This window comes from Methylobacterium sp. J-001 (assembly GCF_022829565.1).
Lineage (GTDB): Bacteria > Pseudomonadota > Alphaproteobacteria > Rhizobiales > Beijerinckiaceae > Methylobacterium.
Genome location: NZ_JAKSYN010000051.1, coordinates 1 through 110,612, shown reverse-complemented (window position 1 = coordinate 110,612; position 110,612 = coordinate 1). Strand labels below are relative to the sequence as shown.

Genomic DNA, 110,612 nt, shown 5'->3' with positions numbered 1-110,612 from the left:
CCTGGCCAAGGCGCTGCAGAACGCGGGCTACGACGTCCTGTCCTTCGACAACGGCCTGTCGGCCTATAACCGGCTGCGCGAGGAACCGTTCGAGCTGCTGCTGACCGATATCGTGATGCCCGAGATGGATGGCATCGAGCTGGCGCGGCGCGCCACCGAGCTCGACCCGGACATCAAGGTAATGTTCATTACCGGCTTCGCTGCCGTCGCGCTGAATCCGGACTCCAAGGCCCCCAAGGACGCCAAGGTCCTCTCCAAGCCGTTCCATCTGCGCGATCTCGTTAACGAGGTCGAGAAGCTGATGGCCGCCTGACCGGCACAGAGTGCCGACAGCTTCGGCTGTGACCACGCGGGCATAGGTATTTTCACGGGCGCGCTCCTATATGGTGGGAGCTTCCGCGCGAGACGACGAACGCCATGCAGCCGGTCACGATCTACACCACGGCCTGGTGCCCTTATTGCTCGGCGGCCAAGAGCCTGCTGAAAGAGAAGGGCGTTGCCTTCCAAGAGATCGATGTGGAGCGTGCCCAGGGTGCGCGGGCCACGATGGTCGAGCGCGCTGGTGGGCGCACCAGCGTGCCGCAGATCTTCATCGGGCTGACCCATGTCGGCGGCTGCGACGACCTCTACGCCCTCGACCGCGCCGGCAAACTCGATCCGCTGCTGACGGACAAGGCCGATGCCTGAGCGGACGTTCATCGCGGCCTGCGTTCAGATGCGCTCGGGCCGTGACCCGGGCGCCAACCGCGACGCCGCGGTCGCGGGTGTTCGCGAAGCGGCCAGTTGCGGCGCGTCCTATGTGCAGACTCCGGAAATGACCTCCCTGGTCGAGCGGAGCCGCGAACGCCTGTTCGAGCGCGTGACTACCGAGGATCAGGACGCGACCCTCGCCGGTCTGCGGCAGGTCGCCCGCGAGACCGGTACCCTGGTGCATATCGGATCGATCGCAGTCCGATCGGGCGACAAGATTGCCAACCGAGCTTACCTGATCGGTGCCGATGGCGAGATCCTCGCGTCCTACGACAAGCTGCACCTGTTCGATGTCGATCTGCCGAGCGGCGAGCGCTGGCGCGAATCGGCGACCTATACCGGCGGGGCCTGCGCGGTCGTGGCGTCCACGCCCTGGGCGATGCTCGGCTTGACGATCTGCTACGATATCCGCTTCCCGGCCCTATATCGGTCGCTGGCAGAGGCGGGGGCCGAGATTCTCACTGCGCCGGCGTGCTTCACCCGCCAGACCGGCGAGGCCCACTGGCACATCCTGCAGCGGGCGCGGGCGATCGAGACCGGCGCCTTCGTGATTTCGGCGGCGCAGGGTGGCGTCCACGAGGACGGTCGCGAGACCTTCGGCCATTCGCTGATCGTCGATCCCTGGGGGCGGGTGCTCGCGGATGCGGGCGGATCGGAGCCAGGGGTGATCCTGGCCGAGATCGATCTGGCACAGGTCGCGGATGCCCGGGCGCGGATCCCGGCGCTGCAGCACGCACGCGCGTTCACGGTCGAGCGCATCGGGCCTCAGGCCGAGGCCGCACAGTAAGCAATAGAATGATCCGGTACAGTCTCGTCTGCGAAGCCGCACACGGCTTCGACAGCTGGTTTCCGTCTTCCGAATCCTACGACGCTCAGGCCGCGCGCGGTCTCGTGACGTGCCCGATCTGCGACAGCGCCAACGTGATGAAGGCCCTCATGGCGCCAAGCGTCGCCCGGACCGATCGCGGGCAGCTTGCGACGCCGGTGGCGCCCCAATCCGACGCCCCGATGCCGATGATCGCCGAGCCCGAGCGCCAAGTGCGGGCTATGCTACGGGCGTTGCGCGAGCAGGTGGTCGCCAATTCCGAACATGTCGGGGCGCGCTTCCCCGAAGAGGCCCGCAAAATCTATTACGGCGAGGCCGAGGGCCGTCCGATCTACGGCGAGGCGAGCCCAGCCGAGGCGCGTGCGCTCATCGATGAGGGGATCGACGTCGCGCCGATCCCGATCATGCCGGACGACCGCAACTGAGCCGCTTCGCGCTGCGCGTTCAGGACCTCACGGCGGCGGTGCCGGAGAAAGAGGCTAGCAGGAAGGACGCAAAGGCGTTCCACCCGGCGAGCGAGATCCCCAGGACCCGCATCGCCGCCACCGAGCAGTCCACCACCCTGGTGCTCTGAAGCGCGTTCAGGAATTCGCCAACCTGACCCGGATTGGCCCCCGTGCCGCCGCCGCAATCGGTCGGCCCCGGCCAGAAACCCCATTCCGCACCGGCATGGTAGACGCCGATCCCGGCCCCATACAGGAGCCCGAGGGCTGCGAGTCCGAGGGCGAGGCGCGCGAGGCGTTCCGGCGCGAAGAGGGCCGCGAGCCCGAGCGGAATAGCGGCATAGTACGGAAGCCGCTCGGTCAGGCAGAGCTTACACGGCGCGTAGCCGTAGCCGTATTGAAGGATCAAGACGGCGCCCAGGATCAGGGCGGACGCGAGGGTAAGCCAGAGGCCCGTTCTCTTGAGGCGCAGCGCCGACGCAACGTTCATGGCTACAGGATCACCTTGAACAACAGGAAGCCGAGGACGACGACGGCGACCGAGATCGCCACGACCGCGTTGAGATGCCGGTCGAGCACGCCGCGGATCTGGACACCGTAGCGACCGAGTAGACCGGCCAGGATGAAGAACCGGGCCCCGCGGGTGACCACGGACAGAACCGTGAACCAGAACAGGCTGTAATGGGCAAAGCCCGACGTGATCGTCACGAGCTTGTAGGGGATCGGCGTCAGACCCTTCAACAGGATCACCCAATGGCCGTAGCGGGCGTAGGAATCCTGGAAGGTCGCCGCGGAATTCTGAAGCCCGTACAAGCGGATGAGCCATTCGCCGACGGAGTCGAACAGCAGCGCGCCGATCGCGTAGCCGACGAGGCCGCCCAGCACCGAGGCGATTGTGGCGATGGTCGCGTAGAGCCAGACCCGATCGGGTCGGCTGACCGCCATCGGCACAAGCATCGCGTCCGGCGGGACCGGAAAGAACGAGCTCTCGGCGAAGGCGACGGCCCCGAGCACGTAGGGCGCGGAGGGCCTGCCGCTGAGCGCGAGGATCCACGCGTAGAGCCGCCGAAGCATTCAACGTCCGGGTTTGAGGGAACGGCGATCCTTTGAGCATAGGCGCCGCGCAATGGCCAGATCGCCTGGTTCGGCAAAAAACAGCGCCGACGCCCTTGGCGCAGACGCCATACCTATGCGAAGAGCCCGACGCGCGCGGGTATGGCGGAATTGGTAGACGCGGGCGACTCAAAATCGCCAGCCGCAAGGCGTGGGGGTTCGATTCCCTCTACCCGCACCACTCCTCGGCTGATGAGGAACAGCCCTGACTGGGCGTTACGGCCGGGAGAAGCCGTCCGCGTCAGTGCGGATAGCAGCCAAGTGCGATGCGAGACGATGCCGTATCACCCGGATAGATGCTCCGGGTCCAACGGTCGCGGTCAATCGTCTCTGACGCGGCCGCCAACCTCCCCTAGTTCTGCGGACAGCAAGACCGACGGGTCTGCTGCCAACGCGGGACAATTCCTTGAGCCAACGCCACCCTGTCGCGATCCTCGGCGCCGGCATGGCCGGTGCGGCGGCGGCACGACGTCTCGCCGAGGCCGGCCACGCGGTGCGCATCTTCGACAAGGGGCGCGACGTCGGCGGTCGGATGGCAACCCGGCATTCGGGCGCGATGCAGTTCGACCACGGGGCGCAGTTCATGCGTGCGCACGGAGCCGCGTTCGCCGCGCGGCTCAACGATTGGGAGCGGCGGGGTATCGTGACGCCCTGGGCGGGGGCAGGCCGCTGGGTCGGCGTACCCGACATGAACGCGCCGGCTCGTGATCTTCTCCTCGGCCTCACGGTCGCGCGCAGTACCACCATCACCAGGATCCGCCGCAATGGAGCGTCCTGGCACCTGACAGACGGTGCGGGTGCCGATTATGGCCCATTCGCCGCGATCGCAATCACGTTCCCGGCCCCCCAGGCCGTCGCGCTGCTTGCCCAATCGGGGCTTGCTCTCCCGGACATCGAGCGCGCCACCTACGCGCCATGCTGGTCGTTGATGCTGGCCGTCGAACAAGCCCCCGCGGAGATTCTGATGAAGCCGCAGGATGGAGCAATCGGGCTCATTGCATTGGATTCGTCGAAGCCCGGTCGACCGGAAGGCTTCCGCCTGACTGTGCACGCAACGCCCGACTGGTCGCGCACGCATCTGGAGGAGCCTCGCGAAGCGATCGTGTCGGCGTTGACGCAATCTGCAGTCGCCCGTCTCGGCACGCCGCTTCGATGGAGCTACGCGGAAGCGCATCGCTGGCGCTATGCCCAGGTCGAAGGGGCCCTCGGCAAGCCCTGTCAGTATGATTCCGGCCTGCACCTGGGCGCTGCCGGCGATTGGTGCCTCGGGCCGCGGGTCGAAGCAGCGCATGACAGCGGTCTGGCGCTGGCGGAGGCGATCCTCGCCGATCTCGGCACGCCGTCGTGATCCCGCCCATCGCTTTTCACCCGGCCTACGAATCGAGCCTGCCGGCCGGGCACCGGTTTCCGATGCGGAAATACGGCCTGCTCGCCGAAACCTTGGTCGCCAAGGGTCTGGCACCGCTCGGATTCGTCACGCCGGATTTGGCGACCGCCGAGATCCTGATCAACGCGCACGATCCGGATTACGTGGCCGCGGTCCTCGGCGTCGCCGTCCCCCGGGAGATCGAGCGGGCCATCGGCCTGCCGGTGGATGCAGCCCTCGTCCGCCGCTCGCGAGCCTCTGTGGGCGGGACGCTCCTTGCCGCCCGACTGGCGCTGGCCGAGGGGCTGGCAGGGAGCGCCGCCGGCGGCAGCCATCATGCGCGGCGGTTGCAGGGCGCCGGCTTCTGCGTGCTGAACGATGTCGCCGTCGCCGCCCGGACCCTGCAGAAAGAGGGGGCCGTCCGGCGTGTCCTGATCGTCGATTGCGACGTCCATCAGGGCGACGGCACGGCAGATTGCCTGGCATGCGATCCGGACCTGTTCACGCTCTCGATCCATTGCGAGAACAACTATCCGGGCCAGAAGATCGCCGGGGATCTCGATATCGGCCTGCCGGACCGCCTCGATGACGTCGGCTATCTGGAGGTGCTGCACGCCCGCCTGCCGCCGCTCCTCGATGCGCTGGTTCCCGATCTCATCTTCTACAATGCCGGGGTCGATCCGCATCGCGACGACCGGCTTGGGCGACTTTGCCTCAGCGACGCTGGCCTGTTCGCACGCGACCAGTTCGTGGTGGCGCAGGCGCGTGCCCGACTCATCCCACTCGTGGCTGTCATCGGCGGGGGCTACGCTCAGGACGTGGACGCCCTGGCACTCCGGCATGCGCTGGTCTTTGAGGCGTTGGCGGCCGAGGCCGCATCCTCCGCGACCCGGTGAGGCACGGATGCATCAGGTCTGCGTGCATGAAGCCGGGCCGCTGAGTCCGAAAGGTTTTGGGAAGGGTCCGCGCTGAGGATCCCGAAGTCACGGATCGATGGGCCTGTGCGCGGTAAGCGTCCTGAACAGCTTCGCCCCAGGTTGATCTGCCCAAGATGCTGTGACGCCGTTGGGAATTCATCATGCTTGCGCGGACCTGGGAGGTTGTGAAGGCGACGCTGGCGGTGGCGGCCTTGATCGCAGCCGCTCTCGTCTCGGCGGACAAGCTCGATCGGCAAAAGGCCCCGGCAAACGCCGCCGCGGCTTTGGCCGAGCCCGTCGCCACCGGGGCGATCACGCCTGGCTCGAGACCCTGATCGCGCCGGACGCGCTTGACCGCCGATCCTATCGGCCCGCGGTCACACATCGCGAGGCGCCGATGGTGCGACAGAATAGGGCATTTGCCGGGGGGATATCTCGGTAGGTCCGGGCGTTCTCGCCCAACTTCCAGACTGGGCCGTTCGGCCCCTTCAAGCACCTTCCAGAGGATCTGTTGCGATGAAGTCGGCCTCGATCGCGCTGCTCGCCCTGATCGCCGGTGCCGTGCCCGCGTTGGCGGATTCCCGAGCCGACCGCGCCGCCTGCACGCCGGACGTCATGCGTCTCTGCGCGTCGCAGATCCCGAACGTCGCGGCGATCACGGTGTGCCTGCGCCAGCAGCGGCCAAATCTCAGCCCCGGCTGCCGCGTGGTGATGGACCAGTCCGCCCGGCCGGTCCGGAGCGTCTCGAACCGGCCCTGAGACCACGCTTCACCAGCCGTTGATGCGCGGCCAGACCGCGCCGGTGAGCCGGCCGCGAACGACTGCATGGTAGCCATCGTGCTGGGCACCGGTGGCGCAGGCATGGTTGGGCAGGATCCGCAGGCGAGCCCCGATCGGTAGATCCGGAAGGGGTGCGGAGGCGCCGGGCCGCACCGCAAGGATGCCGTGTTCCTGGTTCGCGTCCCGCACGATCAGGTTCGGATACGGGCGTCCGGCCAGATCGCAGGCAACGCCGTAGCCCTGGTCCACCGCCTGCCGGGCGGTGCCGCGGTCGCGCGAGAGTGCCATCCAGCCGGCATCCGTGATGATCCAGCCCTTCTCCCGCTGGTGGCCGATCACCGTCGTCAGGACGGTGAGCGCGATGTCGTCTATCCCGCACGACCCGACGCCGGCCTGGAACAGGTCGCCGATCATGAACACGCCGGCCCGGACCTCGGTGATGCCGTCGAGATTCGCCGCGTAGCGCGCTGTCGGGGTCGAGCCGACGCTGACCACCGGGCAGGGCAGGCCCGCCGTGCGCAGAACGGAGGCGGCGGTCAAGGCAGCGCGGCGCTCGGCTTCGGCCGCCGTCGCGAGCGCGGCCGGATCGTTCAGCCCGTAGCTATCGCCGGCATGCAGCAGCACGCCTCGCAGGCACGCACCTTCGGCAAGCACCCGGCCGATCGCCACAAGCTGCTCCGCATCACGCGGATCAACGCCGGAACGGTGCCCATCGGCATCGACTTCGATCAGAACCGGCAGCGGATCGCCGTTGCCGCGGCTCCAGGCCGCTACGGCTGCGGCCTGCTCGATCGAATCCAGGACGATCGCCAGATCCGCGCCCTGGCGCCTCCGGATCGCGCCGACCCGGTCGAGCTTCTGCGGTGCGATCCCCACGGCGTAGATCAGGTCGCGAACGCCGCCCGCGGCGAAATATTCCGCCTCCTTGAGGGTCGAGACGGTGGCCGGGCCGGACGGGCTCGCCATTGCGATGCGGGCGACGGCGAGGGACTTCGCAGTCTTGAGGTGAGGCCGGAGCGATACGCCAAGCCGGTCGAGACGCGCCCGCATCCCGGCCACGTTGGCCGCCAGCTTGTCCGCATCCAGAAGCAGGCAAGGCGTCTCAAGATCGTCGAAGCCGTCCGCCTGCCCGATGCGCCCGTCCGTCATCCACCCGCTCCCGCAATCTGCACCCAGGCGCGCTTCTAGACTTGGGTCGGGTCGCCGTCACGGCGGCGCTGCGGTCAGGCAGATCCGCCAGTCGCTGCAATGAAGGCCGCCGCGTCCCGGGCGACATTGGTTGCCGGCTTGCCGGGGCGGTAGAGGTTCGAGCCCAGTCCGAAGCCGACGGCGCCCGCCGCGCGCCACACGGCGACGCTATCGGGGGTCACGCCGCCGACAGCGAGCACACGCGCGCTGGACGGAAGCACGGCCCGGTGCGCCTTCAGCGCTGCCGGGGTCGCGATATCGGCGGGAAAGAGTTTCAAGGCCGTCGCGCCGGCGGCCAGGGCGGCGAACGCTTCGCTCGGCGTCTGGTAGCCCGGCAGCGACACGAGGCCGGCGTCGACGGTGGCGCGGATCACCGCAGCATCGGTGTTGGGCGAGACGATCAGGGTCCCACCCACCGCCGCGACCTCCGCGACCTGCGTCGGCGTCAGGACCGTGCCGGCGCCGACCAGAGCACGCCCGGCGAAGCGCTCGGCGAGACGTGCGATGCTGGTGAGCGGGTTCGGCGAGTTGAGCGGCACCTCGATCAGGGTGAACCCGGCCTCCACCAGCGCATCGCCGATGGCGGGCGCCTCGTCCGGCGTGAGCCCACGCAGGATCGCCACCAGTGGGCAGGCCGCGAAGGCGACCTCGAAACGGTCGAGGATGGTCATGCCCGCAACCTCCAGATGGCGTGGATGCCGGCCGTGGTCGATCCGTCCGGAACCGTCACGACGTGGCCGCCGGCTTCCCGGATCGCCACGGTGTAGAGCGCGGCCAAGATGCCGCCGCCGAGCAGATGGACCGGACGGTCACCGAGATCGGTGCGCGTCCCGATATCGGCGCCGATCATCACGCCGCTGGCATAGGCGGTGGCGTCCGTCGGAGCCAGCCGGTCGAGCAGCACGCCGGCCCGGACCTCGAACAGGGCCGCGGCGAGGTTTTGCGAGTCCCGTCCGCGGCGAAGGCCGTCCCGGAAGGCGGCGCCGTCCGCCACCGCGCCGTCCAGCATGCCGGCCAGGATACCGTGGTTGCGGACCAGGGCAAAAAGCTCCCCGGTCATCACGGTGGCGAAATCCGTGATCGCGCCGTCCACCGTCTCGATCCACTTGTTGTGGGTGCCGGGCTGGCAGAACAGAGCCGTGGGCGGCGCGGCGCCGGTGCTGATCGCCCCGAGCACCTGAACCTCCTCGCCGCGCATCACGTCCGGGCGCGGCCCGGTTCTGAGGGCGACGCCGGGGATGATCCGTACGCCGGGGGCGACCTCGAGACTCGCGGCGCCGAGAGCCTTCAGCGTCGCGGGCGCGTCGATATAGGGGGCTTCCCGCCAGCCGCGCGTCGATCCGACCATGCCGGCGGCGACGATGGTCTGTGCGCCGAACCGATCCCTCAATGTCGCGACGGCGTCGGGATAGTCGCCGGGGCTGAGCGCGAGGACCCCACGATCATCGTGCAGGGTGTCTACCACGGTGCCGTCGGCGGTCAGCGCGTAGGCGCGCCGGTTTGTGGTCCCCCAGTCGACAGCGATGTAGGCCGTTCGACCGACCATGTGCCCCCCTCGGCTGCGATTTGTCTGAGTTACAGGCGGGCCGGTGGCGGGGTCAAGCGACGGTCCCCGGCGCACCGAGGCTGCGGGATGGGGCAGCCGGCCGCGATTCGCATCGGCATCGGCCCCGGAGATCAGAGCCCTGACCGGAAGCCAAGAACCATCAGCATATCATGAGCCGGGGATTGTCCCGTCGCGCGGACCGTTTGCGATGGACTGGTCACGGCCGGATCGGCGATATGGCAGGCAATAAAACATACGCGGGAGGGACGCGCTTGGCACGGGACGTGATCCTGGCGACCGATGGCTTGACGATGGAATTCAAAGGATTCCGGGCCGTCAACGGCGTCAAGTTGGAAGTCGAGCGCGGAACGATCCACGCGCTGATCGGTCCGAACGGTGCAGGCAAGACCACCTGTTTCAATCTGCTGACGAAGTTCCTCATCCCGACTGCCGGCACCATTCGGTACAAGGATCGGGACATCACCGGGATGCGGGCGGCCGACGTGGCGCGCCTCGGTCTCGTGCGCTCTTTTCAGATCTCGGCGGTGTTCCCGCACCTGACCGTGACCGAGAATGTGCGGATCGCGCTCCAGCGCCGGCGGCGAGGCGATTCGTTCGATTTCTGGCGTCCCGAGAAGGTGCTGCGGGCGCTCGACGGCGAGGCCCTGGCGCTCGTCGAGGCCGTGGGCCTGTCCGAGTTCGCCGACTCGCTCGCGGTCGAGCTGTCCTACGGCCGCAAGCGGGCCCTCGAGATCGCCACCACCCTGGCGCTCGATCCCGAGATGCTGCTCCTCGACGAGCCGATGGCCGGGATGGGCCACGAGGACGTGGACCGGACGGCCCAGCTGATCCGGCGGGTCTCCAAGGACCGGACCATCCTGATGGTCGAGCACAATCTCTCGGTGGTCGCGTCGCTGTCGGACCGCATCACCGTCCTGGCCCGCGGGCAGGTCCTGGCCGAGGGCGATTACGCCACCGTCTCGAAGGATCCGCGGGTGATCGAGGCCTATATCGGGGCGGGACATGCTTGAGACCGCTGTGAAGACGCCTGTTAAAACGTCCTTGCCGGCCCCGGCGACGGACGCCCTCCTGACCGTGCGCGGGCTGGAAGGCTGGTACGGCGAGAGCCACGTGCTCCACGGCATCGATATCGATGTCCGGGCCGGCGAGGTGATCACGCTGCTGGGCCGCAACGGCGCCGGCAAGACCACGACCCTCCGGGCGATCATCGGCATCCTGGGTAAGCGCACCGGTTCGATCGTCTATGACGGCGCTGAGACCATCCGGATGGCCTCGCGCAACATCGCCCGGCTCGGCCTCGGCTACGTGCCCGAGGAGCGCGGCATCTTTGCGAGCCTCACGGTCCAGGAAAACCTGATGCTGCCGCCCCGGGTGAAGCCCGGCGGGATGACGGTGGCCGAGATCCACACCCTGTTCCCGAACCTGAAGGAGCGCGCCGGCAGCCAGGGCACCAAGCTCTCGGGCGGCGAGCAGCAGATGCTCGCCATCGGCCGCATCCTGCGGACCGGCGCCAAGCTGATCCTGCTGGACGAGCCCACCGAAGGTCTCGCGCCGGTGATCGTCCAGCAGATCGGCCGGACGATCCAGCAACTGAAGTCCCAGGGCTATACGATCGTTCTGGTCGAGCAGAATTTCCGCTTCGCGCAGACGCTGGCCGACCGGCACTTCGTCATCGAGCAGGGCAGGGTGGTCGACATGATCCCCAATGCCGAACTTGACGCCAATATCGACAAGCTTCACGCCTATCTCGGCGTCTGAGGCGGACGGCCAATACCCAATAAGCGCCGGAGAACGGCGTCGGACACTCGGCAGGCGGGGATCCGCTGCGCCGCCGGAGGATAGGAAGACCATGTTCGGACGTCTCATCGGGTCCGTCTCCCTCGCCGCCCTCGCCGGTGCCCTGATGGTGGGCGGCGCGAGCGCGCAGACGAACGTAAAGATCGGCATTCTGGGCGACCGTTCGGGCGCCTATTCCGATATCAGCGGCGAGGGCTCCGTGGTCGCCGCGAAGCTGGCGGTCGAAGATTTCAAGCCGGCCGAGCATGGGCTGAAGGTCGAGATCGTCTCAGCCGACCATCAGAACAAGCCCGATGTCGGTGCCGCCATCGCCCGGCAATGGTACGATCGCGACAACGTCGACATGATCACCGACGGCGTCACCTCCTCGGTGGCCCTGGCGATCAGCCAGGTGACCAAAGAGAAGAACAAGGTCTTCATCGATACCGGCGCCGGCACCGCCGACCTCACCGGCCCGCAATGCACGCCGAACACCATCCATTGGGTCTACGACACCGTGGCGCTCGCCAACGGCACCGGCGGCGCCATGGTCAAGCGCGGCGGCAACACCTGGTTCTTCCTCACCGCCGACTACGTGTTCGGCCAGACGCTGCAGCGTGACACCAGTGCGGTGATCACCAAGAACGGCGGCAAGGTCGTCGGCTCGGTCAAGACCCCGTTCCCGACGTCGGATTTCTCCTCATTCCTGCTTCAGGCCCAAGGGTCCGGCGCCAAGGTCATCGGGCTGGCCAATGCCGGTACCGACACGATCAATTCGATCAAGCAGGCCGGTGAGTTCGGCATCACCGAGGGTGGTCAGGCGCTGGCCGGCCTCCTGGTGTTCTCCTCGGACGTGCACTCGTTGGGCACCAAGGTCGCGCAGGGCCTCGTCCTCACCGAGCCGTTCTACTGGGACCTGAACGACCAGACCCGGGCCTTCTCGGACCGGTTTTCCAAGCAGATGAAGGGCAATTCCAAGCCCACCGCCAACCATGCGGGCGTGTATTCGGACGTGCTCCACTACCTCAAGGCGATGGCCGAGATGAAATCGACCGCCGACGGCGCCGCCGTCGTCGCCAAGATGAAATCCATGCCCACCGACGACCCGCTGTTCGGCAAGGGTACGATCCGCGCGGACGGGCGCAAGATCCACGACATGTACCTGTTCGAGGTCAAGAAGCCCTCCGAGTCGAAGGGCGAGTGGGACCTCTACAACAAGCTCGAGACGATCCCCGGCGATCAGGTCTTCCGCCCGCTGGGCGAGGGCAACTGCCCCCTGGTCAAGGGCTGACGGTGCGGCGCCGCGGACGGCCATGAGGGGCGAGCGATGACCACGATCTTCGGCGTGCCGACCCAGGCGCTGTTCGGGCAGTTGCTGCTCGGCCTGATCAACGGCTCGTTCTACGCGATCCTGTCGCTCGGGCTCGCGATCATCTTCGGGCTCCTGAACATCATCAACTTCGCCCATGGCGCCCTCTACATGATGGGCGCCTTCGTGGCCTGGATGCTGCTGTCCTATGTCGGGTTGGGCTATTGGTGGGCGCTCGGTCTGGCGCCGCTGGTGGTCGGCGCCTTCGGTATCCTGCTGGAGCGGGTGCTGATCGCCCGGCTGTACAAGCTCGACCATCTCTACGGCCTGCTCCTGACCTTCGGGCTGGCGCTGATCATCCAGGGCCTGTTCCGCAACCAGTACGGCGTTTCGGGCCTGCCCTACGCGATCCCGGCGGAGCTGTCGGGCGGCCAGCGCCTGCCGTTCATGTTCCTGCCGAACTACCGGGCCTGGGTGGTGGTAGCCTCGCTCACCGTCTGCATCGCCACCTGGCTCGTGATCGAGAAGACCAAGCTCGGTGCCTATCTGCGCGCGGCCACCGAGAACCCCACCCTGGTCCAGGCCTTCGGGGTCAACGTGCCCCTGTTCCTGACCCTGACCTACGGGTTCGGCGTGGCGCTCGCGGGCTTCGCCGGCGTGCTCGCGGCGCCGATCTACTCGGTGAATCCGAATATGGGCGCCGACATCATCATCGTGGTCTTCGCCGTGGTGGTGATCGGCGGCATGGGCTCGATCATCGGCTCCGTGATCACCGGCTTCGCGCTGGGCCTGGTCGAAGGCCTGACCAAGGTGTTCTACCCCGAGGCCTCGGCCACCGTGATCTTCGTGATCATGGTGCTGGTGCTGCTCGTCAAACCCGCCGGCCTGTTCGGGCGCACGGCCTGATCGCGATCTTAGGGACGAATTCCATGGCCGACACCGCCGCCATCGACGTCGCACCGATCGCCGCCGCGCTGCCGATGCGCCGCGACGACAAGGCGCTGCACCGGATGATCTTCGTCGGCATCGCACTGCTGCTGATCGCGGCGCCGCTGGTGCTCTATCCGGTCTACCTGATGAAGGTGCTGTGCTTCGCGCTGTTCGCCCTCGCCTTCAATCTGCTGCTCGGCTACGGCGGCCTGCTGTCCTTCGGCCACGCCGCCTATTTCGGCATGGCGAGCTATCTCTGCGCCTACACGGCCAAAAGCCTCGGCTTCACCCCGGAGCTGGCGATCCTGTCGGGCACCGTCACGGCCGCTTTGCTCGGGCTGATCTTCGGCTCGCTGGCGATCCGCCGCCAGGGGATCTACTTCTCGATGATTACCCTGGCCCTTGCCCAGATGGCGTTCTTCTTCTCGCTGCAGGCCAAGTTCACCGGCGGTGAGGACGGCATCCAGGCGGTGCCGCGGGGCCATCTGTTCGGGGTGTTCAGTCTCGCGGACGACCGGGCGATGTACGGTCTCGTCTGCGTGATCTTCATGGCGGGGATGCTGCTGATCTACCGGATCATCCACTCGCCGTTCGGGCAGGTGCTCAAGGCGATCCGGGACAACGAGCCAAGGGCGATCTCGCTGGGCTACCGGGCCAACCAGTACAAGCTCGCGGTGTTCGTCCTCTCGGCGACCCTGGCCGGGCTCGCGGGCTCGACCAAGGCGATCGTGTTCCAGCTCGCCTCCCTCACCGACGTCCATTGGTCGATGTCGGGCGAGGTGGTGCTGATGACGCTGGTGGGCGGCATGGGCACCGTGTTCGGTCCGATCGTCGGCGCGCTGGTGATCGTCACCATGGAGACCTACCTGGCGCAATTCGGCGCCTGGGTGACGATCATCCAGGGCTGCGTCTTCGTGCTCTGCGTCCTGCTATTCCGCGAGGGGATCGTCGGGCTCGTCGCCAAGCTGATCCGCAGGCCTCTGTGACACACGTCCATGCCGTGCGCGGCCCAGGCCGTTGACGCTTCGTTAACCAAGGCACCTCAACCTGCAGTTCCCAGGCTGACAGGTTTGACCATGACGAAGACCCAGCCACTGAGCATCGACGATCCCGCGGTGGATTGCCCGATCCCGCCCGAAACCGTCGGCCAGTTGATCAAGGCCGACGCCGATACGGCGTCCTATATTCTCGACGGCATCCCCGAGGCGACCCGGGCACGCCTCGCCGTCTGGCTGTATGGCCGCAGCCACACCCACGAGATCGGCGTGCGTGTTGCGGCGACCTGCGACGGCGCCATCCTGCGCCGAACCGCCGGCCTTGTCGGCAATGCGCTCTATGATGCGTCCCGCCGTCCCTACAAGGCGCCGAGCCACGGCGCCCGGCCCGCTGGCAGCCGCATCTCCCTGGGTGGCTCCAGCCGCCGCGCCTGAGCGCCGCGGCTTTGCGACGCCAACGCTGTCACCCGGGACCCTAGGAGCGCCGTCCCCCGCGGGCTATCGTGCGCCTCGATGTCCGCCCCCCATCCCGTCATCCGCCGCCTGGACCCGATCCTCGTCGACCGCATCGCCGCGGGCGAGGTGGTGGAGCGCCCGGCTTCGGCCGTGAAGGAGCTGGTCGAGAACGCCATCGATGCCGGCGCCCGCACGATCGACGTGGTGGTGGAGAATGGCGGCCGTCGGCTGATCCGGGTGGTCGATGACGGCCGAGGCATGAGCCCGGACGACTTGGCTTTATGCATCGAACGCCACGCGACCTCGAAGCTCCCGGGCGGCGACCTCTCGGCCATCGACACGCTGGGATTCCGCGGCGAGGCGCTGCCCTCGATCGGCGCGGTGTCGCGCCTCGCGATCACCACACGCCCCGAGGGCGCCGAGGCCGGGGCGAGCCTCACCGTCGAGGCCGGGTTGAAGGGGCCGGTGCGACCGGCTCCGGCCCAGCGCGGCACACGGATCGAGGTGACCGAGCTGTTCGCCGCGACGCCGGCCCGGCTGAAATTCCTGAAATCCGACCGGGCTGAGAACGCCGCCATCGCCGAGACCCTGCGGCGGCTCGCCGTGGCCCAGCCCGGCATCCGCTTCACCCTGAAGGCGGATGCCGGCCAGCCGCTGCTCCTGCCCGCCGAAACCGGGCCGGAAGCGGAACTGCGTCGCCTGACCGCGGTGCTCGGGCCAGATTTCGCCGCCAACGCCCTGCCGGTATCGCTCATCCGCGAGAGCTTCTGGGTCACCGGCCATGTCGGCCTGCCGACCTATCACCGGGGAGCGGCCGGCTACATTCATCTCGTGGTCAACGGCCGCCCGGTACGCGACCGGTTGTTGCTCGGCGCGGTGCGCGGGGCCTATGCCGATACCCTGGCCTCCGACCGACACCCCGTGCTCGGGCTCGCCATCGCCTGCGATCCCGACCATGTCGACGTCAACGTCCACCCGGCTAAGACCGAGGTGCGGTTCCGCGAGCCGGGCCTGGTGCGGGCGCTCGTGGTCAGCGCGATTCACGACGCCCTGCGCCGGGGCGGGGCGCGCTCGGCCACGACCGGCGCCAGCCGGACCCTCGACGCCCTGCGCCCGGCCGGCCCGGCGCTCGTGCCCCATACCGGCGCCGCGGCGCCGAGCCTGTTTCGCTCTGCGCGGCCGAGCTTCTTCCCGGCAGGCACGCCGTCCGTGGCCGCGCCTTCGGGCTACCGCCCGCTGGAGAGCTGGCGTCCGGCCCCCGGGGCATCCCTCGAGAATGCGGAGCCGGTCTTCGGGGAGCCGCAGGGTTTCGGCGAGGCGGCGCAGGCCGCGTTCGTGGGCCCGGCGGATCTGACGGCCCCGCCCCAAGCCGATGTTCGCACCGATTCCGAGGCGGCCGAGGCCGTCGACCATCCCCTCGGCGCCGCCCGCGCCCAGATCCACGAGACCTATATCCTGGCCCAGACCCGGGACGGCCTCGTCATCGTCGATCAGCACGCCGCCCACGAGCGCTTGGTCTACGAGCGCATGAAGGCGGAGCGGGCCCGCGGCGGCATCGCCCGCCAGGGCCTCCTGATCCCCGACGTGGTCGAGATGAGCGCGGACGCGGCCGAGCGCCTGATCGCCGCCGCTCCGGATCTCGACCGGCTCGGCCTCACCATCGAGGCGTTCGGGACCGGCGCCGTGCTGGTGCGCGAGGTCCCGGCGGCCCTCCTCGGCGCCTCGATCCGCGACCTCGTGACTGACATCCTCGACGCCCTGGAATCCAGCGGCGACGAGGAGGGCGGCGCCCCCGCCACCGAGGGCGGCCCGCTCGGTCGGCGTCTCGACGCGGTGCTCTCGCGCATGAGCTGCCACGGCTCGGTTCGCGCCGGACGGCGGCTCCGGCCGGAGGAGATGAACGCGCTGCTCCGCGAGATGGAAGCGACGCCCAATTCCGGCCAGTGCAACCACGGCCGTCCGACGTCGATCGAGTTGAAGCTGTCCGATATCGAGCGGCTGTTCGGCCGCCGGTAATGTTCCCGCGCACAGGCACCCATTGGAGCCCGCGACCATGGATTTCACCATCTCCCGCCGTGTGGAGGATTACCGCGCGCGGATCGCGGCCTTCGTGGACGCGCAGATCCTACCGGTGGAAGCGGATCGGTCGGCCTATGATGGGCACGGCAATATCAGCCTCACCGAACTGGCGCGGCTGCGCGGGCTCGCGAAGGCCGAGGGGCTGTGGTGCCTGCAACTGAAGGCCGAGACCGGGGGCGCCGGGCTGAACAAGGTCGGCATGGCGGTTTGCTACGAGGCGATGAACCGCTCGATCTTCGGGCCGGTGGTGTTCAACTCCGCCGCCCCCGACGACGGCAACATGATGGTGCTGGAGAAGGTCGCGACCCCGGCCCAGAAGGCGCGCTGGCTCGACCCGATCGTGCGCGGCGAGGTCCGCTCCGCCTTCGCCATGACCGAGCCGCATCCCGGCGGCGGCTCGGATCCCGGCATGATCCAGACCCGGGCCGAGCGGCGGGGCGACACCTACGTGGTCACCGGCCGCAAATGGTACATCACGGGGGCCGAGGAGGCCGCCCACTTCATCCTGATGGCGCGCACCTCCGACGATGCCCGAAAGGGGCTGACCGCCTTCCTGTTCCACAAGGACCAGCCCGGCTGGGAGATCCTGCGCCGGATCCCGATCATGGGTCCGGAGGAGCATGGCGGCCATTGCGAATTGCTGTTCGACGGGCTGGAGATCCCAGCCGAGAACGTCCTGATGAACGAGGGCGACGGCCTCAAGCTGACCCAGATCCGCCTGGGCCCGGCCCGGCTGACCCACTGCATGCGCTGGCTCGGCCTGTCAAAGCGCTGCGTCGAGATCGCCCGGGCCTACGCGGGCGAGCGCCACGGCTTCGGGATCCGCCTCGCCGACCGGGAGAGCATCCAGCTGATGCTCGGCGACCTCGCCATGCGGATCGAGATCGGCCGGCTGCTGGTGATGAAGGCCGCCTGGGCGCTCGACCAGGGGAGTTTTGCTCGCAAGGAGGTCTCGATGGCCAAGGTCCACGTCGCCAACCTGGTCCATGCGGCGGCCGACATCGCTATCCAGATCAATGGCGCCCGGGGCTACTCCACCGACACGCCGCTCGAATGGATCTATCGCTACGCCAGGCAGGCCCGGCTGGTGGACGGCGCCGACGAGGTCCACAAGATGGTGCTCAACCGCAATCTCGAGGCCGAGGGCGATGCGTTCTGGACTTGGGGTGTCGAGGCGTAACCGGCGTGTTTTCGTCCGTGAAGTGAACCTCCAACCCACCCCCTCATCCTAAGGTCCAAAAAGAATGACCGATGTCGTGATCACCGGTGCGGTGCGCACCGCGATCGGCACCTTCGGGGGCTCGCTCGCCGCAATCCCGCCGGCCGAGCTGGCAGCCCAATGCGTCGCGGAGGCGCTGAAGCGCTCAAGGACTGCCCCCGAAAAAGTCGGCCATGTGGTGCTCGGCCACGTCATCCCGACGGAGCCTCGGGACGCCTACATCGCCCGGGTCGCGGCCATCGAGGGCGGGGTGCCCAAGGAGGTGCCGGCGCTCACGGTTAACCGCCTGTGCGGCAGCGGCCTGCAAGCGATCGTCTCGGCCGCCCAAGCGATCATGCTGGGCGACGCCGAAATCGCGGTGGCCGGCGGCGCCGAGAGCATGAGCCGCGCGCCGCACCTCCTCAAGACCGGTCGCTTCGGCCAGCGCATGGGCGATGCGGCCCTGGTCGATTACATGGTCGGCGTGCTCAACGACCCGTTCGGCCACGGCCATATGGGCGTCACCGCCGAGAACGTCGCCGCGCGCTACGGCATCTCCCGCAGCATGCAGGATGACTTCGCCGCCGAGAGCCAGACTCGGGCCGCGCGAGCGATCCGCGAGGGCCGGTTCCGCGAGCAGATCCTGGCCGTCGAGGTCCAGCGCAAGCGCGAGACCGTGGCGTTCGACACCGACGAGCACCCGAAGGCCACCAGCGCCGAGGAGCTCGCCAAGCTCCGCCCGGCCTTCTCCAAGGCCGGCAGCGTCACTGCCGGCAACGCCTCGGGGCTCAACGACGGCGCCGCGATCGTGGTGCTGGCGAGCGCGGCCGCGGCCGAGCGGGACGGGGCGAAGCCGCTCGCGCGGATCGTCGGCTACGCCCATGCCGGGGTCGATCCGTCCGAGATGGGCATGGGGCCGGTGCCGGCGGTGCAGCGCCTGCTGGAACGGACCGGCCTGCGCGCGGCCGATTTCGACGTGATCGAATCCAACGAGGCCTTCGCGGCCCAGGCCTGCGCGGTCGCCCGCGCCCTCGATCTCGATCCCGGCAAGGTCAACGTGAACGGTGGCGCCATCGCGCTCGGACATCCCCTCGGCGCCACTGGGGCGATCGTCACCGTGAAGGCGCTCTACGAGCTGGCCCGGGTCAACGGCCGCTACGGGCTCGTCACCATGTGCATCGGCGGCGGCCAGGGCATCGCCATGGCGATCGAGCGGGCGCACTGAGATGGCGGACCTGTTCGATCTCACCGGCCGGCACGTGCTGGTCACCGGCGCCTCGAGCGGCCTCGGCCGGCATTTTGCGGGCACGCTGGCCAGGGCCGGCGCCCGCCTCTCGCTCGGCGCCCGCCGCGCCGACGCGCTCGCCGAGACCGTCGCGCGGGTCGAGGCTGACGGCGGCGAGGCGCACGCCATCGTCATGGACGTGACCGACGCTGCCAGCGTCGAGCAGGCCCTCGACGCAGCCGAGGCGCGGTTCGGCCCCGTGGCAGTGCTGGTCAACAATGCCGGCGTCACGGCCACGAAGCCGGCCCTCGATCTCGCGGAGGCCGACTGGGACTTCGTGCTCGACACGAATCTCAAGGGCGTCTGGCTGGTGGCGCAGGCGACCGGGCGGCGGATGGTCCGGCACGGCGCCGGCGGCGGCATCGTCAACATCGCCTCGATCCTCGGCCTGCGGGTCACGGGCGGGCTCGCGGCCTACGCCGCCTCGAAGGCCGGGGTGGTGCAGCTCACCAAGAGCCTGGCGCTGGAATGGGCCCGCCACGGGATCCGGGTGAATGCGCTCGCCCCCGGCTACATCGCCACCGAGCTGAACGACGCGTTCTTCGACTCCGAGCCCGGCAAGGCGCTGATCAAGCGCGTGCCGCAGCGCCGGCTGGGAAAGGCCTCTGAGCTGGACGGGCCGCTCCTGCTGCTGGCGTCGGAGGCCGGCTCGTACATGACCGGCAGCGTCGTGGCGGTCGATGGCGGCCACCTCGTGTCGGGGCTCTAGCCGATGGACCAGACACGGCTGCGCGACTGGATCGCCGGGCTTCTCGACGGTCCGGATCTCGTCGTCGAAGAGATCCGCCCACTGGGCGGCGGTTCGATCCAGGAAAACCGACTGGTCCGCTCCCGGATCGGCGACACGGCGCGGGCCTTCGTGCTGCGCATGGACGCAGCTGCCACCATCGCGTCGAGCCGATCGAGGTCGGACGAGTTCCGCATCCTCGAAGCGGTCTGGCAGGCGGGGGTGCGGGTGCCGGAGCCCGTCGGCTTCTGCGCTGACCCGGCGGTTCTGGGCGCGCCCTTCGCGCTGATGGCCCTGGTCGAGGGCGTTGGCCTCGGGCCGCGCATCGCCAAGGACCTGTCTCTCGGCGGCGACCGAGAAGTTCTCGCCGAGACGCTCGGCCGCGAGCTCGCCCGGATCCACGGCGCCCTCGATCCGCGCGAGCCCCCTGCCGCGCTCGCCTTCCTGGGCACGCCTGAGAAGCAGCCGGCACTCGCCGAGATCGCCCGGCTGCGCGCCAGCCTCGACGGGATCGGCGCCCAGCGCCCGGCGATCGAATGGGGGCTGCGCTGGGGCGAGGTTCGGGCGCCGGACTGCCCGGCGCCGACCCTGGTTCACCGGGACTTCCGAACCGGCAACTACATGGTCGACGGTTCCGGGCTCACCGCGATCCTCGATTGGGAATTCGCCGGCTGGGGCGACCCCGCACAGGATCTCGGATGGTTCTGCGCCACCTGCTGGCGCTTCGGCCGCCCCGATCTGGAGGCCGGCGGCATCGGCTCCCGGGCGGCGTTCTACCGGGGCTATACCGAGGAGAGCGGCCGGGCCATCGATCCCGCCAGCGTCGCCTACTGGGAGGTGATGGCGCATCTGCGCTGGGCGGTGATCGCCCTGGAGCAGGGCGCCCGCCACGTCTCCGGCCGGGAATTCTCCCTGGAGCTGGCACTCACCGGCCGGATGGTGCCGGAGCTGGAACGCACGATCCTGCGGGCGACCGCCCCGGAGAGCTGGAGCTGAGCATGCAGGACGAACCCTCCGGCGCCGCCCTCCTCGACGCCGCCCGCCGGGCGCTCACCGAAGAGGTCGTCCCGGGCCTCACCGGCCGTCCGCGCTACGTCGCCTTGATGGTCGCCAACGCAATCGGCATCGCCGCCCGCGAAATCGCGCAGGCCGATAGGTTGAAGGAGACTAGCACGCGGCTGCTGGGGAGCGTGGGCGATGACGGGCTGGACGATCTGGTCCGGGCGATCCGCGCCGGCGCGCGCGATGCCGATCCGGAGCTGCACGCCGCCTTGAGGACCGGGGCGGACGCCGCCGCCGAAATCTGGAAGCCGGCCAAGCCGGGCGCGTGACGCCTCAGAGCGCCCGGGCCTGCTCGCGCAGGACGAACTTCTGGATCTTGCCGGTCGAGGTCTTGGGCAGGGGGCCGAACAAGACGGTCTTGGGCACCTTGAACCGGGCCATCCGCTCGCGGCAGAACTCGATCAGCTCCCGATCGGTCGGGGTCGCCGCGCCCGGCTTCATCTCCAGGAACGCGCAGGGGCTCTCGCCCCAGGTGGCGTCCGGGCGCGCCACCACGGCGGCCAGCATCACCGCGGGGTGGCGCATCAGCACCTCCTCGACCTCCAGGCTCGAGATGTTCTCCCCGCCCGAGATGATGATGTCCTTGGCGCGGTCCTTGATCTCGACGGCCCCGTCAGGGTGCCAAACGGCGAGGTCGCCGGTGCGGTACCAGCCGCCCGCCAGCGCCTTGGCGGTGGCGTCGGGATTGCCGAGATAGCCCTTCATCACCGTGTTGCCGCGCAGGCAGATCTCGCCGACCGTCAGACCATCCTGCGGCACCGGCTGATCGGTGCCCGCGTCGACCACGACGACGCCCTCCATGGTTGCCAGGGCCACGCCCTGGCGCGCCATGCGGGCGTAGCGATCTGCATCCGGCAGATCGGCCCAGTCGGGCTGCTCCAGGCAGACGGTGGCCGGGCCGTAGCTCTCGGTCGCGCCGTAGAGATGCGTCACCTCGAAGCCGAGTTCTTCCATCGTGCGGATGATCGTCGAGGACGGCGCCGCCCCGCCCACTGCGCAGCGGACTCGCTGCCGGAACGGCACCCGGTCGGAGGCCGGGGCGTGGGCGATCATCGAGAGCACGATCGGCGCGCCGCAGAGATGCGTCACCCCATGCTCCGCGATCAGCGAAAAAATCGCCGCCGGCTCGACCTTGCGCAGGCAGATCTGGGTCGCGCAGGCGGCGACGCTCGCCCAGGGGTAGGACCAGCCGCTGCAATGGAACATCGGCAGGGTCCAGAGATAGGCACTCTCCGCCGTAAGCCCGAAGGTGACGGCGTTGCCGAGCGCCTGCAGATAGGCGCCGCGATGGCTGTAGACTGCGCCCTTCGGATCGCCGGTGGTGCCCGAAGTGTAGAGCAGGCAGAGCGACTGCCACTCGTCCGCCGGGCCGGGCCAAGCGTAATCGGGGTCGCCCTCCGCGAGCAACGTCTCGTAGGGAATCGCGCCGGCGATGCCGGTGGCGCCGATCTCCACCACCAGGATCGGCCTCGTCCGGTCGGCCAGCGCCTCGGCGGCGAGAGCGCCGTATTCCGCCTCGACGATCAGCACCCGGGCGCTCCCATGGTCGAGGGAGAACGCGATGGTCGCCGGATCGAGGCGTGTATTGAGCGGATTCAGCACGGCGCCGAGCATGGGCACGGCGAAATGCGCTTCGATCATCTCGGCGACGTTCGGCGCAAGGATCGCCACCGTGTCGAGCCGCCCGATCCCACGCCTCGCCAGCCCCGAGGCGAGGCGGCGGCAGCGCCCGTACAGATCGGCATAAGTCAGGCGCCGCGCCCCGTCGATCACCGCGAAGCGTGCGCCGACCGAGGCGGCGGCCCGGGCCAGCAGGCTGGCCGGCGTCAGCGGTACGTAATTGGCCCGATTGCGGTCGAGCCCGGTCTCGAATGGATGACGATCGGACTCCCGGGCGCCCGGGCCGGGCGGATCTGTCTCCGTCATCGTTCTGCCTTCTGATCGGGCGGCTGGCGTGGCGTACGCACTGTCCTGAGATGACGTCGCGTCCCGCCGGACTGTCAATCGGCCGGCCTGTTACAGGCGGCCTCGGTCATCACACCGCCACGCGGATGCCGAAACCTGTCGAGGCGATCCAAGGTGCTGTTACGCGGCGGCGGTTGACGACGGGCCCGCCCTGGCGGAATGCGATCTGGACGGTCGACGCGCGGGAGAGGCTTGTGAAGAACGACAACCTGCCGATGGTCTCGCCGCAGGCCGGGCGCGAGATGGCCGAGGGCAGCCTCGCACGGGTCCGCGACGCCTACGAACACTTTGCCGAAGCGGGCGAGATGGCGCTCAACGCCTTCGAGACCTCGATGGCACAGAGCTTCGACGGTTGGCGCTCGGTGATGGGCTCCAGCCGGGAAACGGCCCACCAGCTCTCCGACAGCAACGTGGCGGGCGCCCGCAGGCTGCGCGAGCAATGGGAGTCCGCAGGGGCGCGCCTCTACAACGCGTTCGAGGACAATGCCAGCCACACCCTGGCGGCGATGCGCGAGATCGGGCACCGGATGCTGGTCGCCTCCGACACCAATGTCCGCGCCTCCCTGGATTTCGCCGAGCGCCTTGCAAAGGCCGCCGATGCCCGCGAGGTGGCGGCCCTGCATGTCACGTTCATGCAGGAGCAGTCGCGCCGCCTGACCGACCAGATGGTCGACCTGCATCAGACCACCAGCCGCCTCGCCCGCGAGGCCGCCTCCCGCACCGAAACGCCGTGACTGCGCTCGGTGCCGAGCAGGAAGCGGGATCCGAGCCGATGCCGCGCCTGGATGACCTCAGCCATGCCGACGTGCCGTTCCGGACCGGTCATTTCGCCGCTTACGCACCGCAGGATTTTCATCGGATCGCCTATGTCGAATGGGGCGATCCGACCAGCCCGCACGTCGTGGTCTGCGTCCATGGCCTGAGCCGGCAGGGCCGGGATTTCGACCCGCTCGGCTACAAGCTGGCCCAGATGGGATACCGGGTCGTGTGCCCGGACCTGCCCGGGCGGGGCCTTAGCGGCTGGCTGAAGGATCCGGAACTCTACGGCCTGCCCCAATACGCCGCCGACATGGCGGCGCTGATCGGGCACCTACGGATCGAAGGAAAGATCGACTGGGTCGGGACGTCGCTCGGCGGTCTCACCGGCATGGTGTTGGCAAGCGCGGCGAACACGCCGATCCGCCGCATGGTGATCAACGATATCGGGCCGTTCCTGCCCTGGGCGCCGATCCGCCATATCGGGACCCGTCTGCGCGACGCCCCACGGCTCCACCACAACCTCGCATCCGGCGAGTCGCGCCTTCGGACCGTGCTGTCGGCTTTCGGGCCGCTGACGGACGAGCAGTGGCGCCACATCGCCAAGCACAGCTTCTTCCCCGAGCCCAACGGCGGCTGGCGTCCCCATCATGATCCGGCGATCGGTGACGCGTTCCGTCCGGGCCGGGTCTACAGCGTCAGCATGTGGCGCGACTGGGACGCGATCACCTGTCCGGTCCTGCTGCTGCGCGGCGCACATTCGGAGCTGCTCCTCGCTTCGACCGCCGACGAGATGACCCGGCGCGGCCCGCCCACCGAGCGGATCGAGATCCCCGATTGCGGCCACGCGCCCGCGCTGCTCGACGAGACGCAACTACGCATCGTCACCGACTGGCTCGGCCCGGCCGCCTGATCGGCAAGAATCCATGCGGATCGCTTCCGCGATTGCCTGCGTGCCATCAGTCTAAATGAAGCCGAATCACTTGCGCCGCAGGCAATCGTGCGAACGCGATCGGTGCCGAAAAGTCCCGGCCTGCGTAGTCCGGATTGCCAGACTTGATCGATCGCCGATCTCTGTGCCGGTCGCCTTGGGTTAATTGTGAAAACCAGGGTCCTTTGTTCATGCCGCACAGTCGCGCAAGCGTGACCATTCGTTGCGCACTCGGCTGCACTGTGGCATCAACATGCGTCACGTCTGGACCTTGGCCGTGTGATGTTGCACCTGTTGGTTGTGAGCGTCGGCCAAGGTCCGCACGCCTACGCCTGCAGCCACCTGACGAAGTCCGGACTTCCCACCATGTCCAACGCAACCCCCAAGCCGAAGCAGACCACGGCCATCGATCATGGGGTCGGCAGCCGCATCGCGTTCCTGCGTGCGGCCAACGGGCTGAGCCAATCCGCCCTTGCGAGCGCGTTGGGCGTCAGCTTCCAGCAAGTTCAGAAGTACGAGACCGGCAAGAACCGGGTCGGGGCCGGGCGCCTCCAAGCGATCGCCGAGCGCCTGGGCGTGCCGGTGTCGAGCTTCTTCGAGCCGGAACCGGAGGCTTCCACCGAGAACGGTCCGGCGCTGCTCCGCATCGCCGGCGCGGTGGAACTGCTCCGCGCCTACAATCAGATTGCCGACGACCAGATGCGCCGGGATGTCATTGCCCTGGTCAAGTCCGCGGCCCGGATCGGCCATGGAACCGCCTCCACCGACGCTGCTCAGCAGCATGTCGCGACCAACGGTGCGGCTGCGCCGTCGGCCTGAGTTCATGGGAGGAGCCGGTTGACCGGCTCCGCCGCACGGCACACGTCGTCTCGCGATCCTGACTCGGGAAATGACGGCGATGATGGCTGCGCTGACGAACCTTTTCGCCGATCTTGAGGGCGACGCGCCCGACGAGGTCGTCACGGTCCTGCACGCGGCACCCGGCCTGCGGGTCGAGCGCATCGTCTCGACCGGGCAGGCGAGCCCGCCGGGCTTTCACTACGATCAGCCGCAGGCGGAATGGGTGGCGGTCCTGGCCGGATCCGCCGAGCTGCGCTTCGCCGACGAGGCGGCACCGCGCCTGCTCACAGCCGGCGACACCCTCCTGATTGAGCCCCATCGCCGCCATCGGGTCGAGCGTACCGAGTCGCCGACGATCTGGCTCGCGATCCATTTCGGGCCGGAGGTGGGAGCGGACGAGCGCCCGTGAGTCCCACTCAGCCGGCGAACCGCGCCACCGCCACCGCCGTGTCGCCGTAGACGCGTCGCTCCAGCGGTGTGAAGCCCGCGGGCCATGCGAGCTGGACGGTTTCGGCCTCCTCCACCACCGCCAGGGCGCCGGGGGACAGCCAGGCCCCACCGGCCGCGCTCGTCAGCGCCAGGGGCGCCAGACCGCGATTGTAGGGTGGATCGCAGAAGACCAGCGAGAACGGCGCCGTGGTGCCGGCGGGGCCGAGGCGCGTTGCGTCGCGGCGGAACAGCCGCGTCACCCCCTCGGCGCCGAAAGCCTCGATATTCGAGCGAATCACCGCTCGGGCCTCGGCGCCCTCATCAACCAAGAGGGCATAGGCCGCCCCGCGCGACAGGGCCTCGAAGCCCAACGCGCCGGTCCCGGCGAACAGGTCGAGTACCCGTGCGCCGGAGACGACCTCGTCATAGGCGTGCGTCAGGACGTTGAAGAGCGACTCGCGGAGCCGGTCCGAGGTCGGCCGAATCGCGTCGGTGCGCGGGGTCGCGAGCTTTCGGCCGCGCCACGCGCCACCGACGATCCTCATCGACCGCGCGGCGGACGCCCACCGCCACCACCGCCGCCACCGGGTCTCGCGCCGCCGGGCTTGCCGCCACCCTTGAAGCCGCCCGGACGCCCGCCTGGCTTGGCACCGGGGCCCTTGCCGGCGAAGCCACCAGCGCTCTTGCCGGCGAAACCGCCGGGTCGACCGCCGGGGCGCGCACCGCCGCCGGGCTTCGGAGCGCCGAAAGCCGGCTTGCCGCCGGGGCCGGAACGCTCGCCACGGAAGCCGCTCTGGCCGCGCGGCGCGCCCTCGCCGGAGCGCTCACCACGGAAGCCGCTCTGGCCACGCGGTGCGCCCTCGCCGGAACGCTCACCACGGAAGCCGCTCTGGCTTCGTGGCGCGCCCTCGCCGGATCCACCGCCATAGGGCCGATCTCCGCGTCCAGCCGGCCGCGCATCACGGCGGTCGTCCCGGCGCGCATCGTCCCGCGGGCCGGACGCACCCCGGGCCGATTCGCGCGGTCCTGAACGGTCGCCGTAGCTCGGACGGTCACCCACGCTCCGATCGCCCCGCGGCGACGGTCCGCGGTTGCCCCAGCTCTCGCGATCCGGACGCCCCGCGGAACTCCGCTGACCGCCCTCAGGCGCGCCGCGGTCAGCGTAACGGCGCCGCGGCTTCTCCTCTGCGACAGGCTCGACCGGGCTTGCGGACAGGCGCTCGACCACGACCCGGCGATCGCCCTTCTGGAACGATCCGACACGCTCATGGCCGCGCTCGGCCGCGGCCGCCTGCGACGCGCGCGGATCTTCGCCCCGGCGCGGGACGCGGGCGGCGCGCGGCTTGCCGGATTCCTCGTCCGACCGCCAGGCGGATTTGCGTGGGCCGGACCCGGCTCCACCGGTGGAGACCCGGGGCGCCGGCGCGGGGCGGGCCGCGTTGCGGCCGGCGGCCGGCGGCCGCTCGACATGCCTCTCGGCCTTCTTGGGGCTGCCGAAGGCGCTGATCGGTTCGCGCACCGGGCTCTCGAAATCGACTCCGGCCTGCTCGGCCAGGGCCTTGCCGAGTTGGTCCTTGAGAACGCGCATGCGCACCTCCTCGACCAGGCCGACTTCCAGATCACCGAGCTGGAACGGGCCGAAGGACAGCCGGATCAGCCGGTTCACCGACAGGCCCAGATGCTCGAGGATGCGCTTGACCTCGCGGTTCTTGCCCTCGCGCAGCCCGAGCGTGAGCCAGAGATTGTCGCCCTGGACCCGGTCCAGGGTCGCCTCGACGGGGCCGTACTCCATCCCGTCGATGGTCACGCCGTTGGCCAGCGTGTCGAGCTGGGCCTGATCGGTGTCGCCGTGGGCGCGCACGCGGTAGCGGCGCAGCCAGCCGGTGTCGGGATGGGCGATCACCTTGGCGAGGCCGCCATCGTTGGTGAGCAGAAGCAGGCCTTCGGTGTTGATGTCGAGCCGGCCGACCGCGACCACCCGGGGCAGATCCTCGGGCAGGACTTCGAAGACCGTCTGGCGGCCTTCCGGGTCACGGGCGGTCGTGACGAGGCCGCGCGGCTTGTGGAAGATCCACAGGCGGCTGCGCTCACGCGCCGGCATGCGCTCGCCGTCGATCAGGATTGCGTCGTCGTCGGTGACGTTGCGGGCCGGTGACGTCAGGGTCTCGCCGTTGACGCTCACGCGGCCGGCCAGGATCATCGCTTCGGCGTCGCGCCGGGAGGCGATGCCGGCCCGGGCCATCGCCTTGGCGATGCGCTCGCCCGGTGGGGTCGGGGCGTCGGACTCGTCGGACGCGTCGGCGACGGGCTCAGCCACCGCTTTCCGGGGCGTGCTCGCCGCGGAAGCGCTCTCGAGCTTCGTCTCGGATTCGGCGCCCACATCGGTGGCGGGCGTCCAACGCTCGGTTCGCGTGGTCTCGGTGTCCGGCTGGGCGGAAGCCCCCGGGACATCGTCTTTCGGCAAGTCACTCATGTGCCGGCCTTACCAGAGCCGGCCCGGACAGGCGAGACGGGTTGAGCCGCGGCAAAGGAATATGCATCGCGCAAACAAAACGAGGCGGCCCGATAGGACCGCCCCGGTTCACACGCCGTCGGCGCGTCGTCAGAGTCTCGGGGATCGCCCGCGCATCACGCCGAACACGGCGGAGATCAGGAACAAGGCGATCGCCACGAAGAAGATGATCTTGGCCGCCTCGACGGCCGTGCCGGCGATGCCGCCGAAGCCCAGGAGCGCCGCCACGAGGGCGACGACGAGAAACGTGATAGCCCAACCGATCATGGCAACCTCGCGAAAGTCAGTCGGTTCGGGATCGGAACCCACCGTGGGTGGGTTCCGATCCGATCAGACGCTCGAACTCAGAGCTTGTCAGTGGCCGACTTAACGGCGCCCTTGGCATCGCCGACGGTGCTCTGGGCCTTGCCCTTGAGCTCCTGGGCTGCGCCGTCAGCCTTCATCTTGTCGTTGTTGGTCACGTCGCCCAGGCCCTGCTTGGCCTTGCCGAGGGCCTCGTTGGCGGCGCCCTTGATCTTGTCGGTGGTGCTGCTCATGGCGTTTCCTTCCGTCCAATCATCTCGCGGCGGCGCCGCAATCGAACTGGCAACAATGGCGAAGCGACGAATGTTCCAGGCATTAACATTGCCCTGGATCGGTCTCCGGCGCCGGGTGCTGCCAGCCCCGGCGATGGGGTGATAAACCCCGTGGCGATCGATCCGATCCAGATTGCTGAGCAAGAATCCGCGAGCGCCGTCGGGGCGTTCGACCAAGCTTTCACGGCGGCGCGCACGGCGGCCCGAGCCGGCGAGGTGCCGGTCGGTGCCGTCGTGGTCCGGAACGGCGCGGTGCTCGCGGTGGCCCATAATCGGCCCCGGACGCTGCATGATCCGACCGCTCATGCGGAGATTCTCGCGATCCGCGCAGCTTGTGCGGCCATCGGCGACGAGCGGCTCACCGGCTGTGATCTCTACGTCACCCTCGAACCCTGCCCGATGTGCGCCGGCGCGATCTCCTTCGCCCGGATCCGACGCCTTTATTACGGTGCGGCCGATCCCAAGGGCGGCGGGGTCGAGCACGGACCACGGGTGTTCAACCAGTCGACCTGCCATCACGCACCGGAGGTCTATGGCGGCTTTCGCGAAGCCGAGGCGGCTGAATTGCTTCGCGCATTCTTCGCAGAACGGCGTGATTAAGGACTTGAAGACCCGTGGCTCTGCCGCATCCTTGATGGAGCAAACGGAGCGTCCGCCCATGACACCGACCTATCAGCGCGCCCTGATCGTCGGGGCCGGCTCCGGCCTCAGCGCATCGCTCGCTCGGCTCCTGGCGGCGGACGGGTTGAAGGTCGGGCTGGCCGCCCGCAATGTCGACAAGCTCGCCGCCCTCGCGGCCGAGACCGGGGCGGCGGTCCAGGCCTGCGATGCGAGTGACCCGGGCGCGGTCGAGGCCCTGTTCGCCCGCCTGGAACCCGCGCTCGGCGGCTCGCCCGATGTGGTGGTCTACAACGCCAGCGGCCGGCTGCGCGGCCCTGTGGTCGATCTCGATCCGGCGGCGGTGGCGCAATCCCTGATGGTCTCGGCCTATGGCGGCTTCCTGGTGGCACAGGCCGCCGCACGCCGGATGCTGCCGCACCGGCACGGGGCGATCCTGCTCACCGGCGCCTCGGCGAGCCTGAAAGGCTTCGCCGGTTCCGCGCCCTTCGCCATGGGGAAGTTCGCCTTGCGTGGCCTCGGCCAGAGCCTCGCCCGCGAGCTGCAGCCCCAGGGGATCCACGTCGCCCACGTGGTGATCGACGGCGCCATCCGGAATCCGGCCCGGGGCGGTGAGCCGCCGGACGCTCCGGACAGCCATCTCGATCCGGACGCCATCGCCCGCGCCTATCGCGCCCTGCTGCGCCAGGACCGCAGTGCCTGGACCTCGGAGCTGGAGCTGCGCCCTTGGGTCGAACGCTTCTGACTGTGGCTCAGGGGTTGACCCGCAGGCCGACCAGGAAGGTGTTGTCGCGGAAGCTCGAACCGACCACCGTGCTGTCGATCTGCTGGTAGATGTAGGTACCCCGCAAGGTCAGCCACCGGGTGAACCGGTAATCGAGCCGCGCTGTGGCGGAAAACCCGTTCTCCCGGATGGTGCTGCCCTGGTAGTCGTTCTTCAGGAACGAGCCCCCGAACACGATCGACAGGTTGCGCAGCAGATCGTGCTGCAGCTCCACGGTCGCGACCTCGGTGAGGATGCCGCTCGAGCCCAGGATCGTGGTCTCCGTCACGCCCGTCGCGGCGGTGAACCGGACGGTGGTGAGCGGGCTCAGGGACCAGACCAGCGCGGCGTTGACCAGCGGCGCGTCGATCGCCCGTAACGACGGATCGACATAGGAGCGATGCTGGATGCCGGCCGAGATCTCACCCGTGACAGACCGCGCAAGTCCGAAGCTCGCCCCGACCATCAGGGCGATGCCGTCGGAATCGCGGCGGATACCGTTGGTGTCCCGGCGCAGATCGTAGACGCGGGTATCGCCCAGCAGGTCCACGAACGGACTGAGGTCCGGGCTGACCTCGTAGGCGGTGCGCAGCTGGAGGCTGTACTGGTTCAGGTTGCGATCGGCCTGGTTGATGGTCACGCCGTTCGCGAGCTGAGCGTTGTCGAATTGCGAGCGGTCGACCGAGCCGCGCAGGGTCACCGAGAGCCGGTTGAACGTCTCCGTCGCGCCCAGCGACGCACCGTAGACGGCCAGCAGCGGCCGGCTCGTCGCCGCGGCGGCCTGCAGGTTGGGGCTCGACGTGCGCTGCGTGTCGACCAGGAAGCGTCCCTCCGCATCGATGTGCAGATCGCGGCTGGCGTCGATGCGCAGGCGGACGGTGCCGTCCGCGGCCGGCCGGCTGGCCGCCTCGTTCTGGGGCGTCTCCAGATAGGAGCCGCGCAGTGCGCCCTGGAGCGAACTGGAGGACCAGTCGCTGCGGAAATCGACGGCGGCCTCGGTGCGCAGGGCCACCGATCCCCGGGCGGACTGCCGGTTGGTCTGATCCGGATTCGAGTCGTAGCCGAGGCTCTGTGCGAAGCTCGGCAGCACGGTGAAGGTACCGATGCGGTAGCCGATCGGTGCGTAGGCCGGATCGGTGGGGATCGGTCGAGCGAGGTCCGTACCGAGGATGAACCCCGGCGTGAGCAGGCCCAGGGCCGGGGTGATCGCGAACAGCGGCAGGACCGGGCGCGATGCCAGAAGCGGCTGTACCGGTACGCCCACCACGGCCTGCTGGACAACCGGCGTCAGGCGAAGCGCCGGAGCCGGCACCTGCGTCACCTCCTGGGTGACCCTGCGGGTCGCGGAGCCGAGACGGCGGGGCGGAGCGGCCCGGGAGCGCAGCAGGCTCGACGGCGTCCGGTTATTCGGCGCTGTTGTCGATCTGCCGGTGCGCTGACCGCTGTCGGTGATGCGGGTCCCGAGCTGCGAGAGCCCCGGCTGGCCCTGTGTGGGGATCGCGGGCGACAGCGGCGACCGCAGGCTGTCGCCGCCGGTCTGCTCGCCGCCGGTGACGCTTCCCCCCGATGACGTACGACCATCCTCGCGCGAGAGTCCGTCCGGAATGCGCCGCCGCAGGGCCGGGAGGCCGTTGGGTGCCGTGTCTTGCCCCAGGCCGGGATTGTCGGGCTGGCCGGTGACCGGGCTGATCGCATCGAAGCGCTGGGCCACGGCCGGCGATGCCGCAAACGCGAGCGTCAGGGCGGCGAGGGCGAGCCGCATCTCCTGCCGTCCTCGCCGATCAGCGTCCGCCATCCGCACCTGATCTTGGTCTCCACCGATGCCCCGCGCTCCATCAGCCGGGATCTACAGATCACGCCGCCGCCGCCGAGGTCGTCGGTATGGTTAATGTAAGCTAGCGCCGGCATGGTTAACGCGGCGTCAACGCCGAACCTTCGCGGCTCTTCCCACGTCGTTACAGTCGCTCTTAAATTCTGTCGTCTCGCAAAAGTAGCGATTGAGATGTTCTCCCAGATCCGGTATCGTATGCCAGAATTCGATGCGTTCCTTCAGGGATTCACCGACCCGGATAGTTGGCACGACAGAGGTTCAACGTGAGCGATAGCGCTGAAGCTGGGCAGTCCGAACACATTGAGCTGGCCGTCGATATCATCGCCGCCTATGTGTCGAACAATTCCGTTCCGCCCTCGGAACTTCCGGGCCTGATCGGTGGCATTCATGCCGCCCTGAACAGCCTCTCGGCTTCGGGGTCGTCATCGACGACCGTCGTCGAAAAGATGAGTCCTGCGCAGATCCGGAAATCGATTACGCACGATCATCTGGTCAGTTTCGAAGACGGCAAGCCCTACAAGACCTTGCGCCGTCACCTGACGCTGCGTGGGCTCAGTCCGGAGGCCTATCGCGACAAATGGGGTTTGCCGCGGGACTACCCGATGACCGCAGCGAGCTATTCGGCTCAGCGATCCGAGTTGGCCCGTGCCCTCGGTCTCGGTCAGCAGCGACGCAAGTCCCGCGGCCCGGCGACACCGGTCGCCGAGGATGCGCCGGCTCCAGCCGCCCCGAAGGCGCGCGGCCGCAAGAAGGCGCCGGTCGAGTAGGCTCAGGTGCTGTTTTCGCCGGTTCCGTTTGACAGGGACCGGACTCGACGTGACACGCCGGACGGAAGGCTGAGCTGAGCATCGTCCGCCACCGCGACGCACGTCGATCATGGTTTCGAAGCGCTATCCGACGTCGATCGAGGTTGCCCGTTTGGCCGGGGTCTCCCAATCGGCCGTGTCCCGGACTTTCACGCCGGGTGCCAGCGTCTCAGCGCGGACGCGCGACAAGGTGCTGGCCGCGGCAGAAACCCTCGGCTTCCGCCCGAGCCTGATCCCCAAGATCATGCTGACCGACCGGTCCGGCCTCGTGGCCCTGGTGGTCGGCGGTTTGGAGAATGCGTTCTACGCGCGCGTCGTCCAGATCCTCTCGTCGCGCCTGCGGGAGGCCGGCAACCAGATCCTGCTGGTTCCGGTCGATAGCGACTACACCCTGGACGCCGTGGCGGCCCGCCTGACCCAGTACCGGGTCGACGCGATCGTCAGTGCCCTGGCGGTGCTCTCGCCAGATGCGGCCGAAACGCTCTCCGCTTCCCGGATCCCGGTGGTCTCGTTCAACACGCCGGTGACAGCCGCACGGGTCGGCTCGGTGAGTTCCGACAACGTGCTCGGGGGCCGACAGGCCGCAGCGCTTCTGCACGCAACCGGCCTGCGCCACCCGGCCTTCATCGCCGGTCCGGCGGACAGCCCGGCCAGTACCGAGCGCCTGAGCGGATTTCGCCATGGCCTGCGGGAAGCGGGCCTGCCTGCGCCACGCGTGGCGGGGGCCGCCTATACCTATGAGGGCGGAGCCGAGGCAGCGACGCGGCTCTACGCCGAGGGTCCGGTCGATGGTCTGTTCTGTGCCAACGATCTCTGCGCGCTGGGAACGATGGACGCCCTGCGGCGCGCGGGTCGCCGCATTCCGGAAGACGTGCGGGTGATCGGCTACGACGATATCCCCGCCGCCGCATGGGGGGGCTACGACCTGACCAGCTTCGATCAGGATGTTCCGGCGCTGGTCGAGGCCGCTTTGGCGATGATCGCTCGGATGTCCATCGACGATGCCGCTGACGGCGAGCGCGTGCTGATCCCGCCGCGGCTGATGGAGCGCGGGAGCACCCGGGTCTGACCGGCACCATGTGAACCGCCTGCCGGATTGCCTGCACGCGGCGCAACGGTGCGTCGCGTTTGCATCGCTATGCAAAAATCCGTGAGGCTCCATCCTTGAGCAATGCTGCGTCGCACAAAGCGGCGTTTGGTGTCTGTCTCAAGGAGGCTGCCGTGCCGCCCCTGCCGATCCTCGCCCTTGCCGTCGCCTCATTCGGCATCGGCACCACAGAATTCGTCATCATGGGCCTGCTACCTGAGGTGGCCCACAGCTTCGGCGTCACCATCCCGCAGGCAGGCTATCTCGTGTCGGGCTACGCCCTGGGCGTGGTCATTGGCGCACCGATCGTGGCGATCGCGACCGCAGGGCTGCCCCGGAAAACCGCCTTGCTCGCGCTCATGGCGGTCTTCCTGATCGGAAATATCGGCTGCGCCCTGGCCCCAAGCTACGGCCTGCTGATGGCGGCCCGGATCGTCACTGCGTTTGCGCACGGCGCGTTCTTCGGCATCGGCGCTGTGGTGGCGCGGGATCTGGTGCCACGTGAGAAGCGCACGCAGGCCGTCTCTCTGATGTTCGCCGGCCTGACCCTGGCCAACGTGCTCGGCGTTCCACTCGGCACCGCCCTGGGGCAGGTCAGTGGATGGCGCTCGACCTTCTGGGCGGTGGTCGCGATCGGAATCGCCGCCGGGCTCGCGATCCAGACCTTCGTGCCCTCGGGCCTGCCCGGCACGCGTGGCGGCCTCGTGAAGGAATTCCGGGCGCTCGGCCGCTGGCCGGTGCTGCGGCCGATGCTGATCTCGACCCTGTCGTCGGTGAGCTTCTTCACGGTGTTCACCTACATCACGCCGTTCCTCACCGGCGTCACCGGCTTCTCGCCGCAAGGCGTCACGGGCGTGCTGTTTGCCGCCGGGATCGGCCTGACGGTGGGCAACCTCGCGGGCGGCCATTTCGCCGACCGGGGCCTGATGGCGACGATCATCGGCGGGTTCGTCGGCATCGTCGCGGTGCTGCTGATCCTGGCCGGGGTGGCCCACCATGCGATCCCGACCGTCGCCGTGCTGGTCCTGTGGTCGGGCCTCGCCTTCGCGCTGGTCTCGCCGCTACAGATCTGGGTGGTCGAGGCCGCGAGCGATGCCCCGAACCTCGCCTCCACGTTGAACCAGGGCGCGTTCAACCTCGGCAACGCCACCGGCGCCTGGATCGGTGGCGCGGCCCTGACGCTGGGGGCGGGCTACGACAAGCTCCCGCTGATCGCCGCCGCCGTCTCGATCCTGGGCCTCGGCCTCACGGTCACCGCCGTCAGCCGGACCGGCCGCCGGGTCTTCTCGGCCTCGGCGCCTGGCGCGTAACGACTGGTTCCGAGCGTCGGCCGCCGGCTTCGGGGTGCTCGTACAGGTGTGGGCTTGCGCCTCCATGCTCCCGCATCGCTCCATGCCGGCCGCGGTGCGCTCTCCTCCCCCTTGTGGGAAGGAGTTGGAGGCGGGGGTGGTGCCGGAACAGGCTCAGCGATCCCTTCTGAACCACCCCCACCCCTGACCCCTTCCCACATGGGGGAGGGGAAAACGCGTGGTGTTTCCAGCGCTTACTGCCGAACGCGATGCGTGAGTCCGCGAACCCGCGGGAGGGAGAGGGCCGTCCTCAATCCGCTCGCACCAGATCGCCGAGCAGGCTCGCCGCCACGGTCGCCTTGGAGACCGTCAGGCCCGAAGCGCTGATCGCATCCACGGCGTCGCGGATGCGGACGAGCGGCGCGCCCCGCGCCTTGGCCCAGGCCGCGACGGCCTCCGGCCCGGCGCCGAGATCGGCCACCACCTCGGCCGTGAGCTTGCGATGGGCGGCGGCGATGCCGGCGACCGCCCGCTCCAGGGCGACCCGGTCGAACGTGTCGGCCACCGGCACGGTCCGGGCCGAAGCGGCGAGCTCGTCCAGCCGGAAGGCATGTTCCAGGGCGAAGTGGGTCGCCGCCACCTCATCGACCGGGCGGCCGCTGGCCTCGGCCACCCGCACGATATCGGGCGCGGAGATCAGGGCGTTCAGGGAGGCGAGCCGTCGGGCCTGTTCCGGCGCCATGCCGTGGCCTTCCAGTTCCGCCGCCCGGTCGGCGATCGCCGCAAGCGCCTCGGCGTCGAGCACTTTCGGCAAAGCCGCTTCCACGGCCGCGACACCGTCGCGGTAGCGCGCCACCAGCGGCGCGAGGCCGCCGGTCAGGTCGAGGTTGCGGATGAACCAGACGATCCGGTTGGTCAGCAGGCCCTGCACCTCGGCGTAGAGGCCGAGCTGGTCCTGCCCGGAGAGGCCACCGCCCAGGCCGTCGATGGCGAGGTTCAATTCCATCAGCCCGAAGGCGTCGCGGGTGATGGCGTAGGCCTTGGCGATGGTGGCGGCATCCGCCCCGGTCCCGTCGACGAGGCGCGTGACCAGGGACGGGCCGCCGCGGTTGACGATGATGTTGGCGAGCGCCGTGGAGATGATCTCGCGGCGCAGCCGGTGGCCCTTCACGGCGTCCGGGAACTGCTCGCGCAGGGCTTTCGGGAAGTAGCGCTGCAATTCGCGGTCGAAATACGGGTCGTTCGGCACCGGGCTCGCCAGGATCGCGTCGTAGAGCGACAGCTTCGCGTAGGCGAGCAGCACCGCATATTCCGGCCGGGTCAGCCCCTCGCCGCGGCGCATCCGCTCGGTGATCGCGGCATCGTCGGGCAGGTATTCCACCGCCCGGTCGAGGCGCCCTTCGGCCTCCAGCGCCTGCATCGTCCGCATGGCGAAGCCGGTCTCGCCCAGGCCGCCGCGCTGGGCGAGCGACAGGGCGAGCGTCTGCAATTCGTTGTTGCGCAGGACCAGCCGCCCGACCTCGTCGGTCATGGCGGCGAGCAGCCGGTTGCGCGCATCGTAATCGAGCCGATTGTCACGCTCCGGGACCATCAGGGCGATCTTGATGTTCACCTCGACGTCGGAAGTGTTCACGCCGGCGGAATTGTCGATCGCGTCGGTGTTGAGCCGGACGCCCGCGCGGGCCGCCTCGATGCGGCCGCGCTGCGTCAGCCCGAGATTGGCACCCTCGCCGATCGCCTTCACCCGCAGCTCCGGCGCGGTGATGCGCACGGCGTCGTTGGCCCGGTCGCCCGCATCCTCGTCGGTCTCGGTGGTGGCGCGAATGTAGGTGCCGATGCCGCCGAACCAGAGCAGGTCGGCCGGCGCCTTCAGGATCGCCTGCATCAGTTCGGTCGGCGTCGCTTCGACCCGGTCGAAGCCCAGGGCGGCCCGGACCGGTTCAGACAGCGGAATCGTCTTGAGGCTGCGCGCGAACACCCCGCCGCCCTCGGAGATCAGGGAGCGGTCGTAATCCGCCCAGGAGGAGCGGCCCAGATCGAACAGGCGCCGGCGCTCGGCGAAGCTCTTCGCCGCATCGGGATTCGGATCGAGGAAGATGTCGCGGTGGTCGAAGGCCGCGATCAGGCGGAGGCTTTCCGAGAGCAGCATGCCGTTGCCGAACACGTCGCCCGACATGTCGCCGACCCCGACCACGGTGATCGGGTCCCTCTGCACGTCGACGTCGATCTCCCGGAAATGGCGGCGCACCGCCTCCCAGGCGCCGCGGGCGGTGATGCCCATGCCCTTGTGGTCGTAGCCCTGGCTGCCGCCGGACGCGAACGCGTCTCCGAGCCAGTGGCCCTTCTCCAGGGAGAGGGCGTTGGCGATGTCCGAGAAGGTGGCGGTGCCCTTGTCGGCTGCCACCACCAGATAGGCGTCGTCGGCATCGTGCCGCACCGTGTCCGGCGGCGGCACGATCGCCTGGTCGACGATGTTGTCGGTGAGCTCTAAGAGCGTCCGGATGAAGATCCGGTAGCTCTCGGTGCCTTCCTGCATCCAGGCCGCCCGGTCCGAGGCCGGCGGCAGGCGCTTGGGGAAGAAGCCGCCTTTGGCGCCCACCGGCACGATGACGGCGTTCTTCACCTGCTGGGCCTTCACGAGGCCCAGGATCTCGGTGCGGAAATCCTCCGGCCGGTCCGACCAGCGCAGGCCGCCGCGGGCGACGTAGCCGAAGCGCAGATGCACGCCCTCGACCCGGGGCGAATAGACGAAGATCTCGAAGAACGGCCGTGGCAGCGGCATCGCCGTGACCTTGGCGCAGGCGAACTTGAAGCTGATCGTTTCCCGCGGTCCGCCATCCGCGGTGGTCTGGAAGAAGTTCGTCCGCACCGCCGCTTCGACCAGGTTGACGAACCGGCGCAGGATCCGATCGTCGTCCAGGCTGGTGACGTCGCCCAAAGCCTCCTCGATCAGGGCGCGGGTCTCCGTTTCCTGGGCGGCCCGGTCGCCCTCGTTCCGCGGGTCGAACCGGGTCCGGAACAGGCTGACGATCGCCCGGGCGATGCCGGGATGGCGGCTCAGCGTGCCGGCGAGGTAATCCTGCCCGTAGCGGATGCGCAGCTGGCGCAGGTAGCGGCCGAGCGCCCGGAGCAGCGCTGCGTCCCGCCAGGGGAGGCCGGCTTCCAGCACGAGCCGGTTGTAGCCGTCGGATTCCGCCGCGCCGTCGCCGAGCGCCAGCATCGCCTCTTCGAGGGGCTGCTCCAGCGTCGCGAGGTCGATGGGCGCCCCGGTGGCGCGCTCGATCCGCATGTCGTGCAGCCAGACCCGGGCGGATTCGTCGAGCCCGGCCGGCTTGATCCGGTAGGTCCGCTCGTCGATGACCCGAAACCCCAGATTTTCCAGGCCCGGCACCCGGTCGGAAAGGGCGATCGCGGTGCCGCGGGAGAACACCTTGAGGCGGACCTGCGCCTCGGAATCGCCGGTTCGCCGCTCGATATGCACGGCGCGCGGCTGCGCGTCGCTCAAGGATTCGAGGATCGCGACATCGGCCACGGCGACATCGGATGGGAAATTGTCCCGGTAGGCGGCCGAGAACGCCTCGGCGTAGCGGGTGGCCAGCAAGCGGGCGCGGTCGCCGTTATGAGCGTCGGCCAGGGCAGCCCGCAGGGCGTCGCCCCAGGTCCGGACCAGCGCCGCGATCCCGGCCTCCAGGGCTGCCGGGTCGCGCTCCGGCACATCCTCCTCGGACAGGCCGATGATGTAGTGGGTGCGGGCGAGGGGCCCCTCGGGAAAGGCGGGATCGGCGACGCTCAGCCGGCCGCCATAGGCCTCGGCCAAATAGGCCCCGATCCGGGCCCGGATGGTGGAATCGTAGCGGTCCTTCGGGACGTAGACGAGCAGCGAGACGAAGCGCCCGAACCGGTCCGGCCGCGAGAGCACGCGGATCCGCGGCCGGTCGGCGAGGTTCGCGATCGCCAGGGTGAAGCGGTACAGCCGCTCGCTATCGATCTGGAACAGCTCGTCCCGCGGGTAGGTCTCTAGAACCGCCAGCAGGCTGCGGCCGGCATGGCTGGTCGGGTCCAGGCCCGCCCGCTCGGCCACCGCGTCGACCTTGCGGCGCAGGACCGGCACCTCGCGCGTGGGAGCGGTATAGGCCGAGGCCGTGAACAGGCCGACGATCCGCACCTCGCCCGATAGTTTGCCGGTGGCCGAGAACAGCTTCACGCCGACATAGTCGAGATACGCCACCCGGTGGACCCGGGACTTGGCGCTCGCCTTGGTGATGATCAGCGCCTGCGGCTCCTCCAGGAAGGCCAGAATCTCCGGTGTGTAGTCGACCGGTGTCCGGCCGCGGCGCAGGGGCGTGGCGCCGGGATCGCGCAGCACGCCGAGGCTGGAGCCGTCGATCAGCGGGTGCCCGTCGGCGGCGATGCCGTGCTGGCGGATCCCCAGGATCAGGAACTGACCGTCCTTCAGCCAGTCGAGGAAGGCCCGCGCCTCGGCCACCTCCGCCTCCGGCAGCGGGGAGGGCGCGCGGCCGAGGCTGTCGGACAGTTCGGAGATGCGGGCCAGCATGGCCCCGTGGTCGTCGCTCGCCAGGGCCACGTCGCGGTAGACCTGGGACAGGGCTTCCACCAGGCGCTCGCGAGCCTCGCCGTCGAGCCGGCCGAGATGGAGATGGATGAAACTCTCCCGCGCCAGGCTGCCATGGGCGTCGGCGGTGGTCTCGCCGACCACCCGCACCAGCGCCCCCGACGCGTCGCGCTCGACCCCGAGAATCGGGTGGGCGACGAGGTCCGGCGTCAGGCCCTGCTCGGTCAGCTCGGCCAGGGTCGAATCCAGGAGGAACGGGCGGTTGTCGTTCACAACCTCCAGGATCGTGATCTCGCGCGGCCGTCCGTCCCGGACCAGCGCGGCGTCGCTCAGGCGCACCCGGGCCGGATCGCCGGGCTTGCGCGGCTCGGACAGGAGCGCCCGCGCCTTGACCGCGAGGTCGGCCAGGGCATCGGCCGGGTAGGGGGCCAGATCTTCCGGGGTGACGCGCCCGAACAGGTCGCGGGCGAAGCCGCCGGGGCCGCCCTGCGCGGCGACGATCTCGGCAGCGGCCTCGATGAGTCCAGTCCGGGCCGACTTCTGTTCCGATGATGACAACGCCGTCGCGGTTTCGAGTGTCATCGTGCCTCTCACGAACCGGGAGCCTGCAGGCGCAGGGTTAGCAGGGTCATCCGCCGTGTCGATGACAGCCGGCCGCATTTCCCGCTTCTCGCGTGTCGAACCGATGGAACCGTTAGGCCCGGCTTGTCGGGACGAAAATACGTGCATATACACGCATCGTGAGCACCGATTCTCCCATCGAGCCCTGCACCTGCGTCGCCCTGCGCCGGGCCACCCGCGCCCTGACGGCGTCCTATGACGCGGCCCTGCGCCCGGCCGGGCTGCGGGTGACGCAATTCTCCATCCTGCGCCGGCTGGAGCGGCTCGGGCCGACGCCGCTCACCCGGCTGGCCGTCGAGGCGGTTCTTGAGCGGACCACGATGGCCCGCAACCTCGATCCGCTGGAGCGGCGCGGCCTCGTGAAGATCGAATCGGGCCAGGATGCGCGTGAGCGCGTCGTTTCCCTGACGGATATCGGCCGCAAGGCCGTCGCGGCGGCGATGCCCTACTGGCAGGGGGCCCAGGCCCGGATCAACGCGCAGGTCGATCCCAAGGCCGTCGCCGCCATGGCGGACGCCCTCATCGCCGCTTCCTGACTGCTCGTCTCACCCCCGGAGCTTGATCATGGCCGCCCCCGTCGAGACGCTCCCTGCGCCGCCCGTGCCGCGCCTGCACTATGCCTGGATCGTCGCCGCGGTGACCTTCCTGGTGCTGCTGATCGGGGCGGGGGTGCGCGCCACGCCGAGCGTGCTGATCGTGCCCTGGGAGCGGGAATTCGGCTGGACCGCCGCCACGATCGGGGTCGGCATCGCACTCAACATCTTCATGTACGGGATGATCGGGCCGTTCGCGGTGGCGATCATCGAGCGCTTCGGCCTGCGCCGGTCGGTCTGCTGCTCGCTCTTCGTCCTGGCTCTCGGCACCGTCGCCACCAGCCTGATGACGGCGCCCTGGCAGATGGTCCTGCTCTGGGGAATCGTGGTCGGGTCCGGCTCCGGCATGGTCGCCAACGTGCTCGGCGCCACCGTGGCCGGGCGGTGGTTCGGCAAGCGCCGGGGTCTCGTGATCGGGATGCTCACGGCGAGCAGCGCCACGGGACAGCTGATCTTCCTGCCGATTTTAGCCTCGCTGGCGGTCGGGCAGGGCTGGCGCTCGGTCTCTCTGCTGGTTGCGGCCGTCACCCTTTTGCTGATCCCGGTGGCGGCCCTGCTGCTGCGCGACCGGCCGGCGGATCTCGGCCTGCCCCGCTACGGCGAGTCCGTCGTGACCCCGAACCCGGTCCTCACCGAGAACCCGGCGGTCCGGGCCCTGCGCGGCCTGCGGACCGGCCTGAAGTCGAAGGATTTCTGGCTCCTGTCGGGCACGTTCTTCATCTGCGGCGCCTCGACCAACGGGCTGATCGGCACCCACCTGATCCCCGCCTGCATCGACCACGGCATCGCCGAGGTGACGGCTGCGGGCCTGCTCGCGCTCATGGGCATCTGCGACCTGATCGGCACCACGGCCTCGGGCTGGCTCACCGACCGGTTCGATTCGCGCAAGCTGCTCGCCTGGTATTACGGTCTGCGCGGCCTCTCGCTGATCTTCCTGCCCTACTCGTTCGACCTCAGCTTCTACGGCCTGTCCCTGTTCGCGGTGTTCTACGGGCTCGACTGGATCGCCACCGTGCCGCCCACCGTCCAGCTCGCCGGAAAGTCGTTCGGCGAAGAGAATGCCGCGCTGATGTTCGGCTGGATCGCCGCCGCCCACCAGATCGGCGCCGCCTCAGCGGCCTGGCTCGCCGGCATGGTCCGCACCGATACCGGCAGCTATCTCGGCGCCTTCGTGTCGGCCGGCCTGCTCTGCCTGGTTGCGGCCCTGATGGCGGGCTTCGTCGGGCGCAGCCCGCGGGAGCCGGCCCTGCGCCCGCTGCCGGCCTGAACTGCGCCGCGCGGGCGGAGCCGTCACAAGCGTGCCGCGAAGGGGGCGCCCCATCGGGCCAACCCCTCGCAGCATGAGTGCCCATTGTGACCATCGCGATCCGGCCCAATCCGCCGGTCCAGCCGGTGAGCGTCCCGCAGAAACGGTCGGGGCCGGGCTTCACTGAGTTCGTCGCCATCATCGCGCTGATGATGGCGGTCACTGCCATCTCCATCGACAACCTGTTGCCGGCCTTCCCGGCGATCGAGGCGCGGTTTGCCGTGCCCGACCCGAACCGGCTGCAGCTCCTCGTCTACGTCTTCATGGCTGGGTTCGGCGTCGCCCAACTGGCCTACGGGCCGATCTCGGACACGTTCGGGCGCCGCAAGGTGCTGCTCGCCAGCCTCGCGATCTACGTGGTCGGCTGCGGCCTCGCCATGGTGGCGCCGAGCTTCGGCTGGCTGCTGGCGGCCCGGGTCATCCAGGGCATCGGCGCCGCCGGCGGGCGCGTGCTCTCGGTGGCGATCGTGCGCGACCGCTTCGCCGGGCGCGAGATGGCGAGCGTGATGTCGCTCACCATGATGGTCTTCCTGATCGTCCCGATGATCGCCCCGGCGATCGGCGGCCTGATGCTGGCGCTGGGCTCCTGGGTCTACGTGTTCGTTTCGATGCTGGCGCTCGCCTTCTGGCTGACCGCCTGGTTCTCGCTGCGGATGCCGGAGACGCTGCACCCGGAATACCGCCGCCCGCTCTCGCTCCGGGCGACCCTGGATGCGGTGCGCACCACCGTCACGACCCGGGTCTCGATCGGTTACGCCACGGCCCTCGGCCTCCTGACCGGCTGCATCATGGGCTATGTCGGGTCGGCCCAGCAGGTGTTCGACACCGGGCTCTACCATCTCGGGACCCTGTTCCCCCTGGCCTTTGGGCTGGTGGCTGGCGCCATGGGGGCGGCGACGCTGATCAACGCCCGGATCGTCCGGCGGCTGGGGATGCGGGCCCTCTCGCATGCCGGCATCATCGCCTTCACGCTGGTGGCCCTGGCCCAGGTCGGCGTCGGGCTCGCCTATCACGGCCATCCGCCCCTGGCGGCGTTCCTATCGATCCTGGCGGCGAACCAGTTCCTGATGAGCTTCGCCCTGCCGAACTTCAATGCGCTGGCGCTGGAGCCGCTGGGCGCCATCGCGGGCACGGCCTCGTCGTTCGTGGGCTTCTACACGACGATCCTGGGGGCGTTCTCCGGTTACGTAATCGGCCAGGCCTTCGACGGGACCGTCCTGCCGGTCGGGATCGGCTACGCGACCCTCGGGGGGCTCGCGGTGCTGGTGGTGCTCTGGACCGAGCGCGGCCGGCTGTTCCGGGGCGGCGTCGCGGGCTGACCATCGTCCGAAAGGCGGAAGCCGGCTTTCGGACGAAGACGATGCGCCCCTGAACCAGCGGACTTAACCCCGCCTTCAAACGAATCCGCCACCGTCCGGTCAGCCCTCACAGCCGACCGGACCCGATATGATCGCCCGCGCCCAGGACGGAACCCTTCTCGCCGCGCGCCTGCTCCTGGCGGCCGCGCTGCTGCCCACCGGGATCGCCCGGGCGCTCAACGTCTCGGGCTTCGCGCTCACCCTCGCCGGCAGCGGCATGCCGTTCCCCGACGGCGTCGCCACCGCCGCCGTCGTGGTGCAGGTTTTCGGCCCGCTGGCCCTGATCCTCGGCGTGCTGCCGCGGCTGACCGGGCTGGCGCTGGCCGTGTTCGCGGCGGTGACGGCCGTGATGCTGCACACGTTCTGGCAATATGTCGGGCCGGCCGCCATCGCCGAGCGGACGCTGATGCTGGCCGATCTCGGTCTGGCGGGCGGGTTCCTGATCTACGCACTGACGGGGCCCGGCGCCTGGAGCTGGCAGGGTTGGCGCGCCGGCGAGGCGGGCGCACGGCCGGCTCCGCAGCGCGCCCCCGCCAAGGCACCCGCCAAAAGCCCGGCGGCGCGCGGCGGCACCGGGAAGAAATCCGGCGGCCGTGCCCCGGCCCGCGCCGCAGCCTGACCGGCTCAGCTCGCCCGGGGCTTCAGGTCGGGCGTCGCGGACGGCGTCGCGGCGACCATCCGGCGACCGGAAATCTCGGCGCCGGCATCCGGCGTCAGCTTGCGGAAGGCCAGGACAGAGAGCGCCGACAAAATAGCCACGGCGAAGAAGGCCGGTCCGAAATCTCCGGCCTCGATCGTAGTCCGGCCGTGGAACCCGGCGGTGCCCTCAAGCGCCAGGGCGCCCAGCGTGACCCCGAGGCTCAGCGACAGCTGCTGGCAGACGCTGGCGAAGCTCGTCGCCGCGCTCATCTCCCGGGATTCGAGATCGGCATACGCGATGGCGTTGACGCAGGTGAACTGCACCGAGCGCGAGCAGCCGCCGATGAACAGCAGCGCGATCATGATCCAGTGCGGGGTCTCCGCGGTGTAGAGCCCGTTCACCGCCAGGAAGGCTGAGGCCAGCACGGCGTTCGAGACCATCACGGTGCGGAAACCCAGACGGCGCAGGATCTTGGGCGCCAGGGCCTTCACGAACATCGCCCCGGCCGCAGCCGCGAAGGTGATCAGCCCGGAATGCAGGGCGTCGAGCCCGAACCCGACCTGCAGCATCAGTGGCAGCAGGAACGGGATCGCCCCGGTTCCGACCCGGAACAGGCTGCCGCCGAGGATCGCGACCCGGAAGGTCGGGCGGTTCATCAGGTCGAGCCGCACGATCGGATGGGCGATCCGCCTGGCATGGGCGACGTAGAGCGGCAGCAGGACCGCGCCCGCCGCCAGGCATCCCCACGAGACCGAGGCCGGCAGGAGATGGCGGCCCATCGAGGCGAGCCCCAGCATCAGGGCGGCGAGGCCGGTGCCGAGCAAAAAGAACCCGGCGATGTCGAGCGGCGGCCGCTCCGGCTCGCTTATGTCCTCGAAATAGAGGCTCGCTAGCACGATCCCGGCGCAGCCGATCGGCAGGTTGATGAAGAAGATCCAGCGCCAGTCGAACCACGTGGTGATCAGCCCGCCCAGAGGCGGGCCGAGCACTGGGCCGACCAGGGCCGGGAAGGTCAGGTAGGCGAGCGCCGTCACGAGCTGCGATTTCGGCACGCTGCGCAGCACCACGAGGCGGCCCACCGGCACCATCATCGCCCCGCCCATGCCCTGGAGGAAGCGCGCCGCGACGAACCACGCCAAACCGTTGGCGGCCGCGCAGGCCAGGGACCCGAGCATGAAGACGACGAGCGCGGCCCGGAACACCGTGCGCGAGCCGTAGCGGTCGGCCATCCAGCCGCTCACCGGAATGAAGATCGCCAGGCTGACCAGATACGAGGTCAGGGCCAGCTTCAGAGCGATCGGATCCTCGCCGAGGCTCGCGGCGATGCTGGGCAGCGCCGTGGCGATCACCGTGGAATCGGTGTTCTCCATGAACAGGGCCGTGGCCACCGTCAGAGGGACGATCCAGAGCGGTTTTGCGTTTGGGGACGGCATCGGACAGCAGACGCGTAGCGCGGCGGGACGGTTGCACGGCGGGGCGGCGATCTCGCACGGTCGTGTTTCGCGCCTGTATCCGCAACGCAACAGGGGTTGCATCGTGACCGAACACCACCTTTTGCGCGGGTGGTCCAATGGCTACGTTTGGCGCGAGCGGTCTTCCGGCCGTCGATCCCGGCACGGTGCCGGCCGCGAGACCCTTGATGCAGCCCTCTCCGAGCAAGCGCCGTTCCCTGTCGCGGATCGCCGCCGCCGTCGCGCTCATGTCGACGGTGGCAGCCTGCGGCACGGTGCTGCTGAACGACCGCGGTTCGCTGACGCGCTACGACCGCCTGCAGGCGAGCACGGCGGTCGCGTCGGCGTCGCGGCTGTACGTGGACCGGCCGGCGCTCGCGAAGGCCCGCACCGTGCGGATCATTCCGACGGCATTCCACGCCGACGTCGCGGGCGCCGCGCCGCTGACCCAGGCGGAGCGCCGCCTGATCGCCAACGCAGCCGACCGGGCGCTCTGCTACGACCTGTCGCTGCGCTACGACGTGGTGACCGGCCGCGACGCGGATCTCACCGTCCGGGCGCAGGTCACCCGGGTCGAGCCCACCGACCTTCTCGGCGCCGGCGCCACCATCGCGGGCTCGGCCGGCGTCACGGTCGCCTCGCAGGTCGGGCTGAGCGCCGTCGAGGGCATCGGCCGCATCCCGATCCCGCGGATCCCGATCGGGCTCGGCAGCCTCACGGTCGAGGCCGAGGCGCTGGACCGTCGGCGCGAGCAGCGCGCCGCGATGGTCTGGGGCGGGGCGGCGAACTCGTTCACCAGCCAGCCGCGCTTCTCCCGCGCCAGCGACGCCTACGATCTCGCCGGGGAGTTCGGCCAGGATTTCGGCTTCATGCTGGCGACGGGTGACGACCCGTTCAACGCCCCCAACACCCTGCCGACCTGGGACCGCATCCGGGTCACCACGCTCGGCGAAGCGCCCCTCGATCCCGATTGCGAGGCCTACGGCCGCGCGCCGGGTATCGACGGCATCCTGGGCGACTATATCGGCCTGCCGCCGGAATATACCGACAAGGGTCCCACCGCTTCGGCGGCGCGCTGACCCGGTCGGCGTTGCAAAAAAGCGGGGGAGCCATGCGCGATTTCCCGCTGCGACGCGGCGACGGTGCATTGGCGCAGCCGCGGACCCCATGATACTGGCCCTTGCCAACCCGATCCCGCTGCGCAGCCCCCGCGAGCGCGGCCGTCCGAGGAAAGTTGGCACATGGCCCGAGTCGATTCTGCAACGATCATCGAGGGCCTGACCTTCGACGACGTGCTCCTGCGGCCCGCCGCTTCCTCGGTGATGCCGACCGAGGTCAACGTCGCGACGCGGCTCACCCGGACGATCCCGCTGAACCTCCCGATCCTCGCCTCCGCGATGGACACCGTCACCGAGGCGCCGATGGCCATCGCCATGGCGGCCAATGGCGGCATGGGCGTGATCCACCGCAACCTGGAGCCGGCCGAGCAGGCCGAGCAGGTCCGGCTCGTCAAGAAGTACGAGTCCGGCATGGTGATGAACCCCATCACCATCCACCCGGACGAGACCCTGGCCGACGCCTTCGAGGTGATGAAGCGCAACCGCATCTCCGGGATCCCGGTGGTGGAGCGCGGGCCCAACGGCTCCCGGGGCAAGCTGGTCGGCATCCTGACCAACCGCGACGTGCGCTTCGCGACCAACTCCGCACAGCCCGTGGCCGAGCTGATGACGCGGGACCGGCTGATCACGGTCCGCGAGGGCGTGACCCAGGACGAGGCCAAGCGCCTGCTGCACCAGTTCCGGATCGAGAAGCTGCTGGTGGTCGACGACCATTACCGCTGCATCGGCCTGATCACCGTCAAGGACATCGAGAAGCGCGTCACCTACCCGTTCGCCGTGAAGGACGAGCAGGGTCGCCTGCGGGTCGCCGCCGCCACCACCACCGGCGATAGCGGCTTCGAGCGGGCCGAGCGCCTGATCGACGCCGGCTGCGACGTGATCGTGGTCGATACCGCCCACGGCCACTCGATCAAGGTGCTGGACGCGGTCGCCCGGGTGAAGCAGCTTTCGAACGCCGTTCAGGTGATCGCCGGCAACGTCGCCACCCGGGAGGGCACGAAGGCGTTGATCGATGCCGGCGCCGACGCCATCAAGGTCGGCATCGGGCCGGGCTCGATCTGCACCACCCGGATCGTGGCCGGCGTCGGCGTGCCCCAGCTCACCGCCCTGATGGAGGCCGTGGAGGCCGCCGGCGAGGCCGACATCCCGGTCATTGCCGATGGCGGCATCAAGTATTCCGGCGACCTCGCCAAGGCGATCGCGGTCGGCGCTTCGGTGGCGATGCTCGGCTCGCTGCTCGCCGGCACCGACGAGGCCCCCGGCGAGGTCTTTTTGTATCAAGGCCGCTCGTACAAGTCGTACCGGGGCATGGGCTCGGTGGGCGCCATGGCCCGCGGGTCGGCCGACCGGTACTTCCAGGCCGAGGTCAACGACACCCACAAGCTCGTGCCCGAGGGCATCGAGGGCCAGGTCCCCTACAAGGGCCCGGTGGGCAACGTCCTGCACCAGCTCGCCGGCGGCCTGCGCGCGGCCATGGGCTATGTCGGCGGCGCGACCATCCCGGATTTCCAGGAGCGGGCGCAGTTCATCCGCATCACCAATGCCGGCCTGCGCGAGAGCCACGTGCACGACGTGACGATCACGCGCGAGAGCCCGAACTACCCGTCGCGGACCTGAGGCGCCGTTTTTCGCAGGCGCCACGCGTGCTCTCGCGGGTCGCGGATTTATGCCGTTCGTTCGGTCGTAAACGCTGAAAGCACCACGCGTTTTCCCTTCCCCTTGTGGGGAAGGGCAGGGGTGGGGGTGGGGCCGGATGTGACTGGGCGGTGCCTCCTGCACCACCCCCACCTCCAACTCTTTCCCACGAGGGGGAGGAGAGCGCATCGCGCCTGACACGGGCCAAGGTGTAAACGTCGGACCCCCGCACGGGAGACCGAACTGGCGATCAGCTGGCCCTTCGCGAAGCGTCGCCACCTTGACTCGATGCTGCCGGCGACCTTCGATGGTCGAGCCCATCTGACCCGATACGGCCGACAAGTCCGACCCGGAGTTTCCCAATGCGTACGCTGATCGTCGGAGCCGGGGCGACCGGCGGCTATTACGGGGCTCGGCTCGCGGAATCGGGAGCCGACGTCACCTTCCTGGTCCGGCCGGCCCGGGCGGGGAAGCTGGCGGCGAACGGGCTTGTGCTGCACTCGCCGCTGGGCGACCTGCATCTGGCCGCCCCGTCCACCGTGACGGCCGACACGCTGGCCGAGGCCGGGGCGTTCGATCTCGTCCTGCTGTCGTGCAAAGCCTACGACCTCGACAGCGCACTGACCGACCTGACGCCCGCGGTGGGGCCGCAGACCGCGATCCTGCCGGTGCTGAACGGCCTAGCCCATCTCGACGCCCTTGATGCCAAGTTCGGCGCGGAACGGGTGCTGGGCGGTTCCTGCGCCATCGCGGCGACCCTCGCGCCGGACGGGGCGATCCGGCACATGAGCGAGCTTTGCAGCATCACCTACGGGGAGCGGGACGGCTCGCGCTCCGCCCGGATCGAGGCGGTCGACGCACTGATGCGGGGCCTGAAGTTCCAGGCGCGGCTGAGCGAGGTGATCCTGCAGGAGATGTGGGAGAAGTGGGTGTTCCTCGCGACTCTCGCGGGCGCCACGACCCTGATGCGGGCGGCAGTCGGCGATATCGTGGCGGCGCCCGGCGGCGCGGCGTTCATCGCGGCCCTTCACACAGAATGCACCGCAGTGGCCGCGGCGAGCGGGTTTGCGCCGCGCGGCGTGGTTGCCGAGCGGGCGCGGGCGCAGCTGACGGCCCCGGGCTCGACCTTCACCGCCTCGATGCTCCGCGACATCGAGAATGGCGGCCGGATCGAGGCAGACCACGTCATCGGCGATTTGATCGCCCGCGGCGGCCGCTTGGCCCCGGAGGCGGCATTCCCGGTGCTCGCGCAGGTCTATGCCGGGCTGAAGGCCTACGAGGCCCGGCGAGCGCGGGAAGCCGCCTGAGGCGATCCCACCCATCACCGCAGAATGAGGGGGCGGGCGGGATCAGCGCAGGTCTCCGACCGGGACTCAGTAGCGGCCCGGTGGCGGCGGGGGTGGGTTGCCGTATTCGAGCTGCGTCTTGGCATCCAGCGGCCGCCGCGGCGGCGGGGTGAAATCGGGGGCGGCTGCCGGGGCGCTGGCGCAGGCGGCGAGTGTGGCGGCGACGAGCCCGGCAACGGTGCCGGTAAGAGTCACGCGGACGACAGAAGACATGATCTGAGGCACTCCCGGCCATGCCCCCGTGGCGGAACGCTCTGGCCCGCGACGGGAGGATGCCATACGACACGGGCCAGCCCCGCGCCGCGGGACCGCCCACGATCCGGTCTGGACCGCGATCGTGCTGGAAGCTCGGCCGTACCGTGGCGGCATCGTGGGCCAAGCGTGGCCGTTTCGCGTCGGCCTCGACCCATTCAAAAGGATCCGGACCCTGACCCCCGCCGCCCGCTGCTCCGCCGCCATCGAAGTCCTGACCGATATCACGGAGCGCCGCCGCCCGGCCGCCGACGCGCTCAAGGATTGGGGCCTCGCCCACCGCTTCGCCGGCTCCGGTGACCGGGCCGGGATCGCCAGCCTGGTCTACGATGCCCTGCGCCGGCGGGCGTCGGCCGCCTGGATCATGGGCTCGGAGACGCCGCGCGCCGTGCTGATCGGCTCCCTGCGGCTGCAGCAGGGGCTCGCCGCCGCCTCGGTGGCGGCCCTGTTTTCGGGCGAGCGCTTCGCCCCGGAGCCGCTGAGCGATGACGAGCGCGCGCGCCTCGAATCCGGCACGCTGGACGACGCACCGCCTGAGGTGGCGGGCGATGCCCCGGCTTTCGTGCTGCCCGAACTGGCAGCCGCTCTCGGCGACGACCTGATTCCCGAGCTGAAGGCGCTGGCCCGGCGCGCGCCCCTCGATATCCGGGTCAACGCCCTGCGCGGCAGCCGTGATGACCTCATGCCGGCGCTCAGCGCCTTCGATGCCGCCCCGACCCCGCACGCGCCGCTCGGCGTCCGGATCCCGATCGGGGCCGACGGCCGCGGCCCGGCGCTCCATGTCGAGGCCGAGTTCCTGGACGGCTGGTACGAGATCCAGGACGAGGGCTCGCAGCTCGCGGCCCTCCTGGCGGATCCCCAGGCCGGCGAGACCATCGTCGATCTTTGCGCAGGTGGTGGCGGCAAGACCCTGGCGCTGGCGTCCCAGACGCGGAACGGCGCCCGCCTGATCGCCACGGACGGCGATCCGCGCCGGCTCGCGCCGATCCACGAGCGCCTGCGCCGCTCCGGGGCCGAGGTCGCGGTGCGGACCCCGCGCAGCGGCAAGGCCCGCGCCGACGTGCTGGAGGATCTCGATGGCCATGTCGATCGGGTTCTGGTCGACGCGCCCTGCACCGGCTCGGGCACGTGGCGGCGCAACCCGGACGCCAAGTGGCGGCTCCGCCCCGGCAGCCTGGCTTTGCGCATCGCCGAGCAATCGCAGGTCCTCGACCGGGCGGCCAAGCTGGTCCGGCCCGGCGGGCGGATCATCTACATCACCTGCTCGCTCCTGCCCGCGGAGAACGATGCGGCCGTGGCCGGGTTGCTGTCGCGCTGGCGTGGGCGCTTCGACGCGGTGCCGGCCGAGACCGTCCTGGCCGCGGGACCGCCGAGCCTGGCGGCGTCCGTCCGCCACACCGAACACGGCCTGCAGATGACGCCGCTGCAGACCGGGACCGACGGCTTCTACGTATCCGTGATCACCCGGCGCGACTGAGGACGCGCGGTTCCGGAACCGGCACCGCCTCCTCCGACGTTGGGCCATGGATGTCCCAGGAGATCGCCATGACCGTATCCGTCCGCCGCGTCGTCCGGCCCCGGTCCTGAGCCTCGCCCGGGACCGGTTCATGCATCTCGATCGCCGCCTGCTGCTCGCCGGCCTGACCAGCGCCCTCGGCCTGCGGGCGGCAAAGTCCCAGGAGAGACCGCCGGAGCCGGCGCCCCACGAGGCGATCCGCGCCCTGCCGCGCTCGCTGCCCGGCGCCGATCTCCAGGTGATCGATCTGTGGCCCGGGGATCCGCCGGGGGGCGGCAGCGGTCCGGATCCCGACGGCTACCGGTACGTCGAGGGCCGGTCGGGGGACGTCACTCGGGTGGCCAAGCCCTGCCTGCTGGCGATGCGGCCGGCCAATCCCAACGGCGCGGCGATCATCGTGGCGGCCGGGGGCGGCTACCAGTTCATCGCGTTGGGCAACGAGGGCGTGCCGGTCGGACGCGTCCTGAACGCGGCTGGGATCACGGTCTTCCTGCTGGTCTACCGCCTGCCCGCGGAGGGCTGGGGCGCGGGGCCCGACGCGCCAAGGCAGGACGCGCAGCGGGCGCTGCGGCTGGTGCGGGCGCGGGGCCAGGAATACGGCATCGACCCGGCCCGGGTCGGCGTGCTCGGCTTCTCCGCGGGCGGCCACCTGATGGGCGAGACCGCGGTGGGCACCGCGAGCGACCTCTACGCCCCGGTGGACGAGGCCGACGCGCAGCCGGTTCGGCCGACGCTCGCCGGGCTGATCTACCCGGTCATCACCATGCGCAAGCCGTTCGATCGCACCGCGACGCGCCGGATCCTCGTCGGCGACGAGGTTACGCCGCTCGAGATGAAGACCTACTCGGTGGACCTCCAGGTCGGGCCGGAGACGCCCCCGACCTTCCTGGTCCAGGCGATCGACGATCCGGTGGCGGTGGCCGACCATCCGCTGCTGATGTTCTCGGCGCTCCGCAAGGCGCGGGTTCCGGCCGAACTGCACCTGTTCGAGCAGGGCGGCCACGGCTTCGGGCTCGGCGCCCCCGGCACGCCGGCCGCCGCCTGGCCCGGCCTGTTCCTGGCCTGGATCCGGCTGCACGGCTTCCTCAACCGATGACCTGAGGAGATCAGTCCTCGCGCAGCCGGTGGAGCTTGGCCACCTTCGGGCGGCTGGTGCGGAACTGGCCACGCTCCACCGCCACGAACACCACGATGACGATGGCGATGATGCTTAGCCACCAGATCGCCGTCAGGCCGACGCCCAGGCAGGCCACCGTGAAGGCGGCGGCGAAGCACCCCATCGCCCCCGGGATCAGCGCCGGGATGTCCCGGCCGCCCCGGCGGATCGAGGCGTAGAGCGCGAAGGCGGCCGCCAGCGCGCCGACGATGCCGAGCTCGTACCAGAACTCGAACAGGGCGGTGGTCGGCGCGTTCAGCGGCAGCATGCCGACGAGGCGCCCGCGCAGGGCCGTCTCGAAGCCGTGGCCGGTGATGAGCCGCACGGGATCGGTGGTCACGACCTTCTGCCAGCTCTTCAGCGACAGCACCGCGGGCGCGAGCGGCCCGAGCAGGGCGGCGCCGACCGGGCGCGCCAGGAACGGCAGCAGCGGCGCCACGGCCAGCAGGGCGGCCGAGATCGTCGCGGTCAGCATCACGCCGAGCTTCGGCCGATAGCTCGTGATCGCGAAAGCGAGCGCCCCCACCGCCAGGGCGGCGATCTGCGTGACGTCGGGCTGGACCGTGAGCGCCAGGGCGACCAGCAGGGCGAGCCCGAGCGCCTCGCGGTCGCGCCGCCGGGACCGGAGCCAGGCGAGCGCCGGCCAGACGAGCAGGATCAGCAGGATCAGGCCGCGGTCGAGGGCACCGTCATCGTCGATGCCGGGGGGCGCCAGGTGGGCGCCGAACAGCCCCAGCACGATCGCCACGATCGAGCCGGCCACGACCCCGAGCGGCAGCAGGTAGAGGTTGGCCGAGCGCATCCGGTCGGGGAGGGCGAAATAGCCGAGCAGCGCCAGCCCGATCGTCGCCGCCAGATTGGCCAGCCGCTCGACCGCCGGGCCGAGGAACGGGGTCCAGGTCAGGGACAGGACCGACCACAGCACCACCAGCATGCCGGCCAGGAAGGCCGGGGCGGTCAGCAGCCGGGACACGGCCGGGCGCACCGGGCGCTGGCGCCGGTCGATCGCGCTGGCGATGATCAGCAGCACGACGGCGATCGGCGCCAGGATCACCGTGGCGCGCCGTGCGACTTGCGCCAGCACCGGCAGGATGACGAACAGGCCGAAGAAGCCGATGCGCCGCAGCAGGGCGGCGGCGTCGAGCGCTGGATCGATCGTGGTGGGGTTCGACGCGCGGGGCATCTTGCGCCTTCTCCCGGACCGAGGCGGCCGGATCACGCTCGATACGCAAGCCCTGCGCAAGCCGCTGTAGACCCAGAGCAACACTCCCGGGTCCGCGCGCCGGGCCGGCGGCGGTTCAGGCCGTGCGGGTCGTCGTCCGCGGGCGTCTGCGGATCAGCCGCAAGCCGATATCCGACAGCACGCGCCAGCCGCCCCAGGCGGCCAGGAAGCCGATCAAGCCCGCCGCCAGTCCGTCGGCATTGGTCGGGACCGCGGGGCTGAAATCCTGGTATGCGGCCTGTGCCACCGGCACGTCGGGGTCGCGCAGCATCGCCACCACCTTGCCGAGCGGGCTGGTTGCCGATGCGAGCGCCTGCTGCTGCGAGCTCAGGCGGGCGAGCCGGGTGATATCGGCCTGGGCGGCCTCGCCACGCCGGGCGACGAGCTGGTCGGGATTGGTGCGCAGCCGGTCGACCGCGCCCTCGCGGGTTGTGCCCGTCGCCTGCGCGTCCGATTCCAGCACCGCCACCTGCCGGCGCAGCTCGTCCACTGCGCCGCCCAGGCGCTGCGCATATTGCTGCGCGAATTCGGGCGCCTGAGCGGCGATCACGCCGCCGAGCAGGCCGAGAGCGAGGCCGAGAGTGCGGAACACGCGGAACACGTCAGACCCTCCGGTTCGAAGACGGGCCGTAGCCCCGAACAAAGGGCTACGGCCGAAGACAACGCGAATCAGGCCGGCAGGGTCAGCAGGCCGGCCTGGCCGTCGGCACAGCCGAACAGCATCCGGTTGCCGCGCGCGTCCCAGGCGAGGGCCGTGATCCCGCTCCCCTGGACGGCAGGCCGCACGAGCAGCTCGGAGGCATCGGTGAAGCGCACCAGCAGGATACAGCCATCCTCGTAGCCGACTGCGAGGACCGGCGCCTTGGGGTGGAACGCTACCCGCGAGACCCGGGCCGGCCGGACGCCGCATTCCCGGGGCGCCTTGCCGGTGGGTCCCTCCTTGGAGTCGAACGGCCAGACGATCGCCGCCTCGGCGCCGCCGGTGGCAAGCCAGTTTCCGTCGGACGACCAGGACACCGACCGGACCTTGCCCGGATAGCCCGACATCCGCATGTGGCCGCGATCCGGCTGCAGGCGCCAGCCGTGCAGGGCGTTCTCCTGCATGGTCGAGACGACGAAGCGGCCGTCGGGCGACCACGTCACGTCGATATGCGAGCCCTTCCAGCTCACGACCTCGGCGGGGGTCTCGAGATTCGGGTACCAGAGGCTGACGCCGTTGTAGTGCGAGACGCCGATCCGGTAGCCCTTCGGGGCGAAGACCAGACCACGGGCCGTGGACGGGGCGGTGAAGCTCTTCTCCCGGCCCTTGGCATCCCGCGCTGTAACCGCACGCCCCGCCGACCAAGCCACCGCCCCGTCCGGGTGCAGCGCCAGGGCGTCGATCCAGGCGCCGCCCTTGGCCGTGCCGAGTTCCTGAGTGGCGCCGCCGGCCCGGATCTCGACCACGCGGCCGTCGTCGCCGCCGGTGACCAGGCGGTCCTGGCTTCCGGCCGCCACCAGGATCCCGCTGTCGGGATGGGCCGCAAGGCGGGTGAGATCGTCGCCCTGCATCAGAGCGACCGTCCCGTCGCCGAGCGCTAAAGCCGGCGCATCCTTGAGGAAATGCGCCGCGACCACGTGGGCGCCCGCCTCCAGCGGAACGACGTGGTCGGTGAGGGACGGATGGCTGACGAAATCGCTCATGGGGACTCGACCTTCGTGGTCCGCTGGCCGGCGCGCAGGACCAGGAACGCAGTGATGAGCGCGAGCACCCCCGAGACCGCCGCCGGCGCGATCAGGGCGTAGAGGGCAAACGCTTCGTAGGCCAGGGCGCCCAGATAGGCGCCCAGCAGCAGGGACAACCAGACCAGACCGTCGCCGATCCAACCGAACGGCTCGCCCGTGCGGGTGAGCGCCTTGGCGATCTTCTGGCCCAGGCTGAACAGGGCGCCGGTGACGAAGGTGGTGCCGGCCCGAAAGCCCTGCACCTGTGCCAGCACGGCGTTCTGCGTTCCCATGGCGACGGCCACGAAGAAGGCTGCGAGCCCCAGCTCCGGGGAAGCGAGTCCGAGCGCGAGGCCGCCCAGAATCAAGAGTGATTCGTAGGCGAGCACAACCGGTGTGGTCCACCGTGCCGGCACGAGGATCGCCAGCCCGCTGCCCAGAACCGAGCCAGTCAGGAAGGCCGCGATCAGGATCGCCGGCAGCAGCATCCGGTGCAGCTGGGCCTCTGCCCCGAACACAGCGAGTTGGGTGGTGTTGCCGCTCATGAACGAGGTGTAGAGCCCGCCGAGCCGCACAAAGCCCAGCGCATCGACGTATCCGGCGAGCCCCGTCAGGAGCAGGCCGGTGCCTAACTGCCAGGACCGGTTCACGGATCGACCCTCCCACGGCATCCCGGTAACGCGTCGTTAACCATTTCCGACGCTCCGTTCACCTGCACCGGGGCGGGGTTAACGGGCCGTGCACCAAGTCCGAGCAATTCGATGCAATCACGGCGAACGCCGGAGCGCAGGGGCCCGTTGCTCCTTCGATCCGGCACGGGGCTACCGCGCCCCCGCCGGGTGAGTGGGAGTTGCGTCATGATGCCGTTCGCCGCCGCCTTCGCCTGCCCGTCCATGCCCGCCCTGGATTCGGCCGTCGCGACCATCCTGGTGGTCGAGGATGAGCCGACCGTCTGCGAGCTGGCCGCCGAGGCGCTTCTCGAAGAGGGTTATCGGGTGCTCACCGCCGCAGATGCCTGGGAGGCCGAGGCGATCCTGGCACGGGAGAGCGTGGACATGCTCTTCACCGATATCGACCTCGCCCGCAACACGAACGGCCTGGCCCTGGCCCGCAGCGCCCGCAGCGTCTGCCCGGACCTGCCGGTGATCTACACGTCCGGGGGCCGCGGCTGCCTGTCGGCGGCCGACGCCGTCTCCGAATCGGTGTTCGTTCCGAAGCCCTACCGCCCCAGCCAGCTCGTGGCGCTTACGAACGACATCCTGCGCGCCGCGCACCGTCACCATCACGCCTGACTTGAACCCCTGAGGAATCCCGCCATGCGGCGCCCCCTTATCGCCACCGGTCTCACCCTCGCCCTCGCGGCCGCCGCCCTGCCGGCCCGGGCTGCGTGCGACGTGAAGGGCGCCCAGATCGAGGAGGGGATCGCCGCCAAGAAGGAACTGCGCGAGGACGCCAACGCCCAGACGGTGCGCGACCTGCGCACGCTGCGCGACGCGGCGATCGTGCTGGAGACCTACAAGTTCCCCGGCGAGTGCGAGGTGCTGCTCGGCATCGCCAAGTCGTTGCTCGCCAACCCCGACAAGACGATCGTGCAGGGCGGCAACACCGACGAGGATGAGGCGGAGAGCCTCGTGGAAGCCCGTGAGCCGAAGGCCAAGGTGCCGGCGGACGAGAAGGCCCCCGCCGCCAAGGCGCCCGCTCCGAAGGCGAATTGAGGCGCGAGGATGGGTCGGCCGTCAGGCCGGAGCCAGAGACGGGAACTCGGCTTCCTCGCCCGGCCGAGTCGGTGTGCGCGCCGGAGCCCTGATCTGCACCGTCGCTCCCCGCCTGCCTGGGGGGCAACCGCCCCGCAAAGGGGGGAGGCGAGCGCTGCTACCGCTCCTCGCCGGCGCTCGCTCCGAGCTTGGCCCTGGCCAGCGCCCGGCCGAGCTTGGCGGCGATCTGGGTGCGCAGGATATCCGCCATCTCGATATCCACCAGCCGCCAGCTGAAGCCGCGCAGCCGGAGTCGGATGCGGGTGCGCTCCGCCCGGGGCGCCTCGGGCGGGATCGGGATCACCACGGCCCGAAAGCCGCGCATCTCCAGGGACGTGTAATAGGGCAGGAGCCGCCCGGCACTGCGGATCGCCAGGCCCTCCGGCTTGAGATCGGCGGGGCGCTCGATGTCGAGCTTGTCGGGCCAGCCGTTGTCCAGCAGGTCCATGACCGTCTCGGGCGTCACCAGGGTCTCGGCCAGCGCCAAAGCGAGGCCGTAGGCGACGTCGTTGAGGCGCTGCCGGTCTCGCGGCTCGAGCTCCAGATCCGTGTCGGAGGCGGCGCGCACCGCTGCGGTGATCTGGCGGACCAGGGACAGCCGGAGCGTCCGGAAGTTCACGTGGGTCTCGATATAAGCCACGTCGTGCCGGCGTACGGCCTGCGAGAGATCGTAGAGCGACCAGAGTGGGCTCACCGTGAAGGCGAGCCACGCCACGGCGAGGCCCAGCGGGACCGCGAGCCAGCGCACCACCCTACGACCCCGCTCGCGCCGTCACGGCTGGGCCGCCGGGGCTTGGGCCGCCGGAGCTTGGGCCGCCCAGGTCTCGAGGCCCGCGAAGGCCGCGACGACGCCCTCGTAGACCGGGCGCTTGAACGGCACGATCAGGTCCGGCAACTCGGAGAGCCGCGCCCAGCGCCAGGCATCGAACTCAGCCTTGTGGGCGCCGCCGCCGGGGGTCAGCACGTCGATCAGATCCTCGCTGCCGAGGAAGCCGTAGGCGAACCACTTCTGGGTCTGGCCGCGATAGCGGCCCTTCCAGGCCTGCTTCATCACCGCCGGGGGCAGGTCGTAGGTGAGCCAGTCCGGGATCTCGCCGAGCAGGCGGATCGCGTCGGGCGGCACGTTGGTCTCCTCGTAGAGCTCTCGCCGTGCGGCCGCCTCCGGATCCTCCCCCGGATCGATGCCGCCCTGCGGCATCTGCCACATATACGGGCCGGCGACATGCTCAGGCCCGGCATCCTTGGTCCGGCGCCCGACGAAGACGCCGCCCGCGGGCGCGATCAGCGCGACGCCCACGCAGGGGCGGTAAGGCAGCGCGGTGCCCGAGTCGGAATCTGTGGTCATCGCGGGCGACCATAGGTCAGGGGCAAGTGGCGCGGCAACGGCACCGGCGCCGAAAGCCGCGCGGCGCCGGGTCAATTGGCGGTGCTGACCCGCTTCTCCACGGCGCCGCGCAGGGCGACGCTCGCCGGGACCAGGCGGATGCCCCGGGTGTCGAGGTCCCGGGCCCAGCGGGCGATCCGGTCGACGCTGAGGGCCGCGCCGCTGGCCGAGACGAGGGCGAACCCGGTGGCGCGGGCGCGGGCCTCGGCCTGGCTGAGCGCCGCGTCGATGGCGTCGGCGCGGGGTACCGCATCGAGGACGAGTTCCGCCCGGGCGACGGGCGTGCGGCCCTTGTTGGCGGGCGTCGGCTTCGGCCCGGTGCCGTCGTCGAGGAAGCCGAGGCCGCGGGTGCCGATCTCGCGCAGGATCGGCTCGAAGGCCGGGTCGGCCATCATCTTGGCGCCCATGAAGTTCGCCACGCCGACATAGCCGGGGAAGCGGGCGAGGGACCAGGCGAGGCGGTCGGCATTCTCCAGGCCCTTCAGGGCGGTGAGCAGCGTCTGCGGACCCGGATCGCTGTCGGGATAGTCGAACGGCTCCATGGGCAGCTGGAGGAAGATCTCGTGGCCGGCGTCGCGGGCGCGGGCGGCCGCGCGCTCCGCCTCGGCGCCGTAGGGCAGGAAGGCGAGGCTGACCGCGGCCGGCAGGCGCACGGTCGCGCCGGCGGTGGCGGCCTGGCCGACGCCGAGGCCGGTCACCAGGATCGCGATCCTCGGGCCGGTGCCGGGCTCCTCGGCCCGGGCATAGACGTCGAGGGCGCGGATACGGCCCTCGCCGAGCTTCGGCATCAAGCCGTGACGGCCCTGCTCGCTGATCCGCGGATCCGGCGCGGCGGCGAGCCGGGGCGCGCTGGCCGGCGGCACGCGGATCACCACGGCCTCGCTCGGACCCGAGCCCGGCGGACGCACCACCGTGACACCGGACGCGGTCTCGATCTCCTCGGCGCTGCGCTGCTGCGCGCCCCCCGCGTTGACGACCACCGCGCCCTGCGGCTCGGGTGCCGCCACCGGGGCGGGGGCCGGCCGGGCCCGAGGCTCGCGCATCGTGATCGCGACCTCCACGCGCGGCTCGCCGCCCTGGGGATCGCCCAGCGCGAGCACCAGCCCGCAGGCCGCGAGCAATCCGCCCGCGATCGCTCCCGCCGCCACCTTGGGCCGGCGTAAGGGCGCGACGAGGCGCGCGAACCGGCTGAGGGGCCGCTCCGGCGCTTGTGCCTCCGGCACCCCCAGGGGGCGCGTGAGGATATCGTCGGTGGGTTCGGTCAAGCGGCACTCGATGCGGATGCGCGTCTCACGCCCGATAGCAGCGGCGCGAATCCCAGCGATCATTGCCGGCCGGTATGGTTAATCTTCCGCTAACGGCTCGATCGGCCATGAAAAACCCTGCCCGGCAGGCCTGCCGGACGGGGTTCTTCTGGGACGCGGGTCGTGGATGACGAACTCAGTTCGGCAGGCTGGGCTTCTGCTGCTGCGGAGCCGGGGTGCCGTTGGCGGCGCCCTTCTGGATGCCGTGCAGGAAGTCGATCGCCGACAGGAGCTGCTTGTCCTTGGCCGGGTCCGGCGGGATGTAGGCGGAGGAGCCGCCGCGCTCGTCGGTATCCTTCTGCTTCAGGTGACCCTTGAGGCCGGCCTCACCCTTGGTCTCGTCCTTGCCCTTCAGCTCGTCGGGCACGTCCTGCAGCACCTCGATATCCGGCTCGATACCCTTCGCCTGGATCGAGCGGCCCGACGGCGTGTAGTAGCGCGCCGTGGTCAGCCGCAGGGCGCCCGAGCCGCCGAGCGGGATGATCGACTGGACGGAGCCCTTGCCGAAGGAGCGCGTGCCCATGATCGTCGCGCGCTTGTGATCCTGCAGGGCGCCGGCCACGATCTCCGAGGCCGAGGCCGAGCCGCCGTTGACCAGCACGACCACCGGCTTGCCCTTGGTCAGGTCGCCGGCCTTGGCCGAGAACCGCTGGGTCTCGTCCGGGTTGCGGCCGCGGGTGGAGACGATCTCGCCGCGGTCGAGGAAGCCGTCCGAGACCATCACGGCCTGGTCGAGCAGGCCGCCCGGGTTGTTGCGCAGGTCGACCACGTAGCCCTTGAGCTTGTCGGCGCCGATCTCGCCCGAGAGCTTCTCGATCGCCGCCCGCATGCCGTCGAAGGTCTGCTCGTTGAACTGGGTCAGGCGGATATAGGCGACGTCGCCGCCCTCGACCTTCGAGCGCACCGGCTTGATCTTGATCACGTCGCGGGTGAGCGTGACGTCGATCGGGTCCTTCGACTCCTTGCGGGAGATCTTGAGCTTCACGGCCGAGTTCACCGGGCCGCGCATCTTGTCGACCGCCTGGTTCAGGGTCAGGCCCTGGACCTGGTCGTCGTCGATCTGGGTGATGATGTCGTTGGCGAGCAGGCCCGCCTTGGCGGCCGGGGTGTCGTCGATCGGGGTGACGACCTTGATCAGGCCGTCCTCCATGGTGACCTCGATGCCCAGCCCGCCAAACTCGCCGCGGGTGGTGGTCTGCATGTCACGGAACGCCTTGGCGTCCATGTAGCTCGAATGCGGGTCGAGCGAGGTCAGCATGCCGTTGACGGCTGCCTCGATCATCTTCGACTCGTCCGGCTTCTCGACGTAGTCGGTGCGGACCTTCTCGAAAACGTCGCCGAACAGGCTGAGCTGGCGGTAGGTCTCGGCCGAAGCGGCGACCGCCCGCGGTCCCGACAGGAAGTCGGTCTGGGTCGCCACCATGGAGGTGCCGGCACCCAGGAAGGCGCCGAGCATGATCAGGGATGTCTTGCGCATCAGCCGCGAACCTTCTCGCCAAGTATCTTGTCACTGGGGCTCTTCGCCCACCACGGCTCCGGATCGACGGAGCCGCCATCCTTCTTGAACTCGACGTAGAGGGTCGGCTCGCCATCGGACCCGGGCGGGCCCGCGCTACCCTCGCCCATGCTGCCCACGGGTTCCCCCGCAAGAACGAACTGGCCGACCTCTACGCTAATCTGATCCATCCCCGCCAGCAGAAGATAGTAGCCATCGCCGGCGTTGATGATCAAGAGACGCCCATAGGACCGGAACGGCCCGGCGAACTGCACCCAGCCATCGGCCGGCGATGACACCAGCGCCTTCGGACGGGTCGTGAAGGAGACGCCGCGGGTGGTCCCGCCATTGCCATCGGGCTGGTTGAAGCCCCGCGCCAGCCGCCCGCTCACGGGCCGCGGCACTTCGCCCCGCGCCTCCGCGAAATGCACTTTGGGCGCGAGCCGCGCCGGATCCCGGAAGCCCGCCGCGGCGAAACGCTCCTGCGTCACCCGCGCCTCGCGCTCGGCCGCGGCCTTGGCCTCCTCGGCGGACCGCTTGGATGCTGCGACCTCCGCCTCGGTGCGGTCGAGCAGGTCCTTCAGGGATTTCGCCTGGGCGCCGAGCTCGGCGGCGCGCTTGCGCTCCGCGGTCAGGCCGCTCTCGACATCCGCCTGCCGGGCGCGACGGGCGGTGACGAGGGCCTGGAGGCGCTGCTGCTCGCGCGCCCAGCCGGCGAGGTCGTTGGCCAGCCCCTCCTTGTCCTGGGCGATCAGGCCGCGCAGGCGGATCATCTCGGCGAGATCGGCCGCCAGGGTGTCGACCTCGCCGCGCAGCTCGGGCACCACGGCGCCGAGCAGCATCGAGGTGCGGATCACCGCGAGCACGTCCTCCGGGCTGACCAGCACGGCCGGCGGCGGCCGACGGCCCATCCGCTGGAGCGCCGCCAGGATCTCGGCGACGATGCCCCGGCGGGCATGCAGCGAGCGCCGGATCGCGGCCTCGCTCTCGGTCATCGCCTTTAGGCGTTCCTCCAGGCGGCTCAGCCGATCCTCGGTGGCCTGCGCCTGGCGTCCGGCATCGAGGAGCGCGCTGTCGAGCTTGGCCCGGTCCGAGCCGATGGCGGCGATCTCGCTCTCGAACTGCGCCCGCTGGCCGGCGCTGGCGGCCAGCGCGTCCTGAACCCGCTTCAGGTTTTCGGCCCGCCGCTCGCGCTCCTCGGTGGTGCGTTGGATTTTTTCCGCGTCGGTATTGGGAGCCGGGTCCTCGGCCCGCGACGGCCCGGCCGCGCAGGCCAGGGCAATCAGCACAAGCGCGCATCGGGTTGAACGCTGTCGGACGGTACTGGCGAGGCGATCGAACCGCACGATGCCTCAGCCCGGCTCGCCGCGGTGATACGGGTGGCCGGCCAGGATGGTCAGGCTGCGATAGATCTGTTCCAGGGCGAGCACGCGAACGAGTCCGTGGGGCAGGGTGGCGGCCCCGAAGGACAGAATCAGCTCCGCCTTCGTCCGAATTGAGGCATCGAGGCCGTCAGGACCGCCGATCGCCACCATCAGGGCCGGCCGCCCGGCATCGCGCCAGCCGGCGACGCGTTCGGCCAGGGCCTCGCTGGCGATATCCGAGCGCCCGCGTTCGTCATAGGCCACCAGCACCCCGCCTGGCGGCAGATGTGCGAGCAGGGCGTTGGCCTCCTCGGCGCAGCGGTCTGGCGCCCGACGGGAGCGGGATTCGACGATCTCCACGCTGTCGCAGGCGGGAAAGCCGAGGCCGCGTCCGAGCTGCGCCGCCCGTTCGCGGTATCGTGACGCGAGCTCGCGCTCCGGGCCGGCCTTCAACCGGCCGATGGCTGCCAGGACGAGGCGCACGGGGGAGGGGTCTCTTGCTGTGTCGAGTCGGATGTTGCCTCACCGTCATTGCGAGCGCAGCGAAGCAACCCAGTGAGGCGATACATCCTGGGATCGCGCGCTGCCCTGGGTTGCTTCGCTACGCTCGCAATGACGGCTTGGGTCGGCGGACCGCTAGTCTGCCGCCAGGCCGACCGGGCGGTCAGCGCCCCACATCTTCTCGAGGTTGTAGAAGCCGCGCACTTCCGGGCGGAAGATGTGAACGAGCACGTCGCCCGCATCGATCAGCACCCAGTCGCAGGCCGGCATGCCCTCGACCCGGGCGTTGCCGTAGCCGCGGTTCTTCATTTCCTGGATGAACTTGTCGGCGATCGAGCCGACATGGCGCTGCGACCGGCCGGACGCGATGATCATCGTGTCGGCGAGGGAGGTCTTGCCCGCGAGGTCGATCGCGATCGTCTGCTCGGCCTTCATCTCGTCGAGGCACGAGAGAGCGAGCGCCTTCAGGTCGTCCGAGCGGGCCATCCCGGGCTCTTCCGGAACGGGGGTATTGGTGCGGATGGTCTCCGTGCGGATGGTCTCGGGCAGCGTCCTGATTCCTCGTGATGTCGCGCCGCCCTCTTCGGACACGCGAACCGATATGAAATTGGCGGTATCGGGCCGCGATTGCAACTGCGTCGCGTGCGGAGGGGCCTAAGCGCGGTGCCGGCCGTTGCGAATCTCGGTGGAGGACAGGGGCGATCGAGGCCCATGGAGGAAGACCCAGGCCGGCGGCCGTCGCATCGGCAGGGTGTGCGCGGCTGCCTCGGGCACCCGGGCTCCGGCGAGCCGTTGCGCGGCCCGGGCGCTCAGCGGCGTCATCGTGAAGCCGGGCCGATCGATGATGGCGATCGGAACCAGGGTGGCAATCTCGGCACATCCTTTCCAGCGGTGGAAATTCCCGAGCGAATCCGCCCCCATAATCCAGACGAACTGCACCCTGGGGCAGCGACGGGTCAGGTAGCGCAGGGTCTGCACCGTGAAGCGCACGCCCAACGCCGCCTCGATCCCGGTCACCGCGATGCGCGGGTGCCGGGCGATCTCCCGGGCCTGCGCGCAGCGCGCCTCCACGGAAGGCAGCGCGATCCGGCTCTTGAGCGGGTTGCCGGGGCTCACCAGCCACCACACCCGGTCGAGCCCGAGCCGGCGCAACGCCGTCACGGTGACGTGGCGGTGGCCATGATGGGCGGGGTTGAAGGATCCGCCGTAGAGGCCGATCCGCATGCCGGGGGCGCTCGGCGGCAGGGTCAGCCGCACGCCGGGACTTCGCGTGGGATCACGGGCGGATCTGGCCGCTGCCGTGGACCCGGTACTTGAAGGTGGTCAGCTGCTCGACGCCCACCGGGCCGCGGGCATGCATGCGGCCCGTGGCGATGCCGATCTCGGCGCCGAATCCGAACTCCCCGCCATCGGCGAACTGGGTCGAGGCGTTGTGAGTGACGATCGCCGAATCGACCTCCGCGAGGAAGCGTGTCGCTTCGGCGCGGTCGGCCGTGATGATCGCATCGGTGTGGTGCGAGCCGTAGGTCTCGATATGCTCGATCGCCGCATCGATGCCGTCGACCACCCGGGCCGCGATGATCGCATCGAGATATTCCGTGTGCCAGTCATCCTCCGAGACGGCCGTCACCCGGGGATCCACCGCCTGGACCTCGGCATCGCCGCGCACGGCGCAGCCGACATCGAGCAGGGTGCGGATCAGGGGCGCGAGATGGGTCGCCGCGCAGGCGCGGTCGACCAGCAGGGTCTCGGCGGCGCCGCAGACGCTGGTCCGGCGCATCTTGCTGTTGAGCAGCACGGCCAGCGCCATGTCGAGATCCGCCGCGGCGGCCACGTAGACGTGGTTGACGCCGTCGAGATGGGCGAAGACCGGCACCCGGGCCTCGGCCTGGACGCGCTCCACGAGGCCGCGCCCGCCCCGGGGCACGATCACGTCGACGCAGCCGTCGAGGCCGCCGAGCATCAGCCCGACCGCGGCGCGGTCCCGGGTCGGCACCAGCTGGATCGCGTCGGCGGGCAGGCCCGCCTCGGCCAAGCCCTCGCTCATTGCCTTGGCGATGGCCAGGGCGCTGCGGTGGCTGTCCGAGCCGGCGCGCAGGATCGCGGCGTTGCCGGCCTTGAGGCAGAGTGCTCCGGCATCCGCGGTGACGTTCGGCCGGCTCTCGAAGATGACGCCGATCACGCCGAGCGGCACGGCGATCCGCTCGATCAGCAGACCGTTCGGCCGCTCGATCGCAGCGAGCTGGCGCCCGACGGGATCGGCCAGGGAGCCGACCTTGTCGACGGAATCCGCGATGGCCGCGACCCGGCCGGCATCGAGGGCGAGCCGATCGACCAGAGCGGCGCTCTGCCCGGCCTGGCGGGCGGCGGCGACATCGCGGGCGTTCTCGCGCAGGATCTCCTCGGCATTCGCCCGCAGGCGCTCGGCGATGAACCGCAACGCCTGGTCCTTGGTCTGGGCCGAGGCGAGCGCCATGCGCCGGGCCGCGACACGCGCCCGACGGCCGATCGCTGCCATCTGCTCCGACAAGGTGTCGGCCGCGGCGAGATCCGATCTCAGGTTCAGGACGGGCACGCTGGCGTCCTCGATGTTCGAGGGCCGCAGAAGCCGGCCCGACAGGGGGTGAAGCTGTATTTGCACATCGGGCAATGGGCCTACAAGAGTGCTGGACAGCCGATCGCGATAGAGATCGCGTGAGCGACGACTGGATTTATAATGATCGGCGTCAATCCGATCTAGAACAATGCCAGATCATCCCGATGCACCATCCAGGCGCGGCCGGGATAGTTCAGCAGTTCGGGGATGCGCGCGCTCGGATGACCGATGATCAGCGCCGCCTCGGCGTTGTCGTAGGCCACGAGGCCGCGGCCGAGCACCCGCCCCTCGGGATCGCGGATCATCACGGCGTCGCCCCGGGAGAAGCTGCCCTCGATCGCCCGGACGCCCACCGGCAACAGGCTGGCGCCCCCCAGCAGGGCCTTGGCGGCGCCGGCATCGATGGTCAGCGTTCCCCGCGGCTCCAGGGAGCCGGCGATCCAGGTCTTGCGCGCCGCGGTGGGCGTGGAGCCGGAGAGGAACCAGGTGCAGCGCGCGCCCTCGCGCACCGCCTTCAGGGGGTTCTTGCCCCGCCCGTCCGCGATGACGAGGTGGGTGCCCCCGGACGCCGCGATCTTGGCGGCTTCCACCTTCGTGCGCATGCCGCCCCGGGACAGCTCCGAGGCCGGCCCGCCGGCCATCGCCTCGATCTCCGGGGTGATGCGCTCCACCACCGGCAGGTGGCGCGCCTCCGGGTCGGATTGGGGCGGCGCGGTATAGAGCCCGTCGATATCCGAGAACAGCACCAGCACGTCGGCGTCGATCATCGTGGCGACCCGGGCGGCGAGCCGGTCGTTGTCGCCGTAGCGAATCTCCGAGGTTGCCACCGTATCGTTCTCGTTGACCACCGGGACGGCGCGCATCTCCAAGAGCTTCAGCACGGTAGCCCGGGCGTTGAGGTAGCGGCGGCGCTCCTCGGTGTCCTGCGGGGTCACCAGGATCTGCCCCGCCACGATGCCGTGATGCCCGAGCGCCTCCGCCCAGTGCCGCGCCAGGGTGATCTGGCCGACCGAGGCCGCGCCCTGGCTCTCCTCCAGCCGCAAAATCCCGGGCGGCAGGCCGAGCACCGTCCGCCCCAGCGCGATGCTGCCCGAGGACACGACCAGCACGTCGACGCCCCGGCTATGCAACTCAGCGATGTCCTCGGCCAGAGCCGCCAACCAGGCATGGCGCAGCCGGCCGGCATTGCGATCGACCAGCAAGGCCGATCCGACCTTGATGACGACGCGGCGAAATTCTTCGAGGGCCGGGATCATAATTCTTCGCCGAGACTGGTGACGCGGTGCGGTTTGGACGAAGTCCGCGCGAATGAACAGCGTTTGGACGAAGCGCAATCCCGCGCGGAAATCGGCTGGCCGACGTCTCGTCCGGCCCGCCGACCGCGCGCCGCCGCCAGACTAGTGCCGGGTCGTCGCCCCGTGACTCACGGCTGCCAAGCCACCGCCGGCTGCGCCTCCGCGTCCGCCGCGGCGCTGGCGTCGATCTCGATCTGGATCGCACGCAGCGCCTCCGGGACACCCTTGCGGCTCGCCGAGGACAGGACCAGCGGCGCCCGGCCGGCGGCGCGCTTCAGCTTGGCGACCTGGCTCTTCAAGGTCTCGGCATCCAGCGCATCGGCCTTCGAGAGCGCGACGATTTCGGGCTTGTCGGCCAGGCCATTGCCGTAGGCCTCGATCTCGCCGCGGACCAGCTTGTAGGTCTTGCCGGCATGCTCGGTGGTGCCGTCGACGAGGTGGAGCAACACCCGGCAGCGCTCGACATGGGCCAGGAACTTGTCGCCCAGACCGACGCCCTCGTGGGCGCCCTCGATCAGGCCGGGAATGTCGGCGAGCACGAATTCGCGGTTGTCCGAGCGCACGACCCCCAGGCCCGGATGCAGAGTCGTGAACGGGTAGTCGGCGATCTTCGGCTTGGCCGCCGTGACGCTCGCCAGAAAGGTCGATTTGCCGGCATTCGGCAGGCCGACAAGGCCGGCATCGGCGATCAGCTTGAGGCGCAGCCAGATCCACATCTCCTGGCCTTCCAAGCCCGGATTGGCGTGTTTCGGGGCGCGGTTGGTGGAGGTGGTGAAGTAGGCGTTGCCGAAGCCGCCATTGCCGCCCTTGGCCAGCCGGATCTTCTGGCCGACCTCGGTGAGGTCGGCGATCAGGATTTCGCCATCCTCGGCGAAGATCTGCGTGCCGGCCGGCACCTTCAGCACCACGTCGGATCCGTTGGCGCCGTGGCAGTTCGAGCCCATGCCGTGCTCGCCCTTCTTGGCCTTGAAATGCTGCTGGTAGCGATAGTCGATCAGGGTGTTGAGGCCGTCGACGCATTCCACCCAGACATCGCCGCCGCGGCCACCATCGCCACCGTTCGGGCCGCCGAACTCGATGAATTTCTCGCGCCGGAACGCGACGCAGCCGGGACCGCCGTCACCGGAGCGGACATAGACTTTGGCTTCGTCGAGGAATTTCACGGCTTTATCCCTTTTCGAGCATCGTCCCGAATGCCGGATCCGAATCGATGCTCTAAGAATCTAGGTGGCATCGTGTTTTGCCGAAAGTCCGAAGCCCTTCGGGACGACGCGCTCGGATGCGGATCCGCGACCCGCACCGTCGTTCAGTTGGCGAGTACCGGCCATCGCCGACCTCGAAACCGCCTGCTCAGGCGGCTTCCGTCAATGCCGCCACAGCGGCGCGCGCCTGCCACCGCGCCCGATCCAAGTGGAACAGGTCCACGGGCAGGTCGCCGCCCCGGGCCGGGAACGGCTTCGTGGCGGTGCCGGTCCGCGCGAAACCGCAAGCCTCCAGCACGCGTCGGGAGGCCGGGTTCATGGTCCGCGCCGAGGAAGCAAGGTCCGTCCCGCCTGCATAGGCGAAGAAGGCATCGCATAGGGCGTGCACGGCCTCACGCATCAGGCCTGCGCCCCAATGAGGCTGGCCAAGCCAGTATCCGAGTTCCGGCGCGGCGGTGGTTCCGGGATGAATGCTGATCACGCCGATCAAGCTCGTCGGGGCCGAGCGCCGTGCCAGAGCCAGCGTCAGGGCAGCGCCAGCTGTGTTCTCGGCCCTGGCCTGCAGGACGAAGGTCTCCACCACGGCGGGTGGCAGCGGGTGGGGAACCCCGGCCAGCATCTCGGCAACGGAGCGGTCCCCCGCCAGCTTGAGGATCGCGTCCTTGTCCTTCGCCGTCGGCCAGCGCAGCCAGAGCCGACGCGTCTCGATCCGGAAAACGTCGTCGCGGGTGAGATCGGGGAACATCGTGCCCTCGCAGGGCGGCGCTCCCGGCTCCGGGGCACCGCCTCAAGACGACGAAGGGGAGGATGGTGCCCCATCCTCCCCGGTGTTCCGTCCGATCCGTCCCGTCAGGGGCTCGGCATCGACGTCTCCGGTCCGGTGTGGGACACCGGGCGGGACGCCAGCTTCGCCGCTCGGGCGCCCGCCTGTTATTCCGCGGCCAGGGCCAGCGGGGTTACGGCCACGAAGGCGCGCCCGCGGCGCGTCTCGAAGCGGACATGGCCCGGTACCAGCGCGAACAGCGTATGGTCCTTGCCCATGCCGACATTGCTGCCGGGATGCCATTTGGTGCCGCGCTGGCGCACGATGATGTTGCCCGGAATCACGGCTTCCGAGCCGAACTTCTTCACGCCGAGGCGCCGGCCTTCCGAATCGCGGCCGTTGCGGGACGAGCCGCCTGCTTTCTTGTGTGCCATGGGATCTGCTCCGAATGCGTGTGGGTCGCGCGGATCGCGGGTCTCGCCTGAGGCCCGCGCTCGATCACGCGGAAATGCCGGTGATGCGCACCACGGTGTGGTGCTGGCGGTGACCGCGCTTGCGGCGCGAGTTCTGGCGGCGGCGCTTCTTGAAGGCGATGACCTTCTTGTCGCGACCGTGGCTCACGATCTCGCCCGTGACGCTGATGCCCGACAGGGTCGGCGCACCGACCTGCGTCGCGCCCGCACCGTCGGCGAACAGGAGGACCTCACCGAAGGTCACGGTTTCACCGGCCTCGCCCGGCAGGGTGGCGATGGTGATGGTGTCGTTGGCGGCGACGCGGTACTGCTTGCCGCCCGTCTTGATGACTGCGAACATCGTTGCTCTCGTGTTCTCGAACGGCCTCCGGGGCGGCTGCCCCTGGACCGGCTTCTTGTTTGAAGTCATTGCACGGGCGGACCCGGACAACGCGAAACGCGCGGACCTCGTCGAGGAGGCCGCGCGCCAGGCTGGCTCAGTAGGGGCGGGGTGGCTTCGTGTCAATCCTGAACAGGGTCAGCGGATCGGCGCGCCGGTGGCGAGAATACCCTTGGCGACGCTACCCTGGGGGCCGAACGCGGCGAGCGCCTGCGCGCACCACGCCGCCCGCCCGTCGGCGGCGAGCTGCTGGCGAACCTCCGTGGCCCGTGTCCGCAGTTTCTCCTGCAGAACGGCTTCCTGCGCTGCCGCGACCTTGGTGGCGAGCCGCAGGGTCGTCAGCTGCCCGGCCTTCACCTGAACGCCCGGACAGGCCTGCTCGGCGATGATGGTGGTCGCCGCCGCCTCGGCATAATTGTCGAGCGGGGAGGGTGCGGGCGGCGCGGGCGTTTGCGCGGAGGCCGGACCCGCCAGCACCAGAACCCAGATCAGCCAAGCACCGCGCAACGCTCAACCTCCATGGCTACGATCGGCGCGCCACCCGCCACAGGTCCAGCCAGATCGGATGACCAGTCCGCAGCGCGGGCACGGCCCGCGCTGCCTATACCGGCTGGCGCGCCTGCGCCATCTCAACGCCTCTGCGATCGTGCCAAGCTGTCGGGCCGATACTCTGGCACGGGGTTCTAGGGGGCTGCCTTGAACTCGCCCTCGATGCGCAGGGACACCTCGTCGCCCAGCGCCGGCAGGAAGGCGTTCACGCCGAAATCCGAGCGCTTCACCACGGCGCGCCCGTCGAAGCCCACGGTGTAGCGCTGATCCACGGGGTGGATGCCAGCCTGGTTGAACGTGGCGTCGATCGCCAGAGGCCGGGTAACCCCGCGCAGGGTCAGGTCGCCGGTGATCCGCGCGGTGGTCGGGCTGGTCGGCTCCACTGCGGTGGCCGTGAAGGTGGCGGTCGGGAACTTGGCCGTGTCGAAGAAATCCGGCGCCGCCAGGTGTTCGTTCAGGCGCGCGCTGCCGGTGATGACGCCCCCGAGCGGCACGCTGACCTCCAGGCGACTCTTGTCTGGTGCCTTCGGGTCGAGGTCGAGCTTGCCGGTCAAGCCGCTGAACTGGCCGTAATAGGTCGAATAGCCGAGATGGCTCACCGACCACGTGACCTTGCCGTGATCCGGATCGAGGACGTAGGCGCCCGGCCGAACCTGGGTGGGGTCCTTGCTCGGCGCCGCCGCAGGCAAATCGTCCGCCGCCCAGGCGGGACCGAGGCACAGGAGGCCGATCATAGCGAGTATGGGCGCGCGCATGGTCGTTTCCCCGCTCGTTCGGCCGGCTTGGATCCCCATCTAAGCCTGGCCGTCGCGGCCCCCTGATTTCATGAAGTGTCTCCCGGCTCAAGCGTGTCTGGCGGAGGCGCCCGGGCTTCTATAGGCATCGCCCCGACAGCGGACGGGCACAGAATGATCGGCAAGCTCAGGGGCGTGGTGGATTCGTTCGGGGAGGATTTCGTGATCCTCGACGTTTCCGGCGTCGGCTACATCGCGCATTGCTCGGCGCGGACGCTCCAGCGCATGCCCAAAGTGGGCGAGCCGGCGGACCTGTCGATCGAGACCTACGTTCGCGAAGACATGATCCGGCTCTACGGCTTCCGCTCCGATGCCGAGCGGGAATGGTTCCGGCTGCTTCAGACCGTGCAGGGCGTGGGCTCGCGTGTGGCACTGGCAATCCTTTCGGTGCTGGAGCCCGACGCGCTCGCGAGCGCCATCGCCACCGGCGACAAGGGCACCATCAGTCGGGCGCCCGGCGTAGGGCCGCGGCTCGCGGCACGGCTCACTGCCGAGCTGAAGGACAAGGCGCCGGCCTTCGCGCCGGTGGACCCGGCCCTGATTGCGCTCACCGGAGCCGTGGAAGAGGGCGCCGCGCCTCAGCCGGTGGCCGACGCGATCTCGGCGCTGGTCAATCTCGGCTATCCCCAGGTGCAAGCCGCCTCCGCCATCGCGGCGGCGCTCAAAGGGGCCGGGGAAGGGGCCGAGGCCAAGGTGTTGATTCGACTTGGGCTACGCGAACTCGCCCGCTGAGCAGACAGACTGACGAGCCGACGAGCCAATCGTGGCCCTGTAAATCGCGCTGCCTTGACCCAGGCCGGCTTGGGTGCCATTTCCCCGATGACCAGTAAGACGTTGAAAAGTCTTCTAGTTTTCAGTCGTTCTAATCTGGTGGGTCCGAATTGCCTTGCCCGACAGGTTCGGGTCGGGCTCGAGGAAGACGGGTTCTGCAGCGCGCATGATCGTCTGTTCTTGCAACGTCCTGTCCGATGGCGCTGTTCGCAGCTGCCTGTCGCCCGGCCCGGGTTGTCCCCGCACGCCGGCGCAGGTCTATGCCTGTCTCGGCTGCAGCCCGAAATGCGGACGCTGCGCCAGGACCATCCGGGAAATCATGCGCGACGCGCTGAGAGAAGCCTCAGCCGATCAGGGCAGCCATGAATGCTCCACGACTTGCGCCAGCGCTTGCAGTTTGGTTCTGTTCCAAACTGCGGAGGATGGGATCACGGCGTGACGCCAATGCCTCCCCGCTAGAATAGTTGTAAGGAGTACGGGGGCATGAAGGGCGACACCAAGGTCATCGAGTACCTGAATCGCGGCCTAAAGAGCGAGCTGACTGCAGTTAGTCAGTATTGGCTGCACTTCCGGATGCTCAATGACTGGGGATATATCGATCTTGCCAAGTTCTGGCGCAAGGAATCGATCGAGGAAATGAATCATGCCGACCGGTTCGTCGACCGGATCCTATTCCTCGACGGCTTCCCGAACCTGCAGGAGCTGGAGCCGCTGCGAATCGGCCAAAATGTGCAAGAGATCATCGAGTGCGACCTCGCCGCCGAGAATGGCGCGCGTAGCCTGTATCTCGAAGCCGCGAAGTACTGCGAATCGATCAATGATCGTGTCTCCGAGCGCCTGTTCGAGGATCTCGCCGAGGACGAGGAAGGCCATATCGACTTCCTCGAGACCCAGCTCGAGTTGATCAAGCAGATCGGCCTGCCGCTCTACGCACAGAAGCATATCGGCGGCCTCGAAGCGATCGCCCCCGAGAAGGACTAAGCTTATAGCGGGCTTCCGCGCCGGGCTCCTCAAGAGACGACGCGGAAGCTTGCGATCGGGACCATCCCCAACAGATGGTCCGGCCCATTGATGCGGCGCCTGACATCGATCAGGCTCGCCGGGGACGGAACGACATAGGACAACGTGAATGCGGCTCGTGGTGGTCGGCGCTGACGGGCGCATGGGGCGGATGCTGGTGCGGGCGGTGGCCCAAGCCGAGGGCTGCACGCTAGCGGCAGCGATCGAGCGCGAGGGCTCGCCGGTTCTCGGGCAGGATGCCGGCGTGCTGGCTGGGCTTCCGCCCCTCGACGTTCCGGTCACCGATGACCCGCTGAAGGCCTTCGCCACCGCCGACGGCGTGCTGGACTTCACCGCCCCCGCCGCCACCGTGCAATTCGCCGAGCTGGCCGCCCAGGCCCGCATCGTCCACGTGGTCGGCACGACCGGCCTTTCGGAGGACGATCTCGCCAAGCTCAAGGCGGCTTCCTACCATGCCCGCATCGTGCGCTCCGGCAACATGTCGCTCGGCATCAATCTGATGGCTGAGCTGGTGCGCCGGGTCGCCAAAGCGCTGGGCGACGAGTTCGACATCGAGATCGCCGAAATGCACCACCGCATGAAGGTCGATGCGCCGTCCGGCACCGCGCTGCTGCTCGGCGAGGCCGCTGCGGAGGGGCGCGGCGTCGACCTGAAAGACGTGCGGGTCTCGACCCGGGACGGGCATACCGGCGCGCGCCGGCCGGGCGATATCGGTTTCGCCACCCTCCGGGGCGGATCCGTCGTCGGGGATCACAGCGTGATCTTCGCCGGTGCCGGCGAGACCCTGACCATCAGCCATCACGCCGCCGATCGCGGACTGTTCGCCGCTGGGGCCGTGAAGGCCGCGCTGTGGGCTCATCCGAAGCCGCCGGGGCTCTATTCCATGGCGGACGTGCTCGGGTTTTAGACCATCATCGAGGGTACGATCTGCCGATGGAGCGCCTGCTCGTCCTCGCTCGCCATGGCCAGAGCGAGTGGAACCTCAAGAACCTGTTCACCGGTTGGCGCGACCCCGGACTCACCGAGCGCGGCGTCGACGAGGCGCGGGCGGCCGGCCGCGCCCTTAGGCGCGCGGGCTACGGGTTCGACATCGCCTTCACCTCCGAGCTTGTCCGGGCGCAGCGCACCTGCGCGCTGATGCTGGAGGAGATGGGTCTTTCGGATCTCGAAGTCGTGCGGTCGCAGGCGCTGAACGAGCGCGATTATGGCGACCTTGCCGGGCTCAACAAGGACGATGCCCGCGCCCGGTGGGGCGAGGAACAGGTGCATCTCTGGCGCCGCTCCTACGACGTGCGGCCGCCCGGGGGAGAGAGCCTCAAGGACACCGCCGCCCGCGTCCTGCCCTACTACATCGAGACCATCCTGCCCCGGGTGATGGCCGGGCAGCGCGTGCTGGTGGCGGCCCACGGCAACTCGCTGCGCTCTTTGGTGATGGTGCTCGACCACCTGGGTCCGGACACCATCGCCGGCCTGGAGATCAAGACCGGTGTGCCGCTGGTCTACCGGCTCGCCGCCGACACCACAGTCGCCGCGAAGGAAATCCTGGCCCGCAACGGCGAAGCGGGCCGCTGATTGGCAACCGAACTCGCACCGGGACTGATCCACCATCCGGGCTTCCTGAATGCGGCGGCCCGCGCGCGGCTCGCCGCCGAGGTCGCTGCCGTGCTCGCGTCCGCGTCGCCCGTCACCCCGTGCATGCCCCGCACGGGGAAGCCGTTCACGGTGCGGATGTCGAATGCCGGTGCGCTCGGCTGGGTCTCCGACCGGAGCGGCTACCGCTACCAGCCGGACCATCCCGAGACCGGTGAACCGTGGCCCGCGATCCCGCCCGCCGCCAAGGCGGCCTGGGACGCGCTGGCCGCTTTTCCGGCGCCGCCCGAAGCCTGCCTGATCAATCTCTACGCCCCGGATGCCCGCATGGGCCTGCATCAGGACCGCGACGAGGCCGACTTCTCGGCCCCGGTCGTCTCCCTGTCGCTGGGCGCTGCAGCCCTGTTCCGCTACGGCGGCCTTCGACGCTCCGACCCGACCCGCTCGGTGCGACTTCTACCGGGTGACGCCCTGGTGATCGGCGGCGCCTCGCGTCTGATCCATCACGGGGTCGACCGCCTCTACCCGGAGAACGACCTCCTCGCCGAGAACCCCCTGCCATGCTTCCTGCCGGTCGGTGGCCGCTGCAACCTGACGCTGCGCCGGGTCAGCGCCCCTGTGGTGTGAGCGCCGGATAGCGGAACTCCCGATCTCCTGATCTCACAAGCGCTTGACAGCGGAAGCCGGCCGTCGGACCCATCGCACGAGGCGAGGCCGAATGGGCCTCGGTCCGAGGAGAACCGGTTTCCGATGCTGGTGCGTAACCTGACGCTGCGTTTCGGGCGGGTTCTGTCCCTGGCCGTCCTGATGGCCGGGCTCGGATCCGCGGCTCATGCCGCCGATCCGATCTATCCGCCAGGCTCCCGCTTCGGCTTCGAACCGCCCGCCGACATGGCGCTGTCGCGGCGCTTCTCCGGCTTCGAGCGCAAGGAAGGCGGCGCCACCGTGTCGGTGGTCGAGCTGCCGCCGAACGCCTTCGCCGAGATGGTCAGCGGCTTCACCGACGCCAACCTGCTCAGCCAGGGCTTCGCGGTGGAGAAGCGCGAGGAGGTCAAGGTCGGCGACAACGAGGGCATGCTCTACACCGGCGAGCAGCCCGCCGATCCGAACGCCACGGGGCCCGCGATCCGCAAATGGATCCTGGTCGTCGGTACCCCCACCGTGACCGGCCTGATCATCGCCCAGGCCCTCCCGGATGCGGAGACCGAGGAGACGATGCGCAAGCTGGTGACCGGCGTCACCCTGCGCCCACCCCTGACCCTCACGCAGCAGGTCGACGCGCTGCCGTTCCGGATCGGTGACATGGCGGGGTTCCGGCCGGTTCGGGTTCTGGCCGGCAATTCCGTTCTGCTCACCGCAGGGCCGAAGGACCAGATGCAGAATCTGGAGCAGCCGATCCTGGTTCTGGCTCAGGCGGTGCAGCAGCCGCCAGCCGCGGAGCAGCGCGACGGTTTCGCCCGGGCTGCCCTGGCTTCGAACCAGACCATGAAGGATTTCGTGATCGAGCGGGCCCAGAGCTACCGCTCGAACGGCGTCGATTGGCACGAGATCGTAGCCCGGGCCGTCGATATGCCGACCAACGTGCCTGTGGTCGTGTCGCAGACAATTCGGTTTAACGCGGACGGGTACCTTCGCGCCCTTGGGGTGGTGCGCGAGGATCAGCGTGCGGGCGTGCTCGCCAAGTTCCGCGAAGTCGTCGACAGCGTGCAGGTCAAGTAGCGCCGGACGATGAACGTACGGAGCGTGGCGAGCCTTCCAACCGCTCCCTGCACGTCGAGGCGGTGATGCGATGCGGGCGCTTGCAAGGAGACTTTTGAGGATCGGGCGGTTGGCTAGCGGCCTTCTTTCCGAACCTGTTTCGCTCACCTGTCCGGATGAGAAGACAGATGAGCAGCCCGCGAAAAGCAAAAAGCGCAGGCCCTCAGGCCTGCGCTTTCGAAATCCGGAACTGACGCGTCGGCTTAGTAGGGGCGGCCGTACAGCGGCGAGGTCGGATCCAGCCGATCGACGAATGAGAGGTCGACGTTGCGGATCGCCGAAGACCGAGCGCCGATGAACGGTCCATTGGTGATCGGATCCGGCAGGATGCCGCGGCCAAACCGATCGGTCGGACCATAAGGCGGGGTGAGCTGGTTCGAAGCAGCGATCAAGTAAGGGTTGAGCGCCGGGTTACGCGAGCCACCGGCACCCGGAACGTTCGACGTCAGGGGCACGTTGCCGGCGTCGAGCCAGCTGCGCGGACGGACGCGGATCGGGAGCGGACGGCTGACGCTGTAGACGCGACCCGGACCGAAACCATCCTGAGCCTGGGCAGGCGCAGACGCCAGGACGCCGAAGCCGGTGGCGGCGATGACGCCGAGAAGAGCGATCTTAAGCGAGCGCATGGCCAACCTTGTCTGTGAGTGCCATCAATATGGCGATCGAAGCTTAACGGTTCGCCGCCTTTGATAGAACGACGCTTGAGTGGGGCTGTGGTTCCGTGAAATTGGCCGAGCTTTGGCGATTGGCCGTATTCTGGCCTCATTTTTTCGTGTGCGCCTTGCGGCGTCCGAGCGACCCGGTCGGTTCGGTGGCATCCGCCACCGTGGTCACGCTGCATCCGCGCTCTGTACGTTGAGCGGTGAAAGCGGCGGTCGCGCTGGGGTCCGCGGCGTCGTCCAGGGTCAGGGCGTCGATCATGCAGCCCAACGTTCGGGCTTCGGGGGGATGGCTGAGCGGCGCGCAGAGCCAGCCGTCGAGACGGAACGTTGTTTCGCGGCTGACGAAGCCCGTGCAGGTCCGTTGGGCCGGGCCGCCGAGGGTGACCTCCAGGGTCTCGACAGTCCCGAACTTGGTCGCGACACGGCCACCCGGGCCAGTTCGAATGACCGAGAGGGCGGGGCCGTCGGTGGCAGCCCGTCGAGCCAGCAGGATGAACAGACCAGGTGCCGGAGCCGCGTCGTCGCCACGCGTCAGCGTCACCCGCAGCGCGGGTGCCTCCATGATTTCGAAAGCACCGCGTGCCAGCGCATCCTCGCGTAGGCTGCTCGCCGGGTGGATCCGAGCCGCCGCAACCCGGACCGGGTCCAGGCCGGGCTCGGCCAGCCCGAACCGGGCCGGTGCCGCCGCGGTGGGAACTTTGGGTGCCGCCGTCGACGGCACGAAAGGGGTCGCGGCCGCATCGACAGCCACTTGCCGCTGCGCGGCTGGCGGCGTCCGGGCATAGAGACAAAGTCCGGCGATCATCGCCGCGGCGACGACGAGGCGCAGACCGAGGCCGACGAGAGAAAGCTTTCGCGCGCCTTTGGGGATGTGGGATGTGCCCTGCGCCTCGTTGCGCTGATCGTCAATCTGCATGGTGTCCCGTACGGACGGCCCCTTGCCTGGGCCGCCGGCCGATCATCACCGCGTCGGGTTGAGCACCACCCTCCAACCGGCCGTCATGCCCGGCATTCCCGCGACAGGGTGAATCGATCCTTGCGGTCGCCGCTCCGGCCTTGACAGCCTCGCCCCTTCGGCGCCTTGCTCGGGTCGGCTGCCACCCCCACCTGGTGCGGGTTCGCGGCCGCGCCCGTACAGCGGGCGCCCCTTCGGCGCGAACGATTTTTCGGCCGAGTTTGCTGGCATGAGCGCGGCACCCGGATCGGTCGGGGTTTTCCGCGCGGAGACGAGAGATGGGTTACAAGGTCGCCATCGTAGGCGCCACGGGCAACGTGGGCCGTGAGATGCTGGATATCCTGGCCGAGCGGGCTTTCCCCGCCGATGAGGTCGTGGCGCTGGCTTCGCGCCGCAGCCAGGGTCAGGAAGTCTCCTTCGGCGACAAGACGCTCAAGGTCAAAGCGCTCGACACATACGACTTCTCCGACACCGACATCTGCCTGATGTCGGCGGGCGGCGAGACCTCGAAGGAGTGGTCGCCCCGGATCGGCCAGCAGGGCTGCGTGGTGATCGATAACTCGTCGGCGTTCCGTTACGACGCGGACGTGCCGCTGATCGTGCCCGAGGTGAATGCCGACGCGGTGGTGGGCTTCACCAAGCGCAACATCATCGCCAACCCGAATTGCTCGACCGCCCAGCTGGTCGTCGCTCTCAAGCCGCTGCACGAGGCGGCCACGATCAAGCGTGTCGTTGTCTCGACCTACCAATCGGTCTCCGGCGCCGGCAAGGAGGCGATGGACGAGCTGTTCAACCAGACCCGCGCGGTGTTCACCGCCGGCGACATCAAGGAAGACGGCAAGTTCACCAAGCGCATCGCCTTCAACGTCATCCCCCACATCGACGTGTTCATGGAGGATGGCTACACGAAGGAAGAGTGGAAGATGGTCGCCGAGACCAAGAAGATGCTCGACCCGAAGATCAAGCTGACCGCCACCGCGGTCCGCGTGCCGGTCTTCATCGGGCATGCGGAGGCCGTGAACGTCGAGTTCGAGCGCCCGCTCTCGGCGGAACGTGCCACCGAGATCCTGCGCTCGGCGCCGGGCGTGCTGGTGGTCGATAAGCGCGAGAACGGCGGCTACATCACTCCGCACGAGGCAGCGGGCGAGGATGCCACCTACATTTCGCGGATCCGCGAGGACGCGACCATCGAGAACGGCCTGAACTTCTGGTGCGTGTCGGACAACCTCCGCAAGGGCGCCGCTCTGAACACGGTGCAGATCGCCGAGGTGCTGGTCAACCGGAAGCTGCTGACCCGGGCCAAGCCCAAGGCTGCGTAAGACGGCGGCATAAAGATGCGAGACGGCCGCGATCGGAAGATCGCGGCCGCTTTCGTTTTTCACGCTCGCTGATCGAGGCGTGCGGAACAGCGGTTACCGTCATTGCGAACACAGCGAAGCAACCCAGTGCGGCGCGCGACCTCCCGATGTGCCGTTTCCATGGGTTACTCGCTACGCTCGCAGTGACGGCGCGGCTGGAAAGACATGCGAAAATATTTCCGGTGGTCCGATTGTCTGCGAATAAGCAGAGGCCGACCGATCGCCTGTGTGCGGGGCAGTTCTTAAGGTGCTGATCGATCCGACAAGCAGTCCTGCGCTTTGCGACCCGATGCGAACACGCTGGCCCCTTGGCGCCGCTAGGTTGCCTCCTGTCACAGCACTGTGATCTTCGCCGGCCACGCCGCTGCCCGGATCGGTCGGAGATTCGTCATGCGTCGCGTCATCGTTGCCTGCCTCGTCGGATTGTGCGCCTCCAGCGCCGCCCGTGCCGAGACGCGGCCCCACAACGTCATCCTGTTCGTCGCCGATGGCCTCCGGGCCGGGATGGTGAATCCGCAGAACGCGCCGACCATGGACCGGCTGATGAAGACCGGTGTGCGCTTCACCAACACGCACTCCATGTTCCCGACCTTCACCATGCCGAACGCCACAGCCATGGCGACAGGCCACATGCTCGGCGATACCGGCCAGTTCGGGAACACGATCTACACGGCCTTCCCGGTCCCGGGTGCCGGCGACAGCTTGACGCCGTTCCTCGAGAGCGACCCGGTGCTCGGGGACGTCGACGAGCATTTCGCCGGCAACTACCTCAATGAGGAGACGATCCTGAAGGCCGCCCGGGCCAAGGGCTTCTCCACCGCCAGCATCGGCAAGCTCGGGCCGTCCCTGGTCTTCGATCACACCGAACGCTCGGGCCAGTACAACATCCATATCGACGACAGCACCGGCCGGGCGGGCGGGATCCCGCTGGGCGACGCGTTCCGCGCCCGGCTGAAGGAGGTCGGCCTGCCGGACCAGGCGCCGACCCGCGGCGCCAACGGCCAGGCCGGCACCGCCGAGACCGCCGGCACGGTCGCGGCCAATGTCGAGCAGCAGGCCTATTTCGCCACCGTCGCTACCAAGGCCGTGCTGCCGCTGTTCAAGGCCCGGCAGAAGCCGTTCGTGCTGGTGTTCTGGTCGCGCGATCCCGACGGGACGCAACACAACCAGGGTGACAGTCTCGGGCGTCTCGTGCCCGGCATCAACGGGCCGACGAGCCTCGCCGCCATTCGCAACGCCGACGACAATCTCGCTGCCCTTCAGGCCGCCTTGCGCGAGCAGGGCCTAGCCGAGACGACGGACATCGTGCTCACCTCCGATCACGGCTTCTCCACGATCTCGAAGGAGAGCGCCACGAGCTTCGCCGCGTCACAATCCTACAAGGGTGTGCCGGCCAGGCAGCTGCCGCCGGGCTTCCTCGCCATCGATCTTGCGCACGACCTCGGCCTGACCCTGTTCGATCCGGACGCGAAGGGCGCCAAGATCGAGACGGGGGCCTTCCCGAGCCGGGCCAACGGCCTGATCGGCTCCGATCCGGTGAAGCCCGACGTGGTGGTTGCGGCCAATGGCGGCTCGGACCTCGTTTACGTGCCGAACAGCGACAAGGCACTGGCCCGGAAGGTGGTCGAGGCGCTGTCCCGCCAGGATTACGTCAGCGGCCTGTTCGTCAGCGACGCGCTCGGCGCGATCCCCGGCACCCTGCCGCTCTCGTCCATCGCCCTCGACGGGTCGGCCCTGACCCCGATGCCGGCGATCGTGGTCAACTTCCGCAGCTTCTCCACGGGCTGCGCCGATCCCACCATCTGCGGCGTCGAGGTGTCGGACACCACCCTGCAGCAGGGCCAGGGCATGCACGGCAGCTTCGGGCGCGCCGACACCCGCAACGTCATGGGCGCGGTCGGCCCGAGCTTCCGGGGCGGCCTGGAGAGCGACATCCCGGCGAGCAATGCCGATCTTGGCAAGACCATCGCCCGGATCCTCGATCTCGACATTCCCAGCAAGGGCAAACTGGTCGGCCGGGTCCTCACGGAGGCGATGGTCAACGGCGCGCGGCCCACGGCGCAGAAGCATATCCGCCGCTCGGAGCCGGACGCGGCCGGCATCGTGACGGTGCTGAACTACCAGACGGTCGGCGAGACCCGGTATTTCGACGCCGCCGGATATCCAGGCCGGACTCTGGGTCTGGTCGAGGAGGCCCACGCCGCGGGCGGGCACTGACCGCCGACCGAAGCACCCACCCAATAGGCGAAGGGCCGTACCTGGTGAGGTACGGCCCTGTTCGATTCCGATCTGGCTTCGGCCTCCGAACCTCGTGCCGGCTCGGCAGCCTAAGCCCTACGCCATGCCGAGGGCCTGCATGTAGAGCTCGAGGATCGCCTCCTGCTCCTGGCGCTCGCTGTGATCCTGCTTGCGGATCCGGATGATCGTGCGCACCGCCTTCGCGTCGAAGCCGCGGCCCTTCAATTCGGCGAACACCTCCTTGATGTCGCCCATGATGCCGGCCTTCTCCTCCTCGAGGCGCTCCAGGCGCTCGATGAACTGCTTCAGCTCGTCGGCGGCCACGCCTTCGGAAGACGAGACGTCGCCCCCGGGCCGCTGGGCCGCAGCAGTGGGCATCGAATGGGCGTTCATGGGGCTCTCCGGGATGCGCGGCGCGGTTGCGCCCTGGATCGTTGGTTAAGGGTCCGAACTTACCGGAAGCTTAGCCGATTCTCGCCCGCCGGGTCGCCGCCTCAGTGATCCTTGCCTTGCGCCGCGGCGAATCCCGCCTGCTGCTCCGGGCTCGCCTCGCTCTGATGCTTCGCCTTCCACGCGCTGTAGGGCATCCCGTAGACGGCCTCACGGCTCTCGTCCTTGGTGAGCGGCACGCCGGTCTCGTCGGCGGCATCCTTAAGCCAGTTCGACAGGCAGTTCCGGCAGAAGCCCGCCAGGTTCATCAGGTCGATATTCTGCACGTCGGTGCGGTCGCGCAGATGCGACACGAGCCGGCGAAACACCGCGGCTTCGAGTTCGGTCTGGGTCCGCGGGTCGATCTCGGGCATCGTCGGAATCGCTTTTCGGTTGAGGTCAGGCCGCCCGGATCTTGGGATTGGACGCGTGCCGATCAAGCCGCGATCAGCGGGCGCAGGATTCGGGCGAAGCGCTCGGCCCATTCCTCCTGGCCGGCCTCGCCGGCGATGAGGTCCTGGCGGATCTCAACCAGGGCGTTGGGCAGGCCGCGGGCGGTGGCGTGGCGGTCGATCGTGTCACCCGGCAGGCCGCCACCATAGGGCTGGTTGTCGCCGACCGTGAGCCCGGCCGGATCGGCCTCCAGGGATTCGATCAACGGGCGGGCAAAGCGCGCATCCCGATCGTACAGGATGCCGACCTGCCAGGGCCGGGCGATGCCGCGCCAATAGGGTGTGAAGCTGTGCATGGTCAGGATCGCCGGGGGGCGGCCGGCGGCCTGGGCGGCCGCGACCGCTTCGTCGATCGCGGCGTCGAACGGCACGTAGAAGCGCGCGATCCGGGCCTGCTTGCCGGCCTCGTCGATCCGGGCGTTGCCGGGCACCACGGCGCCGTCGGAGAGGCGCATCACCAGGGTCGGATCGGACCGGCCACGGTTCGGGTCGATGATCAGGCGGGAGAAATTCGTCAGGATCGCCGGCACGTTCAGCCGGGCCGCGAGCCCGCGGGTCACCGCCGCGGCGCCGATATCGTAGGCGATGTGCCGGCGGAACTCGGCCTCCGGCACGCCGAGTTCGATGTCGGGGGGCACGAAATTCGAGGCGTGGTCGCAGGCGAGGACGAGGCCGCAGGCCGGATCACCCGGGATGATCTCGCACGGGTGCGGGGCCGGGGCGCGCGCTTCTGTCTCCGAACGGGTCACGGGGCTCCGAGGGTTGGATCTGTGGGACGGCGCCGATCGCGCTTGCCGTAGGGCGGCCGCTCGGGCAGATCATCGGGTGAGGCCAGATGCCTACCAAACAACGTGCGCTCACGGCAAGAAACGGGCCCGCCGCCCACAACGCATGGGCGGGGATCGCACGCAAGAAACTGTAGTGAGGAGCCCGTCCGACGCCATGCCCGAGACCGTCCCGCCCATCGCCGATCCCGCCATCCTGCACCAGCGCGCGCTCCTAGAGACCCTGCTGAATGCCGGCATCCGCGCCGCCCATCCGGACCTGTGTCTGCCCGCGCACCTGCCGGCGCCGAGCCCGGGGCGCCTGATCATCCTGGCGGCCGGCAAGGCGGCGGGCAGCATGAGCGCGGTGGCGAGCCGGTTCTACCGGCAGCAGCACGGGCTCGGCGACGACCGGATCGTCGGCCTTGCGGTGGCGCGCCATGGCTACGGCCAGGACGCGCCAGGTATCCACATGGTCGAGGCGGGCCATCCGGTCCCCGATGAGGCCGGCATCGCCGCCACCCAGGAGGCCCTGCGGCTCGCCACCGAGGCCGGCCCGGACGACGAGGTGCTGGTGCTCCTGTCTGGCGGCGGCTCGGCCAATTGGATCGCCCCGGCCGGGGACCTGACGCTTGCCGAGAAGCAGGCGATCACCCGGGCGATGCTGCGCTCCGGCGCGCCGATCGGCGAGATCAACACCGTTCGCAAGCACATCTCGCGGATCAAGGGCGGCCGGCTCGCGGTTGCGGCGCGCAACGCCCGGCGGATCCTGACGCTCGCCATCTCCGACGTGCCCTTCGACGATCCGGCGGTGATCGCCTCTGGCCCGACCGTGCCGGATCCCTCGACCCTGGCGGATGCCCGCGCGATCTGCGAGCGCCGGAACATCCCGCTGCCGGAGACGGCGATCCGTCTGCTGAACGACCCGAACAACGAGACCCCGAAGGCCGGCGATCCCGCCTTCGCCCGGGCCGAGTACCGGATCATCGCCCGGCCGATCGACGCCTTGGAGGCTGCGGCCGCGGCGGCCCGGGAGGCGGGCTACGAGCCGATCATGCTGGGCGCCGACCTCGAAGGCGAGGCACGGGAGGTCGCCGCCGTGCATGCCAGCGAAGCCAAGCGCTACAAAGCCGCTGGCCAGCGCGTCGCACTGATCTCGGGAGGCGAGCTCACCGTGACGATCCGGGGCGAGGGCCATGGCGGCCCGAACCAGGAATACGCCCTGGCGCTTGCCGTGGCGCTCGACGGCGAGCCCGGCATCTTCGGGATCAGCGCCGACACCGACGGCACCGATGGCGGGCGCGGCCTCGCCACCGACCCGGCCGGCGGCCTGGTCGACCCGACCACCCTGGAACGCGCCCGCGCCGCCGGCCTCGACCCCGCCGCGATGCTGGCGCAGAACGACTCGACCGCGTTCTTCGCGGCCCTCGGCGACCTCGTGAACCCCGGTCCGACCCGTACCAATGTCAACGATTGCCGTATCATCCTCGTCGGGTAGTTTTTTTGGGAGCGGAGCCGCGGCTCCGCTCGCGCTGTCGGTGGCCCTGGGGATCGGTGTCGCACTGCTCGGCGCAGGCACCGCCAAGGCCGACCTGCGCCTGTGCAACCAGACTGCCAGCAAAGTCGGTATCTCGCTGGGCTACCGGGACCCGCAGGGCTGGGTCACGGAGGGCTGGTGGGATCTGGCCCCGAAGGCCTGCGAGACCCTGCTCAAGGGCGCGCTCGCGGCGCGGTTCTATTACGTCTTCGCGGTCGACTACACGCGCGGCGGCGAGTGGAGCGGGCGCTCGCTGATGTGCACCCGCGATTCCGAGTTCACGATCCGCGGCGTCGAGGATTGCCTCGCCCGCGGTTACGACAGGAACGGCTTCTTCGAGGTCGATACCGGCGAGCAGAAGAGCTGGACCATCCAGCTCACCGACCCCAACCGGGCGGACGCGCCGGCCAAGCCGTGACGGTGCCGGGGCGCCCTTGACGCTGCCCCGTGCCGGATGCCTACACCCGCACCCAACAAACCGACGCCGCCGAGGACGAACTCGCGCGGACGCGGCGGAACACCCGGAGGATCACGCTTGAAACGTTCGCGCCGCACCAAGATCGTCGCCACCCTCGGGCCGGCCTCGGATTCGCCGGAGATGATCGAACGCCTGTTCCGGGCGGGCGTGGACGTGTTCCGGCTCAACATGAGCCATCTCCCCCGCGAAAAACTGCCCGAGAAGGTCGAGGTGATCCGGGCGATCGAGCGCGAGGCCAAGCACCCGATCGGCATCCTGGTCGACCTGCAGGGGCCGAAGCTCCGGCTCGGTACCTTCGCGGAAGGCGCCGTGATGATCGAGACCGGCGCGACCTTCGTGCTCGACGGCGACCCGACCCCCGGCGATGCCCACCGCTGCCACCTGCCGCATCCGGAGATCCTGGAGGCCCTCGAAGCCGGCCACGCGATCCTGCTGGACGACGGCAAGCTGCGGCTGACCGTTCTCGAAACCTCGGAGAACCGGGCGGTCACCCGCGTCGAGGTCGGCGGAAAGATCTCGAACCGCAAGGGCGTGTCGCTGCCCCATACGGTGATCCCGGTGCCGGCGATGACCGAGAAGGACCGGGCCGACCTCGATGCCGGCCTGAATGCCGGGGCCGACTGGATTGCCGTCTCCTTCGTGCAGCGTCCCGAGGATGTGGCCGAGGTCAAGAAGGTCTGCGCCGGCCGCGCCCTGGTCATGGCCAAGATCGAGAAGCCGCAAGCCCTGACCCGCCTCGACGAGATCATCGAGATCTCGGACGGCCTGATGGTCGCCCGCGGCGATCTCGGCGTGGAGATGCCGCTGGAGCAGGTGCCCGGCGTGCAGAAGCGGATCACCCGCAGCGCGCGCCGGTTCGGCAAGCCCGTGGTGGTCGCGACCCAGATGCTCGAATCGATGATCACGGCGCCGGTCCCGACCCGCGCCGAGGTCTCGGACGTGGCGACCGCGGTCTACGAGGGCGCGGATGCGGTGATGCTCTCGGCCGAGAGCGCTTCGGGCGCCTTCCCGGTCGGGGCTGTGGAAACGATGAACCGCATCGCCGAGCAGGTGGAGCGCGACGCGGTCTACTGGTCGATCATCCGGGCGCAGAGCGCGACCCCGGACGAGACCGCCGCCGACGCCATCGCGGCGGCCGCCCACCAGATGGTCGACGCCCTGAACCTCGACGCGATCATGGCCTGGACCAACTCGGGCTCGACCGCCCTGCGCCTGTCGCGCGAGCGCCCGAACGCCACGGTGATCGCCCTGACGCCCCGGCGCGAGACCGCCCGCCGCCTGGCGCTCGCCTGGGGGACGCACCCGATCGTGACCAAGGATGCCAGCGACGTGGACGACATGTCGTTCCGCGCCGCCAAATTCGCCGTGCGCGAGAAATTCGCCGCGGTGGGCGACCGGGTGATCGTTGTGGCCGGCCTGCCCTTCGGGACGCCGGGGGCGACGAACCTCGTGCGGCTGACCTTCATCACCCGGGAGCACGCCGAGAAGGCGTGAGGTCTGGCGGTTTGCATCGTCGTGGTCCGAAAGCCGGAACTCACCGTTCGGATGAAGGACTAATCCTTGAGGAGCGGCGCCGCCTCGCGCCGCTCACCAGCGAACCGGGCGATCTCCTCGGTCAGGCGCTCGGCCGCCACGAAATGGAGCATGTGACCGATCCCGGGCAGCAGAACGAGCCGCGCGCCGGGAATCGCCTTGACCAGCGGGATCGCCTGGGTCTCGCTGCGGACGATCGGATCGGCCTCGCCGGAAATCACCAGGGTAGGGACGCGGAGATCGCCGTAGCGCGGGCTCTGCGCTGCCAGGGCGGCCGGTAGCCCGACGAGATCCTGCACATTGGCGAGGAGGGTTCCGGGCCGCAGCACGAGAGCGGCGCGGACCGCCTCCGCGTAACCCGGAGTCGCCTGCTGAGGCAGGAAGACCCGCTTCGCCGTTTCCGGCAAATAATATTGGGCGAGCGGCGGACCGATGGTGCGGCTCAGCAGCCAAGCCACGGGTGGTTTCAGCGCCAGACGCCAGTACCAGGGCAGCACCAGCATCCGCGCCGGCATCGGCATGGTGACGGGGGCCGCGAGGACCAGCCCCGACACCCGCTCAGGATGATCGAGAGCCAGAGCCAGGGCTAGCGCTCCGGCCCAGGAATGGCCGAACACCACTGCCGGACCGACACCCAGCGTCTCCAGCGCTTCCGCGACGATCCGCGCCTGAACGGCCGGCGCGGCGGCTGAACGTCCGTCGATGCGGTCGCTCCAGCCGAATCCCGGCCGATCGAAGGCGATGACGCGAAAGCTCTTCTCGGCCAAGCGGCGCCCGAAGCCCTCCATCGGATCGGAGGCGTTGGCCGAGGCTCCATGCAGCAGGATCACCGGGGGACCGTCGGCCGGCCCGGCCTGGATCGTCGCCAGGTGCCCGCCAGCGACATCGACGAAAGGACCGGCCGGCGGATTCTCGGCACCGACCCGCAGTGTGATGATGAGGCTCGCCACCGCGCCGAGCGCCAGAACCAGACCCAGGATCGCGACCGGGAGAGCGAGAAGTGTGAGGAGGAGGCCGGCCACGCGGCTCACAGGTCGCGGCCGTCGACCTCAGGCGCCAGGCGGTCGACCGCCTCGCCGATCTTCTCCATCGTCGGATAGAGCGCCTTGGCCCGGCGGAAGGCCGCCAGCGCCCGGGCCTTGTCGTCCAGGGATTCGTAGATCCGCCCCATGGCGGCCCAAGCCTCGAAATGGCGCGGCTCCAGAACCAGGGCGCGTCGCAGATCGGCGATGGCGTCGTCCTTGTCGGTCAGGAGCCAGAACACCGTGGCGCGCCGGTTCCAGCCTTCGGGCCAGCTCGGCTCCAGGGCGGTGACACGATCCATCAGTTCGGCGGCCAGGGGGAAGTCGTGGGCCGCGATGGCCTGCCGGGCGCGGTCGGTGAGCAGGTCCGCGGTCGGACTGCCGGAGGTGTCGAGGCGGCGCTCGATCAGCTTAGCGATGCCCTTCGCCTCGGCCGGATCGTCGCTGGCGCGCAGGCGCGCGAACAGGTCGTCGAGGCTCACGGGCTTCGGTGCCGGCTTCGCCTCGGGCGCCGGACGGCCGGACCGGCCCGCATCCGGAGCTGCCGCGGCGGCCGACACGAGGACCGGGAGGCAGATCAAGGCGGCGAAAAGGCGGGTCTGCATCATCGCGCCAGAGTGTGCGTGGGTGCGGGCCTCGTCAACGTGCCGCGGTGCCGCGCACGCGAAAGCAGCCGCGACCCGGACGGGTGCGGCTGCTTTCGTAGTGTCGAGCTCAGCCGAAGCTGAGCCGCAGATGTCAGCCCTGGCGGGCCTTGAAGCGCTTCTGGGTCTTGTTGATCACGTAGACCCGGCCCTTGCGGCGCACGAGCTGGTTGTCGCGGTGACGGCCGCGCAGGGACTTGAGGGAGTTACGGATCTTCATCGGTTTCTCGAGCCCAGATGGGGCCGTCCATTCAAGGGGGATCGGGAACGTGGTCACGAGGCGGGACGCGAAGGTCGCGTCCAGCCATCACGGCACACGCATCGCGGGATGGCGCCGCCATATCAGGATTCGCCACCGCAAGGCAAGGCGTCGCAGGCGCGATGCCTCAATGCACGCTGTCGACATGCGGCACCGCCGCAGTGACGACGAGTTGCCGCCCGATCTCGTGCAGCAGCGCGTCCATCAGCGGCTTCAAGCGCTCGAAGTCGACGCCCGACAGGCCTTCGGCCGTCGTGAACAGCGCCAGCGCCAGTTCGGCCACCCGGTCGATCCCACCCTTCTGGCCGTCGATCGCGCAGAAGGTGGCCTCGTCGATGTAACCGTCCCGGCTGCTCTCGGTCACGTCGATGATGATGCCGCGGGCCTCGCTGACGGTCCCGTCCGGGCCGATGACGAAGCGGCCCCGCGCCAGCACCCAGCGCACGTCGTCCGGCGCCAGCACAGTGCGGTACTGGGCGACGTAGAGGCCGCCGTTGCGCTGGAGGTTTCTCACGATCGACCCGATACGCGGCTGGTCGTCCGGATGGATCCGCGCGAAGAACAGCGCGTAGCTCGTGTCATGCCCTGTCGCCGTTCGCGGGATGCCGAGCATCGTCGCGGCGACGGAGTCGCAACGCACGACATCGTCGGCGATTCGCCACTCCCAGGTCCCGACATTCGTGGCGGCGAGCGCCCGGGCAACGATTTGCGTGTCCTGCCGCTTCTGCTGCGCGCTGACGCCCACAGATCCTGCCTCCGAAACTGAATGATGTCATCGTCCGCAGAGGCGGTATCTGGTCGACACGTTACCGCGAAGCGCGATCGCGCACAACGCAAACGGCTTCCGGCCCCGGTTCCATCCCCATGGGCCGAAAGGCTTTTCGCTCAGGCCCGTGCGTAGGTGCCGATGAGCTTACCCTTGCCGATCACAGTTCCACGCATGGCGTCGAGAAGGGCGCCGCGGCCGGGATCCTCGGGCAGATCGAGGACGCGCCCCAGCGCGTAGAGCTGGAAAAGATAAGCGTGGCAGCCGTGGCCGCTCGGCGGATCGGGCGGGAGCCATTCGGACTTGAGGAAGCTGTTCTTGCCGAGGCTTGTCCCGTCCGCCGACCGGCCAGGCCCCGGCAGCGTTCCTTCTGCGAGGCCGACAGTGGCGGGCTGCAGATGCCAGACGATGAGATGAACGAGCGGCTGCGGCGTCGGGCTGCCGGCATCCTCGACCAGCAGGACCAGGGCAGCGGTCCCGGCTGGCAGATCGCTCCAGGCGAGGGGCGGGGAGGTCCCTGGCCCGTCCGCGGTGAAGCGGGCGGGGATCTCCGTCCCGTCCGCGAAGGCCGGACTCGTCAAGGTCACTGTCTCCGGGATGTCGGCGAACGCCGCGTGATAGGCGGTCTTCTCCATCCCGGCCTTGAGGCCGGACAGGGCCTCGCCGATCGCACTTGGAATCTTCTCGAGCATGCTCTGGGTCTCCGCTGCGGTCTCAACCGCGAACGGCGGTTCCGGTTCAGCCCCTGCGCTCGGCCGCGACCATGTAGTTCACGGCCTTGTCACGGCCGGTGCGCCAGCCATCCGTCAGAGGATTGTAGGCGACGCCGATCGTATCGGTGACGTCGAGGCCGCCCGCCCGGATCGCACGGGCGAACTCCTCCGGCGTTACGAACTTTGCCCAATCGTGGGTGCCCCGCGGCAGCCAGCCGAGCACGTACTCGGCGCCGACGATGGCCAGCGCGAAGGAGCGCATCGTCCGGTTCAGGGTCGCCCCGAACAGCATGCCGCCGGGCTTCACGGCCGCGCAGGCGGTGCGAACGAAGGCCGGCATGTCCGAGACGTGCTCGACCACCTCCATGATCAGCACGGCGTCGAAGCTCTGGCCCGCGGCGACAATGGCCTCGATGGTCTCGCCGCGGTAATCGACCGGTACGCCCGCCGCCTCGGCATGGGCGCGGGCCACCGCGATGTTCTGCTCCGCCGGATCGAGGCCGGTGACCTTGGCGCCGAGCCGGGCCAGGGGTTCCGAAAGCACGCCCCCGCCACAGCCGACATCGCAGATGGTCAGCCCATCCAGCGGAAACGGCGCCTGTGGATCCCGGCCGAAGCGCCGGCACAGCGCCGTGCGGATATAGGCCAGCCGGACCGGGTTGAACCGGTGCAGCACCCGCATCGGCCCGGCCTCGTCCCACCAAGTGGCGGCAAGCGCGTCGAACCGCGCGACCTCGCCGCGATCGACGAAGCCGTCCGACCCGGGATTCGTGGCTGTCCTATCCATGCGCGTTCCGTCCAGACGATCCACCATCCCTGTCCGTTCATGGCCCGGAACCGCAGCGCTCGCTGAGCGATCGCGATTGAGGGCCGGCAGGTCAGGTCCTGCGCCGCCCATAGCACGGCTCTCCCGAGGCCGTCGCCGCGGCGCCGGAGCCATGTCCGGTCGGTTGTTGACACCTTACCGAGCCGCTTGTACCCGCCGGGCACTGTCCGGGACCCGCCAGGGCGGTCCCTCTCCCAGGCGCCGGGAACCCGCGAAGAACGATCATGCCCCGTCTGGTGATGAAATTCGGCGGCACCTCCGTCGCCACCGTCGACCGCATTCGCAACGTGGCCCGCCACGTCGCCCGTGAGGTGGCGGCCGGCTACGAGGTGGCCGTGATCGTGTCGGCGATGTCCGGCAAGACCAATGAGCTGGTCGACTGGGTCAAGGACGCCAACCCGCTCTACGACCCGCGGGAATACGACGCCGTCGTGGCCTCTGGGGAGCTGGTCACTGCCGGCCTGTTGGCGGTCGCCCTGCAGAAGGACGGCATCAAGGCCCGCTCCTGGCAGGGCTGGCAGGTTCCCGTTTTGACCTCGGACGCGCATGGCTCCGCCCGTATCGCCGAGATCGACCCGAAGAATCTCGAGGCCGGCTTCGCCAAGGGCGAGGTCGCGGTGATCGCCGGCTTCCAGGGCATCCATCCGGAGTCCGGCCGCGTGACGACCCTCGGGCGTGGCGGCTCGGATACCTCGGCGGTGGCCGTGGCGGCCGCCATCCAGGCCGAGCGCTGCGACATCTATACGGACGTGGACGGGGTCTACACCACCGATCCGCGGATCGTGCCGAAGGCCCGGCGCATGGAGCGCGTGACCTTCGAGGAAATGCTGGAGATGGCGTCGCTCGGCGCCAAGGTCCTGCAGGTCCGCTCGGTGGAACTCGCCATGGTCCACCGGGTGCCGACAACGGTCCGGTCCTCCTTCGATCCGCCGGACGCCGCGCGCCCTGGCACCCTCATCTGCGACGAGGACGACATCGTGGAACAGCAGATCATCACCGGGATCGCGTTCTCCCGGGACGAGGCGCAAATCACCCTGCGCCGGGTGAAGGACAGCCCGGGCGTCGCCGCCGCCATCTTCGGGCCGCTGGCGGACGCCAACATCAACGTCGACATGATCATCCAGACTGTGTCGGGCGACCAGTCGACCACCGACATGACCTTCACGGTGCCGGCCGCCGAATACGAGCGCACCCGGGCGATTCTCGATCAGGCCAGCCCGCAGATCGGCTACGCGCAGATCGAGGGTGCCACCGATGTGGTGAAGGTCTCGGCGATCGGCGTCGGCATGCGCAGCCATGCTGGCGTTGCCGCCAAGGCGTTCCGGGCGCTGGCCGAGAAGGGCATCAACATCCGCGCAATCACCACTTCGGAGATCAAGTTCTCCGTGCTCATCGACGCGGCTTATACGGAGCTTGCCGTGCGCACGCTCCACTCGCTATACGGCCTGGATCAGGCCTGAGCCTGCACGGGCTCAGTTTAGAGCGTTTCCGCACCGAATGGATGCCGGTTCGGCGGGCGGAGGCGATCTGAAACTAGGCTTGGACGAGAGATCGAAATCGTGTTCGATCGCGGGGCGATCGGGTGGGGTTTCGAAAGTGGATCGGGTGTCTTGAGCTAGAACAGTCACGGGCCGGTCCGCCGATCCCAGAGGTGCTCTGGAGGAATGCGGCGCGGTCCATCGGGCGCCCGCCGTTTCGATGGTGGCGCCAAGGTTGCAGGGTGGTCGACGCCAAGGCCACTCGCCACGTTGGAACGACGAACCGATGCCCGCTGCGCCCGGAGGCCCGCGCCTGCTGCTGCGCCGCCTCCGCGAAGCGATGGCGGAGCCGGTCAGTCCCCAGGCACGCCTGGACCGCATCGTCGTCCTGATCGCCGCCAACGTGGTGGCCGAAGTCTGCTCGGTCTACGTCCTGCGCGACGACAACACACTCGAACTGTTCGCGACGGAAGGTCTGAACCGCGAGGCGGTGCATCTGACGCGGATGCATGCCGACGAGGGCCTCGTCGGCCTGATCACACGCACCGCCGAGCCGCTCTCCCTCTCCGACGCGCAGAACCACCCGGCGTTCTCGTACCGACCGGAGACCGGTGAAGAGGCCTATCACGCCTTTCTGGGCGTGCCGCTGCTGCGGGCCGGCAACACGCTCGGCGTGCTGACCGTCCAGAACAAGACCTATCGGGTCTATTCCGAGGAGGAGATCGAGGCGCTCCAGACCACCGCGATGGTGCTCTCGGAGATGATCGCCTCGGGCGAGCTGGAGGGCCTGGCGCCGGATGCCGGCACCGCCGCCCGCCGCCCGGTGGTCGCCCGGGGCATCGCCCTGGCGGACGGGATCGGGCTGGGCCACGTGGTGCTGCACGAGCCCCGCGTCGTCGTGAAGACGCTGATTGCCGAGAATGTCGAGCGCGAGGTGGCGCGGCTCGACGCGGCGATCGAGGAGGTCCGCTCGGCCATCGACGCGCTGGTCGAGCGTGGCGACCGGATCGGCACCGCCGAATCGCGCGAGGTGCTGGAGACCGTCCGGATGTTCGCCCACGACAAGGGCTGGCTCCGGCGGATGCGCGAGGCGGTGGCCTCGGGCCTGACCGCAGAGGCTGCGGTGGAGCGGGTGCAGTCGGACAACCGCGCCCGGATGATGCGCCAGTCGGACCCGTACCTGCGCGAGCGCCTGCACGATCTCGACGACCTCGCCAACCGGCTGCTGCGCACCTTGACCGGCCCCGAGGCGGGCGGCACCGTCGTCCTGCCCGAGAACGCCATCCTGGTGGCCCGCACCATGGGGCCCGCGGCGCTGCTCGACTACGATTCCTCGACGTTGCGCGGCATCGTTTTGGAGGAGGGCGGGCCCACCAGCCACGTGGCAATCGTGGCGCGAGCCCTCGGCATCCCTGCCGTGGGCGAGGTCGAGAACGCCTCGGCCCTGTGCGACGCCGGCGATGCGATCATCGTCGATGGCGTGGCCGGCGAGATCCACGTCCGGCCGGGCCCCGAGGTCGAGGCCGCCTATGCCGAGATGGTGCGCCTGCGCGCCCGCCGGCAGGAGCAGTACCGGGCGCTCCGCGACGTCCCGGCTCAGACCCGGGATGGCGTGCGGGTCGGCCTGAATCTCAACGCCGGCCTGCTGGTGGATTTCAGCCACCTGCACGAGACCGGCGCCGAGGGTGTCGGCCTGTTCCGGACCGAATTGCAGTTCATGGTCGCCCAGCGCATGCCGTCGGCGGCGGAGCAGCAGGAGCTCTACCGCAAGGTGTTCGCGGCCTCGGCCGGCAAGCCGGTGACGGTGCGGACCCTCGATATCGGCGGCGACAAGATCCTGCCCTACATGGCCAAGCTCGAGGAGGAGAACCCAGCGCTTGGCTGGCGGGCGATCCGCATCGGTCTCGACCGGCCGGCATTGTTGCGGATGCAGCTCCGCGCGCTGTTGAAGGCCGCCGACGGCGACCCGCTCAAGATCATGTTCCCGATGGTCGCGACCGTGGACGAGTTCGTCCGCGCCCGGGGCATCGTCGAGCGCGAGAAGGCCTATCTGCGCCGCCACGGCTACCAGCTGCCGACCGAATGCCGCCTCGGCGCGATGGTCGAGGTGCCCTCGCTGCTGTTCCAGATCGACGAGATCGCCAAGGAAGCCGACTTCCTCTCGGTCGGCTCGAACGACCTGATGCAGTTCCTGTTCGCTGTCGACCGGGAGAACCGCCGGGTCGCCGACCGGTTCGATCCGCTCTGCGTCGCGGCCCTGCGGGCATTCCGGCTGATCGCAGAGCGGGCTAACGCCGCCGGCTGCCCGGTGACGGTCTGCGGCGAGATCGGCGGCCGCCCGCTCGATGCGATGGCGCTGATCGGGCTGGGCTACCGCAGCCTGTCGATGTCGCCGGCCGCCATCGGCCCGGTCAAGGCGATGGTGCTGAGCCTCGATGCCGGCGCCATCACCGAGCTAATCGACACCGAGATGGCCCGGATGCACGACGGCGATTCCCTGCGTCCGGCCCTCACCGCCTTCGCGCATGCCAACGGCGTACCTATCTAACCCGTTATGCGACCCTTGCCGAAGGTTCGGCCGGGGTTGTACGGCACAGCCTCGATGCGCTGCGGCGTCCGCGCTCGGCGGAAATCGAATTGGGGTGGGGGACCTGTCGAGCCGCATGCGTCGGCCTTCCGATCCCGCGCTCCAACCCCTGAGACAAGACTTCGCCCGGCCCGGAACGTCGTGCGCAAAAACCTGCAGAAACACGGGCGATGATCCCTTTTCCCTCCGAGCGCCTCGACGCCATCCTGGCGCGTCATGAATTCGTCACCGCACAACTCGCCACTGGCGAGGGTGAATCCGAGACCGTGATCCAGCTCTCCCGGGAGCTGTCCGACCTCGATCCCGTGGTGGACGCGATCCGCACCTATCGAGCGGCGCTCGCGAACCTCGCCGACCTTGAGGCGATGATCGACGAGCCGGGGACCGACCCCGAGATGCGCGCGCTGGCCGCCGACGAGAAGCCGGAGGCCCAGGAGCGGCTGGAGGCGACCCATCGGGCCCTTCAGCTTATGCTGCTGCCCAAGGACGCAGCCGACGAAAAGAGCGCGATCCTGGAAGTCCGGGCCGGCACCGGTGGCGACGAGGCGGCCCTGTTCGCCGGCGACCTGTTCCGGATGTATGCGAAATACGCCGAGTCGAAGGGCTGGCGGGTCGAGGTGATCTCTGAGAGCGAGGGCACGGTCGGCGGCTTCCGCGAGGTCGTTGCCGAGGTCAAGGGCAAGGGCGTGTTCGCGCGCCTCAAGTTCGAGAGCGGCGCCCACCGGGTACAGCGGGTGCCCAACACCGAGACGCAGGGGCGCATCCACACCTCGGCGGCCACCGTGGCGGTGCTGCCGGAGGCCGAGGAGGTGGACATCGTCGTCAACGATGCCGACCTGAAGATCGATACGATGCGCGCCCAGGGCGCCGGCGGTCAGCACGTCAACAAGACCGAGTCGGCGATCCGCATCACCCACCTGCCCACCGGCATCGTGGTGTTCGTCCAGGAGGAGCGCTCGCAGCACAAGAACCGCGCCCGCGCCATGTCGCTGCTGCGCGCCCGGCTCTACGACGCCGAGCGGACCGCCAAGGATTCTGCCCGGGCCGCGGACCGGCGGGCACAGGTCGGGTCCGGCGACCGCAGCGAGCGGATCCGGACCTACAACTTCCCGCAGGGCCGGGTGACCGACCACCGCATCAACCTGACCCTCTACAAGCTGGAAGAGGTCATGGCCGGCACGGCGCTGGACGAGGTCGTCGACGCTCTGATCACCGAGCATCAGGCGGAACTGCTGGCTTCCGAGGGGATGGCCTGAGCCGTACCGTGACGGCGGAGACCAGCCAGGGCCTGTCGCGCCGGGAGGCCCTGCGCCGGAGCACCGCTCGGTTGAGCGCCGCCGGCATCGCGGAGGCGGCGGGCGATGCGCGCTTTCTAATGCTGGGCCTCCTCGGCCTTGAAACCCGCGACCTCTTGCTGGACGGAGACACAATCCTCAGCGCGGACGCAGCATTGACCCTTGACGCGGCTCTGGCGCGGCGGCTCTTGGGAGAACCGGTGGCCCGGATTCTCGGCGCCTGGGAGTTCTGGGGCCTGCCGTTTCGGCTCGCCCCCGAGACGCTGGTGCCGCGCCCGGACACGGAGATTTTGGTGGAGGCGGCACTTGCCGCCGTGCCGGACCGGAATGCGCCGCTTCGCTGCCTCGACCTCGGCACAGGCTCCGGCTGCATCCTGGTAGCGCTCCTGAGCGAGCTTCCCCACGCTGTCGGGATCGGGGTCGACCGTTCACGGGGCGCCCTGCACATGGCGCAACAGAACGCGATGGCGAACGCGGTCGATCGCCGGGCGGCCTTCATGGCGGGAGATTGGTGCGACGCCCTCCGGGGCGGGTTCGATCTCGTCGTCTCGAACCCGCCCTACATCGCGGATGATCTGATTCAGGACCTCGACCGGGATGTGCGCGCGCATGACCCGCGTGCGGCCCTCGCCGGCGGCCCGGACGGCCTCACCGCCTATCGGCGGATCCTGGAGGGTGTGCGGGCGAACGCCCTTCTCGCGCCGGGCGGGACGCTCCTGTTCGAGATCGGCTACGACCAGGCGGACTCTGTTCGCGATCTGGCTCGCGCCGCCGGCTTCACGGATCGCGGCCTCAAACGGGATCTGGCTGGCCATGACCGTGTGCTGATCTTCAGCCTTTCATCCGGTCACACGGATGCCTAAGTCTGGACCGACGATCGGTGCGTTGAGAAAATGCTTGTTGCATCTCCTTGGGAACGCTAGAGTCCGCTTGAAGATCGCGAACGGTTCGTTAAGACGGACGATTGTAAGGTCGGTGACGATCTCTGGTCGCCGCTTGGTTCGCTGATCCCCCGTACCGTTGGACTGGAGCGCGCGTGCGATCGCGCGGCGGTTCGACAGCACTCGAACCTGACAATCGACTGGTTTCTGGCGTCTGGCCCGGGCGCGCGGTGCGAGGGATGGTCAGGCAGTTGCGCGGACCGCGGAGCGGTCGAATGCGCGGCTTTACCGGGTGCATTTAGCCGGAGCGCGTCTGAAGATCGACGCCGGACGCCCCGAAGAACTGTCGTTTGCGTGAACGAGGGTCACTGAAGACCGATGAGACCAAACCAGAATCGACGGATGCGCGGCCGCAACCGGCCCAAAGGTCCGAATCCGCTGACGCGTTCGTACGAATCCAACGGCCCCGACGTCAAAATCCGCGGCACCGCGCAGCATATCGCTGACAAGTACGCGCAGCTTGCCCGGGACGCGCAGGCGGCCGGCGATCCGGTGGCGGCGGAAAACTATTTCCAGCACGGTGAACACTACTTCCGGATCGTTTCTGGCGCCCAGGAGCAGAACCGCCCGGCCAATACCGGCGGCTATGCCAGTCGTTCTTACGAGGACGACATGGACGAGGGGGACGACGAGGGTCAGGGCAACGGCTCGGGTCAGAACGGCCACGCCTATAACGGCTACGACGACAACGATCCGGGCCAGCAGCCGCAGCCCTACGAGATGCGCCAGGAGTCGAACCAGGACGGCCGCCAGCAGGGCCGCGACCGGTTCCAGAACCGCGACCAGCGCCGGTTCGACAATAACGGGCGCCCGGACTACCGGCGCCAGGACCAGCCCCGGCAGGACTACCAGCGCCAGGACACGCAGCGCCAGGACACGCAGCGGCAGGACACGCAGCGACAGGATTATCAGCGCCCGGACTACCGGCAGGATCGCCAGGACAACCGCCAAGAGAACCGTCAGGACGCGCGCCAGGATTACGGCCGGCAGGATTATCGCCAGGACCGCCAGGACGCTCGCGGCGACCAGAACCGCTACGAATCCGGCCGTTCCGACACCGCACGGCCGGAGACCCGGCAGCAGGAGAACCGGCAGGACGTCCGGCAGGAAAACCGGCCGGACAGCCAGCGGGAGGCTCGCTCGGACGAGCGCCAGCCGCGTCGGTCCGAGCCCCGGAGTGAGGCTGCACCCCGCAGCGAGGCGCCGCGCCAGGCCGAGCCCGCGCCCCGTCGTGAGCGCCGCCGGGAAGCAGCCCCGACGCCGGTCACCGCCGAGGATCCGGCCAGCCTGCCGGCCTTCCTGATGACACCGCCCCGTCCGGTCGCCGCAACGACGCCTGTCGAGCAGCCGGCGGCCGCACCGGCGCCCGAGGCCCCCGTCGAGGAGGCGCCGGTGAAGCCGCGTCGCCGTCGCCGGCCGCGCTTTGAGGGTATCGCTCCGGAAGAGGGCGAGGCGCGGACACCCACCGAGGACGCACCGACCGAGTAAGTCGATACGTCGAAGCCGTCGGAACAAGCCGTCCTGGGAAACCGGGGCGGCTTTTTGCTGGCCCGCAGCACTGCGCAATCGGATCAGGCCCGGGCGGCCCGCCAGTCCGGATAGGCGTGGACCCGGTGGATCAGCCGACGGCGTCGGTCGCTCTCGCCGAAGGGCGCGAGTTCCCAGTCCCAGGCTTCGGCCGGCTTGGGAAGTGCCACGCCGAACATCAGATCGAGGGTGTTCGTCACCCGGCCGGCGCGGTCCTCCTCGCGCTGCACCGTATCGGTGATCAGGCAGACTCGCCCGGTCCCGGCGGCCAGCCGGTCGAGGGCGGCGAGATGGGTCTCGACGATCTGTGTGCCGAGCCGCGGGGGCGCCTCGCGGCCCCGGGCCTCATAGGCTTCGATCGGCACGATCGGCAGTTGCGACAGGAGATTGGCCGAGACGATCAGATCGGCTCCCGCACAGATCTCCCGGAGGTCGGGATCCGTCAGCCCGGCGCTGATCTCCGCGGTCACGAGCCCGACGTCGCTGTGTCGCCGGGCGGCCAGCCGCGCCGGCCAGGGGTGCACCGCATCCACCAGGTGCACCCGGTCGAACAGGTCGGCGAGCGCGTCGAGCGGCACGTCGTCGAGGAGCCCGGAACCCAGCACCACGGCCGACCCTCGCTCGGAGATCGCTTCGGCGGCGGCGATGATCGCGCCGCGGGCGCGCATCAGGTGCGGCGCCCAGGCCACGCGGCAGCGACGCGAGCGGGCATGGAGCAGGCCGCTCTGGCGGACATAGCCAAGTCGGCGTAGGCGCCGGGGCGCGGGATTAACCAGCGACAGCGCCCACGCGACCAGCATCGGTCGCGGCTTAAGCCTCGTCCGCCGCCGCTGCCGCGGCCCGGGCCGCCGCGCTGCGATAGCCCGTAGCCAGCACGTAGAGCTCGCTCGAATCGGACCGGCTCGCCGCGGGCTTCACGTGGCGCACGGCGGTGAAATCCCGCTTCAGGTCGGCCAACAGGGCGTTCTCGGTGCCGCCCTGCAGGACCTTGGCGAGATAGGCGCCGCCGGGGCCCAGAATCTCGCGGGCGAATTCGGCCGCGGTCTCGGCCAAACCGATGATCCGCAGATGGTCGGTCTTCTTGTGGCCGGTGGCATTGGCGGCCATGTCGGACAGGACGATATCGGCCGGTCCACCGAGCATCGCGGTGAGCTTGGCTGGCGCCTCCGGATCGAGGAAGTCGAGGGTGATGAATTCGACCCCCGCCATCGGCTCGATCTCCAGGAGGTCGATTCCGACGACGCGGCCCGTGGCGCCCACGATCCGCGCGGCGACCTGCGACCAGCCGCCGGGGGCGGCGCCGAGATCGACCACCCGCTGGCCGGGCTTCAGCAGCTTGTAGCGCTCGTCGATCTCGATCAGCTTGTAGGCCGCGCGCGAGCGATAGCCCTCACGCTTGGCCCGGGCGACGTAGGGATCGTTGAGCTGACGCTCCAGCCAGCGCTTCTGCGACAGGGTCCGGCCGCGCCCGGTCTTCACCCGTTGCTTGAGTTCGCCGCGCACGCCCCCGGTGGAGCCCGCGCCGCCGCGCCGGTCGCTCATCGTAGGGTCCTCATCGAACGGCCTTCCGATTCCAGACGCCGTCCTCCCGCATCATGTTCATCAACAGTCCTTCGCGCAGGCCTCTGTCGGCGATGCGCAGGCGTTCCGACGGGAAAGCCCGCCGGATCGCTTCCAGGATTGCGCAGCCCGCCAGCACCAGATCCGCCCGGTCGCGGCCGATGCAGGGATTGTCGGCCCGCTGTTCAAGGCGGGTGTCGAGCAGATCGTCGATGGCGGTCGAGACCTCGTCGTCGCTCATCCACAGGCCATCGACCCGCCGCCGCTCGTAGCGCGCCAGGCGCAGATGCATCGCGGCGATCGTCGTCACGGTGCCGGAGGTGCCGAGCAGGTGGAAATGCGGGGCCGTGGCCGCCGCCGCTGCCCGAAGCGCGAAGGCGGACAGCTTCTCGGCCACCTCTTCGACCATGCCCTCGAACATCCGCCGGGTCACCTCGGCACCGCCATGGCGCTCGGCCAGGGTGACAACGCCCACCGGCAGGGAATCCCAGGCGCGGATCCGCAGGGTCGGGTCGGTGGACGGGTTGGCGGCCTCTCCGTCGAGCCAGGCGATCTCGGTCGAGCCGCCCCCGATATCGAAGATCACGACCGACTCGGCCTCGGGATCGGCGAGCGCCGCGCAACCGGTCACCGCGAGATAGGCTTCGGTCTGGCGGTCGACGATCTCGAGATCCAGGCCGACGCCCCGCCGGACGCGGTCGACGAAGGCCGCGCCGTTCACCGCCAGACGGCAAGCCTCCGTGGCGATCACCTTGGCCCGCCGCACGCCTCGGCTCTGCATCTTGGTCCGGCAGATGCGCAGGGCCTCGACGGTACGCTCGATCGCGGCCTCGTTGAGCCGGTCTGAGGTGCCCAGCCCCTCGCCGAGCCGGACGATGCGCGAGAAGGCGTCGATCACCCGGAAGCCGCTGAAGGTCGGCTCGGCGATCAGCAGGCGGCAATTGTTGGTGCCGAGGTCCAGCGCCGCGTAGGCGACGCGCCGGCGATCACGGCCCGGTAGCGGGGCCGGCGTCTTGAGCGGCGCAGCGCCGGGCGAAATGCGGGACGGCGCGGCCGCAGCGGTCTCGTCCCTCATCGGCGCGGCCGTCGGTCCTTCGGGTCGGCCGGGAGCGTTGCGCTCGGCCATTCGTGATGAAAGACCCTACAGGGTCGGTCGGGAACTGCAATGTCGGATCGAGACCGTACTCAGGCGACGGCCTTCATCGCGCTGGTCCGGCGCGGGATCGGCCGCAGCAGGCTCTTCACCTGGGAATAGGGGCGGGGGCGGTTGATCACCTCGTCGAGGCGCGACCACAGGGTCTTGGGCGAGAACGGCTTGGCGATGATCTCGTTGACCCCGAGCGCCACCGCCCTGTCGACCACGTTCCGGCGCGGCTGGGCGAGCATCAGGATGATCGGGATGGTGGGGCAGGGGGAGGTCGCCGGCGTGCGCGCGAGCCGGATGAACTCTTCCCCCGACAGGATCGACAGATCCCAGTCGATGATGCTGATGTCAGGCTTGCTCTCCGCCAGCACACCCAGGGCCTCGGCGCCGTCCGGCGCCTCGAGCACGCGCTTGATGCCGACCCGCATGAGCATGTCGCGCACGATTCGCCGGATATAGAGGCTCTCGTCGACCACCAGGGCCGAGAGATCGGGGAAAGACGGAGTCGCGATCATGGCCGTGTGCCGTTGCGGGGCGCACCGCGAGGTTAGCCGAACAGCCTTTGCGTTTCGCTAACGCCCTCGTCCGCAAAGCGAACGCCCGGTCGGCCGGCGTCGTCAATCTATGTTGTTTGCAGCAAGAAAGTAACGAAACGGGCGCGTCTTGGCCAAGAAGGTCCTTGCGGTCAAGGCCCGATTGCGTCAGGACTGGGGCGTTATTCTTGGTTACCGCGACCGGGGGTAATGATAGTGCGGGGCGTGGGCTGTCTGGGATGGCGCGCACGCGGTATTCGAGACCAGGGCGGCGGACGGTTTTTGCGAGCTTTCGATGGGACGTGGTCGTGATTTCAGGGGGCCGCAGAAGCGCGGCTTCGACGAGAGTGGCGAGCCGAGATGGCCTGATCAGGCTCCCCCCAGCGGCGGATACGGCGGTGGTGGTTTCGGTGGTGGCGGCGGCGGCGGTTTCGGCGGTGGCGGTTTCGACCGTGGCCCGGCCCGTGGCGGTGCGGCACCGGTCGCAACCGGACCGGAGCGTGATGCGACGGTCAAGTGGTTCAACAAGGAGAAGGGCTTCGGCTTTGTCGAACTCGGCGACGGTTCGGGCGATGCCTTCCTCCACATCCGCGCCGTCGAGGCTGCCGGCCACGACGACCTGATGCCGGGGACCCGGCTGACGGTCACCACAGCGCAGGGCCAGAAGGGGCCGCAGGTCACCAGCGTCACCAGCGTCGATACCTCCACGGCCGAGGCGCCTGCGCCCCGGCGCGAGATGCGCCCGCGCACCGGCGGCTTCGGCGCCGATCGCTTCGGCGGCGGTGGCGGTGGCGGCTATGGTGCTGGCGGCGGCGGCGGCGGTTACGGCGGCGGCGGTGGCGGCGGTTATGGTGCCGGTGCTGGCGGCGGTGGCCGTGCAGCCTCCGGCCCCTCGGTCGAGATGAGCGGCACCGTGAAGTGGTACGATCCCGCCAAGGGCTTCGGCTTCGTCTCGGTCAACGATGGCGGCAAGGACGTCTTCGTTCACCGTTCGGCTCTGTCCCGCGCCGGCCTCGAATCGCTGGCCGAAGGTCAGCAGGTCACCCTCGGCGTCGTCGAGGGCCAGAAGGGCCGCGAGGCTTCGAGCATCAACGTCGAAGATTGATCGGCCCCGCGGCCGTCTTGCTGCCGCGATCCGTGAGAATGCTGAAAGGCGGCGGTCCCGAGCGGGGTCGCCGCCTTTCGCGTTCCGGGATTGCCATGCGTTACCTCCTGATGCCGACGATCCTGCTCGTCCTCGCGAGCGTTCCCGGTCGAGCGGAGGATTTCAGCGGCGTCTATGCGGGCGTGAACGCCGGCTACGCCTTGGGCAAGGAGCGGGACCGGTCCGTTGGAATCCCCGTCACGGAACCCGGCGCTGGGGCCGGCCGCACCGGTACCGGTCCCGATCTGCCGCCGAGTGCGCGCGACGCGGCGGCCGGGCTGCAGCGATCGAGCCGAGGGACGCCCGCGGCGGGCCGCTGACCCACCGGGTTTCCACCAGCGAACAGCCGAGCAATTCCCTGATGGCTCGGGCTATGGCGGCACGACGACATCTCGAAACGTGTCCGCTGAGCCGAGCTCGGCGCCGACCGCGGTAACGCTCACCCACCCCCACGTCTCGAGGTGCCCGGTGATCGCGGACCGCCAGGCCTCCAAGGAGCGCTCTTGTCGTTGCCGCGCTCCCGGGAGCCTTCCTTCCGAGTGGCGCCGCGCGTCGCCGCCTCGGGGTGGGGCGACGATTGATACGAGCGCTCGCCGATGGATGTCGTCCTGCGAATCCATCGCCTAAGCAGCTCTCTGCACACTGGAATCGTTCCCAAACATAGCCGTTGCGAGTCCCCGTCGGCCGCTGCTAGGCCGCCTCATGGGATCACGAAACCGGGAGACCGCGCGATGAGCGCTCGCCCTATGCCGGGATTGACCGACCGTCTCTCCGTGGCCGGACGCGTCGTGCTAGCGGCGTTCGGGGGTTACGGCGTCGCGGCTCTGTCGACGGCTCTGTTCGCGCTCGCCCTGCCGTTGCCGCGCTCGGAGGCGGTCTCGACCGGGACGCTCGCGAGCTTCGCGATCATGGCCGGGGCGGTGGTCTGGGTTTTCTCCGCCCGGACCCTGCGTCGTGCGGCCCTGGTCCTCGGTGTCATCGCGGCGCTGCTGGCAGCCGGATTGTGGCTCGCCGGGGCGTTCTCGGCGACGGTCGTCCCATGAGCCATGCCCCGCGAAAAAGCTTCCGGCAGTCGATGGCGTGGCTGCACACCTGGTCCGGGCTCGTGGTCGGCTGGGTGCTGTTCGCGATCTTCGTCACCGGCGCCGCAAGCTATTACCGCACCGAGATCTCGCACTGGATGCGGCCGGAGCTGAGCGCGCCCACGGCCGATCCGGCCACCGCGGCCACCCGCGCCGCCGCGTTTCTCGGGCGGACGATGCCCGATGCCCTGGCTTGGTCCGTCAAGCTTCCCACCGCCGAGCATCCGACGGCGGAGGTCTACTGGTGGAACAACCCGGCCGGACCGTATCACCACGCGCTCCTCGATCCCGCCACCGGCGAGCCGTCTCAGGCGCGCGACACCAAGGGCGGCGATTTCCTCTACCGCTTCCATTTCGAGCTGAGCCTGCCGCCGGTCTGGGGCCGCTGGATCGTCGGGATCTGCGCGATGATCCTGCTGATCTCGCTAATCAGCGGGATCGTCACCCACCGGCGGATCTTCGCCGATTTCTTCACCTTCCGGCGGGACAGATCCGCCCAGCGCGGCTTGCTCGATGCCCACAATGTCGTCGGGGTGCTGGCGCTGCCGTTCCACCTGATGATCGTCTATACCGGCCTCGTCGAGCTGGGGCCGCTGCTGATGCCCTGGGGGGTGAAGGCCGCCTACCAGGACGATATCCTGGCCTACTACGCGGAAACCGGGATCATGGCGGCGGCGCGCAAGCCCGCGGGCCAGCCCGGCACCCTCATGCCGCTGGGCGAGATCGTCGCCCGGGCGACCGCGGCGCATGGGGAGGTGCCCGAGGTCGTGATGGTGACCGGGCCGGGCGACGCGGCCGCGAGCGTCACCGCGTTTTTCGAGGAGCCGCCCGGACTTGCGCATCTTCATCCGCAGATCGTCTATGCGGGCGATACTGGCGCCGAACTGTCGCGAACGGGCGACGTCGCCGCCGCGACCCGTACCGGTGCCGTGATGATCGGCCTGCACGAGGCGCACTTTGCGGCCGCGCCTCTGCGGGTGTTGTTCTTCATCTGCGGCGTCATGGGCGCCGCGACCATTGCCTCTGGCCTCGTCCTGTGGACCGTCGCCCGGGCGCCGAAGGGCGCAGATCCGGCAGGCTTCGGGCTGCGTCTTGTGCGCATCCTGAATCTCGGAACCATCGCCGGATTGCCCACGGGCCTCGCAGCCTACTTCCTGGCCAACCGCCTACTCCCCCTCGACCTGGTCGGCCGGGCGGATTGGGAGGTGCGTGGCTTCTTTGCCGGCTGGATGCTCGCCGCCCTGGCGGCGCTGCTCTACCCGAAGGCCAGGGCCTGGCCCGCCGCGCTCGGAGTGGCGGCCCTTGCCTTCCTGGCCATCCCCCTCGTCGACGCGCTCACCATCAACGAGACGCGGTTCCTCGGGTTCGATGCGGCGATGCTGGCTGTGGCCATGCTCCTCGCCCTCGGTGCCCGCCTCGCGTCCCGGCCGCGCCGCCAGATGCGAGCGGCCCAACCGAACCGGTCGCGGGCGGTCGAAGCGTGACGGTACCTGCCGTGGTGCTGAGCATCTGCCTCAGCTTCTCCAGTTTCGCCGCGCTTGCGCTGAGCCTCGATCGGCATCACCGGGCCGTGTTCCGCGTGCCTGCCCCCCGGAACCGGACCCGAGGCCTGCGGGTGGCCGGCTGGTGCGGGCTCGCGGTGGCTTTCGCCGCCTCCGTCGCCTGCAGCGGCTGGAATTTCGGACCGGTCCAGTGGATCGGCGGGCTCACCGGAGCGGCGCTGCTGGTGGTGGCGGTGATGTCCTATCGGCCGGCATGGCTGCGGGCAGCGGCGGTCGCGGCGCTGCCGCTGGCAATGCTCGCCCTGCCATTCGCCCTGGGATCCTGACACCGCGTCGGTCGCACCGGCCACGCTCACGCTCAAGGTCAGCAAGCCGTTATAACACGGCTGTCAAAGTGTTGGCCGAGCAATCGTTGGTGGCACCGGACATTCGGACGGTCTTTGTAACGACATCGTGCAGTTCCGAACCATTCAAGAATTGTCCTCTCGCGATCCTGATCGGGAAGGCGTAGGATCACCGCACTCGCGCACTGGCCAAAAGTCCAGCTTGATTCGGCAGGCCAAAAGTCATTGGCTGCCACCCGAGCCGAACCGGGCCAAGCCGCAACAAGCGGCGGTCCGCGTACCAGCTTCAGCCCAAGAGCCGCGGTTCGCGAGGCCGGGGCTTATGGAGGGAACAGAGCCATGAACAAGCCGGAATTCCTGGGCGACGCCCGGACCAAGTCGCCCTTCTCGGCCCGCTACGACAACTTCATCGGCGGCCAGTGGGTCGCGCCGAGCGCCGGCCGCTATTTCGAGAACACCTCGCCGATCACCGGCAAGGTGATTTGCGAGGTCGCCCGCTCCGACGCGTCCGACGTCGACAAGGCGCTGGACGCCGCCCATGCGGCCAAGGAATCCTGGGGTCGTACCGCCCCGGCCGAGCGCGCCCGCATCCTCAACAGGATGGCCGACCGGATGGAGGAGAACCTCGATCTGATCGCCCTTGCCGAGACCTGGGACAACGGCAAGCCGATCCGCGAGACCACCAACGCCGACATCCCCCTGGCGATCGACCATTTCCGCTACTTCGCCGGCTGCGTCCGCGCGCAGGAAGGCTCGATCTCCGAGATCGACCACGACACCGTGGCCTACCATTTCCACGAGCCGCTGGGCGTCGTCGGCCAGATCATCCCGTGGAACTTCCCGATCCTGATGGCGGTCTGGAAGCTCGCCCCGGCGATCGCCGCCGGCAATTGCGTGGTGCTAAAGCCCGCCGAGCAGACCCCGGCCTCGATCCTGGTGGTGATGGAGCTGCTGGCCGACCTGCTGCCCCCCGGCGTGATCAACATCGTCAACGGGTTCGGCCTCGAGGCCGGCAAGCCGCTGGCTTCCTCGCCGCGCATCGCCAAGATCGCGTTCACCGGTGAGACGACCACCGGCCGCCTGATCATGCAATACGCCTCGCAGAACCTGATCCCGGTGACCCTGGAGCTGGGCGGCAAGTCGCCGAACATCTTCTTCGCCGACGTGGCCAACGAGGACGACGACTTCTTCGACAAGGCCCTCGAAGGCTTCACGATGTTCGCCCTCAACCAGGGCGAGGTCTGCACCTGCCCGAGCCGCGCGCTCGTGCACGAGTCGATCTACGACCGCTTCATGGAGCGAGCGATCAAGAGGGTCGAGGCGATCACCCAGGGCTCGCCGCTGGATCCGGCCACGATGATCGGCGCCCAGGCCTCCGGCGAGCAGATGGAGAAGATTCTCAGCTACATCGATATCGGCCGCCAGGAAGGCGCGCAGCTGCTCACCGGCGGCGAGCGCAACGTCAAGGACGGCGAGCTCGCCGAGGGCTTCTACGTGCAGCCGACGGTGTTCCGCGGCCACAACAAGATGCGGATCTTCCAGGAAGAGATCTTCGGACCCGTCCTGTCGGTCACGACCTTCAAGGACGATGCTGACGCGCTGGCGATCGCCAACGACACGCTCTACGGCCTCGGCGCCGGCATCTGGACCCGCGACGGCACCCGCGCCTACCGCTTCGGCCGGGCGATCCAGGCCGGCCGGGTCTGGACGAACTGCTACCACGCCTATCCGGCCCATGCGGCCTTCGGCGGCTACAAGCAATCCGGCATCGGCCGTGAGACCCACAAAATGATGCTCGATCACTACCAGCAGACCAAGAACATGCTGGTCAGCTACTCGGCCAAAAAACTCGGCTTCTTCTGAGTTCTGGTCCGGGTCATCCCCCGAGCCGACTTCACCCCGGCCTCGCGGCCGGGGCTTTTTGTTTTGGGGGCGGGGGCGATAGCTTTCGCGACGCCATCTTGACCGCGCAATTTATCCAACCCGCCCCCTCATCCTGAGGTGCCCGGCGATCGACGATCGCGGGGCCTCGAAGGAGGCGTCCAGGGATCGCAAAGCCTTCTAAAGGGCTCCTTCGAGGCTCGCTGCGCTCGCACCTCAGGATGAGGGGAGGGTAGGAATGTCCGGTTCGGCAGCGGGGCCGACCCGGCGCGCCGTAGAAATCCGGATCCCGGCACGCATATCCAACAACCAGAAGGGGAGGGCAGCATGAGTGCGATCTCGACGCCGGAGGCTACCACCGCCGAGCAGGTCGGCGCCGACGGTACGCCGCTGCGGGTCACCGCGACGCCTGCGGCTCTCGCACTGATCGACGAACTGCGGTCCGACTACGGCCCGGTGATGTTCCACCAGTCCGGCGGCTGCTGCGACGGGTCCTCGCCCATGTGCTACCCGGTCGGTGACTTCATCATCAGCGACGGCGACATCCATCTCGGGCAGGTCGGCGGCGCGGACTTCTTCATCTCTCGCTCGCAATTCGCCGTCTGGAAGCACACCCACATCCTGCTCGACGTGGTGCCGGGACGCGGCGGCATGTTCTCCCTGGAAAACGGCCGGGAAAAGCGCTTCCATATCCGCTCGCGCCTGTTCACCGAGGCCGAGAACCGGGCGCTCGAGGGTGCCTGCAAGCTCTAGGGCGGGGAGGGGACCGATGGCGACCGTGAAGCTGTGGAGCGACGCCGAGGCGGAGGCCGACCCGCGGGTGCGGGCGGTGTTCGCCGACATCCGCGCGACCCGGGGCTCGGACTTCATCAACAACTTCTGGCGCGGCCTCGCCAACGATCCGGGGCTTCTGGAGCGGACCTGGGCCAGCCTGAAGGTCGTGATGGGGCCCGGCAGCCTCGATCCGCTGACCAAGGAGCTGGTCTACATCGCGGTCTCAATCGCCAATGGCTGCCCGTACTGCATCCATTCCCATACCGCGGCGGCGGGCGCGAAGGGCCTGACCCCGGAGAAGCACGGCGAGTTCCTGGCGGTGGTCGGCATGGCGAACCAGACCAACGCCCTGGTCAACGGCATGCAGATCCCCGTGGATGCCGCATTCAAGGTGGGGGAGTCATGAGCACCAGATCCGAGACCTCACGGCCGGGCCTGGTGGTCCTGCGCGAAAGCGCACCGTTCCGCGGCAAGCAGGGGCATATCTATCGCCCAGCCATCTCGGCCGAGGCCGTGGGCGCCAACGCGCTCCACATGCAGCTTCTGGAGATCCCGCCGGGCGAGCGCGCGCACGCCCACAAGCACGAGTCGCACGAGACCGCGATCCACGTCCTGTCCGGAATCTCGGGCTGCTTCTGGGGCGAGCACTTGGAGCACCACGTGATCGCCGGGGCCGGCGAGTTCGTCTACATCGCCGCCGACGTGCCGCACCTGCCCTACAACCGCAGCCAGACCGAGCCGGTCACAGCGGTGATCGCCCGGACCGACCCGAACGAGCAGGAAAGCGTGGTCCTGCTGCCGGAGCTCGAAGCCGGGGTCGATTGGTCGAAGGCGGAGGGGTAGGAGTCTCAGGTTTGAGGCCGCCGTCGATGACCGAGTGCGACAGGCCGCCTCTTTCGTACGGGCTTGCGGATCCACCCATCGAGGTCGGTAGAAGACACGGGAAGCACCGCGGCTCGCCCTCCCCCCTCTGCGGGGGAGGGTGGCCCCCGAAGGGGGGCGGGAGAGGGGAGCGACAGTGCAGGGTTGAGCTGCGCCCGTCATGCCGGTCGCGCCCTGTCCTGAAGCCGGGTTCCCCTCTCCCGACCCGGCCTGACGGCCGGCCCACCCTCCCCCGCACAGGGGCGATGGAGCCGCGCTTGGGGTCAGTCGTTGGCCCTTATCCGGCAGCGATGTGTCAGAACGTCGTAGGCAACGCGGATGAGGCGACGCCCGCCCTGTCCCAGCGCTGCAGGCCGTGGGCGCCAACGCGCTCCACATGCAGCTTCTGGAGATCACGCCGGGCGAGCGCGCGCACGCCCACAAGCACGAGTCGCACGAGACCGCGATCCACGTCCTGTCCGGAATCTCGGGCTGCTTCTGGGGCGAGCACTGGGAGAACCACGTGATCGCCGGGGCCGGCGAGTTCGTCTACATCGCCGCCGCCGTGCCGCCCCTGCCCTACAACCGCAGCCAGACCGAGCCGGCCCCAGCGGTGATCGCCCGGCCAGACCCGAACGAGCCGGCAAGCGTGGTCCTGCCGCCCGCGCTCG

General features: G+C 69.4%; 116 protein-coding genes and 1 tRNA gene (1 of these 117 running past the window's edge). 68 read left to right on the top strand and 49 right to left on the bottom strand.

Annotated features, from left to right (window positions below):
* The 4 genes from cpdR to MKK65_RS05635 all read left to right on the top strand — a co-directional run.
* A protein-coding gene (cpdR, locus tag MKK65_RS05650; RefSeq protein ID WP_007558883.1) for a cell cycle two-component system response regulator CpdR crosses the window boundary here: on the top strand, positions 1-313 show its 3' portion. It extends 44 nt beyond the left edge of the window; only the last 313 of its 357 coding nucleotides appear in the window; its start codon lies off the left edge, out of view; its stop codon occupies positions 311-313.
* 104 nt (positions 314-417) lie between these two features.
* Positions 418-687, top strand: coding sequence for a glutaredoxin 3 (gene grxC / locus MKK65_RS05645; RefSeq protein WP_058190138.1), 270 nt, complete (start codon positions 418-420; stop codon positions 685-687).
* A complete protein-coding gene (locus MKK65_RS05640) occupies positions 680-1,537 on the top strand; it encodes a carbon-nitrogen hydrolase family protein (RefSeq protein WP_243956179.1) in 858 nt (285 codons plus the stop codon). Before grxC ends, MKK65_RS05640 begins: the two co-directional genes overlap by 8 nt.
* 8 nt (positions 1,538-1,545) lie before the next feature.
* Positions 1,546-2,001 carry a DUF1178 family protein gene (locus tag MKK65_RS05635; RefSeq protein ID WP_243956177.1) on the top strand — a complete coding sequence of 152 codons (456 nt, stop codon included), beginning with the start codon at positions 1,546-1,548 and terminating at the stop codon, positions 1,999-2,001.
* A gap of 19 nt (positions 2,002-2,020) precedes the next feature.
* Here MKK65_RS05635 and MKK65_RS05630 read toward each other — a convergent pair whose 3' ends face one another.
* Positions 2,021-2,509 carry a disulfide bond formation protein B gene (locus MKK65_RS05630; RefSeq protein WP_243956176.1) on the bottom strand — a complete coding sequence of 163 codons (489 nt, stop codon included), beginning with the start codon at positions 2,507-2,509 and terminating at the stop codon, positions 2,021-2,023.
* A 2-nt stretch (positions 2,510-2,511) separates the two neighbouring features.
* On the bottom strand, positions 2,512-3,093 hold the full coding sequence (locus MKK65_RS05625) for a YqaA family protein (protein WP_243956168.1): 582 nt from the start codon (positions 3,091-3,093) through the stop codon (positions 2,512-2,514).
* A gap of 135 nt (positions 3,094-3,228) precedes the next feature.
* Here MKK65_RS05625 and MKK65_RS05620 point away from each other — a divergent pair.
* The 5 genes from MKK65_RS05620 to MKK65_RS05600 all read left to right on the top strand — a co-directional run bounded on the left by MKK65_RS05620 (position 3,229) and on the right by MKK65_RS05600 (position 6,174).
* Positions 3,229-3,313 (top strand) — tRNA-Leu (locus MKK65_RS05620).
* Positions 3,314-3,538: 225 nt separating this feature from the next.
* On the top strand, positions 3,539-4,480 hold the full coding sequence (locus MKK65_RS05615) for an NAD(P)/FAD-dependent oxidoreductase (protein ID WP_243956166.1): 942 nt from the start codon (positions 3,539-3,541) through the stop codon (positions 4,478-4,480).
* Positions 4,477-5,394, top strand: a complete 918-nt coding sequence (locus tag MKK65_RS05610) for a histone deacetylase (protein ID WP_243956157.1) — start codon at positions 4,477-4,479, stop codon at positions 5,392-5,394. Before MKK65_RS05615 ends, MKK65_RS05610 begins: the two co-directional genes overlap by 4 nt.
* Before the next feature lie 182 nt (positions 5,395-5,576).
* Positions 5,577-5,750, top strand: coding sequence for a hypothetical protein (locus MKK65_RS05605; RefSeq protein ID WP_201025692.1), 174 nt, complete (start codon positions 5,577-5,579; stop codon positions 5,748-5,750).
* Positions 5,751-5,931: 181 nt separating this feature from the next.
* On the top strand, positions 5,932-6,174 hold the full coding sequence (locus MKK65_RS05600) for a hypothetical protein (protein WP_243956155.1): 243 nt from the start codon (positions 5,932-5,934) through the stop codon (positions 6,172-6,174).
* Between the two features lie 9 nt (positions 6,175-6,183).
* Here MKK65_RS05600 and MKK65_RS05595 read toward each other — a convergent pair whose 3' ends face one another.
* The 3 genes from MKK65_RS05595 to MKK65_RS05585 all read right to left on the bottom strand — a co-directional run bounded on the left by MKK65_RS05595 (position 6,184) and on the right by MKK65_RS05585 (position 8,929).
* A complete protein-coding gene (locus tag MKK65_RS05595; protein ID WP_243956154.1) occupies positions 6,184-7,344 on the bottom strand; it encodes an alanine racemase in 1,161 nt (386 codons plus the stop codon).
* 74 nt (positions 7,345-7,418) lie between these two features.
* Complete coding sequence (locus MKK65_RS05590) at positions 7,419-8,054, bottom strand: 2-dehydro-3-deoxy-6-phosphogalactonate aldolase (protein WP_243956153.1); 636 nt, start codon at positions 8,052-8,054, stop codon at positions 7,419-7,421.
* The gene (locus MKK65_RS05585; RefSeq protein WP_243956152.1) at positions 8,051-8,929 is read right to left on the bottom strand and encodes a 2-dehydro-3-deoxygalactonokinase; all 879 of its coding nucleotides are present in this window, start codon (positions 8,927-8,929) and stop codon (positions 8,051-8,053) included. Before MKK65_RS05585 ends, MKK65_RS05590 begins: the two co-directional genes overlap by 4 nt.
* Positions 8,930-9,201: 272 nt before the next feature.
* Here MKK65_RS05585 and MKK65_RS05580 point away from each other — a divergent pair, with 272 nt between their 5' ends.
* The 12 genes from MKK65_RS05580 (at position 9,202) to MKK65_RS05525 (ending at position 21,036) form a co-directional block, all read left to right on the top strand.
* Positions 9,202-9,960 carry an ABC transporter ATP-binding protein gene (locus tag MKK65_RS05580; RefSeq protein WP_243956151.1) on the top strand — a complete coding sequence of 253 codons (759 nt, stop codon included), beginning with the start codon at positions 9,202-9,204 and terminating at the stop codon, positions 9,958-9,960.
* A complete protein-coding gene (locus MKK65_RS05575; protein WP_243956149.1) occupies positions 9,953-10,708 on the top strand; it encodes an ABC transporter ATP-binding protein in 756 nt (251 codons plus the stop codon). Before MKK65_RS05580 ends, MKK65_RS05575 begins: the two co-directional genes overlap by 8 nt.
* Positions 10,709-10,799: 91 nt before the next feature.
* Entirely contained in the window at positions 10,800-12,017 is a 1,218-nt protein-coding gene (locus MKK65_RS05570; protein WP_058190150.1) for an ABC transporter substrate-binding protein, read from the top strand.
* A gap of 36 nt (positions 12,018-12,053) precedes the next feature.
* Positions 12,054-12,941, top strand: coding sequence for a branched-chain amino acid ABC transporter permease (locus MKK65_RS05565; protein WP_243956147.1), 888 nt, complete (start codon positions 12,054-12,056; stop codon positions 12,939-12,941).
* 23 nt (positions 12,942-12,964) lie between these two features.
* Positions 12,965-13,951: a branched-chain amino acid ABC transporter permease gene (locus MKK65_RS05560; RefSeq protein WP_243956146.1), complete on the top strand. Its 987-nt coding sequence runs from the start codon at positions 12,965-12,967 to the stop codon at positions 13,949-13,951.
* Between the two features lie 90 nt (positions 13,952-14,041).
* Entirely contained in the window at positions 14,042-14,395 is a 354-nt protein-coding gene (locus MKK65_RS05555) for a hypothetical protein (protein ID WP_058190153.1), read from the top strand.
* A gap of 78 nt (positions 14,396-14,473) precedes the next feature.
* The gene (mutL, locus tag MKK65_RS05550; RefSeq protein ID WP_243956145.1) at positions 14,474-16,432 is read left to right on the top strand and encodes a DNA mismatch repair endonuclease MutL; all 1,959 of its coding nucleotides are present in this window, start codon (positions 14,474-14,476) and stop codon (positions 16,430-16,432) included.
* Between the two features lie 37 nt (positions 16,433-16,469).
* A complete protein-coding gene (locus MKK65_RS05545) occupies positions 16,470-17,675 on the top strand; it encodes an acyl-CoA dehydrogenase family protein (RefSeq protein WP_243956143.1) in 1,206 nt (401 codons plus the stop codon).
* A 64-nt stretch (positions 17,676-17,739) separates the two neighbouring features.
* Complete coding sequence (bktB, locus tag MKK65_RS05540; RefSeq protein WP_243956141.1) at positions 17,740-18,918, top strand: beta-ketothiolase BktB; 1,179 nt, start codon at positions 17,740-17,742, stop codon at positions 18,916-18,918.
* Between the two features lies 1 nt (position 18,919).
* Positions 18,920-19,687: an SDR family NAD(P)-dependent oxidoreductase gene (locus MKK65_RS05535; RefSeq protein WP_243956139.1), complete on the top strand. Its 768-nt coding sequence runs from the start codon at positions 18,920-18,922 to the stop codon at positions 19,685-19,687.
* Positions 19,688-19,690: 3 nt separating this feature from the next.
* Positions 19,691-20,701: a phosphotransferase family protein gene (locus MKK65_RS05530; RefSeq protein WP_243956137.1), complete on the top strand. Its 1,011-nt coding sequence runs from the start codon at positions 19,691-19,693 to the stop codon at positions 20,699-20,701.
* Positions 20,702-20,703: 2 nt separating this feature from the next.
* Complete coding sequence (locus MKK65_RS05525) at positions 20,704-21,036, top strand: DUF6285 domain-containing protein (protein ID WP_243956129.1); 333 nt, start codon at positions 20,704-20,706, stop codon at positions 21,034-21,036.
* Between the two features lie 4 nt (positions 21,037-21,040).
* Here the strand turns inward: MKK65_RS05525 and MKK65_RS05520 are convergent, their stop codons facing one another.
* Positions 21,041-22,693 carry an AMP-binding protein gene (locus MKK65_RS05520; protein WP_243956127.1) on the bottom strand — a complete coding sequence of 551 codons (1,653 nt, stop codon included), beginning with the start codon at positions 22,691-22,693 and terminating at the stop codon, positions 21,041-21,043.
* Positions 22,694-22,926: 233 nt separating this feature from the next.
* On the opposite strand from MKK65_RS05520, the gene MKK65_RS05515 reads away from it, so the two are divergent.
* From MKK65_RS05515 to MKK65_RS05500, 4 genes are all read left to right on the top strand, one after another.
* Positions 22,927-23,466, top strand: coding sequence for a phasin family protein (locus tag MKK65_RS05515; protein WP_058190559.1), 540 nt, complete (start codon positions 22,927-22,929; stop codon positions 23,464-23,466).
* Positions 23,467-23,504: 38 nt separating this feature from the next.
* Positions 23,505-24,401, top strand: coding sequence for an alpha/beta fold hydrolase (locus MKK65_RS05510; RefSeq protein WP_152997386.1), 897 nt, complete (start codon positions 23,505-23,507; stop codon positions 24,399-24,401).
* Positions 24,402-24,785: 384 nt separating this feature from the next.
* Positions 24,786-25,238, top strand: coding sequence for a helix-turn-helix domain-containing protein (locus tag MKK65_RS05505; protein ID WP_243956125.1), 453 nt, complete (start codon positions 24,786-24,788; stop codon positions 25,236-25,238).
* A 79-nt stretch (positions 25,239-25,317) separates the two neighbouring features.
* Positions 25,318-25,668: a cupin domain-containing protein gene (locus tag MKK65_RS05500; protein ID WP_409565366.1), complete on the top strand. Its 351-nt coding sequence runs from the start codon at positions 25,318-25,320 to the stop codon at positions 25,666-25,668.
* 7 nt (positions 25,669-25,675) lie between these two features.
* On the opposite strand, the gene rsmD is transcribed toward MKK65_RS05500, so the two are convergent.
* From rsmD to MKK65_RS05480, 4 genes are all read right to left on the bottom strand, one after another.
* Positions 25,676-26,233, bottom strand: coding sequence for a 16S rRNA (guanine(966)-N(2))-methyltransferase RsmD (rsmD, locus tag MKK65_RS05495; RefSeq protein ID WP_243956124.1), 558 nt, complete (start codon positions 26,231-26,233; stop codon positions 25,676-25,678).
* Positions 26,230-28,161: a pseudouridine synthase gene (locus MKK65_RS05490; protein WP_243956122.1), complete on the bottom strand. Its 1,932-nt coding sequence runs from the start codon at positions 28,159-28,161 to the stop codon at positions 26,230-26,232. The genes rsmD and MKK65_RS05490 overlap by 4 nt, the downstream gene beginning before the upstream one ends.
* 129 nt (positions 28,162-28,290) lie before the next feature.
* Entirely contained in the window at positions 28,291-28,467 is a 177-nt protein-coding gene (locus MKK65_RS05485; protein WP_082643075.1) for a DUF1328 domain-containing protein, read from the bottom strand.
* A 77-nt stretch (positions 28,468-28,544) separates the two neighbouring features.
* The gene (locus tag MKK65_RS05480) at positions 28,545-28,736 is read right to left on the bottom strand and encodes a CsbD family protein (protein WP_058190163.1); all 192 of its coding nucleotides are present in this window, start codon (positions 28,734-28,736) and stop codon (positions 28,545-28,547) included.
* Between the two features lie 171 nt (positions 28,737-28,907).
* Between MKK65_RS05480 and MKK65_RS05475 the strand changes: the two genes are divergently transcribed.
* Together MKK65_RS05475 and MKK65_RS05470 are read left to right on the top strand one after the other, a co-directional pair.
* Positions 28,908-29,375 (top strand): nucleoside deaminase, encoded by a 468-nt coding sequence (locus tag MKK65_RS05475; protein ID WP_243956192.1) that lies wholly within the window; start codon positions 28,908-28,910, stop codon positions 29,373-29,375.
* A gap of 58 nt (positions 29,376-29,433) precedes the next feature.
* Positions 29,434-30,138, top strand: coding sequence for an SDR family NAD(P)-dependent oxidoreductase (locus MKK65_RS05470; protein WP_243956120.1), 705 nt, complete (start codon positions 29,434-29,436; stop codon positions 30,136-30,138).
* A gap of 7 nt (positions 30,139-30,145) precedes the next feature.
* On the opposite strand, the gene MKK65_RS05465 is transcribed toward MKK65_RS05470, so the two are convergent.
* Positions 30,146-31,918, bottom strand: coding sequence for an outer membrane beta-barrel protein (locus MKK65_RS05465; RefSeq protein WP_243956118.1), 1,773 nt, complete (start codon positions 31,916-31,918; stop codon positions 30,146-30,148).
* Positions 31,919-32,250: 332 nt separating this feature from the next.
* On the opposite strand from MKK65_RS05465, the gene MKK65_RS05460 reads away from it, so the two are divergent.
* From MKK65_RS05460 to MKK65_RS05450, 3 genes are all read left to right on the top strand, one after another.
* On the top strand, positions 32,251-32,754 hold the full coding sequence (locus tag MKK65_RS05460) for a MucR family transcriptional regulator (protein ID WP_058190166.1): 504 nt from the start codon (positions 32,251-32,253) through the stop codon (positions 32,752-32,754).
* Between the two features lie 109 nt (positions 32,755-32,863).
* Positions 32,864-33,862 (top strand): LacI family DNA-binding transcriptional regulator, encoded by a 999-nt coding sequence (locus MKK65_RS05455; protein WP_279596529.1) that lies wholly within the window; start codon positions 32,864-32,866, stop codon positions 33,860-33,862.
* A 152-nt stretch (positions 33,863-34,014) separates the two neighbouring features.
* A complete protein-coding gene (locus MKK65_RS05450; RefSeq protein ID WP_243956114.1) occupies positions 34,015-35,190 on the top strand; it encodes an MFS transporter in 1,176 nt (391 codons plus the stop codon).
* Positions 35,191-35,479: 289 nt separating this feature from the next.
* Here the strand turns inward: MKK65_RS05450 and MKK65_RS05445 are convergent, their stop codons facing one another.
* A complete protein-coding gene (locus MKK65_RS05445) occupies positions 35,480-40,324 on the bottom strand; it encodes an NAD-glutamate dehydrogenase (RefSeq protein WP_243956112.1) in 4,845 nt (1,614 codons plus the stop codon).
* A 158-nt stretch (positions 40,325-40,482) separates the two neighbouring features.
* Here MKK65_RS05445 and MKK65_RS05440 point away from each other — a divergent pair, with 158 nt between their 5' ends.
* From MKK65_RS05440 to MKK65_RS05425, 4 genes are all read left to right on the top strand, one after another.
* Positions 40,483-40,899 carry a MarR family winged helix-turn-helix transcriptional regulator gene (locus tag MKK65_RS05440; protein ID WP_243956110.1) on the top strand — a complete coding sequence of 139 codons (417 nt, stop codon included), beginning with the start codon at positions 40,483-40,485 and terminating at the stop codon, positions 40,897-40,899.
* Between the two features lie 28 nt (positions 40,900-40,927).
* Positions 40,928-42,223, top strand: coding sequence for an MFS transporter (locus MKK65_RS05435; protein WP_243956108.1), 1,296 nt, complete (start codon positions 40,928-40,930; stop codon positions 42,221-42,223).
* Positions 42,224-42,309: 86 nt separating this feature from the next.
* Positions 42,310-43,581, top strand: coding sequence for a multidrug effflux MFS transporter (locus MKK65_RS05430; RefSeq protein WP_243956107.1), 1,272 nt, complete (start codon positions 42,310-42,312; stop codon positions 43,579-43,581).
* Positions 43,582-43,708: 127 nt separating this feature from the next.
* On the top strand, positions 43,709-44,239 hold the full coding sequence (locus MKK65_RS05425; RefSeq protein WP_243956105.1) for a DoxX family protein: 531 nt from the start codon (positions 43,709-43,711) through the stop codon (positions 44,237-44,239).
* Between the two features lie 5 nt (positions 44,240-44,244).
* Here MKK65_RS05425 and MKK65_RS05420 read toward each other — a convergent pair whose 3' ends face one another.
* Positions 44,245-45,693: an MFS transporter gene (locus tag MKK65_RS05420; RefSeq protein WP_243956103.1), complete on the bottom strand. Its 1,449-nt coding sequence runs from the start codon at positions 45,691-45,693 to the stop codon at positions 44,245-44,247.
* Positions 45,694-45,899: 206 nt separating this feature from the next.
* Here MKK65_RS05420 and MKK65_RS05415 point away from each other — a divergent pair, with 206 nt between their 5' ends.
* The 3 genes from MKK65_RS05415 (at position 45,900) to panE (ending at position 49,771) form a co-directional block, all read left to right on the top strand.
* On the top strand, positions 45,900-46,790 hold the full coding sequence (locus MKK65_RS05415) for a DUF3313 domain-containing protein (RefSeq protein WP_243956101.1): 891 nt from the start codon (positions 45,900-45,902) through the stop codon (positions 46,788-46,790).
* Positions 46,791-46,952: 162 nt separating this feature from the next.
* Complete coding sequence (gene guaB, locus MKK65_RS05410; protein ID WP_243956099.1) at positions 46,953-48,446, top strand: IMP dehydrogenase; 1,494 nt, start codon at positions 46,953-46,955, stop codon at positions 48,444-48,446.
* A 380-nt stretch (positions 48,447-48,826) separates the two neighbouring features.
* Positions 48,827-49,771 carry a 2-dehydropantoate 2-reductase gene (gene panE, locus MKK65_RS05405; RefSeq protein ID WP_243956097.1) on the top strand — a complete coding sequence of 315 codons (945 nt, stop codon included), beginning with the start codon at positions 48,827-48,829 and terminating at the stop codon, positions 49,769-49,771.
* A 66-nt stretch (positions 49,772-49,837) separates the two neighbouring features.
* On the opposite strand, the gene MKK65_RS05400 is transcribed toward panE, so the two are convergent.
* Positions 49,838-50,023 carry a hypothetical protein gene (locus MKK65_RS05400; protein ID WP_243956095.1) on the bottom strand — a complete coding sequence of 62 codons (186 nt, stop codon included), beginning with the start codon at positions 50,021-50,023 and terminating at the stop codon, positions 49,838-49,840.
* 157 nt (positions 50,024-50,180) lie between these two features.
* On the opposite strand from MKK65_RS05400, the gene MKK65_RS05395 reads away from it, so the two are divergent.
* Together MKK65_RS05395 and MKK65_RS05390 are read left to right on the top strand one after the other, a co-directional pair.
* Positions 50,181-51,539 (top strand): RsmB/NOP family class I SAM-dependent RNA methyltransferase, encoded by a 1,359-nt coding sequence (locus MKK65_RS05395; protein WP_243956190.1) that lies wholly within the window; start codon positions 50,181-50,183, stop codon positions 51,537-51,539.
* Between the two features lie 130 nt (positions 51,540-51,669).
* Positions 51,670-52,674 carry an alpha/beta hydrolase gene (locus MKK65_RS05390; protein ID WP_243956093.1) on the top strand — a complete coding sequence of 335 codons (1,005 nt, stop codon included), beginning with the start codon at positions 51,670-51,672 and terminating at the stop codon, positions 52,672-52,674.
* A gap of 10 nt (positions 52,675-52,684) precedes the next feature.
* Here MKK65_RS05390 and MKK65_RS05385 read toward each other — a convergent pair whose 3' ends face one another.
* From MKK65_RS05385 to MKK65_RS05370, 4 genes are all read right to left on the bottom strand, one after another.
* Positions 52,685-53,917: a peptide ABC transporter permease gene (locus MKK65_RS05385; RefSeq protein ID WP_243956091.1), complete on the bottom strand. Its 1,233-nt coding sequence runs from the start codon at positions 53,915-53,917 to the stop codon at positions 52,685-52,687.
* A gap of 115 nt (positions 53,918-54,032) precedes the next feature.
* Positions 54,033-54,557, bottom strand: a complete 525-nt coding sequence (locus MKK65_RS05380) for a DUF2937 family protein (RefSeq protein ID WP_243956090.1) — start codon at positions 54,555-54,557, stop codon at positions 54,033-54,035.
* Between the two features lie 68 nt (positions 54,558-54,625).
* The gene (locus MKK65_RS05375) at positions 54,626-55,639 is read right to left on the bottom strand and encodes a WD40 repeat domain-containing protein (RefSeq protein WP_243956088.1); all 1,014 of its coding nucleotides are present in this window, start codon (positions 55,637-55,639) and stop codon (positions 54,626-54,628) included.
* Positions 55,636-56,310: a YoaK family protein gene (locus tag MKK65_RS05370; RefSeq protein WP_243956080.1), complete on the bottom strand. Its 675-nt coding sequence runs from the start codon at positions 56,308-56,310 to the stop codon at positions 55,636-55,638. The genes MKK65_RS05375 and MKK65_RS05370 overlap by 4 nt, the downstream gene beginning before the upstream one ends.
* Positions 56,311-56,517: 207 nt before the next feature.
* On the opposite strand from MKK65_RS05370, the gene MKK65_RS05365 reads away from it, so the two are divergent.
* Together MKK65_RS05365 and MKK65_RS05360 are read left to right on the top strand one after the other, a co-directional pair.
* Complete coding sequence (locus tag MKK65_RS05365) at positions 56,518-56,952, top strand: response regulator (protein ID WP_058190180.1); 435 nt, start codon at positions 56,518-56,520, stop codon at positions 56,950-56,952.
* Positions 56,953-56,976: 24 nt separating this feature from the next.
* Entirely contained in the window at positions 56,977-57,375 is a 399-nt protein-coding gene (locus MKK65_RS05360; protein ID WP_058190181.1) for a hypothetical protein, read from the top strand.
* 157 nt (positions 57,376-57,532) lie between these two features.
* On the opposite strand, the gene MKK65_RS05355 is transcribed toward MKK65_RS05360, so the two are convergent.
* From MKK65_RS05355 to MKK65_RS05280, 16 genes are all read right to left on the bottom strand, one after another.
* Complete coding sequence (locus MKK65_RS05355) at positions 57,533-58,162, bottom strand: DUF2939 domain-containing protein (RefSeq protein ID WP_058190569.1); 630 nt, start codon at positions 58,160-58,162, stop codon at positions 57,533-57,535.
* Between the two features lie 24 nt (positions 58,163-58,186).
* A complete protein-coding gene (locus tag MKK65_RS05350) occupies positions 58,187-58,759 on the bottom strand; it encodes an RNA pyrophosphohydrolase (RefSeq protein ID WP_058190182.1) in 573 nt (190 codons plus the stop codon).
* Positions 58,760-58,830: 71 nt separating this feature from the next.
* On the bottom strand, positions 58,831-60,063 hold the full coding sequence (locus tag MKK65_RS05345; protein WP_243956070.1) for a divergent polysaccharide deacetylase family protein: 1,233 nt from the start codon (positions 60,061-60,063) through the stop codon (positions 58,831-58,833).
* Positions 60,064-60,238: 175 nt separating this feature from the next.
* Entirely contained in the window at positions 60,239-61,579 is a 1,341-nt protein-coding gene (locus tag MKK65_RS05340) for a S41 family peptidase (RefSeq protein WP_058190183.1), read from the bottom strand.
* Complete coding sequence (locus MKK65_RS05335) at positions 61,579-62,886, bottom strand: murein hydrolase activator EnvC family protein (RefSeq protein WP_243956068.1); 1,308 nt, start codon at positions 62,884-62,886, stop codon at positions 61,579-61,581. Before MKK65_RS05335 ends, MKK65_RS05340 begins: the two co-directional genes overlap by 1 nt.
* A gap of 63 nt (positions 62,887-62,949) precedes the next feature.
* A complete protein-coding gene (gene rlmH / locus MKK65_RS05330) occupies positions 62,950-63,444 on the bottom strand; it encodes a 23S rRNA (pseudouridine(1915)-N(3))-methyltransferase RlmH (RefSeq protein WP_058190185.1) in 495 nt (164 codons plus the stop codon).
* A 153-nt stretch (positions 63,445-63,597) separates the two neighbouring features.
* A complete protein-coding gene (rsfS, locus tag MKK65_RS05325; protein WP_243956066.1) occupies positions 63,598-63,948 on the bottom strand; it encodes a ribosome silencing factor in 351 nt (116 codons plus the stop codon).
* 168 nt (positions 63,949-64,116) lie between these two features.
* Complete coding sequence (locus MKK65_RS05320) at positions 64,117-64,719, bottom strand: nicotinate-nucleotide adenylyltransferase (protein ID WP_313902022.1); 603 nt, start codon at positions 64,717-64,719, stop codon at positions 64,117-64,119.
* A 19-nt stretch (positions 64,720-64,738) separates the two neighbouring features.
* Positions 64,739-66,037 carry a glutamate-5-semialdehyde dehydrogenase gene (locus tag MKK65_RS05315; RefSeq protein ID WP_243956064.1) on the bottom strand — a complete coding sequence of 433 codons (1,299 nt, stop codon included), beginning with the start codon at positions 66,035-66,037 and terminating at the stop codon, positions 64,739-64,741.
* Between the two features lie 161 nt (positions 66,038-66,198).
* Complete coding sequence (proB, locus tag MKK65_RS05310; RefSeq protein ID WP_058190187.1) at positions 66,199-67,314, bottom strand: glutamate 5-kinase; 1,116 nt, start codon at positions 67,312-67,314, stop codon at positions 66,199-66,201.
* Positions 67,315-67,481: 167 nt separating this feature from the next.
* Positions 67,482-68,516, bottom strand: a complete 1,035-nt coding sequence (obgE, locus tag MKK65_RS05305; protein ID WP_243956063.1) for a GTPase ObgE — start codon at positions 68,514-68,516, stop codon at positions 67,482-67,484.
* Positions 68,517-68,703: 187 nt separating this feature from the next.
* Positions 68,704-69,300, bottom strand: coding sequence for a GNAT family N-acetyltransferase (locus tag MKK65_RS05300; RefSeq protein ID WP_243956061.1), 597 nt, complete (start codon positions 69,298-69,300; stop codon positions 68,704-68,706).
* 185 nt (positions 69,301-69,485) lie between these two features.
* Complete coding sequence (gene rpmA, locus MKK65_RS05295) at positions 69,486-69,752, bottom strand: 50S ribosomal protein L27 (RefSeq protein ID WP_058190190.1); 267 nt, start codon at positions 69,750-69,752, stop codon at positions 69,486-69,488.
* Positions 69,753-69,816: 64 nt separating this feature from the next.
* Positions 69,817-70,131, bottom strand: coding sequence for a 50S ribosomal protein L21 (gene rplU, locus MKK65_RS05290; RefSeq protein WP_007568206.1), 315 nt, complete (start codon positions 70,129-70,131; stop codon positions 69,817-69,819).
* Between the two features lie 177 nt (positions 70,132-70,308).
* Entirely contained in the window at positions 70,309-70,677 is a 369-nt protein-coding gene (locus MKK65_RS05285) for a hypothetical protein (RefSeq protein WP_243956059.1), read from the bottom strand.
* Positions 70,678-70,853: 176 nt separating this feature from the next.
* Positions 70,854-71,474, bottom strand: a complete 621-nt coding sequence (locus tag MKK65_RS05280) for a YceI family protein (protein WP_243956057.1) — start codon at positions 71,472-71,474, stop codon at positions 70,854-70,856.
* A gap of 153 nt (positions 71,475-71,627) precedes the next feature.
* Between MKK65_RS05280 and ruvA the strand changes: the two genes are divergently transcribed.
* The 7 genes from ruvA (at position 71,628) to MKK65_RS05245 (ending at position 76,613) form a co-directional block, all read left to right on the top strand.
* Entirely contained in the window at positions 71,628-72,245 is a 618-nt protein-coding gene (gene ruvA, locus MKK65_RS05275) for a Holliday junction branch migration protein RuvA (protein WP_058190193.1), read from the top strand.
* A 205-nt stretch (positions 72,246-72,450) separates the two neighbouring features.
* Entirely contained in the window at positions 72,451-72,723 is a 273-nt protein-coding gene (locus MKK65_RS05270; protein ID WP_243956055.1) for a bacterioferritin-associated ferredoxin, read from the top strand.
* 44 nt (positions 72,724-72,767) lie between these two features.
* Positions 72,768-73,265 (top strand): bacterioferritin, encoded by a 498-nt coding sequence (bfr, locus tag MKK65_RS05265; protein ID WP_058190194.1) that lies wholly within the window; start codon positions 72,768-72,770, stop codon positions 73,263-73,265.
* Positions 73,266-73,413: 148 nt separating this feature from the next.
* The gene (gene dapB / locus MKK65_RS05260) at positions 73,414-74,211 is read left to right on the top strand and encodes a 4-hydroxy-tetrahydrodipicolinate reductase (protein ID WP_243956053.1); all 798 of its coding nucleotides are present in this window, start codon (positions 73,414-73,416) and stop codon (positions 74,209-74,211) included.
* Positions 74,212-74,237: 26 nt separating this feature from the next.
* Positions 74,238-74,876: a 2,3-bisphosphoglycerate-dependent phosphoglycerate mutase gene (locus MKK65_RS05255; RefSeq protein WP_243956045.1), complete on the top strand. Its 639-nt coding sequence runs from the start codon at positions 74,238-74,240 to the stop codon at positions 74,874-74,876.
* Positions 74,877-75,521, top strand: coding sequence for an alpha-ketoglutarate-dependent dioxygenase AlkB (locus MKK65_RS05250; protein ID WP_243956043.1), 645 nt, complete (start codon positions 74,877-74,879; stop codon positions 75,519-75,521).
* A gap of 123 nt (positions 75,522-75,644) precedes the next feature.
* Positions 75,645-76,613 carry a hypothetical protein gene (locus MKK65_RS05245; RefSeq protein ID WP_058190198.1) on the top strand — a complete coding sequence of 323 codons (969 nt, stop codon included), beginning with the start codon at positions 75,645-75,647 and terminating at the stop codon, positions 76,611-76,613.
* A 242-nt stretch (positions 76,614-76,855) separates the two neighbouring features.
* Here MKK65_RS05245 and MKK65_RS05240 read toward each other — a convergent pair whose 3' ends face one another.
* Together MKK65_RS05240 and MKK65_RS05235 are read right to left on the bottom strand one after the other, a co-directional pair.
* Positions 76,856-77,278, bottom strand: a complete 423-nt coding sequence (locus tag MKK65_RS05240; protein WP_058190199.1) for a hypothetical protein — start codon at positions 77,276-77,278, stop codon at positions 76,856-76,858.
* Between the two features lie 136 nt (positions 77,279-77,414).
* A complete protein-coding gene (locus MKK65_RS05235; protein WP_243956042.1) occupies positions 77,415-78,230 on the bottom strand; it encodes a hypothetical protein in 816 nt (271 codons plus the stop codon).
* A gap of 317 nt (positions 78,231-78,547) precedes the next feature.
* Here MKK65_RS05235 and MKK65_RS05230 point away from each other — a divergent pair, with 317 nt between their 5' ends.
* Both MKK65_RS05230 and MKK65_RS05225 read left to right on the top strand, forming a co-directional pair.
* Positions 78,548-79,588 (top strand): aspartate-semialdehyde dehydrogenase, encoded by a 1,041-nt coding sequence (locus MKK65_RS05230; RefSeq protein ID WP_243956039.1) that lies wholly within the window; start codon positions 78,548-78,550, stop codon positions 79,586-79,588.
* A gap of 429 nt (positions 79,589-80,017) precedes the next feature.
* Positions 80,018-81,844, top strand: a complete 1,827-nt coding sequence (locus tag MKK65_RS05225; protein ID WP_243956033.1) for an alkaline phosphatase family protein — start codon at positions 80,018-80,020, stop codon at positions 81,842-81,844.
* 117 nt (positions 81,845-81,961) lie between these two features.
* Here MKK65_RS05225 and MKK65_RS05220 read toward each other — a convergent pair whose 3' ends face one another.
* The 3 genes from MKK65_RS05220 to MKK65_RS05210 form a co-directional block, all read right to left on the bottom strand.
* The gene (locus MKK65_RS05220) at positions 81,962-82,258 is read right to left on the bottom strand and encodes a DUF2312 domain-containing protein (RefSeq protein WP_058190202.1); all 297 of its coding nucleotides are present in this window, start codon (positions 82,256-82,258) and stop codon (positions 81,962-81,964) included.
* 101 nt (positions 82,259-82,359) lie between these two features.
* A complete protein-coding gene (locus tag MKK65_RS05215) occupies positions 82,360-82,668 on the bottom strand; it encodes a DUF1244 domain-containing protein (protein WP_243956031.1) in 309 nt (102 codons plus the stop codon).
* 62 nt (positions 82,669-82,730) lie between these two features.
* A complete protein-coding gene (locus MKK65_RS05210; RefSeq protein ID WP_243956028.1) occupies positions 82,731-83,495 on the bottom strand; it encodes an N-formylglutamate amidohydrolase in 765 nt (254 codons plus the stop codon).
* A 193-nt stretch (positions 83,496-83,688) separates the two neighbouring features.
* On the opposite strand from MKK65_RS05210, the gene MKK65_RS05205 reads away from it, so the two are divergent.
* From MKK65_RS05205 to pyk, 3 genes are all read left to right on the top strand, one after another.
* On the top strand, positions 83,689-85,008 hold the full coding sequence (locus MKK65_RS05205) for a glycerate kinase (protein ID WP_243956026.1): 1,320 nt from the start codon (positions 83,689-83,691) through the stop codon (positions 85,006-85,008).
* Between the two features lie 46 nt (positions 85,009-85,054).
* Positions 85,055-85,465, top strand: coding sequence for a DUF1036 domain-containing protein (locus MKK65_RS05200; protein WP_243956188.1), 411 nt, complete (start codon positions 85,055-85,057; stop codon positions 85,463-85,465).
* Between the two features lie 117 nt (positions 85,466-85,582).
* Positions 85,583-87,019, top strand: coding sequence for a pyruvate kinase (gene pyk / locus MKK65_RS05195; protein WP_243956024.1), 1,437 nt, complete (start codon positions 85,583-85,585; stop codon positions 87,017-87,019).
* 59 nt (positions 87,020-87,078) lie between these two features.
* Here pyk and MKK65_RS05190 read toward each other — a convergent pair whose 3' ends face one another.
* The 6 genes from MKK65_RS05190 to ubiG all read right to left on the bottom strand — a co-directional run bounded on the left by MKK65_RS05190 (position 87,079) and on the right by ubiG (position 91,249).
* Entirely contained in the window at positions 87,079-88,089 is a 1,011-nt protein-coding gene (locus MKK65_RS05190) for an alpha/beta fold hydrolase (protein WP_243956022.1), read from the bottom strand.
* Positions 88,086-88,688 (bottom strand): tetratricopeptide repeat protein, encoded by a 603-nt coding sequence (locus MKK65_RS05185; protein WP_243956020.1) that lies wholly within the window; start codon positions 88,686-88,688, stop codon positions 88,086-88,088. Before MKK65_RS05185 ends, MKK65_RS05190 begins: the two co-directional genes overlap by 4 nt.
* A gap of 130 nt (positions 88,689-88,818) precedes the next feature.
* Positions 88,819-88,944, bottom strand: a complete 126-nt coding sequence (ykgO, locus tag MKK65_RS05180) for a type B 50S ribosomal protein L36 (RefSeq protein ID WP_003601867.1) — start codon at positions 88,942-88,944, stop codon at positions 88,819-88,821.
* Positions 88,945-89,110: 166 nt separating this feature from the next.
* Positions 89,111-89,728, bottom strand: coding sequence for a PAS domain-containing protein (locus MKK65_RS05175; protein ID WP_058190215.1), 618 nt, complete (start codon positions 89,726-89,728; stop codon positions 89,111-89,113).
* 140 nt (positions 89,729-89,868) lie between these two features.
* Entirely contained in the window at positions 89,869-90,441 is a 573-nt protein-coding gene (locus MKK65_RS05170; protein WP_243956018.1) for a YbhB/YbcL family Raf kinase inhibitor-like protein, read from the bottom strand.
* Positions 90,442-90,487: 46 nt separating this feature from the next.
* Positions 90,488-91,249, bottom strand: a complete 762-nt coding sequence (ubiG, locus tag MKK65_RS05165; RefSeq protein ID WP_243956016.1) for a bifunctional 2-polyprenyl-6-hydroxyphenol methylase/3-demethylubiquinol 3-O-methyltransferase UbiG — start codon at positions 91,247-91,249, stop codon at positions 90,488-90,490.
* A gap of 263 nt (positions 91,250-91,512) precedes the next feature.
* Between ubiG and MKK65_RS05160 the strand changes: the two genes are divergently transcribed.
* From MKK65_RS05160 to MKK65_RS05140, 5 genes are all read left to right on the top strand, one after another.
* A complete protein-coding gene (locus tag MKK65_RS05160; RefSeq protein WP_243956010.1) occupies positions 91,513-92,748 on the top strand; it encodes an aspartate kinase in 1,236 nt (411 codons plus the stop codon).
* A 304-nt stretch (positions 92,749-93,052) separates the two neighbouring features.
* A complete protein-coding gene (gene ptsP / locus MKK65_RS05155) occupies positions 93,053-95,314 on the top strand; it encodes a phosphoenolpyruvate--protein phosphotransferase (RefSeq protein WP_243956008.1) in 2,262 nt (753 codons plus the stop codon).
* 209 nt (positions 95,315-95,523) lie between these two features.
* Positions 95,524-96,609, top strand: a complete 1,086-nt coding sequence (gene prfA / locus MKK65_RS05150) for a peptide chain release factor 1 (RefSeq protein ID WP_058190222.1) — start codon at positions 95,524-95,526, stop codon at positions 96,607-96,609.
* An 8-nt stretch (positions 96,610-96,617) separates the two neighbouring features.
* Positions 96,618-97,511, top strand: coding sequence for a peptide chain release factor N(5)-glutamine methyltransferase (prmC, locus tag MKK65_RS05145; protein WP_243956006.1), 894 nt, complete (start codon positions 96,618-96,620; stop codon positions 97,509-97,511).
* A 420-nt stretch (positions 97,512-97,931) separates the two neighbouring features.
* On the top strand, positions 97,932-99,077 hold the full coding sequence (locus MKK65_RS05140; protein ID WP_243956004.1) for a DUF4167 domain-containing protein: 1,146 nt from the start codon (positions 97,932-97,934) through the stop codon (positions 99,075-99,077).
* 83 nt (positions 99,078-99,160) lie between these two features.
* On the opposite strand, the gene MKK65_RS05135 is transcribed toward MKK65_RS05140, so the two are convergent.
* The 4 genes from MKK65_RS05135 to MKK65_RS05120 all read right to left on the bottom strand — a co-directional run bounded on the left by MKK65_RS05135 (position 99,161) and on the right by MKK65_RS05120 (position 102,335).
* A complete protein-coding gene (locus MKK65_RS05135; protein WP_243956002.1) occupies positions 99,161-99,916 on the bottom strand; it encodes a hypothetical protein in 756 nt (251 codons plus the stop codon).
* 10 nt (positions 99,917-99,926) lie between these two features.
* The gene (locus MKK65_RS05130) at positions 99,927-100,658 is read right to left on the bottom strand and encodes an RlmE family RNA methyltransferase (protein WP_243956001.1); all 732 of its coding nucleotides are present in this window, start codon (positions 100,656-100,658) and stop codon (positions 99,927-99,929) included.
* Positions 100,659-100,668: 10 nt separating this feature from the next.
* Positions 100,669-101,751 (bottom strand): Ppx/GppA phosphatase family protein, encoded by a 1,083-nt coding sequence (locus MKK65_RS05125; protein ID WP_058190575.1) that lies wholly within the window; start codon positions 101,749-101,751, stop codon positions 100,669-100,671.
* A gap of 110 nt (positions 101,752-101,861) precedes the next feature.
* The gene (locus MKK65_RS05120; RefSeq protein ID WP_058190232.1) at positions 101,862-102,335 is read right to left on the bottom strand and encodes a response regulator; all 474 of its coding nucleotides are present in this window, start codon (positions 102,333-102,335) and stop codon (positions 101,862-101,864) included.
* A 313-nt stretch (positions 102,336-102,648) separates the two neighbouring features.
* On the opposite strand from MKK65_RS05120, the gene MKK65_RS31125 reads away from it, so the two are divergent.
* The 10 genes from MKK65_RS31125 to MKK65_RS05065 all read left to right on the top strand — a co-directional run.
* The gene (locus MKK65_RS31125) at positions 102,649-103,458 is read left to right on the top strand and encodes a cold-shock protein (RefSeq protein WP_279596526.1); all 810 of its coding nucleotides are present in this window, start codon (positions 102,649-102,651) and stop codon (positions 103,456-103,458) included.
* Positions 103,459-103,553: 95 nt separating this feature from the next.
* On the top strand, positions 103,554-103,817 hold the full coding sequence (locus MKK65_RS05105) for a hypothetical protein (RefSeq protein WP_243955998.1): 264 nt from the start codon (positions 103,554-103,556) through the stop codon (positions 103,815-103,817).
* Between the two features lie 411 nt (positions 103,818-104,228).
* Positions 104,229-104,540 (top strand): iron transporter, encoded by a 312-nt coding sequence (locus tag MKK65_RS05100; protein WP_243955996.1) that lies wholly within the window; start codon positions 104,229-104,231, stop codon positions 104,538-104,540.
* The gene (locus tag MKK65_RS05095; protein WP_243955994.1) at positions 104,537-106,063 is read left to right on the top strand and encodes a PepSY-associated TM helix domain-containing protein; all 1,527 of its coding nucleotides are present in this window, start codon (positions 104,537-104,539) and stop codon (positions 106,061-106,063) included. Before MKK65_RS05100 ends, MKK65_RS05095 begins: the two co-directional genes overlap by 4 nt.
* Complete coding sequence (locus MKK65_RS05090) at positions 106,060-106,407, top strand: DUF3325 domain-containing protein (protein WP_058190242.1); 348 nt, start codon at positions 106,060-106,062, stop codon at positions 106,405-106,407. The genes MKK65_RS05095 and MKK65_RS05090 overlap by 4 nt, the downstream gene beginning before the upstream one ends.
* 357 nt (positions 106,408-106,764) lie before the next feature.
* On the top strand, positions 106,765-108,288 hold the full coding sequence (gene adh / locus MKK65_RS05085) for an aldehyde dehydrogenase (RefSeq protein ID WP_243955992.1): 1,524 nt from the start codon (positions 106,765-106,767) through the stop codon (positions 108,286-108,288).
* Between the two features lie 345 nt (positions 108,289-108,633).
* Positions 108,634-109,059, top strand: a complete 426-nt coding sequence (locus tag MKK65_RS05080) for a DUF779 domain-containing protein (protein ID WP_243955990.1) — start codon at positions 108,634-108,636, stop codon at positions 109,057-109,059.
* A 16-nt stretch (positions 109,060-109,075) separates the two neighbouring features.
* Positions 109,076-109,486 (top strand): carboxymuconolactone decarboxylase family protein, encoded by a 411-nt coding sequence (locus tag MKK65_RS05075; RefSeq protein ID WP_243955988.1) that lies wholly within the window; start codon positions 109,076-109,078, stop codon positions 109,484-109,486.
* On the top strand, positions 109,483-109,923 hold the full coding sequence (locus MKK65_RS05070; RefSeq protein ID WP_243955987.1) for a cupin domain-containing protein: 441 nt from the start codon (positions 109,483-109,485) through the stop codon (positions 109,921-109,923). The genes MKK65_RS05075 and MKK65_RS05070 overlap by 4 nt, the downstream gene beginning before the upstream one ends.
* A 394-nt stretch (positions 109,924-110,317) precedes the next feature.
* Positions 110,318-110,612, top strand: a 295-nt coding sequence (locus MKK65_RS05065) for a cupin domain-containing protein (RefSeq protein WP_243955985.1), incomplete at its 3' end; no start/stop codon positions are given.

Bases quoted from the DNA above. Each gene is read 5' to 3' on its own strand.
- MKK65_RS05570 (WP_058190150.1), top strand. From the start codon at position 10,800: ATGTTCGGACGTCTCATCGGGTCCGTCTCCCTCGCCGCCCTCGCCGGT.
- MKK65_RS05575 (WP_243956149.1), top strand. From the start codon at position 9,953: ATGCTTGAGACCGCTGTGAAGACGCCTGTTAAAACGTCCTTGCCGGCC.
- ptsP (WP_243956008.1), top strand. From the start codon at position 93,053: ATGCCCGCTGCGCCCGGAGGCCCGCGCCTGCTGCTGCGCCGCCTCCGC.
- MKK65_RS05220 (WP_058190202.1), bottom strand. From the start codon at position 82,258: ATGAACGCCCATTCGATGCCCACTGCTGCGGCCCAGCGGCCCGGGGGC.
- MKK65_RS05415 (WP_243956101.1), top strand. From the start codon at position 45,900: ATGCAGCCCTCTCCGAGCAAGCGCCGTTCCCTGTCGCGGATCGCCGCC.
- MKK65_RS05455 (WP_279596529.1), top strand. From the start codon at position 32,864: ATGGTTTCGAAGCGCTATCCGACGTCGATCGAGGTTGCCCGTTTGGCC.
- MKK65_RS05185 (WP_243956020.1), bottom strand. From the start codon at position 88,688: ATGATGCAGACCCGCCTTTTCGCCGCCTTGATCTGCCTCCCGGTCCTC.
- MKK65_RS05630 (WP_243956176.1), bottom strand. From the start codon at position 2,509: ATGAACGTTGCGTCGGCGCTGCGCCTCAAGAGAACGGGCCTCTGGCTT.
- prfA (WP_058190222.1), top strand. From the start codon at position 95,524: ATGATCCCTTTTCCCTCCGAGCGCCTCGACGCCATCCTGGCGCGTCAT.
- MKK65_RS05605 (WP_201025692.1), top strand. From the start codon at position 5,577: ATGCTTGCGCGGACCTGGGAGGTTGTGAAGGCGACGCTGGCGGTGGCG.
- MKK65_RS05280 (WP_243956057.1), bottom strand. From the start codon at position 71,474: ATGCGCGCGCCCATACTCGCTATGATCGGCCTCCTGTGCCTCGGTCCC.
- MKK65_RS05235 (WP_243956042.1), bottom strand. From the start codon at position 78,230: ATGCAGATTGACGATCAGCGCAACGAGGCGCAGGGCACATCCCACATC.
- rsmD (WP_243956124.1), bottom strand. From the start codon at position 26,233: ATGAGGATCGTCGGTGGCGCGTGGCGCGGCCGAAAGCTCGCGACCCCG.
- MKK65_RS05170 (WP_243956018.1), bottom strand. From the start codon at position 90,441: ATGCTCGAGAAGATTCCAAGTGCGATCGGCGAGGCCCTGTCCGGCCTC.
- MKK65_RS05520 (WP_243956127.1), bottom strand. From the start codon at position 22,693: ATGACGGAGACAGATCCGCCCGGCCCGGGCGCCCGGGAGTCCGATCGT.
- proB (WP_058190187.1), bottom strand. From the start codon at position 67,314: ATGATCCCGGCCCTCGAAGAATTTCGCCGCGTCGTCATCAAGGTCGGA.
- ykgO (WP_003601867.1), bottom strand. From the start codon at position 88,944: ATGAAGATCCGTAACTCCCTCAAGTCCCTGCGCGGCCGTCACCGCGAC.
- MKK65_RS05535 (WP_243956139.1), top strand. From the start codon at position 18,920: ATGGCGGACCTGTTCGATCTCACCGGCCGGCACGTGCTGGTCACCGGC.
- MKK65_RS05245 (WP_058190198.1), top strand. From the start codon at position 75,645: ATGCTGGTGCGTAACCTGACGCTGCGTTTCGGGCGGGTTCTGTCCCTG.
- MKK65_RS05075 (WP_243955988.1), top strand. From the start codon at position 109,076: ATGGCGACCGTGAAGCTGTGGAGCGACGCCGAGGCGGAGGCCGACCCG.
- MKK65_RS05640 (WP_243956179.1), top strand. From the start codon at position 680: ATGCCTGAGCGGACGTTCATCGCGGCCTGCGTTCAGATGCGCTCGGGC.
- MKK65_RS05560 (WP_243956146.1), top strand. From the start codon at position 12,965: ATGGCCGACACCGCCGCCATCGACGTCGCACCGATCGCCGCCGCGCTG.
- MKK65_RS05070 (WP_243955987.1), top strand. From the start codon at position 109,483: ATGAGCACCAGATCCGAGACCTCACGGCCGGGCCTGGTGGTCCTGCGC.
- MKK65_RS05270 (WP_243956055.1), top strand. From the start codon at position 72,451: ATGATCGTCTGTTCTTGCAACGTCCTGTCCGATGGCGCTGTTCGCAGC.
- MKK65_RS05635 (WP_243956177.1), top strand. From the start codon at position 1,546: ATGATCCGGTACAGTCTCGTCTGCGAAGCCGCACACGGCTTCGACAGC.
- MKK65_RS05225 (WP_243956033.1), top strand. From the start codon at position 80,018: ATGCGTCGCGTCATCGTTGCCTGCCTCGTCGGATTGTGCGCCTCCAGC.
- MKK65_RS05500 (WP_409565366.1), top strand. From the start codon at position 25,318: ATGATGGCTGCGCTGACGAACCTTTTCGCCGATCTTGAGGGCGACGCG.
- MKK65_RS05120 (WP_058190232.1), bottom strand. From the start codon at position 102,335: ATGATCGCGACTCCGTCTTTCCCCGATCTCTCGGCCCTGGTGGTCGAC.
- MKK65_RS05555 (WP_058190153.1), top strand. From the start codon at position 14,042: ATGACGAAGACCCAGCCACTGAGCATCGACGATCCCGCGGTGGATTGC.
- MKK65_RS05080 (WP_243955990.1), top strand. From the start codon at position 108,634: ATGAGTGCGATCTCGACGCCGGAGGCTACCACCGCCGAGCAGGTCGGC.
- MKK65_RS05255 (WP_243956045.1), top strand. From the start codon at position 74,238: ATGGAGCGCCTGCTCGTCCTCGCTCGCCATGGCCAGAGCGAGTGGAAC.
- MKK65_RS05130 (WP_243956001.1), bottom strand. From the start codon at position 100,658: ATGAGCGACCGGCGCGGCGGCGCGGGCTCCACCGGGGGCGTGCGCGGC.
- MKK65_RS05600 (WP_243956155.1), top strand. From the start codon at position 5,932: ATGAAGTCGGCCTCGATCGCGCTGCTCGCCCTGATCGCCGGTGCCGTG.
- MKK65_RS05400 (WP_243956095.1), bottom strand. From the start codon at position 50,023: ATGTCTTCTGTCGTCCGCGTGACTCTTACCGGCACCGTTGCCGGGCTC.
- MKK65_RS05470 (WP_243956120.1), top strand. From the start codon at position 29,434: ATGACACCGACCTATCAGCGCGCCCTGATCGTCGGGGCCGGCTCCGGC.
- MKK65_RS05420 (WP_243956103.1), bottom strand. From the start codon at position 45,693: ATGCCGTCCCCAAACGCAAAACCGCTCTGGATCGTCCCTCTGACGGTG.
- MKK65_RS31125 (WP_279596526.1), top strand. From the start codon at position 102,649: ATGGGACGTGGTCGTGATTTCAGGGGGCCGCAGAAGCGCGGCTTCGAC.
- bfr (WP_058190194.1), top strand. From the start codon at position 72,768: ATGAAGGGCGACACCAAGGTCATCGAGTACCTGAATCGCGGCCTAAAG.
- MKK65_RS05350 (WP_058190182.1), bottom strand. From the start codon at position 58,759: ATGACCACAGATTCCGACTCGGGCACCGCGCTGCCTTACCGCCCCTGC.
- MKK65_RS05125 (WP_058190575.1), bottom strand. From the start codon at position 101,751: ATGAGGGACGAGACCGCTGCGGCCGCGCCGTCCCGCATTTCGCCCGGC.
- MKK65_RS05525 (WP_243956129.1), top strand. From the start codon at position 20,704: ATGCAGGACGAACCCTCCGGCGCCGCCCTCCTCGACGCCGCCCGCCGG.
- rsfS (WP_243956066.1), bottom strand. From the start codon at position 63,948: ATGGCCCGCTCGGACGACCTGAAGGCGCTCGCTCTCTCGTGCCTCGAC.
- MKK65_RS05425 (WP_243956105.1), top strand. From the start codon at position 43,709: ATGATCGCCCGCGCCCAGGACGGAACCCTTCTCGCCGCGCGCCTGCTC.
- MKK65_RS05240 (WP_058190199.1), bottom strand. From the start codon at position 77,278: ATGCGCTCGCTTAAGATCGCTCTTCTCGGCGTCATCGCCGCCACCGGC.
- MKK65_RS05595 (WP_243956154.1), bottom strand. From the start codon at position 7,344: ATGACGGACGGGCGCATCGGGCAGGCGGACGGCTTCGACGATCTTGAG.
- guaB (WP_243956099.1), top strand. From the start codon at position 46,953: ATGGCCCGAGTCGATTCTGCAACGATCATCGAGGGCCTGACCTTCGAC.
- MKK65_RS05545 (WP_243956143.1), top strand. From the start codon at position 16,470: ATGGATTTCACCATCTCCCGCCGTGTGGAGGATTACCGCGCGCGGATC.
- MKK65_RS05215 (WP_243956031.1), bottom strand. From the start codon at position 82,668: ATGCCCGAGATCGACCCGCGGACCCAGACCGAACTCGAAGCCGCGGTG.
- MKK65_RS05625 (WP_243956168.1), bottom strand. From the start codon at position 3,093: ATGCTTCGGCGGCTCTACGCGTGGATCCTCGCGCTCAGCGGCAGGCCC.
- MKK65_RS05445 (WP_243956112.1), bottom strand. From the start codon at position 40,324: ATGACACTCGAAACCGCGACGGCGTTGTCATCATCGGAACAGAAGTCG.
- MKK65_RS05585 (WP_243956152.1), bottom strand. From the start codon at position 8,929: ATGGTCGGTCGAACGGCCTACATCGCTGTCGACTGGGGGACCACAAAC.
- MKK65_RS05390 (WP_243956093.1), top strand. From the start codon at position 51,670: ATGCATCTCGATCGCCGCCTGCTGCTCGCCGGCCTGACCAGCGCCCTC.
- rpmA (WP_058190190.1), bottom strand. From the start codon at position 69,752: ATGGCACACAAGAAAGCAGGCGGCTCGTCCCGCAACGGCCGCGATTCG.
- adh (WP_243955992.1), top strand. From the start codon at position 106,765: ATGAACAAGCCGGAATTCCTGGGCGACGCCCGGACCAAGTCGCCCTTC.
- MKK65_RS05105 (WP_243955998.1), top strand. From the start codon at position 103,554: ATGCGTTACCTCCTGATGCCGACGATCCTGCTCGTCCTCGCGAGCGTT.
- MKK65_RS05490 (WP_243956122.1), bottom strand. From the start codon at position 28,161: ATGAGTGACTTGCCGAAAGACGATGTCCCGGGGGCTTCCGCCCAGCCG.
- MKK65_RS05590 (WP_243956153.1), bottom strand. From the start codon at position 8,054: ATGACCATCCTCGACCGTTTCGAGGTCGCCTTCGCGGCCTGCCCACTG.
- MKK65_RS05375 (WP_243956088.1), bottom strand. From the start codon at position 55,639: ATGAGCGATTTCGTCAGCCATCCGTCCCTCACCGACCACGTCGTTCCG.
- panE (WP_243956097.1), top strand. From the start codon at position 48,827: ATGCGTACGCTGATCGTCGGAGCCGGGGCGACCGGCGGCTATTACGGG.
- grxC (WP_058190138.1), top strand. From the start codon at position 418: ATGCAGCCGGTCACGATCTACACCACGGCCTGGTGCCCTTATTGCTCG.
- MKK65_RS05435 (WP_243956108.1), top strand. From the start codon at position 40,928: ATGGCCGCCCCCGTCGAGACGCTCCCTGCGCCGCCCGTGCCGCGCCTG.
- MKK65_RS05360 (WP_058190181.1), top strand. From the start codon at position 56,977: ATGCGGCGCCCCCTTATCGCCACCGGTCTCACCCTCGCCCTCGCGGCC.
- MKK65_RS05340 (WP_058190183.1), bottom strand. From the start codon at position 61,579: ATGCGCAAGACATCCCTGATCATGCTCGGCGCCTTCCTGGGTGCCGGC.
- MKK65_RS05300 (WP_243956061.1), bottom strand. From the start codon at position 69,300: ATGTTCCCCGATCTCACCCGCGACGACGTTTTCCGGATCGAGACGCGT.
- MKK65_RS05365 (WP_058190180.1), top strand. From the start codon at position 56,518: ATGATGCCGTTCGCCGCCGCCTTCGCCTGCCCGTCCATGCCCGCCCTG.
- MKK65_RS05135 (WP_243956002.1), bottom strand. From the start codon at position 99,916: ATGCTGGTCGCGTGGGCGCTGTCGCTGGTTAATCCCGCGCCCCGGCGC.
- MKK65_RS05465 (WP_243956118.1), bottom strand. From the start codon at position 31,918: ATGCGGCTCGCCCTCGCCGCCCTGACGCTCGCGTTTGCGGCATCGCCG.
- MKK65_RS05160 (WP_243956010.1), top strand. From the start codon at position 91,513: ATGCCCCGTCTGGTGATGAAATTCGGCGGCACCTCCGTCGCCACCGTC.
- bktB (WP_243956141.1), top strand. From the start codon at position 17,740: ATGACCGATGTCGTGATCACCGGTGCGGTGCGCACCGCGATCGGCACC.
- MKK65_RS05530 (WP_243956137.1), top strand. From the start codon at position 19,691: ATGGACCAGACACGGCTGCGCGACTGGATCGCCGGGCTTCTCGACGGT.
- mutL (WP_243956145.1), top strand. From the start codon at position 14,474: ATGTCCGCCCCCCATCCCGTCATCCGCCGCCTGGACCCGATCCTCGTC.
- ubiG (WP_243956016.1), bottom strand. From the start codon at position 91,249: ATGGATAGGACAGCCACGAATCCCGGGTCGGACGGCTTCGTCGATCGC.
- dapB (WP_243956053.1), top strand. From the start codon at position 73,414: ATGCGGCTCGTGGTGGTCGGCGCTGACGGGCGCATGGGGCGGATGCTG.
- MKK65_RS05485 (WP_082643075.1), bottom strand. From the start codon at position 28,467: ATGATCGGTTGGGCTATCACGTTTCTCGTCGTCGCCCTCGTGGCGGCG.
- MKK65_RS05565 (WP_243956147.1), top strand. From the start codon at position 12,054: ATGACCACGATCTTCGGCGTGCCGACCCAGGCGCTGTTCGGGCAGTTG.
- MKK65_RS05505 (WP_243956125.1), top strand. From the start codon at position 24,786: ATGTCCAACGCAACCCCCAAGCCGAAGCAGACCACGGCCATCGATCAT.
- MKK65_RS05095 (WP_243955994.1), top strand. From the start codon at position 104,537: ATGAGCCATGCCCCGCGAAAAAGCTTCCGGCAGTCGATGGCGTGGCTG.
- MKK65_RS05510 (WP_152997386.1), top strand. From the start codon at position 23,505: ATGCCGCGCCTGGATGACCTCAGCCATGCCGACGTGCCGTTCCGGACC.
- MKK65_RS05385 (WP_243956091.1), bottom strand. From the start codon at position 53,917: ATGCCCCGCGCGTCGAACCCCACCACGATCGATCCAGCGCTCGACGCC.
- MKK65_RS05230 (WP_243956039.1), top strand. From the start codon at position 78,548: ATGGGTTACAAGGTCGCCATCGTAGGCGCCACGGGCAACGTGGGCCGT.
- MKK65_RS05205 (WP_243956026.1), top strand. From the start codon at position 83,689: ATGCCCGAGACCGTCCCGCCCATCGCCGATCCCGCCATCCTGCACCAG.
- MKK65_RS05480 (WP_058190163.1), bottom strand. From the start codon at position 28,736: ATGAGCAGCACCACCGACAAGATCAAGGGCGCCGCCAACGAGGCCCTC.
- MKK65_RS05100 (WP_243955996.1), top strand. From the start codon at position 104,229: ATGAGCGCTCGCCCTATGCCGGGATTGACCGACCGTCTCTCCGTGGCC.
- MKK65_RS05140 (WP_243956004.1), top strand. From the start codon at position 97,932: ATGCGCGGCCGCAACCGGCCCAAAGGTCCGAATCCGCTGACGCGTTCG.
- ruvA (WP_058190193.1), top strand. From the start codon at position 71,628: ATGATCGGCAAGCTCAGGGGCGTGGTGGATTCGTTCGGGGAGGATTTC.
- rplU (WP_007568206.1), bottom strand. From the start codon at position 70,131: ATGTTCGCAGTCATCAAGACGGGCGGCAAGCAGTACCGCGTCGCCGCC.